At 59.2% G+C, this 112,255-nt stretch carries 110 protein-coding genes and 3 tRNA genes (2 of these 113 cut by a window edge); 54 read left to right on the top strand and 59 right to left on the bottom strand.

The annotated features are described in order from the left end of the window. Positions 1–565: the 3' portion of an SDR family oxidoreductase gene (locus RA27_RS06285; protein WP_039535908.1), read on the top strand. Its footprint begins 197 nt before the window's first position; the window shows 565 of its 762 coding nt (coding positions 198–762); its start codon lies off the left edge, out of view; the stop codon is at positions 563–565. A 1-nt stretch (position 566) separates the two neighbouring features. Here the strand turns inward: RA27_RS06285 and RA27_RS06280 are convergent, their stop codons facing one another. Next, positions 567–749 (bottom strand): hypothetical protein, encoded by a 183-nt coding sequence (locus tag RA27_RS06280; RefSeq protein WP_039535906.1) that lies wholly within the window; start codon positions 747–749, stop codon positions 567–569. A 76-nt stretch (positions 750–825) separates the two neighbouring features. Continuing rightward, a complete protein-coding gene (locus RA27_RS06275) occupies positions 826–1,692 on the bottom strand; it encodes a helix-turn-helix transcriptional regulator (RefSeq protein ID WP_039535904.1) in 867 nt (288 codons plus the stop codon). A 108-nt stretch (positions 1,693–1,800) separates the two neighbouring features. Between RA27_RS06275 and RA27_RS06270 the strand changes: the two genes are divergently transcribed. From RA27_RS06270 to RA27_RS06260, 3 genes are read left to right on the top strand one after another with little or no spacing between them, the layout of a single operon-like run. Continuing rightward, positions 1,801–2,004 (top strand): DUF2061 domain-containing protein, encoded by a 204-nt coding sequence (locus RA27_RS06270; RefSeq protein WP_039535902.1) that lies wholly within the window; start codon positions 1,801–1,803, stop codon positions 2,002–2,004. After that, positions 1,997–2,899, top strand: a complete 903-nt coding sequence (locus tag RA27_RS06265; protein WP_039535899.1) for a fatty acid desaturase — start codon at positions 1,997–1,999, stop codon at positions 2,897–2,899. The genes RA27_RS06270 and RA27_RS06265 overlap by 8 nt, the downstream gene beginning before the upstream one ends. A gap of 21 nt (positions 2,900–2,920) precedes the next feature. Further along, positions 2,921–3,823 carry an EamA family transporter gene (locus RA27_RS06260; RefSeq protein WP_039535897.1) on the top strand — a complete coding sequence of 301 codons (903 nt, stop codon included), beginning with the start codon at positions 2,921–2,923 and terminating at the stop codon, positions 3,821–3,823. On the opposite strand, the gene RA27_RS06255 is transcribed toward RA27_RS06260, so the two are convergent. The 3 genes from RA27_RS06255 to RA27_RS06245 form a co-directional block, all read right to left on the bottom strand. Then, positions 3,820–5,172 carry a DEAD/DEAH box helicase gene (locus RA27_RS06255; protein ID WP_193746474.1) on the bottom strand — a complete coding sequence of 451 codons (1,353 nt, stop codon included), beginning with the start codon at positions 5,170–5,172 and terminating at the stop codon, positions 3,820–3,822. The two genes, RA27_RS06260 and RA27_RS06255, sit on opposite strands and share 4 nt — an antisense overlap. Positions 5,173–5,355: 183 nt before the next feature. Continuing rightward, on the bottom strand, positions 5,356–6,375 hold the full coding sequence (locus RA27_RS06250) for a glycosyltransferase family 2 protein (RefSeq protein ID WP_241484010.1): 1,020 nt from the start codon (positions 6,373–6,375) through the stop codon (positions 5,356–5,358). Next, the gene (locus RA27_RS06245) at positions 6,303–7,907 is read right to left on the bottom strand and encodes a peptide chain release factor 3 (protein ID WP_039535893.1); all 1,605 of its coding nucleotides are present in this window, start codon (positions 7,905–7,907) and stop codon (positions 6,303–6,305) included. Before RA27_RS06245 ends, RA27_RS06250 begins: the two co-directional genes overlap by 73 nt. A gap of 109 nt (positions 7,908–8,016) precedes the next feature. Here RA27_RS06245 and RA27_RS06240 point away from each other — a divergent pair, with 109 nt between their 5' ends. The 8 genes from RA27_RS06240 to RA27_RS06205 all read left to right on the top strand — a co-directional run bounded on the left by RA27_RS06240 (position 8,017) and on the right by RA27_RS06205 (position 15,426). Further along, positions 8,017–8,379 (top strand): SnoaL-like domain-containing protein, encoded by a 363-nt coding sequence (locus RA27_RS06240; RefSeq protein WP_039535891.1) that lies wholly within the window; start codon positions 8,017–8,019, stop codon positions 8,377–8,379. Between the two features lie 71 nt (positions 8,380–8,450). Further along, complete coding sequence (locus RA27_RS06235) at positions 8,451–9,230, top strand: SDR family oxidoreductase (RefSeq protein WP_039535890.1); 780 nt, start codon at positions 8,451–8,453, stop codon at positions 9,228–9,230. A 2-nt stretch (positions 9,231–9,232) separates the two neighbouring features. Next, positions 9,233–10,345, top strand: coding sequence for a hypothetical protein (locus RA27_RS06230; RefSeq protein WP_039535889.1), 1,113 nt, complete (start codon positions 9,233–9,235; stop codon positions 10,343–10,345). Between the two features lie 97 nt (positions 10,346–10,442). Continuing rightward, positions 10,443–11,489: a methyltransferase domain-containing protein gene (locus tag RA27_RS06225; RefSeq protein WP_039535888.1), complete on the top strand. Its 1,047-nt coding sequence runs from the start codon at positions 10,443–10,445 to the stop codon at positions 11,487–11,489. 45 nt (positions 11,490–11,534) lie between these two features. Further along, positions 11,535–12,656: an ABC transporter ATP-binding protein gene (locus RA27_RS06220; RefSeq protein WP_193746473.1), complete on the top strand. Its 1,122-nt coding sequence runs from the start codon at positions 11,535–11,537 to the stop codon at positions 12,654–12,656. Positions 12,657–12,774: 118 nt separating this feature from the next. Then, positions 12,775–13,557, top strand: a complete 783-nt coding sequence (gene surE / locus RA27_RS06215) for a 5'/3'-nucleotidase SurE (protein ID WP_039535887.1) — start codon at positions 12,775–12,777, stop codon at positions 13,555–13,557. Then, a complete protein-coding gene (locus RA27_RS06210; protein ID WP_039535886.1) occupies positions 13,554–14,204 on the top strand; it encodes a protein-L-isoaspartate(D-aspartate) O-methyltransferase in 651 nt (216 codons plus the stop codon). Before surE ends, RA27_RS06210 begins: the two co-directional genes overlap by 4 nt. 58 nt (positions 14,205–14,262) lie before the next feature. After that, positions 14,263–15,426 (top strand): peptidoglycan DD-metalloendopeptidase family protein, encoded by a 1,164-nt coding sequence (locus tag RA27_RS06205; RefSeq protein WP_039535885.1) that lies wholly within the window; start codon positions 14,263–14,265, stop codon positions 15,424–15,426. Positions 15,427–15,488: 62 nt separating this feature from the next. Here the strand turns inward: RA27_RS06205 and RA27_RS06200 are convergent, their stop codons facing one another. Together RA27_RS06200 and RA27_RS06195 are read right to left on the bottom strand one after the other, a co-directional pair. Beyond that, complete coding sequence (locus RA27_RS06200) at positions 15,489–16,160, bottom strand: YafY family protein (RefSeq protein WP_039535884.1); 672 nt, start codon at positions 16,158–16,160, stop codon at positions 15,489–15,491. A gap of 21 nt (positions 16,161–16,181) precedes the next feature. Beyond that, a complete protein-coding gene (locus RA27_RS06195) occupies positions 16,182–16,487 on the bottom strand; it encodes a hypothetical protein (RefSeq protein WP_039537060.1) in 306 nt (101 codons plus the stop codon). Positions 16,488–16,706: 219 nt separating this feature from the next. Here RA27_RS06195 and RA27_RS06190 point away from each other — a divergent pair, with 219 nt between their 5' ends. The 5 genes from RA27_RS06190 to RA27_RS06170 all read left to right on the top strand — a co-directional run bounded on the left by RA27_RS06190 (position 16,707) and on the right by RA27_RS06170 (position 20,114). Then, positions 16,707–16,922 (top strand): twin-arginine translocase TatA/TatE family subunit, encoded by a 216-nt coding sequence (locus RA27_RS06190; protein ID WP_039535883.1) that lies wholly within the window; start codon positions 16,707–16,709, stop codon positions 16,920–16,922. A gap of 6 nt (positions 16,923–16,928) precedes the next feature. Beyond that, positions 16,929–17,387, top strand: a complete 459-nt coding sequence (tatB, locus tag RA27_RS06185; RefSeq protein WP_039535882.1) for a Sec-independent protein translocase protein TatB — start codon at positions 16,929–16,931, stop codon at positions 17,385–17,387. Beyond that, positions 17,384–18,259 carry a twin-arginine translocase subunit TatC gene (gene tatC / locus RA27_RS06180; RefSeq protein ID WP_039535880.1) on the top strand — a complete coding sequence of 292 codons (876 nt, stop codon included), beginning with the start codon at positions 17,384–17,386 and terminating at the stop codon, positions 18,257–18,259. The genes tatB and tatC overlap by 4 nt, the downstream gene beginning before the upstream one ends. Positions 18,260–18,400: 141 nt before the next feature. Then, a complete protein-coding gene (locus RA27_RS06175; RefSeq protein ID WP_039535878.1) occupies positions 18,401–19,210 on the top strand; it encodes a hypothetical protein in 810 nt (269 codons plus the stop codon). Positions 19,211–19,271: 61 nt separating this feature from the next. Beyond that, a complete protein-coding gene (locus RA27_RS06170) occupies positions 19,272–20,114 on the top strand; it encodes an ATP-binding protein (protein WP_039535876.1) in 843 nt (280 codons plus the stop codon). Positions 20,115–20,176: 62 nt separating this feature from the next. On the opposite strand, the gene RA27_RS06165 is transcribed toward RA27_RS06170, so the two are convergent. Next, a complete protein-coding gene (locus tag RA27_RS06165) occupies positions 20,177–20,821 on the bottom strand; it encodes an SDR family NAD(P)-dependent oxidoreductase (RefSeq protein WP_039535873.1) in 645 nt (214 codons plus the stop codon). A gap of 42 nt (positions 20,822–20,863) precedes the next feature. Further along, a complete protein-coding gene (locus RA27_RS24675; RefSeq protein ID WP_241484009.1) occupies positions 20,864–21,004 on the bottom strand; it encodes a hypothetical protein in 141 nt (46 codons plus the stop codon). Between RA27_RS24675 and RA27_RS24670 the strand changes: the two genes are divergently transcribed. After that, on the top strand, positions 21,003–21,152 hold the full coding sequence (locus RA27_RS24670; protein WP_241484008.1) for a hypothetical protein: 150 nt from the start codon (positions 21,003–21,005) through the stop codon (positions 21,150–21,152). The genes RA27_RS24675 and RA27_RS24670 overlap by 2 nt on opposite strands. A 209-nt stretch (positions 21,153–21,361) precedes the next feature. Here the strand turns inward: RA27_RS24670 and purF are convergent, their stop codons facing one another. The 10 genes from purF to alr form a co-directional block, all read right to left on the bottom strand. Continuing rightward, positions 21,362–22,882, bottom strand: coding sequence for an amidophosphoribosyltransferase (gene purF / locus RA27_RS06155; RefSeq protein ID WP_039535868.1), 1,521 nt, complete (start codon positions 22,880–22,882; stop codon positions 21,362–21,364). A 16-nt stretch (positions 22,883–22,898) separates the two neighbouring features. Continuing rightward, positions 22,899–23,054 (bottom strand): hypothetical protein, encoded by a 156-nt coding sequence (locus tag RA27_RS24360; RefSeq protein WP_193746472.1) that lies wholly within the window; start codon positions 23,052–23,054, stop codon positions 22,899–22,901. Between the two features lie 474 nt (positions 23,055–23,528). After that, complete coding sequence (locus tag RA27_RS06145) at positions 23,529–24,110, bottom strand: CvpA family protein (RefSeq protein WP_039535865.1); 582 nt, start codon at positions 24,108–24,110, stop codon at positions 23,529–23,531. A 40-nt stretch (positions 24,111–24,150) separates the two neighbouring features. After that, entirely contained in the window at positions 24,151–25,515 is a 1,365-nt protein-coding gene (radA, locus tag RA27_RS06140) for a DNA repair protein RadA (RefSeq protein ID WP_039535863.1), read from the bottom strand. 121 nt (positions 25,516–25,636) lie between these two features. Continuing rightward, positions 25,637–26,419: a hypothetical protein gene (locus RA27_RS06135; RefSeq protein WP_039535861.1), complete on the bottom strand. Its 783-nt coding sequence runs from the start codon at positions 26,417–26,419 to the stop codon at positions 25,637–25,639. A 148-nt stretch (positions 26,420–26,567) separates the two neighbouring features. Beyond that, positions 26,568–27,020 (bottom strand): paraquat-inducible protein A, encoded by a 453-nt coding sequence (locus RA27_RS06130; RefSeq protein WP_039535859.1) that lies wholly within the window; start codon positions 27,018–27,020, stop codon positions 26,568–26,570. Then, on the bottom strand, positions 27,017–27,700 hold the full coding sequence (locus RA27_RS06125) for a hypothetical protein (protein WP_039535857.1): 684 nt from the start codon (positions 27,698–27,700) through the stop codon (positions 27,017–27,019). Before RA27_RS06125 ends, RA27_RS06130 begins: the two co-directional genes overlap by 4 nt. 13 nt (positions 27,701–27,713) lie before the next feature. Beyond that, entirely contained in the window at positions 27,714–28,460 is a 747-nt protein-coding gene (locus tag RA27_RS06120; protein WP_039535855.1) for an ATP-binding cassette domain-containing protein, read from the bottom strand. Continuing rightward, positions 28,457–29,239 (bottom strand): ABC transporter permease, encoded by a 783-nt coding sequence (locus RA27_RS06115; RefSeq protein ID WP_039535853.1) that lies wholly within the window; start codon positions 29,237–29,239, stop codon positions 28,457–28,459. The genes RA27_RS06120 and RA27_RS06115 overlap by 4 nt, the downstream gene beginning before the upstream one ends. Continuing rightward, positions 29,236–30,270: an alanine racemase gene (gene alr, locus RA27_RS06110; RefSeq protein WP_039535851.1), complete on the bottom strand. Its 1,035-nt coding sequence runs from the start codon at positions 30,268–30,270 to the stop codon at positions 29,236–29,238. The genes RA27_RS06115 and alr overlap by 4 nt, the downstream gene beginning before the upstream one ends. 293 nt (positions 30,271–30,563) lie before the next feature. Here alr and RA27_RS06105 point away from each other — a divergent pair, with 293 nt between their 5' ends. Then, positions 30,564–30,914 (top strand): GNAT family N-acetyltransferase, encoded by a 351-nt coding sequence (locus RA27_RS06105; protein WP_206539983.1) that lies wholly within the window; start codon positions 30,564–30,566, stop codon positions 30,912–30,914. A gap of 195 nt (positions 30,915–31,109) precedes the next feature. Here the strand turns inward: RA27_RS06105 and RA27_RS06100 are convergent, their stop codons facing one another. From RA27_RS06100 to RA27_RS06075, 6 genes are all read right to left on the bottom strand, one after another. Further along, positions 31,110–32,600 (bottom strand): replicative DNA helicase, encoded by a 1,491-nt coding sequence (locus tag RA27_RS06100; RefSeq protein WP_039535848.1) that lies wholly within the window; start codon positions 32,598–32,600, stop codon positions 31,110–31,112. 199 nt (positions 32,601–32,799) lie between these two features. Beyond that, positions 32,800–33,477: an orotate phosphoribosyltransferase gene (locus RA27_RS06095; RefSeq protein WP_039535847.1), complete on the bottom strand. Its 678-nt coding sequence runs from the start codon at positions 33,475–33,477 to the stop codon at positions 32,800–32,802. A gap of 138 nt (positions 33,478–33,615) precedes the next feature. Beyond that, positions 33,616–34,797: an ammonium transporter gene (locus RA27_RS06090; RefSeq protein ID WP_039535845.1), complete on the bottom strand. Its 1,182-nt coding sequence runs from the start codon at positions 34,795–34,797 to the stop codon at positions 33,616–33,618. Between the two features lie 182 nt (positions 34,798–34,979). Continuing rightward, positions 34,980–35,462, bottom strand: a complete 483-nt coding sequence (locus tag RA27_RS06085) for a CinA family protein (RefSeq protein WP_039535843.1) — start codon at positions 35,460–35,462, stop codon at positions 34,980–34,982. Continuing rightward, entirely contained in the window at positions 35,459–35,956 is a 498-nt protein-coding gene (locus tag RA27_RS06080) for a phosphatidylglycerophosphatase A (protein ID WP_039535841.1), read from the bottom strand. The genes RA27_RS06085 and RA27_RS06080 overlap by 4 nt, the downstream gene beginning before the upstream one ends. Continuing rightward, complete coding sequence (locus RA27_RS06075; RefSeq protein ID WP_039535838.1) at positions 35,953–37,083, bottom strand: bifunctional 2-C-methyl-D-erythritol 4-phosphate cytidylyltransferase/2-C-methyl-D-erythritol 2,4-cyclodiphosphate synthase; 1,131 nt, start codon at positions 37,081–37,083, stop codon at positions 35,953–35,955. The genes RA27_RS06080 and RA27_RS06075 overlap by 4 nt, the downstream gene beginning before the upstream one ends. Positions 37,084–37,264: 181 nt before the next feature. On the opposite strand from RA27_RS06075, the gene dusB reads away from it, so the two are divergent. From dusB to RA27_RS06040, 7 genes are all read left to right on the top strand, one after another. Further along, complete coding sequence (gene dusB, locus RA27_RS06070) at positions 37,265–38,248, top strand: tRNA dihydrouridine synthase DusB (RefSeq protein WP_039535837.1); 984 nt, start codon at positions 37,265–37,267, stop codon at positions 38,246–38,248. Further along, the gene (locus tag RA27_RS06065; protein WP_039535835.1) at positions 38,245–39,324 is read left to right on the top strand and encodes an ATP-binding protein; all 1,080 of its coding nucleotides are present in this window, start codon (positions 38,245–38,247) and stop codon (positions 39,322–39,324) included. The genes dusB and RA27_RS06065 overlap by 4 nt, the downstream gene beginning before the upstream one ends. Then, positions 39,324–40,691, top strand: a complete 1,368-nt coding sequence (locus RA27_RS06060) for a sigma-54-dependent Fis family transcriptional regulator (RefSeq protein WP_039535833.1) — start codon at positions 39,324–39,326, stop codon at positions 40,689–40,691. Before RA27_RS06065 ends, RA27_RS06060 begins: the two co-directional genes overlap by 1 nt. A 162-nt stretch (positions 40,692–40,853) precedes the next feature. Next, positions 40,854–43,079 (top strand): PAS domain-containing sensor histidine kinase, encoded by a 2,226-nt coding sequence (locus tag RA27_RS06055; protein WP_241484032.1) that lies wholly within the window; start codon positions 40,854–40,856, stop codon positions 43,077–43,079. After that, positions 43,076–44,485: a sigma-54 dependent transcriptional regulator gene (locus RA27_RS06050; RefSeq protein ID WP_039535829.1), complete on the top strand. Its 1,410-nt coding sequence runs from the start codon at positions 43,076–43,078 to the stop codon at positions 44,483–44,485. Before RA27_RS06055 ends, RA27_RS06050 begins: the two co-directional genes overlap by 4 nt. 23 nt (positions 44,486–44,508) lie before the next feature. Beyond that, positions 44,509–45,096, top strand: coding sequence for a helix-turn-helix transcriptional regulator (locus RA27_RS06045; RefSeq protein ID WP_052265183.1), 588 nt, complete (start codon positions 44,509–44,511; stop codon positions 45,094–45,096). A gap of 43 nt (positions 45,097–45,139) precedes the next feature. Next, complete coding sequence (locus RA27_RS06040; protein ID WP_039535827.1) at positions 45,140–46,315, top strand: MFS transporter; 1,176 nt, start codon at positions 45,140–45,142, stop codon at positions 46,313–46,315. A 10-nt stretch (positions 46,316–46,325) separates the two neighbouring features. Here the strand turns inward: RA27_RS06040 and RA27_RS06035 are convergent, their stop codons facing one another. Next, a complete protein-coding gene (locus tag RA27_RS06035; protein ID WP_039535825.1) occupies positions 46,326–46,805 on the bottom strand; it encodes a hypothetical protein in 480 nt (159 codons plus the stop codon). Between the two features lie 96 nt (positions 46,806–46,901). Here RA27_RS06035 and trkA point away from each other — a divergent pair, with 96 nt between their 5' ends. The 5 genes from trkA to RA27_RS06010 all read left to right on the top strand — a co-directional run bounded on the left by trkA (position 46,902) and on the right by RA27_RS06010 (position 51,788). Beyond that, entirely contained in the window at positions 46,902–48,278 is a 1,377-nt protein-coding gene (gene trkA / locus RA27_RS06030) for a Trk system potassium transporter TrkA (protein ID WP_039535823.1), read from the top strand. After that, a complete protein-coding gene (locus RA27_RS06025) occupies positions 48,278–49,819 on the top strand; it encodes a potassium transporter TrkG (protein ID WP_039535821.1) in 1,542 nt (513 codons plus the stop codon). Before trkA ends, RA27_RS06025 begins: the two co-directional genes overlap by 1 nt. Positions 49,820–49,951: 132 nt before the next feature. Continuing rightward, positions 49,952–50,191: an RNA chaperone Hfq gene (gene hfq / locus RA27_RS06020; RefSeq protein WP_010440340.1), complete on the top strand. Its 240-nt coding sequence runs from the start codon at positions 49,952–49,954 to the stop codon at positions 50,189–50,191. Beyond that, complete coding sequence (gene hflX / locus RA27_RS06015; protein WP_039535818.1) at positions 50,191–51,462, top strand: GTPase HflX; 1,272 nt, start codon at positions 50,191–50,193, stop codon at positions 51,460–51,462. The genes hfq and hflX overlap by 1 nt, the downstream gene beginning before the upstream one ends. Before the next feature lie 32 nt (positions 51,463–51,494). Continuing rightward, positions 51,495–51,788: a putative quinol monooxygenase gene (locus tag RA27_RS06010; RefSeq protein WP_039535816.1), complete on the top strand. Its 294-nt coding sequence runs from the start codon at positions 51,495–51,497 to the stop codon at positions 51,786–51,788. Between the two features lie 30 nt (positions 51,789–51,818). Here the strand turns inward: RA27_RS06010 and RA27_RS06005 are convergent, their stop codons facing one another. The 4 genes from RA27_RS06005 to hemB form a co-directional block, all read right to left on the bottom strand. Beyond that, positions 51,819–52,214, bottom strand: coding sequence for a nuclear transport factor 2 family protein (locus RA27_RS06005; RefSeq protein ID WP_039535814.1), 396 nt, complete (start codon positions 52,212–52,214; stop codon positions 51,819–51,821). A 108-nt stretch (positions 52,215–52,322) separates the two neighbouring features. After that, positions 52,323–54,785, bottom strand: a complete 2,463-nt coding sequence (locus tag RA27_RS06000; RefSeq protein WP_039535812.1) for a penicillin acylase family protein — start codon at positions 54,783–54,785, stop codon at positions 52,323–52,325. A gap of 164 nt (positions 54,786–54,949) precedes the next feature. After that, positions 54,950–55,522 carry a YSC84-related protein gene (locus RA27_RS05995; RefSeq protein ID WP_039535810.1) on the bottom strand — a complete coding sequence of 191 codons (573 nt, stop codon included), beginning with the start codon at positions 55,520–55,522 and terminating at the stop codon, positions 54,950–54,952. A 143-nt stretch (positions 55,523–55,665) separates the two neighbouring features. Further along, a complete protein-coding gene (hemB, locus tag RA27_RS05990) occupies positions 55,666–56,664 on the bottom strand; it encodes a porphobilinogen synthase (protein WP_039535808.1) in 999 nt (332 codons plus the stop codon). Positions 56,665–56,784: 120 nt separating this feature from the next. On the opposite strand from hemB, the gene RA27_RS05985 reads away from it, so the two are divergent. From RA27_RS05985 to RA27_RS05975, 3 genes are all read left to right on the top strand, one after another. Next, a complete protein-coding gene (locus tag RA27_RS05985) occupies positions 56,785–57,309 on the top strand; it encodes a hypothetical protein (RefSeq protein ID WP_039535806.1) in 525 nt (174 codons plus the stop codon). A 24-nt stretch (positions 57,310–57,333) separates the two neighbouring features. Next, complete coding sequence (mfd, locus tag RA27_RS05980) at positions 57,334–60,786, top strand: transcription-repair coupling factor (RefSeq protein WP_039537055.1); 3,453 nt, start codon at positions 57,334–57,336, stop codon at positions 60,784–60,786. 99 nt (positions 60,787–60,885) lie between these two features. Then, complete coding sequence (locus RA27_RS05975; protein ID WP_206539982.1) at positions 60,886–61,458, top strand: class I SAM-dependent methyltransferase; 573 nt, start codon at positions 60,886–60,888, stop codon at positions 61,456–61,458. A gap of 2 nt (positions 61,459–61,460) precedes the next feature. Here RA27_RS05975 and RA27_RS05970 read toward each other — a convergent pair whose 3' ends face one another. The 5 genes from RA27_RS05970 to RA27_RS05950 form a co-directional block, all read right to left on the bottom strand. After that, positions 61,461–62,138 (bottom strand): SH3 domain-containing protein, encoded by a 678-nt coding sequence (locus RA27_RS05970; protein ID WP_039535803.1) that lies wholly within the window; start codon positions 62,136–62,138, stop codon positions 61,461–61,463. Further along, positions 62,135–63,799: a tetratricopeptide repeat protein gene (locus RA27_RS05965; RefSeq protein WP_039535802.1), complete on the bottom strand. Its 1,665-nt coding sequence runs from the start codon at positions 63,797–63,799 to the stop codon at positions 62,135–62,137. The genes RA27_RS05970 and RA27_RS05965 overlap by 4 nt, the downstream gene beginning before the upstream one ends. A 55-nt stretch (positions 63,800–63,854) precedes the next feature. Then, the gene (locus tag RA27_RS05960; protein WP_039535801.1) at positions 63,855–65,063 is read right to left on the bottom strand and encodes an MFS transporter; all 1,209 of its coding nucleotides are present in this window, start codon (positions 65,061–65,063) and stop codon (positions 63,855–63,857) included. A 73-nt stretch (positions 65,064–65,136) separates the two neighbouring features. Next, positions 65,137–65,796, bottom strand: a complete 660-nt coding sequence (locus tag RA27_RS05955) for a DsbA family oxidoreductase (protein ID WP_039535799.1) — start codon at positions 65,794–65,796, stop codon at positions 65,137–65,139. Next, positions 65,793–67,310 (bottom strand): class I adenylate-forming enzyme family protein, encoded by a 1,518-nt coding sequence (locus RA27_RS05950; protein ID WP_039535797.1) that lies wholly within the window; start codon positions 67,308–67,310, stop codon positions 65,793–65,795. The genes RA27_RS05955 and RA27_RS05950 overlap by 4 nt, the downstream gene beginning before the upstream one ends. Before the next feature lie 65 nt (positions 67,311–67,375). On the opposite strand from RA27_RS05950, the gene RA27_RS05945 reads away from it, so the two are divergent. Then, positions 67,376–67,999 carry an XRE family transcriptional regulator gene (locus RA27_RS05945; protein ID WP_039535795.1) on the top strand — a complete coding sequence of 208 codons (624 nt, stop codon included), beginning with the start codon at positions 67,376–67,378 and terminating at the stop codon, positions 67,997–67,999. On the opposite strand, the gene RA27_RS05940 is transcribed toward RA27_RS05945, so the two are convergent. Next, positions 67,988–68,224, bottom strand: a complete 237-nt coding sequence (locus RA27_RS05940; protein WP_052265182.1) for a hypothetical protein — start codon at positions 68,222–68,224, stop codon at positions 67,988–67,990. The genes RA27_RS05945 and RA27_RS05940 overlap by 12 nt on opposite strands. A gap of 671 nt (positions 68,225–68,895) precedes the next feature. Beyond that, positions 68,896–70,725 carry an extracellular solute-binding protein gene (locus tag RA27_RS05935; protein WP_039535794.1) on the bottom strand — a complete coding sequence of 610 codons (1,830 nt, stop codon included), beginning with the start codon at positions 70,723–70,725 and terminating at the stop codon, positions 68,896–68,898. A 293-nt stretch (positions 70,726–71,018) separates the two neighbouring features. Between RA27_RS05935 and RA27_RS05930 the strand changes: the two genes are divergently transcribed. Next, positions 71,019–71,792 (top strand): 3-hydroxybutyrate dehydrogenase, encoded by a 774-nt coding sequence (locus RA27_RS05930; RefSeq protein WP_039535792.1) that lies wholly within the window; start codon positions 71,019–71,021, stop codon positions 71,790–71,792. 58 nt (positions 71,793–71,850) lie between these two features. Then, positions 71,851–72,876, top strand: coding sequence for a patatin-like phospholipase family protein (locus RA27_RS05925; protein WP_039535790.1), 1,026 nt, complete (start codon positions 71,851–71,853; stop codon positions 72,874–72,876). Here RA27_RS05925 and RA27_RS05920 read toward each other — a convergent pair whose 3' ends face one another. The 4 genes from RA27_RS05920 to RA27_RS05905 all read right to left on the bottom strand — a co-directional run bounded on the left by RA27_RS05920 (position 72,877) and on the right by RA27_RS05905 (position 76,099). Next, entirely contained in the window at positions 72,877–73,554 is a 678-nt protein-coding gene (locus RA27_RS05920) for a DUF502 domain-containing protein (RefSeq protein ID WP_039535788.1), read from the bottom strand. Between the two features lie 64 nt (positions 73,555–73,618). Continuing rightward, on the bottom strand, positions 73,619–74,533 hold the full coding sequence (locus tag RA27_RS05915) for a pseudouridine-5'-phosphate glycosidase (protein WP_039535786.1): 915 nt from the start codon (positions 74,531–74,533) through the stop codon (positions 73,619–73,621). Beyond that, positions 74,530–75,423, bottom strand: a complete 894-nt coding sequence (locus RA27_RS05910; protein ID WP_152610647.1) for a PfkB family carbohydrate kinase — start codon at positions 75,421–75,423, stop codon at positions 74,530–74,532. The genes RA27_RS05915 and RA27_RS05910 overlap by 4 nt, the downstream gene beginning before the upstream one ends. A gap of 55 nt (positions 75,424–75,478) precedes the next feature. Beyond that, entirely contained in the window at positions 75,479–76,099 is a 621-nt protein-coding gene (locus RA27_RS05905; protein ID WP_039535781.1) for a thiamine phosphate synthase, read from the bottom strand. A gap of 164 nt (positions 76,100–76,263) precedes the next feature. On the opposite strand from RA27_RS05905, the gene RA27_RS05900 reads away from it, so the two are divergent. The 4 genes from RA27_RS05900 to RA27_RS05885 all read left to right on the top strand — a co-directional run bounded on the left by RA27_RS05900 (position 76,264) and on the right by RA27_RS05885 (position 81,025). Next, positions 76,264–77,007: an RNA methyltransferase gene (locus tag RA27_RS05900; protein ID WP_039535779.1), complete on the top strand. Its 744-nt coding sequence runs from the start codon at positions 76,264–76,266 to the stop codon at positions 77,005–77,007. A 62-nt stretch (positions 77,008–77,069) separates the two neighbouring features. Next, positions 77,070–78,215 (top strand): heme A synthase, encoded by a 1,146-nt coding sequence (gene ctaA / locus RA27_RS05895; RefSeq protein WP_039535778.1) that lies wholly within the window; start codon positions 77,070–77,072, stop codon positions 78,213–78,215. A 5-nt stretch (positions 78,216–78,220) separates the two neighbouring features. Further along, positions 78,221–79,690, top strand: coding sequence for a carboxypeptidase M32 (locus RA27_RS05890; RefSeq protein ID WP_039535776.1), 1,470 nt, complete (start codon positions 78,221–78,223; stop codon positions 79,688–79,690). A gap of 87 nt (positions 79,691–79,777) precedes the next feature. After that, positions 79,778–81,025 carry a DsbA family protein gene (locus tag RA27_RS05885; protein ID WP_039535775.1) on the top strand — a complete coding sequence of 416 codons (1,248 nt, stop codon included), beginning with the start codon at positions 79,778–79,780 and terminating at the stop codon, positions 81,023–81,025. A 48-nt stretch (positions 81,026–81,073) separates the two neighbouring features. Here the strand turns inward: RA27_RS05885 and gyrA are convergent, their stop codons facing one another. Further along, positions 81,074–83,800, bottom strand: a complete 2,727-nt coding sequence (gene gyrA, locus RA27_RS05880) for a DNA gyrase subunit A (protein ID WP_039535773.1) — start codon at positions 83,798–83,800, stop codon at positions 81,074–81,076. 194 nt (positions 83,801–83,994) lie between these two features. Between gyrA and RA27_RS05875 the strand changes: the two genes are divergently transcribed. Further along, positions 83,995–84,264: an usg protein gene (locus RA27_RS05875; protein WP_039535770.1), complete on the top strand. Its 270-nt coding sequence runs from the start codon at positions 83,995–83,997 to the stop codon at positions 84,262–84,264. Between the two features lie 3 nt (positions 84,265–84,267). Here RA27_RS05875 and RA27_RS05870 read toward each other — a convergent pair whose 3' ends face one another. After that, complete coding sequence (locus RA27_RS05870; RefSeq protein WP_039535768.1) at positions 84,268–85,221, bottom strand: radical SAM protein; 954 nt, start codon at positions 85,219–85,221, stop codon at positions 84,268–84,270. 163 nt (positions 85,222–85,384) lie between these two features. Between RA27_RS05870 and zwf the strand changes: the two genes are divergently transcribed. The 4 genes from zwf (at position 85,385) to RA27_RS05850 (ending at position 90,904) form a co-directional block, all read left to right on the top strand. After that, positions 85,385–86,839 (top strand): glucose-6-phosphate dehydrogenase, encoded by a 1,455-nt coding sequence (zwf, locus tag RA27_RS05865; protein ID WP_039535766.1) that lies wholly within the window; start codon positions 85,385–85,387, stop codon positions 86,837–86,839. After that, the gene (gene pgl, locus RA27_RS05860; RefSeq protein WP_039535764.1) at positions 86,836–87,507 is read left to right on the top strand and encodes a 6-phosphogluconolactonase; all 672 of its coding nucleotides are present in this window, start codon (positions 86,836–86,838) and stop codon (positions 87,505–87,507) included. Before zwf ends, pgl begins: the two co-directional genes overlap by 4 nt. Before the next feature lie 5 nt (positions 87,508–87,512). Then, positions 87,513–89,123 (top strand): glucose-6-phosphate isomerase, encoded by a 1,611-nt coding sequence (gene pgi, locus RA27_RS05855; protein WP_039535762.1) that lies wholly within the window; start codon positions 87,513–87,515, stop codon positions 89,121–89,123. A gap of 161 nt (positions 89,124–89,284) precedes the next feature. Continuing rightward, the gene (locus RA27_RS05850; RefSeq protein WP_039535760.1) at positions 89,285–90,904 is read left to right on the top strand and encodes a long-chain-fatty-acid--CoA ligase; all 1,620 of its coding nucleotides are present in this window, start codon (positions 89,285–89,287) and stop codon (positions 90,902–90,904) included. 18 nt (positions 90,905–90,922) lie between these two features. Here the strand turns inward: RA27_RS05850 and RA27_RS05845 are convergent. From RA27_RS05845 to RA27_RS05835, 3 genes are all read right to left on the bottom strand, one after another. Further along, positions 90,923–90,997, bottom strand: a tRNA-Asn gene (locus tag RA27_RS05845). A gap of 118 nt (positions 90,998–91,115) precedes the next feature. After that, positions 91,116–91,190, bottom strand: a tRNA-Asn gene (locus RA27_RS05840). A 73-nt stretch (positions 91,191–91,263) separates the two neighbouring features. Further along, complete coding sequence (locus RA27_RS05835) at positions 91,264–92,178, bottom strand: MBL fold metallo-hydrolase (protein ID WP_039535758.1); 915 nt, start codon at positions 92,176–92,178, stop codon at positions 91,264–91,266. Positions 92,179–92,222: 44 nt separating this feature from the next. Between RA27_RS05835 and RA27_RS05830 the strand changes: the two genes are divergently transcribed. After that, positions 92,223–93,542: an ATP-binding protein gene (locus RA27_RS05830; RefSeq protein ID WP_039535756.1), complete on the top strand. Its 1,320-nt coding sequence runs from the start codon at positions 92,223–92,225 to the stop codon at positions 93,540–93,542. Positions 93,543–93,544: 2 nt separating this feature from the next. Here RA27_RS05830 and RA27_RS05825 read toward each other — a convergent pair. Further along, positions 93,545–93,621, bottom strand: a tRNA-Ile gene (locus tag RA27_RS05825). 107 nt (positions 93,622–93,728) lie between these two features. Between RA27_RS05825 and purM the strand changes: the two genes are divergently transcribed. From purM to rnd, 3 genes are all read left to right on the top strand, one after another. Next, complete coding sequence (gene purM / locus RA27_RS05820) at positions 93,729–94,775, top strand: phosphoribosylformylglycinamidine cyclo-ligase (RefSeq protein ID WP_039535754.1); 1,047 nt, start codon at positions 93,729–93,731, stop codon at positions 94,773–94,775. Beyond that, the gene (gene purN, locus RA27_RS05815) at positions 94,772–95,368 is read left to right on the top strand and encodes a phosphoribosylglycinamide formyltransferase (protein ID WP_039535752.1); all 597 of its coding nucleotides are present in this window, start codon (positions 94,772–94,774) and stop codon (positions 95,366–95,368) included. Before purM ends, purN begins: the two co-directional genes overlap by 4 nt. Positions 95,369–95,478: 110 nt before the next feature. Next, positions 95,479–96,636 (top strand): ribonuclease D, encoded by a 1,158-nt coding sequence (gene rnd / locus RA27_RS05810; protein ID WP_039535750.1) that lies wholly within the window; start codon positions 95,479–95,481, stop codon positions 96,634–96,636. On the opposite strand, the gene RA27_RS05805 is transcribed toward rnd, so the two are convergent. After that, positions 96,633–97,157 carry a hypothetical protein gene (locus tag RA27_RS05805; RefSeq protein WP_039535749.1) on the bottom strand — a complete coding sequence of 175 codons (525 nt, stop codon included), beginning with the start codon at positions 97,155–97,157 and terminating at the stop codon, positions 96,633–96,635. The genes rnd and RA27_RS05805 overlap by 4 nt on opposite strands. 141 nt (positions 97,158–97,298) lie before the next feature. On the opposite strand from RA27_RS05805, the gene RA27_RS05800 reads away from it, so the two are divergent. Further along, entirely contained in the window at positions 97,299–97,709 is a 411-nt protein-coding gene (locus tag RA27_RS05800; RefSeq protein WP_039535748.1) for a SufE family protein, read from the top strand. 3 nt (positions 97,710–97,712) lie between these two features. Here RA27_RS05800 and RA27_RS05795 read toward each other — a convergent pair whose 3' ends face one another. Both RA27_RS05795 and RA27_RS05790 read right to left on the bottom strand, forming a co-directional pair. Then, on the bottom strand, positions 97,713–98,378 hold the full coding sequence (locus RA27_RS05795) for a DUF1638 domain-containing protein (RefSeq protein WP_193746471.1): 666 nt from the start codon (positions 98,376–98,378) through the stop codon (positions 97,713–97,715). Positions 98,379–98,480: 102 nt separating this feature from the next. Next, a complete protein-coding gene (locus RA27_RS05790) occupies positions 98,481–99,179 on the bottom strand; it encodes a B12-binding domain-containing protein (RefSeq protein ID WP_039535747.1) in 699 nt (232 codons plus the stop codon). A 295-nt stretch (positions 99,180–99,474) separates the two neighbouring features. Here RA27_RS05790 and RA27_RS05785 point away from each other — a divergent pair, with 295 nt between their 5' ends. Continuing rightward, complete coding sequence (locus RA27_RS05785; protein ID WP_052265181.1) at positions 99,475–100,563, top strand: PA0069 family radical SAM protein; 1,089 nt, start codon at positions 99,475–99,477, stop codon at positions 100,561–100,563. Between the two features lie 10 nt (positions 100,564–100,573). Here RA27_RS05785 and RA27_RS05780 read toward each other — a convergent pair whose 3' ends face one another. The 3 genes from RA27_RS05780 to gltX all read right to left on the bottom strand — a co-directional run bounded on the left by RA27_RS05780 (position 100,574) and on the right by gltX (position 104,509). Continuing rightward, a complete protein-coding gene (locus RA27_RS05780; RefSeq protein WP_039535746.1) occupies positions 100,574–101,518 on the bottom strand; it encodes an autotransporter domain-containing protein in 945 nt (314 codons plus the stop codon). A 174-nt stretch (positions 101,519–101,692) separates the two neighbouring features. Beyond that, complete coding sequence (gene gltA, locus RA27_RS05775) at positions 101,693–102,988, bottom strand: citrate synthase (RefSeq protein WP_039535744.1); 1,296 nt, start codon at positions 102,986–102,988, stop codon at positions 101,693–101,695. Between the two features lie 114 nt (positions 102,989–103,102). Then, entirely contained in the window at positions 103,103–104,509 is a 1,407-nt protein-coding gene (gltX, locus tag RA27_RS05770) for a glutamate--tRNA ligase (RefSeq protein WP_039535742.1), read from the bottom strand. Between the two features lie 78 nt (positions 104,510–104,587). Between gltX and RA27_RS05765 the strand changes: the two genes are divergently transcribed. Then, positions 104,588–106,615, top strand: coding sequence for a ComEC/Rec2 family competence protein (locus tag RA27_RS05765; protein WP_039535740.1), 2,028 nt, complete (start codon positions 104,588–104,590; stop codon positions 106,613–106,615). Here RA27_RS05765 and lexA read toward each other — a convergent pair. Genes lexA through RA27_RS05735 form a run of 6 tightly spaced genes read right to left on the bottom strand, consistent with a single transcriptional unit; the run spans position 106,609 to position 111,426 of the window. Further along, complete coding sequence (gene lexA, locus RA27_RS05760) at positions 106,609–107,307, bottom strand: transcriptional repressor LexA (RefSeq protein WP_039537045.1); 699 nt, start codon at positions 107,305–107,307, stop codon at positions 106,609–106,611. The genes RA27_RS05765 and lexA overlap by 7 nt on opposite strands. Before the next feature lie 58 nt (positions 107,308–107,365). Further along, positions 107,366–108,550 carry a gephyrin-like molybdotransferase Glp gene (glp, locus tag RA27_RS05755; protein WP_039535738.1) on the bottom strand — a complete coding sequence of 395 codons (1,185 nt, stop codon included), beginning with the start codon at positions 108,548–108,550 and terminating at the stop codon, positions 107,366–107,368. After that, on the bottom strand, positions 108,547–109,020 hold the full coding sequence (moaC, locus tag RA27_RS05750; protein ID WP_039535736.1) for a cyclic pyranopterin monophosphate synthase MoaC: 474 nt from the start codon (positions 109,018–109,020) through the stop codon (positions 108,547–108,549). The genes glp and moaC overlap by 4 nt, the downstream gene beginning before the upstream one ends. Then, positions 109,020–109,832 carry an indole-3-glycerol phosphate synthase TrpC gene (trpC, locus tag RA27_RS05745; RefSeq protein WP_039535735.1) on the bottom strand — a complete coding sequence of 271 codons (813 nt, stop codon included), beginning with the start codon at positions 109,830–109,832 and terminating at the stop codon, positions 109,020–109,022. The genes moaC and trpC overlap by 1 nt, the downstream gene beginning before the upstream one ends. Next, the gene (gene trpD / locus RA27_RS05740; protein WP_039535733.1) at positions 109,829–110,848 is read right to left on the bottom strand and encodes an anthranilate phosphoribosyltransferase; all 1,020 of its coding nucleotides are present in this window, start codon (positions 110,846–110,848) and stop codon (positions 109,829–109,831) included. The genes trpC and trpD overlap by 4 nt, the downstream gene beginning before the upstream one ends. Then, positions 110,845–111,426, bottom strand: a complete 582-nt coding sequence (locus RA27_RS05735; RefSeq protein WP_039535731.1) for an aminodeoxychorismate/anthranilate synthase component II — start codon at positions 111,424–111,426, stop codon at positions 110,845–110,847. The genes trpD and RA27_RS05735 overlap by 4 nt, the downstream gene beginning before the upstream one ends. Before the next feature lie 200 nt (positions 111,427–111,626). Between RA27_RS05735 and RA27_RS05730 the strand changes: the two genes are divergently transcribed. Further along, on the top strand, positions 111,627–112,255 hold the start of the coding sequence (locus RA27_RS05730; RefSeq protein ID WP_039537042.1) for a divergent polysaccharide deacetylase family protein. 844 nt of this gene lie beyond the right edge of the window; 629 of the gene's 1,473 nt are visible here — the first part of the coding sequence; the start codon lies at positions 111,627–111,629; its stop codon lies beyond the right edge, outside the window.

Genomic DNA, 112,255 nt, shown 5'->3' with positions numbered 1-112,255 from the left:
TGAGACCGAATGGGGTGGGCTTGATGTGCTCTGCGCGAATGCGGGGATAGCGGGTCCCACCGCCGCGATCGAGAACGTGTCTCTGACGGATTGGAGGTCGTGCCTTTCCATCAATCTTGAGGGGGCATTTCTGTGCTCTAAATACGCGGCACCTCTGATGAAACGGCAGCGCAGCGGTGCGATCCTGATCACGTCTTCGACTGCTGGCCAATACGGCTATCCCAACCGCGCGCCCTATGCGGCGGCGAAGTGGGGCATGGTGGGCTTGGGCAAAACGCTGGCGATGGAGCTTGGGCCGCATGGTGTCCGCTGCAATGTGATCTGCCCGGGCTCGGTTGAAGGTCCGCGTATGGAGGGCGTGTTGCAGCGCGAGGCCGCCGCCAAGGGTATGACCCGCGACCAGGTCTATCTGGGCTATGCCTCGGGCACGTCCATGGGTCGCTTTGTCGAGGCACAGGACATCGCGAATATGGCTGTATTTCTGGCGTCAGATGCGGCGCGGCTGGTGTCGGGTCAGGTGATCGCGGTGGATGGTCATACGGTCAATCCCGACCCGAAACTGTGAATCAGCCCTGGTTGGGGCCGCGAATCTGGCGGATTGCGCCACGGACGGCCTGCCAGTCCTTTGCCTCTTGCTGGTTTCCGGCGGCCTCGCATTCGCGCATTTTCTGTGCGGCTTCGGCCTCGGCCCGATCGCCATGGGCCGTGTACAGGGCACGTGCGTATTCAGCGGTTTTGAGTGCGTCCATTCCCGTCATCCTCCATCTCAGATCGGAATGTCTGTAGGTTCGCGCCAAGCGACTATACTACAGCTTTCAATTCAGGTCATGCCTGAGTGATTTCAGCCCGCAATTGCCGCAGATGGTCCGGGAAATCACGCGCGGTCAAATCCGCCTCACGCACCAGCCGGTCGAAATGGAGAGTAAAGACCTCAATCCGGTCGCGGTCTCGGAAAGCCATGTAGTGGCTTCCGGCATAGAACACGCATAGAAGCGGACCGAATATCGTGACGGGGGCAGAGTAAAGCCGTTTCGCATCAAAAAGATAGATGCGCAGACGTGGGTAAAGCTGCTCGCACAGCGACAGCAGGTGATCGATCTGGTCCAGACGGACCTGAAGCGGCAGCCCGTCGTAATAGCCAACGGCATGAGCGAAGCTGTGAAGCTCGTATAACGGCATGGCGATCTCATAATCGGACTGGGCGCTGCGCATCCAGGCCAGCCGGTCTGCTGACGCCCCGATAGCCTGATCCGCCGTACGGCCCAAATGAGGAGCGTATTCCCATTCCAGCACGGCGCGGGTCTTGAGCATGTCGGGCAGGGTGGCCGGAACATAGCGTATCTTGTACCCGGCGGCCTCCTGGTGCCATTCAAAGATGCGCTCATCAACCAGCGCGCGGGCGGCCTCGGTCAGAGTAAGCGAACTGGCCAGCAGTTCCGCCGCGCTCTCGGGGCGATTGGATAGTCCAAGCAGCCAGTCAGCGGACACCCCGAGCGCTGAGGCACAACTGCCGACAACATGTGCATTTGGAAGCCGCGCACCGGCACCGGTCAGCAATTGCGAGACGGTCGACCGGTCGACACCGATGTCGCGCGCGAGGGCGCTTTGGCTGACATCTCGATCCTGCATTGCCCGCGCCAGACGTTGACGAAATCGGGATGCGCGGTCCCGTTTGTCTATTTTATCTATCATATGTTGATAAATATCACATCCGTTGAGAATTGTTAATCATATTCAGAATTCCCGACCCGTGGCTCTGTCTGTAACGCTGGTGTTACAAAAACAAGAATGGGGTCCGGAATGGAAACGCGACGCAGGTCGGTCGTGAAAGCGCTGGTGTGGAATGCGATGGGGCTGGCGATGATGACGCTGGTTGGTTTGATCGCCACAGGCTCGGCAGCGCTTGGAGGGATGGTTGCACTGGTTAATACGGCCATCGGTTTGACGATGTACGTGATTTACGAGCGTATCTGGGCCGGAATTTCGTGGGGTCGCAATGGCTGATCCCGCTACACCCAAATCGCCCGAATGGGTGACCTTTGCCCTGATCGCGGCGTGTTATCTTGCGTGGCTGGGCACGATTTTCTGGTTGGCTGGCATGACCTTGTGGCTCGCTGTTTTGGCCATGGGGCTGGTTGCTGCGCTGCATTCCTCGCTGACCCATGAGGCGCTGCATGGACATCCGTTCCGACAGAAATGGCTGAATGAAGCGCTGATGGCGCTGCCGTTGACGCTTTTTATCCCTTACAATCGGTTTCGCGATCTGCATCTGGCGCATCATTGTGATGCTAACCTGACCGATCCCTACGATGATCCTGAAACCAACTATCTCGATCCTCAGGTCTGGGCCGGTCTGGCGGGTTGGCAGAAACGCCTCTATCACCTGAACAATACCCTGCTGGGGCGGATGGTTGTTGGCCCCGCAATCGGGCAGATTGCTTTTTTGCGGGATGAATGGCGAGGTGTCCTGCGCGGAGACCGGGCGATTTTGTTAGCCTGGGCGTTGCATGTGCCGGGGGTTATAGTGGTGCTCGGGATTGTCATGCAGTCCCAGATGCCGGTCTGGGCATTTGTCCTGTCGGCGTATGTCGGGTTGGGGTTGGTCAAGATTCGCACGTTTCTGGAACATCGTGCGCATGAGAAATCCCGCGCCCGAACGGTGATCGTCGAAGATCGCGGACTTCTGGCATTTCTATTTTTGAACAATAACCTACACGTCGTTCATCACATGAATCCATCGGCGCCGTGGTATCGCTTGCCTGCGCTCTATCGCACCGGAAAAGAACGTTATCTGGCCTGTAACGAGGCCTATGTATACCGCTCATACGCGCAGATATTCCGCGAGTACTTCTGGCGCGCCAAGGACCCGGTTGCGCATCCGCTCTGGCCAAAGCCCTGATTTAGCGACAGAAGGGAAGCCATGAGTTTATGGATTCCCGTCACCATTGCTGCCGCGTCGTTTCAGACGGTGCGGTTCATGTTGCAGAAATCGCTGAGCAGCGCGAAACTCTCGGCTGCCGGGGCAACATTCGCGCGATTTGCCTATTCGATGCCCTTGGCCCTGCTCGGGCTTTTCATTGCGCTGCGGGTAACGGGATACGAACTGCCGGCGCTCACGGTCAAGTTCTGGGTATTTGCGGTGATCGGCGGAACGTCGCAGATTCTCGCCACGATCTGCGTGGTGGCTCTGTTCAAGCAACGGAACTTTGCGGTCGGGATTACATTCAAGAAAACCGAGGTTATTCAAACGGCTATCGTAGGGTTCCTCATCCTTGGTGATCAGGTCTCGGTTGGCGCATTTGGCGCTATTCTGCTTGGATTGATGGCCGTCCTGCTGTTGTCGAAAACACCCGGAGGCAGCGGCGTGTGGTGGCAGCACCTGACCAACAAGGCGTCGCGTCTTGGATTGGGCTCTGGCGTATTGTTTGCCTTTTCGTCAGTCAGCTATCGCGGTGCTTCGTTGCAATTGGGCGAGATCGACGCCTGGTTCCGGGCACTCGTGACGTTGGCGGCGGTCGTGACGTTCCAGTTCCTCAGTATGTGGTTGTGGCTGCTGTGGCGGGACCGGGCTGAGTTGCGCGCCGTATGGGAGACCCGTCGGACCGGAGTTTTCGTCGGACTGACCAGCCTTTGCGGTTCATTCTGTTGGTTCTTTGCATTCACGTTACAGAACGCGGCCTACGTCAAGGCTCTGGGACAGATCGAACTGATCCTCAGCTTGTTCGCATCGCTGCTGTTTTTCCGGGAAACCATCACCCGGCGCGAAATCGCCGGGATGACGTTGCTTGGCCTGTCGATACTGGCGCTTGTGCTGACAATCTAGCCGGCGCGACGCTCATCAAAGCTGAGTGCGATAAAGCTGGGCAGGTGATCGCCCATGCCCACAACTGCGGGCCCGCCATCGTCGCGACGACCACGGCCACGGGTTTTAGGCTCGCGCTCTTTGCGGCTCTCGCCTTTCTTGCTGTCCGGCGCTTTGGCTTTTTTCTCGGGCTTTGGCGCATCAGGCTTCGGTTCATCGGCCTTGACCGGATTGTCGATGCGCGGAATGTCTTTCTGGATCAGGCTTTCGATCGCGGCCAGAGCCTTTTCATCGCGGCCCGAACAGATCGTAATCGCTTTGCCTTCGCGCCCGGCGCGTCCGGTGCGGCCGATGCGGTGGACGTAATCCTCGGCATGGCCGGGAACGTCGAAGTTGAACACATGGCTGACCGACGGGATATCCAGACCCCGCGCCGCCACGTCTGACGCGACCAGCAGCCGCAATGAACCATCGCGGAACCCGTCCAGAGTTTTCATCCGCTGCGACTGGTCTAGGTCGCCATGGATGGCGGCGGCGTTATAGCCGTATTTCTTTAGCGACTTAGTGCAGATATCCACATCCGTCTTGCGGTTGCAGAAGATGATCGCGTTGGTGCACTTTTCACCTTCGGCATCGATCAGCGCACGCAACGTTTTGCGTTTCTGGCTGGCTTCGCGATCACGACGCCCGCCTTTGAACATGACCACACCCTGTTCGATGGTTTCCGAGGCGGTGGCCTGACGCGCAACCTCGACCCGGGTGGGGGCAGACAGGAAGGTATCTGTGATTCGCTCAATCTCGGGTGCCATCGTGGCCGAGAAAAACAGCGTCTGGCGCGTGAACGGCGTCAGCGAGAAGATGCGTTCGATATCGGGGATGAACCCCATGTCGAGCATCCGGTCGGCTTCGTCCACTACCATGATCTGCACGCCGGTCAGCAGCAGCTTGCCGCGTTCGAAATGATCCAGCAGGCGGCCCGGAGTTGCGATCAGCACGTCAACGCCCCGGTCGATCAGCGCGTCCTGTTCTTTGAACGAAACGCCACCAATCAACAGCGCTTTGGTCAGCTTGAGATGCTTGGCGTAAGTGTCGAAATTCTCGGCAACCTGTGCTGCCAGTTCCCGAGTCGGACACAGCACCAGCGAACGCGGCATCCGCGCCCGTGCGCGTCCGCGCGCCAGCAGAGTGATCATCGGCAGGGTGAAGCTGGCGGTCTTGCCGGTGCCGGTCTGGGCAATCCCCAGAACATCGCGCCCCTCAAGAGCTGCGGGAATCGCGCCCTCCTGAATCGGGGTTGGAGTTTCGTATCCGGCTTCCTCAATGGCTTTGAGGACCTTCGGGTTCAGGTTCAGTTCGTTAAACTTTGTCATGTATGTCCGGTTCATGCGGACACTAGACCTGGCCCGCGCGTCTGAAAATGCCGGGCCCGGGGGGCCATGCGCCCCATGCGCGTTTCGGCTGTGGCGCGGGCATAACAAAAACGTGGGGCAGGGTCAAATGAAGACGGTTTAACTTGCGGCATATCGGGTACAAACAAGGATTTCTGCAACAATTCAGATGGTTCCGGGGAAGTGTTTCGCGACTTTCCGGTCCAGATCAAGCGGGCGATGGCGGATCATGTCATTGTCTTCAAGCCGTTCCAGCACTTCCGGGTCGGCTGCGCTGATTTCATCATAAAATTCCTTCAGGCCATCGAGCCCGTATTCGGCTTCCAGAAGGCTGAACAATTCGAACTTGTCCAGCGCACCTACCTTTCGCGGGCGATCCGGGCTGGCCTGATACGAGCCCCGCTCGAGGCGGAAGCGGTAGTGCGCCAGCCAATGCTCCCAATCCGGGGCGTGGCGGTGGCAGAGATCGACCTGCGGCAGCTCGGTTTTGACAGGTAGAAATTCGCCGTGCTGATAGAGGTTGTGGATGCGGTCACTGAGCTTTTTCTGGCCACGGCGCACGAACAGCTTGCCCTGAATGTGACTCATGAAACCGGCCAGAACGTAACTACCGAAACTGGGATAAAGCGACTCGACCAGCGCCTGCCTGTGCTTTCCTTCAGGAATGAAGGCTTTGTAGAGGTCCGCGCCCCCCGCCAGCGCCTCAATCGGGCGGACGCGTACGGCCGGGATGTCATCGGGAATGTCGCTTAGCAAGTCTGAGATCGGAGACATCGGCCAAAGGAACTCGTCCACATCGATATGTGCGACCCAATCCAGATCAGTGCGATTGTAGATCAGATTGGCGTTCGAGGATTGCCGGACCTGATGTTTGTCCGGCCTATCGCGCCCACGTCGTTTCCAGAACGCCGCATCGCAGGTGCGCACCCTGATCCGGGGGTGTTCGCGCAGGGCGGTGATATCCCCCTGGACCGGCTCGTCCAGAAAAATGTGAATCCGGTCCGCACCGATATCGAGATGGTGGGCGGCAAAGCGCAGAATGTCCTGACGCGGGGCGCGGATCGTGGATACGATCCCCCACGTAGTCGTTTTCGGATTGGCCGCTGTATCCGTCAGTTCATCATTTCCTTGGTCGCGGTCAGATTCAGCGCCGGATAATCGCGGACCACCCGATCGATATCCCATTGCAGGCGCGTCAGATAAACGATGTCACCATCGTGGTCGTGGGCGATGTGCTGCTTGTTCGCGTTGACGAATTTGTCGATCTCAGCCTTGTCGCCACTGACCCAACGGGCCGAGGTGAACTGAGACGCCTCAAACCGCACGGGCAGGCCGTATTCCATCTCAATCCGGCTGGCGAGCACTTCGAATTGCAGCGCACCGACAACACCGACGATGAAGCCTGACCCGATGGAGGGTTTGAAGACTTTAGCCGCGCCTTCTTCGGCAAATTGCATCAGGGCTTTTTCCAGATGCTTTGCCTTCAATGGGTCACCCGCGCGCACCGTTTGCAGCAATTCCGGTGCGAAGGAGGGGATGCCGGTTACTCGGATCGCTTCACCCTCGGTCAGCGTGTCGCCGATGCGCAGCTGACCGTGGTTCGGGATGCCGATGATATCACCAGCCCAGGCTTCCTCGGCCAGTTCACGGTCGGACGCGAGAAACAGGACCGGATTCGAAATTGCCATCGGCTTTTTCGACCGTACATGGGTCAGCTTCATGCCGCGCTTGAAATGGCCGCTCGCCATGCGTACAAACGCCACCCGGTCGCGGTGCTTGGGGTCCATATTGGCTTGTACCTTGAAGACGAACCCTGCGACTTTCTTCTCATCAGGCGCAATCTGACGCGGTTCAGCCGATTGAACCTGCGGCTGCGGGCCATAAGCCCCAATGCCTTCCATCAGTTCCTTGACGCCAAAAGAGTTGATGGCCGAGCCGAACCAGATCGGGGTCATGTGCCCCTCAAGCACCGCCTGAGGGTCGAGCTTGGGCAGCAATTCGCGTGCCATCTCGACCTCTTCCAGCAGTTTCTCAAGCAGGTGTTCGGGTACATGTTCGGCCAGTTTCGGATCATCCAGACCGTCGATCTGGATGCTTTCGGCCACCTTGTTGCGGTCGGCGCGGTCCATCAGGTCAAGCCGGTCGCGCAGCATGTCATAGCAGCCGATAAAATCGCGACCCACACCAATCGGCCAGGCGGCAGGCGTGACGTCGATGGCCAGCATTTCCTGAATTTCGTCTATGATCTCGAACGTATCCCGGCTTTCGCGGTCCATTTTGTTACAGAAGGTCAGAATCGGCAGATCGCGTAGGCGGCAGACCTCGAACAGTTTCTGCGTCTGGCTTTCTACACCCTTCGCGCCGTCGATCACCATCACGGCGGCATCCACAGCGGTCAGCGTGCGATAGGTATCTTCCGAGAAATCGCTGTGGCCGGGTGTGTCCACCAGATTGAACCGGAAGTTCCCATAATCGAACGACATCGCCGAGGCGGAAACCGAGATGCCGCGATCCTTCTCCATCTGCATAAAGTCCGACCGCGTGCGCCGCGCTTCACCCTTGGCGCGCACCTGTCCAGCCATCTGGATCGCGCCGCCGTACAGCAGAAACTTTTCCGTCAGCGTCGTCTTGCCCGCATCGGGGTGCGAGATGATGGCGAATGTCCGGCGCCGGGCGATCTCGGGCGGCAGGGTGGGTTGGTTCGAGGTATCAAGCATATTCGCGCGTATAGGCGGGGAATCCTGCCGAGGCAAGACAAAGGGGGTGGTTCGAATCGTGACGGTATGGCAATAAGAACATATAGTGAACAAAATATGGAGTGGACCAATGAATTTGAAAGAAATCGCTGACGAGCTGGTCGCCGGTTGCCGAGAAAACCGCGCCAAGGAAAATCTGGACAAGCTTTACGCCGCGGATGCGGTCTCGGTCGAGGCTGCGGATGCTATGGGCATGGGGCGCGAAACGCATGGTCGGGACGCAATCCGTGGCAAACATGAATGGTGGGAAGGCGCGCATGAAGTCTCGGGTGCCTCCGTCAGTGATCCGTTCCCGCATGGCGAGGACCGCTTTGCCGTCATTTTTGAGATACAGGGCAAAGTCAAAGAGAGCGGAGAGACCTTCGATATGCGTGAGATCGGTGTCTATCACGTCGCCGACGGCAAGATCGTGAGGGAAGAGTTCTTCTACTAAGAGATTGATCCCATTCTGGCCTTCCTTGCCGGGCCGGTGCTAGATGTGTCGCAAGGATAGGGAGGGCCAGAATGGATTTGGGAATTCGTGGAAAACGAGCGTTGGTTTGCGCCAGCAGCAAAGGGCTGGGTTTGGGCTGTGCCGAGGCGCTTGCTCAGGCAGGCGTCGACCTTGTGATGAATGCGCGCGGGGCCGAGGCATTAGAGGCCGAGGCCACGCGCCTGCGGTCGAGCTATGGCATCGCTGTGCAGGCCGTCGCCTGCGACGTGACCACGCCTGAGGGTCAGGCCGAGGTGATAGATGCCGCGCAGGGCGTTGATATTCTTGTGACAAACGCGGGTGGACCGCCTCCGGGTATGTGGTCCGACTGGGAGCGGGACGATTTCATCAAGGCGCTGGACGCCAATATGCTGACTCCCATTGCTTTCATGAAGGCTCTGCTGCCGGGAATGATGGATAAGGGCTGGGGGCGCGTGGTGAATATCACCTCGCAGTCGGTGCGCGCGCCGATTGCCGTGCTGGGCTTGTCGAATGCGGCGCGAACCGGATTGACCGGCTATGTTGCCGGCACATCGCGTCAGGTGGCGCCACATGGCGTGACGATCAATAACCTGCTGCCTGGTATCCACGCCACCGACCGTGCGGATGCACTGGATGGCGGGGTGTCGGCGCAGAAGGGTATCTCGTTGGCCGAGGCGCGGGCCGAGCGCGCCGCGACCATCCCCGCACGCCGCTACGGTACGCGGGAAGAGTTTGGGGCGGCGTGTGCATTTCTATGTTCGCAACATGCTGGGTTCATAGTCGGGCAGAACATATTGCTGGACGGTGGCGCAACCAATCTGACGATGTAGATATGGCGCAGAATTTCTCACTGAAAGATCAGTTGTTCAACGCGGAAAAGGTAAGCTTTCTTGCGGGCTTGTTCGCTGATGCTGATACTGATTTCAAGGTAGATGCATTTGTGACAAAGGTGATGTCGCGCTTGCCTGAGCTCGAACTGAAAGAGCGTATGGCGTGGATTGCTGAGTGCCTGCAAGACGCGGTACCGGGTGATTTACCCGCGGTGGCTCCGGTCATTTTGCAAGCGTTGCCGCCTCCGCTGGACCCCAATAAAACGGATGATGATTTCGGCGATTTCATCTTTGCCCCTCTGGGTGACTGGGTTTGTGCGATCGGTCAGGATCATCCCGATTTGGCACTGGATGTATTGGAAGAGGTGACGCAGCGATTTTCGATGGAATGGGCGATCCGTCCGTTTCTGAACCATCATCCCGAAAGGGTGATGAAGCGGATGCAGGACTGGTGCACGCATCCCAGCTATCACGTGCGTCGTCTGGTCAGCGAAGGCACGCGGCCACGTTTGCCATGGGGGCAGGCTGTTGGCTTGGACCTGTCAGACCCGTTGCCGTTGCTGGACCGACTGTATTCGGATCAGACGCGCTATGTGACGCGCTCGGTTGCCAATCATCTGAACGACATAACAAAGAAAGACCCCGATCTGGTGCTGGAACGTCTGCGTGACTGGGGCGAGGCAGGGCGGCAGGACAAGGGTGAGTTGAATTGGATGACATCTCATGCATTACGGGGCCTCGTGAAATCGGGGCACCCGGGTGCGATGAAGGCTTTGGGATACGATCCTGATGCGGACATTACGGTCGAGGTTCAGGTAAACGGTCCAGCCCGTATCGGTGACGCGCTGGAGTTTGATACCCAACTGAATGGCCCGGAAGATCAACCAGTATTGATTGATTATATCGTGCATTTCCAACGGCCTGGCGGAAAAATTTCACCCAAAGTTCACAAACTGAAACAGGCCGAGCTTAGGGGTGGTCTGCTGACACTTAGCAAGCGGCACAAGCTCAAGGGCAATGCAACGACGTTCAAGCTGGTTCCCGGGCCACACCGGTTGGAGATTCAGGTGAACGGGCGGGTGCGCGCAGGCGTGGATTTCGACCTGCTGGCCTGAGCGCTGTCACGGTTTCGTCAGATCGGGCAGCGCCGGATTGCGCGGTGCGGCCCGCTGCACTAGCTGCAATGCAACCAGTGACAAAAGGATTGCCCCGATGAAGCATGAGGCTGTGCAGAATTACTATGGCGAGGTGCTGCAAGGCAGCGCGGATTTGCAGACAAATGCGTGCTGTACCCCGGATGATATGCCGGATCATGTCAAGGGAATTCTGTCGCAAATTCATGATGATGTGCTGACGCGTTACTATGGATGCGGACTGATCGCGCCGCTGGATCTGGAGGGAATGCATATTCTGGATCTGGGCTGTGGTGCGGGCCGGGATGTGTATGCTCTGTCCGCAATGGTTGGTGAGACTGGCCGGGTTGTCGGCGTCGACATGACGCCTGAGCAACTCGATGTGGCGCGTGCGCATCAGGGTTTCCATGCGCAGGCCTTTGGGCATTCGGCCAGCAATGTCGAGTTTCATCATGGCTATATCGAAAAGCTGGATGAGCTGGGCCTCGAGCCCGGTTCGTTCGATATCATCGTCTCGAACTGCGTGATCAACCTGGCGACCGACAAGGCCGCCGTTCTACGCGGTGCCCATCGCCTGCTGAAAGAGGGCGGTGAGATGTATTTCTCGGATGTCTACGCTGATCGTCGGGTGCCCAAGGCTATGGCCGAGGATGAGGTGCTGTATGGCGAATGCCTTTCGGGCGCGTTATACTGGAACGATTTTCTTTCGATGTCACGGGCCGCCGGGTTTGGTGATCCGCGCCGGGTCACGCATCGGCCTTTGACCATCGAGAACCCGGCCCTGGAACAACGGGTTGCGCCGCTGAGCTTTATCTCGGCCACCTACCGTTTGTTCAAACTGTCGCAGTTGGAGCCCGCTTGCGAAGACTACGGCCAGGCAGTGATCTACAAAGGCACGGTGCCACATGCGCCGCACGCGTTCGCGCTGGATGATCATCACATGATCGAGGCCGGCAAGGTGTTTCCGGTTTGCGGCAACACGTGGATGATGCTGCACGACACTCGTTTTGCACGACATTTCGAGTTCATCGGCGATTTCTCGACCCATTACGGTATTTTCGAAGGCTGCGGCGGGGATAGCCCGTTTGTCGCTCAGGGCGAAGCTGCGTCCGCCGGGTGTTGCTGATCCCTTGCGCCTGATGGGCGGGGTTGTTATCCCCGCCTAAGCCCGATGGATTTGATCGGGAAAGGCAATTGGGGTCCATCGGTGACAGTGACGACAACTCCTCCTCGACTGGAAATCCGCAATCTTGTTGCCCGCTTCGGTGGGCGAACAGTTGTGGATGATGTGTCGCTGACGGTGCAGGCGGGGCAGGTGACCTGTCTTCTCGGGCCGTCCGGCTGCGGCAAGTCGACCACCCTGCGCATGATCGCCGGGGTCGAGATGCAAAGTTCGGGCGAAATCTATGTCGACGGCAAGCTGATCTGCGACACGGTGTTTCGTGTGCCGCCCGAGCGGCGCGAGATCGGGCTGATGTTTCAGGACTTTGCGCTGTTTCCGCATCTCAACGTGGCAGATAACGTCGCGTTTGGCCTGAAAGGCAGCAAAGAGAAGAAACGCGCGCGGGTCGAGGAGCTGCTGACAAAGGTCGATCTGATGCGATTCATCGACGGTTTTCCGCATCAGCTTTCCGGGGGCGAACAGCAGCGTGTGGCTCTGGCCCGCGCACTTGCACCGCGACCGCGGATCATGCTGATGGACGAACCGTTCTCGGGCCTCGACAATCGTCTGCGAGATGGCATCCGGGATGAAACGCTGGCAATCCTGAAAGAGGAAGACGCCGCCGTTCTGCTGGTCACGCATGAGCCGGAAGAGGCGATGCGGATGGCGGACGAGATCGCGCTGATGCGGCGCGGCAAGATTGTGCAGCAAGGCGCGCCTTACAATGTTTATACCCGCCCGGCAGATAAGGCGGCGGTTGCCTTCTTTAGTGATATCAACGTCTTGAAGTCGCAAGTTAACGGAGCGCTGGCGCATACGCCATTCGGGCAATTTTTGTCGCCGGGGGTGCCGGATGGAACTGATGTCGAAATCGTTTTCCGTCCTCAGCACGTCAAGCTGGATTTTGACCGCAACGGCAAAGGGCCATCACCGACAGCCACGGACGGGGTTGCCGCGCGGGGTGTGGTTGAACGTGCGCGGTTTTTGGGCAACGAAAGCCTTGTCGAGTTCCGTATGGATCACGACGGCTCGATCCTGAGAGCGACCGTGCCGAATGTCTTTGTCCCCCAAACGGGGCGGGTCATGTGGCTGACCATTCGTCGTGACCGGTGTTTTGTATTCCCTGCCTGATGCTTTGACTTCGCATTTTCACTCAAGTGGTGCGTGAAAGCCGCAGATTGCGCATGTGCATTGCTTGTCGCAGCGCTGAGGCGGGTCTATCAAGGGCAAAACGAGGGGTGGACCGGGCATGCGAATTCTTCTGACCAATGATGACGGCATCAATGCGCCGGGGCTGATTGTGCTCGAAGCGATCGCGGCTGAACTGGCGGGGCCCGATGGCGAGGTTTGGGTCGTCGCGCCTGCCTTTGAGCAGTCAGGCGTGGGCCATTGCATCAGCTACACCCACCCGATGATGGTCGCGAAGCTGGGCGAGCGTCGCTATGCCGCCGAAGGTTCACCGGCGGATTGCGTTTTGGCCGGTCTGCACGATGTGATGAAGGACGCCCCGCCCGATCTGGTGTTGTCCGGGGTAAACCGGGGTAACAACTCGGCTGAAAACACGCTGTATTCGGGTACAATCGGCGGCGCTATGGAGGCGGCGTTACAGGGTGTGCCCGCAATTGCATTGTCGCAATATTTCGGGCCGCGCAATCTGGGGCTGGACGACCCGTTCGAAGCGGCGGCCAGATATGGTGCCGATCTGGTGCGCCGCATCCTTGATGCGACACCCGAGCAGCAGGGCGATTACCGTCTGTTCTACAATGTGAATTTCCCTCCGGTTCCCGCGGATGAGGTGCTGGGCACGCGCGTGGCCCCGCAGGGGTACCGGCGCGATACACATTTCTCGGTCGAGCCGCACAGCTCGCCCTCGGGTCGCCGGTTCCTTTGGATCAAGGGCGGCTATCAGCATAACCCGACTGCTCCGGGCACGGATGCGGCGGTCAATCTGGAAGGATATATCTCGGTCACTCCGATGCGTGCCGATCTGACTGCATATGACACGCTTGAGGCGCTGAAGGTCATCGAATGACAGGGCCGAGCGCGGAAACCATCATGCAATTCCTGTTCGCCCTGCGTTCGCGCGGCGTGACGGATGCGCGCGTGCTTGCTGCGATGGAGCAGATTGACCGGGGTCGGTTCGTCAAAGGCTTGTTTGCCGAGCGCGCCTATGAGGACACGCCGCTGCCGATTGCCTGCGGCCAGACGATCAGCCAACCCTCGGTCGTGGGCTTGATGACGCAGGCGCTGCAGGTGCGCCCGCGGGATACGGTTCTGGAGGTGGGCACCGGGTCGGGTTATCAGGCGGCGATCCTGTCGAAACTGGCGCGCCGTGTCTACACAGTCGAGCGGCACAAGAGGCTGGTGCGCGAAACCGGACAGCTGTTCCGCGAGCTGGGGCTGACAAATGTAACCGCGATGCTGTCGGATGGATCGTTTGGCCTGTCCGAACAGGCGCCGTTTGACCGTATCATTGTGACCGCTGCCGCCGAAGATCCTCCCGGGCCGCTCTTGGCGCAGTTGAAAATCGGCGGTATCATGGTGTTACCCGTGGGCCAGTCGGACGCGGTGCAGACCCTGATCCGGGTCACGCGCACTGAAACCGGTCTGGATTACGACGAATTGTTGCCGGTCCGTTTTGTGCCTCTGCTTGAGGGGCTGGGAAAAGACGGAGCGTAAAGGTATATTAAAGGCGCCGGAACCCCGGAGAACAGGGGCAGGTGTTGAGGACAGTAAAATGAGAGCAGTTTCCAAATCAGCAATGCGCCGCTGTGCGACTGGTGTTGCCGCGCTGGCAGTTCTGGCCGGGTGTGAAGGGCCGTTCGATTATGACCTGCGCGGGAATGTCGGAGGGTTTTCCACGGCGGATGCCGCGCTGGCCGCCACGGCCAATCGCCCGACGCCCGATGCGCGTGGTGTGATCACCTATCCGAACTATCAAGTGGCTGTAGCCCGCAGTGGGGACACGGTCGGCGACGTGGCCGCCCGGATTGGTATGCCCGTAGCCGAGCTGGCCCGGTTCAACGGACTGCAGCCCAACGACTCCTTGCGCGATGGAGAAGTGCTGGCCTTGCCGCGCTCGGTCGGCGCCGCGAGTGGCGTAGATATCGCGACGATCGCCGGAACCGCAATTGATGAAGCACCTGACACCGGTTCGGTACAGACCTCGACACTGGAACCGGCGCAACCGGCGGCAGCCCCAGCGCCCGTTGCTGCGGGACCCGAGCCGATCCGGCACAAGGTCAAAAGAGGTGAGACCGCTTATACGATCTCGCGCCTCTATCAGGTTTCGGTGGAATCGCTGGCAGAATGGAACGGGCTGGGGTCAGACTTCACCGTGCGCGAAGATCAATACCTGCTGATTCCAGTCAAGAATCAGGCCGCGCCACGTACGGCGGCTGCCGCAACAACGGCGACTGCGGTGACGGAACCCGGGCAGGGCTCTCCAACCCCGACGCCGCCAAGCGCGACTCAGCCATTGCCGGATGAAAAGGTACCGGTCGCGGCACCTGCGCCGGATGTCACCGCCGAAGCACCGACCAATTCGGGCACCTCGGCGCTGGCTATGCCGGTGAACGGGACGATCATACGCAGCTACGCCAAGGGCAAGAACGAAGGCATCGACATTGCAGCGGCTCCAGGGGCTTCGGTCACTGCGGCAGAGGCGGGAACGGTCGCGGCGATCACGGCGGATGCGGATCAGGTCCCGATCATTGTGATCAAGCACAATAACGATCTGCTGACGGTTTATGCCAATGTCGACAAAATCACTGTCAAGAAGGGCGAGCGGGTTCGGCGCGGGCAGAAAATCGCCTCGTTGCGTGGCGGTGACAATGCCTATGTGCATTTCGAGGTGCGCAAAGGCTTCGAATCCGTCGATCCCGAGCCGTATCTGAAGTGAGCGGAATGGCCCGTTCCGGGCCATGCCTCCGGCGGGGATATTTTAGCCAGATGAAGGGCGGATTACGTGTGCGGGTCGTAATCGCTGAGCCGTTTGCCGGGTTCGTCGGTGAAAAGTTCGGGCAGAGGGTGGACGTTCTCGATCAGGTCGATGCGGAAGACGCGGAACGCGTCGCGCAGCTCGCACCACGACGTCAGGGTCCAGACGCGGCCCCAGTACTCCATGTGAAGCGGTCGGATGGTACGTTCGGTCAGGGTGCCGTCGATGCGGCGATAGCCGAGCTGCAGTTTCTGGCGCGATTTGATTGCGGCGCGGATCGGGGCCATATGGGCCAGCCCGCGTGCGGCATCTGCGAAAGGATAGACAGCGAACTTCCAGGTGTCGGCCTCGGCCACGACTTGGGTGGGCAACACGGCATCGATCTTTTCGGCCAGAGATTCGGCGGCGGATTTGAGATCGGGATCGGCAGCCTCGGCCACGATGGCCATGCCAAGGTTCAGCGCCTCTAGTTCGGCAGGTGTCAGGTTCAGCGGGGGCAGGGTGATCTGTTCCCGCACCATGTAACCCACGCCGCGTTCGCCTTCGACCGGAACGCCCGATGCCGCCAGAGTGTCCATATCGCGATAGATCGTACGGACCGACACCTCAAGCCGGTCCGCGATGTCCTGCGCGCGGTGCAGTTTGCCGTCGCGCAGGATCTGGATGATGTCGAACAGACGATCAGTGCGGCGCATCAGGCGCTGCCCTGACCGTCCCTAAGCGGTCATGTTCCATAGCACGTTCTCGTGGCGCATCTGGACGCTGTCGGGGTTGATTACGGCCATCATCGCGGCGGCGCAATCTTGCTGCATGAAAGCAGCGGCAGCATTCTGAGCGGATTTCATATCGGTCCAGACAACATAATCCGTCCAGCGGCCATCCTCGCCATGGCTCAGTTGGCGGTGGGCAAAGCCGGGCGCGGCGCGGACGAAGGTCTCGGACGCCTGGCTGAGTTTCACGAATTCTTCCGGCTTCGTGCCATCGGCGAGGGTGAAGGTGACGATTTCTGCGACATGGGTCATGTGGTTCTCCGTTGACCAGGTTTCGATATCGTCGTTGTAGGTTGCCTCAACTGACATAAACCTGTCAGTTGAGAAATGCGAGTCCGCAAAAAATGCGCGATCCGTTCAAATTCGCACGCGGATTTGATCCGGCGCACTTTTGCAATGGCCCATACGGGCGTAGACACAGGGCCAGGTAACATCACCGGCGCGCTGCGCCGATGTAGAAGGAGATAAGACATGCTCAACAATATTGGCCTTCCAGGCATCCTGCTGATTGCGGTCGTGGTTCTTGTGCTGTTTGGACGAGGAAAGATCAGCTCGCTGATGGGTGAAGTCGGTAAAGGCATTACCTCGTTCAAGAAGGGTATCAAGGAAGGTTCGGAAGAAATCGAACAAGACGCATCCGATCTGGCCAAAGACGTCACCCCTGAGACCGACAAAGACAAGGTCTGAGCTTAGATGTTTGATCTGGGCTGGACCGAGCTTCTGGTCATCGGCATCGTCGCGCTGATCGTGGTGGGGCCGAAGGACCTGCCTGTTCTGTTTCGCAATGTCGGGCGGTTCGTCGGCAAGGCGCGCGGTATGGCGCGCGAGTTCAGCACCGCGATGAACGAGGCTGCGGATGAAGCCGGCGTCAATGAGATCAAGAAGGGCCTGAATGCGGCGACCAATCCGGTTAGTACCGCGATGGACGGGATCAACGAAGCCGCGCGCGACGTAGCGAAATCCATCGATCCGACCAAGTTCGACCCTGAGAGCGAGACCGGCAAACTGGCGGCTGAACGCGCCGAGCAGGCGAAGAAGATTCAGGCCACCTCGGCCCGTGCGGCCGCTGAACGTAAGGCCAAGGAAGCCGCAGATGCGCTTGCCAAGGCGGAAGAGGCCGAAGCGGCGTTGAAAACCGAAAGCAAAACATGACCAAGACCGACGAGATCGAGGACAGCTCGGCCCCACTGATCGAGCATCTCGCTGAATTGCGGACGCGGCTGATCCATTCCGTCGTGGCGTTTCTGATCGGCATGATCATCTGCTTCAGCGTGGCCACGCCGATCTTCAACTTCCTGACGCATCCCCTGTGCGAGGCTCTGGCTGAGCGTGGGCAGGATTGCGGCCTGATCTTCATTTCGCCGCAGGAAGGGTTCTTTGTCGCCATCAAGGTCTCGCTGCTGGGCGGCTTCATTCTGGCCTTCCCCTATATCGGGATGCAGATGTGGCGGTTCGTGGCGCCGGGTTTGTACAAGTCCGAAAAGAACGCGTTTCTGCCGTTCATGCTGGCCTCGCCCTTCATGTTCCTTTTGGGCGCGAGCTTTGCGTTCTACGTCGTCACGCCGCTGGCCTATGATTTCTTCCTGGGCTTCCAGCAGTTTGGTGCCGAGGGAGAAGCCGTTGCCGATGGTGTCAGCGCGGCGCCGCTGAGCGTGGTGTTTCAGGGCTCGGCCCAGGAATATCTGAACCTGACGATCAAGTTCATTGTCGCCTTTGGCCTGTGCTTTCAGCTACCCGTCCTGCTGACCCTGATGGGCAAGGCGGGTCTGGTCAGTGCCGAAGGTCTGGGCGCGGTACGCAAATATGCCGTGGTCGGCATTCTGGTGCTGGCCGCCGTTGTGACGCCCCCTGACGTGATTACTCAGATCATCCTGTTTGTGGTGGTCTACGGGCTCTATGAGATTTCGATCTTCCTCGTCGCCCGTGTTGAGAAGAAGCGCGAAGAGCAACTGCGTGCGGACGGCTATTACGACGATGAAGAGGCCGAGGCGGATGCCGAGATCGTCGAAGAGGAAAGTCGGTAAACCCTCCAGAACTGTGAAAGCGCGCCGAGATGGCGCGCTTTTTCCTTGTTCCGCCAGGCGCTGCTCTGGGACGAACGCATACCCCATGCCATCCATCACATCCGACTGATTCCGTAGAAGATATCTGAGGTAATTACCAATATGCTTTCGAAGGCCCTGATTTCGACCGTTGCAATCCTGACATCTTGGACGAGCGCTTCGGCGATGGTCTGGACCGAAACAGCGGACAGTCCGGGCGAACCAGTCGAGTTCTGCTATTACGATGAATGTGAAATGACTCGATACGTCACCGAAGGCGCGTCGGGCAACTGGTCGTTCTTCGAACTGGCCAACGGGTACCACGTCTCGATGCATCACAGTGATCTGACGGGTATCAGCCTGAGCAGAGCGTCGCTGAACGACAATGAACTCAGCCGGCAGGACGTTGCTGCCATTCGCCTGCGTGATCCGCAGGCCGAAGAGGCAGGGGCCACAGTCTCGGCAGATGGTCGTTTTGTCACGCTCAGAGGGGCGATAACGCAGACCCGAGTGGCGGAGTTCAAAACTATCCTCTCCCAGCACCCGGATCTGGTTGGTGTCGCTCTCGACAGCTACTACGGTGATGGCGCAAGCGCGCTGGCCATCGGCAACGCCATCTGGGACCGTCGCCTATCGACCTTTATCCCTCAGGATGCGCTCTGCGCTCGTGCCTGTGCAGTGGTCTTCTTTTCAGGTTACGACCGACAGGCAGAGGGTTGGTTGTCCGTATCGCCCGTGATTGATCCGCAATCGGACAACGATCACCTGTATGACGAACTGTGGGAGCTACTGGTCCACAAGGCCAATAACGATCCGGGCATCGTCGCACTGTACCAAACACTGCACTGGACACAGTCCTTCGCGCCAGATCAGGCGGTCAGAAAAGCTAAACCGATCAGCCGCGATTTGCCCGGGGACGCGCTGAACCGATAAATGGCCGGTTGCGACGCGGCGGCGAACATGGTTGAACGCCCTAAACCCCTCGGAGGAGCCAATGGACGATCAAGCCCTGAACCGCATTGCCGACGCGTTGGAGCGCATGGCACCGGCGCCTCTGGCCGCCCCCGATTTCGATGCGGCTCCGGCCTTTGTCTGGCATGTCGAGCCTGACCGTCTGGAGCCCGTGACACAGGTCAATCGGATCGATCTGGACCTGCTGGTGGGGATCAATCGGTCTCGCGATACGCTGCTGGACAACACGCGGCGGTTTGCAGCCGGGTACAAGGCCAACAACGCGCTGCTCTGGGGCGCGCGGGGTATGGGAAAATCCAGCCTCGTCAAGGCGGTGCATGGGACGCTGCAGGGTGAACACCCCGATCTGAAACTGGTCGAGCTGCAGCGCGAGGATATGGGCTCGGTCGCGCGTCTGTTGAATCATCTGAGATCCGCATCACACCGGTTCATCCTGTTTTGCGACGACCTCTCGTTCAGCCACGATGACCAGCACTATAAATCGCTCAAGGCGGTGCTGGATGGCGGTATTGAAGGCCGCCCCGAAAACGTGGTGTTCTACGCCACCTCGAACCGCCGCCACCTGATGCCGCGTGACATGATCGAAAACGAACGCTCCAGCGCCATCAATCCGTCTGAGGCGGTCGAGGAAAAAGTGTCGCTGTCCGACCGCTTTGGCCTCTGGCTGGGTTTTCACCCTTGCGATCAGGACGAATACCTTGCGATGATTGATCGCTATTGCGCCGCCCATGGCGTCACTGTCGATCCGGAAATCCTGCGCGCCGAGGCCATCGAATGGCAAGCCACCCGTGGCGCCCGTTCAGGCCGCGTGGCATGGCAATTCTTCGTCGATCTCGCTGGGCGCAACGGCGTCCATATCGCATAGTCCGCCCGCGTCATCTGGCCAAAAATATCCCCGCCGGAGGCATGGCCCGGCACGGGCCATTGCTAAAGCAGAGCCACGATCCGCGCTGCTTCGTCAGCCGTGCTGGTCAAGGCATCCCGATCCTCGCCGGGATGAAACCGGGCGCGTACGGCTGTCGGCATCGGCGCGGGCTCAACGATGGACACACGCGGTCCGGTGCGCACCGTCTCTGCCGACCAACTGCGGGCCAGCGCCATCTGAGCCGCTTTTGTGGCGCCGTAGATGCCATAGAATTTCTCACCGGCCTTCGGGTCGTCGAAGAACACGGCGTGGCCCGCCTCACCCAGAAGTGGGGCCACATACGGGATCAGAACCGACGTCGCGGTCGCATTGATATTCGCGGCTTTCGCCCATTCCTTGGGATCGACAAAATTTGCCGGCGTCAAAGCCGACGTGTGGATCGCGGTGTGTAGCCAGAGATCGACTTTACCCCAGCGGTCATAGATGCCACGGCACAGCGTCGCCATGGCATCCGGGTCGGTGATATCCATCGGTGCCAAAGTGGCCGAGCCGCCCTTGGCCTGGATGCGATCGTCCAGCTCTTCCAGCCCGCCTGTGGTGCGCGCGACGGCGACGATGTGGTAATCGGGGGCCAGCGCCTCGGCCAGGGCGGCGCCCAGCCCGCGTGAGGCCCCGGTGATGAGGGCGATTTTTGTCTGATCAGTCATGATTGCGGTTTGAACCTGTGCGCGCGGGGCGTCAAGTCGGGATCAGTTGCCCGGAATGCCGATCCGGCGGTTCTGGCCGCTTTGTCGCAGCACGACGCCTTCTTCATCGATGGCGATGACCTTGCCCGACGCTACACGGCTGCCGGGCTTTACTTTCTTGACCCGCCCCGAAGACAGACGCATGAGCGCCCTCAATTCGGCCTTGGGGCCAAATATTCCCAAAACCGAAACCGAATTCTTCTTCAAAGCCCCCGTCTGCGTGGCGGCGCTTTTAACCGTCGTATTGGCCATGATCTGCGGCCGGACTGTGCGCCCGGACCCTGCTCTGTGAGTGGTTCTGGGCGCCCGGGTAGCACGGGTTTCGGCGAACCAACAGAGCTGCCGGGTCCGATCCCGAATGGCCAGATTGCCATTCCGAGAAGCCACTGCAAAAACTGCGCGTTCAGCAAAAGGTTGTAGGCGGATTTTGTCCTACGAGCGGCGCACCAGCTTTTTTGGACAGCCTCACTCCGACTATGCGATTCGCCGAACGGAGGTTTGTCAGCCCGAGGCCAGCTTGGCCGAGTTCCACGAACTGCCGACAACCCCCATATCCTCGCGCTTCTTGCTGACACGGCTGCTGTTCTCGAGGCTATCCAGATAATCCTCATCAACGCCGGTGACGTAGTTGCCGTCGAAGCACGAGCAATCAAAGGCCCCGATCTCTGGGTTACCTTCCTGCGCAGCCCAGATCAGATCGTCGAGGTTCTGATAGAACAGCGCATCCGCACCCAGTTCTTCGCGTATCTCCTCGATCTCTTTGCCGTTGGCGACCAGTTCGGCCTTGGTGGGCATGTCGATGCCATAGACATTGGGATACTTCACAGGAGGTGACGCGCTGGCGATATACACTTTTTTCGCCCCCGCCTCGCGGCACATCTGGACGATTTTCTTGATTGTATTGCCGCGTACGATCGAATCGTCGATCAGGAGCACGTTGTGCCCATCGAACTCCAGCGGCACCGCATTCAGCTTGCGACGCACCGATTTCTGCCGTTCCGCCTGACCGGGCATAATGAAGGTGCGGCCAACATAGCGGTTCTTCACCAGACCTTCGCGATAGGGGATGCCGGTGATTTTCGCGGCCTCAAGCGCCACGGGACGGGCACTGTCGGGGACGGGGATGATCCGGTCGATCTCAAGACCCGAATCCTGGATCTGCTTCGCCAGCGTCTGCCCCATACGCATCTGGGTCTTGTAGACCGAGACCCCATCCAGCAGCGAATCCGGACGCGCCAGATAGACGTACTCAAAAATGCATGGCGTCAGCTGGCCTTCGACGGCCTGAAACTCGTGCATATTGCCGTCGAGGTCGATCAGGATCGCCTCGCCAGCGCGCAGGTCGCGCAGCTTGTCGAAACCGTTGATGCCAAAGGCCACGTCCTCGGACGCAAAGGCATAGTCATCGCCGTCACCCGGTGCCTCGCGTTTGGCCACCGAAAGCGGGCGGATGCCGTATGGGTCGCGGAAGGCCAGCATCCCGACACCTGCGACCAGACAGATCACCGAATAGGCGCCCTGTACCCGCTCCATCGTCATTTTGACGCCCGCAAACAGGTTGCGGATCGGATCGGCATTGCCGTTAACCTTGATCGCATCTGCCACTTTATCGGCCAGCACGTTCAGCAGAACCTCGGAATCCGAGGTGGTGCGCAGGTGGCGGCTGTATTTCGCGGTGACCTTCTCGCGCTGCTCTTCGGTGTTGGTGATGTTGCCGTTATGGACAAGATAGATGCCGTAGGGCGCGTTTACGAAGAACGGCTGTGCCTCGGCCGCGCTGAGCGAACCAGCGGTGGGATAGCGGACATGGCCCATGCCCACCTTGCCCAGCAGGGTTTCGGCGTCACTGGCGTTGAACACGTCCTTGACGAGCCCATTGGCCTTCTTCTCGCGGAAGAACTCGCCGTTATAGGTGACGATCCCCGAGGCATCCTGACCCCGGTGCTGAAGCATCAGCAAGCCGTCATAGATTTCCGCAAAGACATCATGTGTCCGGCTTGCGATCCCCAAAATCCCACACATACACGGGCTCCAATTTCTATGACTTGATCTGGCTGGCGTTCAGTTTGGACCGGCTGCGGTTAGGTATCTGGATGGTATGGTGCTGCCCGTCCGGACGGCTCACAGGCACAAGCACAAGGGCGGCCAGTGCGAAAGAAAACAGATACAGCAAGATCGGCAGCTCCGATTCCATGTCGGTACGGCCTCCACATAATGCCTAACGGAGCGCGTGTCATCAAAGGATCACAATTCCGGTTTGTCGCACGCAGGATTTATGCCTGACCGGGGTAAATGGTGACAAAACCGCGAACCTGTGCTGTCATTCAACTCAGGTGTCAGGATCAGACACCCTGAACGGTTTGGATGGAAGGCAGCCATGTGGCAGCACAAGCAGAACTCTCCAAAACAAGATCCGGTCAAGCGGCGGTGCCATCGGTGCCGCGGGGCAGGACGTGCGCCATGTGAAATCTGCAAGGGCTCTGGTGAGGTGATCAAAAGCCGCGATCAGTACGGCAAGCCGGTTTCAAGCCGGTGCGACGGGTGCTTCGGCCTGAAGACCATCCGGTGCAACATTTGCGGCGGCGAAGGGTTTGTCTGATCTGTGCAGATTATGAAGCAAAAAAAGCCCGGTCGATACCGGGCTTTTTTGCGAATGTTGCGGGTCAGATCAGCCTTCTGATGCGTCTGCCGCATTGTCAGCGGTGCAGCTTGCGACCAGTTCTTCGTACTGGGCGGTCACCCAACCCAGAGCGGCCTCGGGGTTTTGTTCTTCGATTTTGCCGCTGAACTGTTCAAAGACCTTTGCCGAACGGCTTTCATCGACCATGGTATAGGACTGGCCGGTCATCACGGTGTCATAAACAAAGAACGCAATCGCAACCAGCAGGATGCCGCGTGCGATGCCAAAGAAGAATCCAAGCGCCTGATCCAGACCGCCAAGCGCCGAACGCTGCACCAATGATGAGAACAGCGGCGTGAAGATGCTGACCACGATCAGGGCGATCGCGAAAACCGCAGCGAAGCCGGTGATAACCGAAAGCTCGCAACTGTCGCGCAGGAACTCTCCGACCACCGGGACTTCTTTGACCAATGGCACGGCCTGCGGGGCGAAGATGAACGCCAGCACGGCGGCAGCAACCCAGCCTGCGATGGCCAGAACCTCGCGCATGAAACCGCGCGAATAGGCCAGCAAGCCCGACAGCACGATGATCAGGGCCACAACCCCGTCAATTATTGTAAAACCTTCCATGGCCCTCGCCTGTTCGTTTTCTGCCCCTCAAGGCGCGACTTTACCCTGCTCCGAAGGTTTCGCCAACAAACCCGACCAAATCAGAGGGTCGGGTGAGTGTCAGACCTGCCACAGTGCCGGTTTTGCCACCTGCCGGAGCAATTGCCGATGTGAAACCAAGTTTTTGCGCTTCTTTCAACCTGTTTTCTGTCTGCGGGGCTGGTCTAAGTGCCCCAGATAGCGAGATTTCTCCGAAAACCACGGTATCGGCGGGCAGGGCGGTGTCTTCACGCGCGCTGAGCAGCGCGGCGGCCACAGCGAGGTCTGCGGCAGGCTCGCCGATTTTCAGCCCTCCGGCCACGTTCAGATAGACATCGAGCCCCGCGAAGGGGATGCCACAGCGGGCCTCGAGCACCGCGAGGATCATCGCGAGGCGCCCACTGTCCCATCCGACGACCGTGCGGCGGGGTTGAGAATGGGGTGAGGGCGCGACCAACGCCTGCAACTCGACCAAAACCGGCCTTGTGCCCTCGATGCCCGCAAAAACCGCCGAGCCTGGGCTGGGTGTGCCGCGTTCGGACAGGAAAAGGGCCGAGGGGTTGGTGACCTGCGCCAAACCCTTGCCGGTCATCTCAAAAACGCCGATTTCATCTGCCGGGCCAAAGCGGTTTTTGACGGCGCGGAGGATACGAAACTGGTGGCCGCGTTCGCCTTCGAAATAGAGCACTGTGTCGACCATATGTTCGACCACACGCGGACCTGCGATCTGGCCTTCTTTGGTGACATGGCCGACCATGATGATCGACACGCCATGCCGTTTTGCGAATGTGGTCAACTCATGGGCGGCAGCGCGAACTTGTGACACCGATCCCGGTGCGCTGTCCACATTGTCGGCCCACATGGTCTGGATCGAGTCGATGATCGCGAGGCCGGGTTTTTTGGCCTCCAGCGTGGTGAGGATATCCCGCAGGTTGGTCTCGGCGGCCAGTTGCACCGGCGATTCCTCGAGTCCCAACCGACGTGCTCGCATCCTGACCTGTGCGCTGGCCTCTTCACCGGAGACATAGATGGTTTTGATACCATTGCGCGCGAAACGCGCGGCAGCCTGCAGCAGAAGGGTGGATTTGCCGATGCCGGGGTCTCCACCCACCAACAGGGCCGAGGCGGGGACAAGGCCGCCGCCCAGCACGCGGTCAAGTTCTTCGACGCCGCAGAGGGTGCGGGGCGGGGGCGTTTCTTCGGTCGACAGGTCGCTGAGCGCGATGGGCTGGCCGCGCTTGCCGCCAAGCGATTTCTTGGCCGGCCCGGCGGAGAGGGGTGTTTCCTGAACGATGGTGTTCCATTCGCCGCAGCTGTCACAGCGGCCCGACCATCTTGTGTGCGAGGCACCGCAGGCGGAGCAAGAGAAGGAGGGTGTCTTTGCCATGGCGCCCTTGGTGCCCGAGGATGGGCGGTTCTTCAAGCCCTTGCGGGCTTTCCTCACCGCCGGTGGGTCGCTGCGTCCTCAGACCCTGCGGGTCATCGTTGGCAGCGGGCGCTGATCGCGCCTATTCCGCAGCCCTCGGCGGGGTCATGGCAATAACGCTGGAAGCGCTTGGGTCCTGGTCGTTGGGAGGTGACTGCAGTTGCGCCGAGAGTTCCGGCAGCAGATCGAAAAGTTCATCCCGCAGACGGGCGAGCTGGGACTTGGCGATGGATTCCTCGATCTCGATATCGCGGGTCCACTGGCGCAGCTCGTGTTGGATGATCTGTGCGTCTTCGATGCGCTGCTGGAACTGCTCAATCTCTTCCTGTCGTTGTTGCAGGAAGGTGCGGGCGCGGGCAACTTTGGCGTCACCATACGTGTCGGCAAGCTCCTGACTGATCTGGCTCATCTGTGCGGCCAGTTCCAGCACCTGCGGCTCAAGCGATTGCAGATCGGGGTGATCGCGCAAGAAGGCCATACGCTCTTTCACAGCGTCGAATTCGGAGGCCAGCGCGAAGGCCCCGCTGCGATCTGCGGCATGGGCCAGCTGATAGGCCCCGGCCACGTCCTGCATGTTCAGCGAAAACTTACGATGGGTGTTTTCCAACGCCATCATGCGGGCGTTCGAGGGCAGGTAGAAGACCAGCATCACAATCAGGGCGGTCAGCCCGACCTGGATGTAGATGCCAGCGTCAATGACTGTTCCGTCGCCGAGGCCCGCCTGCATCGACAGCCAGGGCAGGATGCCAATGGCGGATAAAAGGGTCGCGCCGACCGCAAGTAATGCTGCGGCGCAGATCAGAAAAAAGGTCAGTCTTAATAATGCATTCTGAAATTGCAATGTTATTGTGTGGAGGGCGGCCATGATCGTCGTTCTCCTTCTTCAACCGGTACCAAAACCGGGCCGAAGCGGAGGATTAATCAGACACAAGGCGATCCGCTACGGACCCGCAAACTACAAAACTGACTGCTCGAAATACTAAGATGATACTCAGAAATATGTTTTCAATCAATTAGGTCTGAGGTTTTCGTGATCCAGATGTCATCTCTGTAATGTGGCCCAAGGCCAGTGAGGCCAGAATGCACCCCGTGAACAGATAAAGACCCCACGCGGTTTCGATGGTGGCGTAGGATATGCCCTTGGCGAGCGTGATGTAGAGCGCGATGAGAAAGATGTCGGCCATCGCAAGCTTGCCGAGAATGTAGAGCGCGGGCTGGACGCGCGGGTCCAGCAGGTTCCATTGGATCAACGCGGTGCCGATGGTTTTGACGTAGGGGGCGAAAAGGGCGAAGACGGTGACGATCAGCGCGAGGAAGATGTCGGATTTCCACAAGGATTGGAGGCCGGTGATGACGCTGATTTCGCTGAGGCCGAAGATTGGTAGCAGGCCTGCGCGCATCAGCGGGGCGAACCACGCGATGGGGTAGAGGATCAGGAGAGAGAGGGTGGCGAGGCGGAGGGTCATTCCTCTGCGTCTCTCATATCCTCAAGTTGCAATGGATCATCGGTTTTATCTAATGATAGTATTTGTTTTCGTTGACCACGTACCGCATTTGAAAGTTGTTCCACCCTGTCAAATGCTGGCTTAGCCTTTTTACCCGCTGTTCCAAGAGCTTCGCCAAGGTCGACGAGTTTGCCAAGAACTAGATGAAAGTTACTCAACTCTTTGTCGACTTCCCTTTGAACTGAGTTCACCGCAGACAGAACGCGTCTTTTCTGCTCTTTGTTCATCCACGTATTTTCGTGGACTTCATGCCTTAGTTCCCCAATGATTTCATGGATTTTTTTGCGGTGCTCCCCATCGAAAGTTATGGCTTCTGAAAACTCTTCCGATTGATCTTCATACTCCAATGCAACTTGTTCTTCTATTTGCATGGTTAAGATATGGGTCTTCCAGCCACTTACGATTTCCTCAAAGCGAGAACTAATATCCAACATTTGTGTCTGTGCGGAACCACTTGGTGGTTTTTCCGGATATTCGAATCCCAAACGTTTGGCGGCATGTCTGAATCTCGTATCTGCGCGCAAAAAATCCTCGTAGTAGTTCTCATTCCATGTGTCCGAGTCACTGTTACCGCTTTCTTGCTCCCAAGCTTCTTCGAACGCTGCAATGTGCTTTAACAAAATATCAAAAAAATCTGCCATGTTAATTCCTCTCTCACCGCACCGCCTCAATCGGCCCTTCGGCACTCCCACTGATGAACTGCTCCACATAGGGATCACCCGAGGCGTCCATCTGGCCGACCGGGCCGGTCCATTGGATCACGCCTCCATGCAGCATGGCCACGTTATCGGCAATTGCGCGGACGGAGCTCATGTCGTGGGTGATGGTCATTGCGGTAGCACCCATCTCGGTCACGATCTCGCGGATCAGGTCGTTGATGACACCGGACATGATCGGGTCGAGGCCGGTGGTGGGTTCATCGAAAAAGATGATCTCGGGCTCGGCGGCGATAGCGCGGGCGAGGCCGACGCGCTTTTGCATTCCGCCCGACAGCTCGGCGGGCAGCCGGTCGGCGACGTTGGCTTTCAGGCCCACACGGCGCAGTTTCTCGATGGCAATCTCGCGCGCTTCATCGGTGGGTCGTTTCAACGAGCCGCGCAGCAGGCGGAAGGCGACATTTTGCCAGACGGGCAGCGAGTCGAATAGTGCCGCGCCCTGAAACAGCATCCCGAAACGGGCCAGAAACGCGTCTCGGTCGCCTTTGGTGGCGTCCTTGCCGTCGACATAGATCATGCCGCTGTCGGGCTTGATCAGGCCGAGGATGCATTTCAGCGCCACCGATTTGCCGGTGCCGGAGCCACCGATGATGACCATCGAGGTGCCCTTGGGAATCTCAAGGTTCATGCCTTGCAGGACATGGTTGTCGTCAAAGGCTTTCGTTACGTTCTCCATCCGGATCATAGCGAGAAGAACACCCCTGTGAGGACAAAATTGGCGGCGAGGATCAGCACGGCCGCAGCTTCGACCGAGCCTTTGGTGGCCCGGCCCACGCCCTGTGCACCGCGGCCCGAGGACATGCCATAATAGCAGCCCATGATGGCGGCGATGACGCCGAAGGCGGCACCTTTGACCAGCGACGAGACGATGTCGCGCAATTCAAGGAAATCAACGGTGTTTTTCAGATAGGCTGCCGGGTTGAAGCCCAGATTTTGCGTGGCGACGGTGTAGCCGCCTGCAATACCGATGATATCTCCGACCGCAACAAGTAGGGGCACGGTGATGAGCGCCGCCAGAACGCGCGGCGCGGTGAGGTATTTCATCGGGTGTGTGGACAGTGTGACCAGAGCGTCGATCTGCTCGGTCACTTTCATCGTTGCGATCTCGGCGGCGATCGAAGACGTCACGCGGGCGGCGATCATCAGGCCGACAAGTACCGGGCCAAGCTCTCGCACCATGCCGATGGCGACGATCTGGGGCACCACGGCTTCGGCGTTGAAGCGTGCGCCACCTGCGTAGATCTGCAGTGCAAGCGCGCCACCGGTGAAAATGGCGGTCAGGCCGACGACGGGCAGGGACAGCCAGCCGATATTCAGCAGCGCGATGCCAAACTCGCGCGGATAAAACGGCGGCCGGAAAATATGCGAAACCGCATCGAGCGCGAACAGCGCGACGCGGCCGAATGCGGCGAACATGGTCAGTATGGCCCGCCCCAGCTCACCCAGCAGTGAAAGAGGGTTCATTCCACGTAGCCCCGTGAATAGCGGCTGCCGAGCGAGGTCAGGATTTCATAGCCGATGGTGCCGGCGGCCTCGGCCAGATCATCGACGGTTTGGTGCCCGTTCAGGATACGCAGGCGATCAGGTTTGTACGGCAAGTCAGTCACATCCACGGTGATCAGGTCCATCGAGATCCGTCCTACCACCGGGCAGGGCTGATCACCAGCGAATGTATCGATGCCGCCGCCGATGGCGCGATGCAGCCCATCGGCGTAACCTGCCGCAACGGTTGCAATCTTCGACGGACGGCGCGCGGTCCAGCTGTTGCCATAACCGACGGTTTCACCCACCGCCACGTCACGCACCTGAATGACAGGCAGATCGACGGTGACGACCGGCTTGGCCCCGGCGAAGGGCAGTCCGCCATACAGACCTATTCCCGGGCGGCAGAAATCGAAATGGAACTCGGGGCCCAGAAAGGTGCCGCCCGTGGCGGCGAGAGAGCGCGGCGCATCGACCCCATCGGTCATTTGCCTGAAGGTCTGCAACTGCTGCCGGTTCATCGGGTGCTTGGGGTCATCCCCGCAGGCCAGATGAGACATGATCACCTGCGGCTCAAGCGCCAGCGCTTTGTGCCGCAATTCGGCCCAATCCGCAGGTTCCAGCCCGAGACGGTTCATGCCGCTGTCGAGCTGGATGCCGAAGGAATGATCCGGCAGTGCCTCGATATGGCGTTTGAATTGTTCCGGTGAATTTATCAGCGGGGTCAGGCCGTGATCGCGCAGCAGATTCGTGTCGCCTTCCATGTGGCCCGAGAACACGGCGACCAGCGCTTCGGGGCCGACGGCCTCGCGTACGGCGACGCCTTCTTCGGCGGCAGCAACAAAGAATTTACGTACGCCTTCTTCGGCCAATGCCCGCGCAACGGGTTCAGCGCCCAGCCCATAGGCGTCGGCCTTGACCACGGCGCCGGTTTCGACATCGGTTTTCGCGTCCAGCGCATTCCAGTTAAGTGCCAGTGCGTGCAGATTTATGGTTAGATGTGCGGTACTCATAAGCGCCGTTCATGCCACTGCGCTTTGTGACGTCAAGAGGGAATAAGCTTTTGAAGTCTTGATGTGATACGCCAGCCAACGATTTATGGCCATTGCTGCAGAAAACCAAGGGCTTCAGGCAATTTGTTGCCACTCTTCTCTTGTCTTTGGATTGTATTCACCTGGGTGTTAAACCGGTTGCTCACGGCCTATCGTCCATCGGTAGCAACTGCGTACGGGCCGCTCAGGCCTGCGGATGACGTATCGGGATCAAATTGGGTCACGCTGACCGAAGCACCGGAAAGAGGGCGGAAATGGAATTCATCGCTGGTCACACCGGATGGGAAACAGACATTACGGGTCTGTTTCGTGATGTCTTCGCCGCTTCGGAAGGCGCGGAGGAGGGTGCGTTGATCGGAGCTCTGACGCAGAGCATGATGGCCACGACTCCAAAGCGAGACTTTTATGTATTTTCCGCGCGAGACGGTGGTGTGCTTGTGGGCTGTATCTTCTTTTCCCGAGTGGAGTATGCAGAAGACGACCGGCAGGTCTTTATTCTGTCACCCGTGGCGGTGCGAACGGATCGGCAAAAGTCGGGCGTGGGGCAAAGGCTGATCCATTTCGGTTTACAGAAATTGCGTGAAGACGGGCGGATTACGCCCTGACCTATGGCGATCCGGGCTACTACTGCAAAACCGGGTTCCAGCCGATCTCGGAGGTGTTTGCGCGTGCGCCGCAGCTTCTCAACCATCCGCATGGTTGGTTGGGCCAACCCTTGTCGGAACGTGGCGATACACCGCTGCGGGGGGCGTCCCGCTGCGTTGAGGCGTTGAACAGATCTGAACTTTGGTGAGCAGACCTTAGTACCCTTCGATCTCGCCGCCCTGTTGCCAGGGTTTGACCAGATTGCCGAAGCGGGTGAACTGCGCCTCGAACGAAAGATCGACCGTACCGATGGGGCCGTGGCGCTGCTTGCCGACGATGACCTCGGCCTTGCCATGCAGGCGTTCCATGGCCTGTTTCCACTCTTCCATCTTATCCAGCTCATGATCGCCGGGTTTTTCGCGTTCTTTGTAGTATTCTTCGCGGAACACGAACATCACCACGTCCGCGTCCTGTTCGATCGAGCCTGATTCCCGCAGGTCGGACAATTGCGGGCGCTTGTCGTCGCGGCTTTCAACCTGACGGGAGAGCTGGGACAGCGCGATGACCGGGATGTTGAGTTCCTTCGCTATGGCCTTCATGCCCATCGAAATCTCGGCGATTTCGTTGACGCGGTTGTCGGCCATGCCCCGGCAGAGCTGCAGATAGTCGATCACCAGCAGGTCCAGCCCATGCGTCCGCTTCAACCGCCGCGCACGGGCGGCGAGTTGAGAAATCGGCAGAGCGGGCGTGTCGTCAATGAAAAGCGGGCAGGCTTCCAGCTCCTTGGCCGCATCGACGAAACGGCGGAACTCGGACTCCGTCATGTCGCCCTGACGGATTTTGTGGGATGAAATTTCGGACGCCTCGGCCAGAACACGGCCCGCCAACTGTTCGGCGCTCATCTCCAACGAAAAGAACCCGACGACACCGCCGTCGATCGCACCCTCTGATCCATCCGGCTTGGTGCCCCGCTTATAGGCTTTGGCCACGTTGAACGCGACGTTGGTTGCCAACGAGGTTTTCCCCATCGACGGTCGCCCGGCCAAAATGATCAGGTCGGACGGATGCAAACCGCCCAACTGCTTGTCCAAGTCGGCCAGACCTGTGGAGATCCCCGCCATGCCGCCACCACGCTGGTACGCCTCGTTGGTGACGTTGACGGCTTCTGTGACCGCCTTGAGGAAGGATTGGAACCCCTGTTCGGTCTGGCCCTGCTCGGACAACTGATAAAGCTGTTGCTCTGCCTCGACGATTTGTTCCTTGGGTTCGCTGGACACATCGACCCGCGCGGCCTTGTCCGAGATATCGCGACCCAGCCGGATCAGCTCGCGCCGGATGGCGAGGTCATAGATCATCTGCGCGTAGTCATGCACCGCAAAGGCACTGATCGAGGCACCTGCCAGTTTGACCAGATAGGCCGGGCCACCCAGTTCCTTGAGGCCATCGTCTTCGGCCATGAAAGATTTCAGCGTGACAGGCGATGCCAGAGCGTTCTTGGCGATACGGGTCGATGCGACCTCGTATATACGGGCGTGAACCGGGTCATAGAAATGCTCGGCGCCGATGATTGAGGCCACCCGGTCATAGAGGTCGTTATTTGTCAGGATCGCACCCAGCAACTGCTGCTCCGCCTCGATAGAGTGCGGCATGGTTTCCGGGTTCTGAATCTGTGCGGCTGCCTGCTCGATACTGCTGATCTCGTTCATTGCTGTTCTCTGTGTCCCCTGGACAGAGGCCATAACGCGGCCTCGTGAGTCGGCGCAAATTGTATGTTTTTGGGGATAGGCTGTGCATATCTCCCGGCCCCATCATATTGAAGTATGATGGATCATCGCGTCAACATATTGTGTTAATGTATCGCGGTGCGCGGCGACTGTTTCCAATCCGCGCACATTTGCCGTGGCGTCAGCTTTTATGCGCTTCCTGCCAGCCGCGCGGGTCGGTCAGAAAGGCCTCGACCCCATCCAGCGTCTCTTGGTCGAAGGCGTTCTGTGCTTTGGCTTCGGCCAATACATCCCACCAGGTGCAGAGGCTGTGCAGTTTCACACCGTGATCGCCCAGTGTTTTCTCGGTCTCCGGGAAAATGCCGTAATAGAAGATCACCGCGGTATGTCCGCAGGTCGCACCTGTTTCCCGGATCGCATCGACGAAGGAGAGTTTTGAGCCGCCATCGGTGGTCAGGTCCTCGACCAGCAGGACACGTTCACCTTCGCTCATCGCGCCCTCGATGCGGGCGTTGCGGCCATAGCCTTTGGGCTTCTTGCGCACATAGGTCATGGGCAGAGCCATCCGTTCGGCGACCATCGCGGCAAAGGGGATGCCTGCGGTTTCACCACCTGCGATGTTATCGAATGCCTCGAACCCGGCGTCGCGCATCACGGTGACGGTCAGAAAGTCCATCAGGGTCGAGCGGATGCGCGGGTACGAGATCAACTTGCGGCAGTCGATATAGGTCGGGCTGGGCAGGCCCGAGGCCAGCGTGAAGGGTTCGCGCGCGTTGAAGTGTACCGCCTTGATCTCCAGCAGCATCCGCGCGGTCAGCCGGGCGATTTCGGTGCTGTCGGGAAAGGAACTGGGGATCATGGCGCAAACCTCTGGGCTAAAGGGACGTTGCGGGCTGATAGCCTGACCCCCGGGCCAGAGTCGAGGGGTCCAAAAAAGAAAAGCGGACCCCCAAGAGGTCCGCTTGATGCCCATATGGGCGGAACAGCCAAGGTGGGCTCAACTGCTCATGTCATAGGCGCGTTCCCCGTGTACCGAGAGATCGAGCCCGTTTGTCTCGGTCTCTGCGTCTACGCGAAGCGGTGTGATCAGCGCAACCAGTTTGACCAACACAATCGTGACAACTGCCGTAAAGGCACCCACGATAACCAGCCCGCCCAGCTGCGCGGTCCAGGTCCCGAGGCCGAACAGGGCGATCATGATGGTGCCGAAGATGCCGCCGACACCATGCACGGCGAACACGTCCAGCGTATCGTCGATGTTCAGCTTGTTGCGCATGACATAGACGGCCTCCTGACACAGGATACCGGCAACGGCCCCGATGATCAGCGCCTGGACGGGGCCCACAAATCCCGAGGCCGGGGTGATTGAAGCCAGACCCGCAATCGTGCCGGTGACCAGACCAACCATAGAAGCTTTGCCAAAGCGGATTTTTTCCCACAGGGCCCAAGTCAGAGAGGCAGTGGCCGCAGACAGGTGCGTCACTGTCATCGCCATGGCAGCCCCTCCGTCAGCGGCCAGTTGCGAACCGCCGTTAAAGCCGAACCAACCGACCCAGAGCATTGCCGCGCCGACCATGACAAAGCCGGGGCTGTGCGGAGGTGTCGTGCGGTTGCGGCGCGGGCCAAGAATGACGGCGATGATCAGTGCGGCCAGACCAGCCGTTTCATGCACTACGATACCGCCCGCAAAGTCGCGCACGCCAACCTCGCCCAGAATGCCGCCGTCGGACAACATGCCGCCGCCCCAGATCCAGTGCACCACCGGCGCATAGCACAGAAGCATCCACAGGGCCGAGAAGGTCAGAACGAACCCGAACCCGATGCGTTCGACATAGGCCCCGACGATCAGGGCGGGGGTAATGATGGCGAACGTCATCTGGAATGCAAAGAACAGAACCTCGGGCAGGGTGCCTGCAAGGCTGTCGGCGTCCACGCCGTTCAGAAAGGCTTTGCCCAAGCCTCCCCAGATGCCGCTTTCGCCGGGGCCGAACGCGATGGAATATCCGGCAACAAGCCAAAGGATGCTCATCAAACAGGCAATGGAGAAACAGTGCATGAACACGCTGAGCACATTTCGGGCACGCACAAGGCCGCCATAGAACAGGGCAAGCCCCGGCAATGTCATGAACAGGACCAGTGCGGTTGCAACGATGATCCATGCTGTATCGGCTCCGTTCATGGGCCGCTCTCCTTTCCCGGTTTGGGGGCTGGCCGGAGGTGACCGGACGCCTCGTGAGTGGTGTGGGACGTCTTGAAACGGAGAGCTGGTGAGGAAAAAAGAAGCAATAGTGCAGAAGGGCGCTTAAATTGACGCCCTTTCGCCAATTGATAATGAAAAGTGCACGTTTTGCGTGAAAGGCCCTATTTTTGGGCAGAGTCGGAAAGAGTGTTTTCCAGCAGAGCCAAAGCGTGATCGCGTGCTTTCAGGCGCACTTTATCTCGGCCCGAGGCACCGAATTCGATTGTTTCGGTTGTCGTTGGCTGGCCTTCGATTGCCAACCCGAAACACACACGCCCTTCGGGCTTGAATTCAGACCCGCCCGGCCCAGCAATGCCGGTAATCGAAACCGCAAGCTGGGCGTGCGAATGGCGCAGCGCCCCTTCTGCCATTTCGCGTGCAACCTGTTCTGAGACAGCGCCAAACTCTTCAAGAGTTCCCGCCGACACCCCCAGCATTTCTTGCTTGGCGGTGTTGGTGTAGGTGACGAAACCCCGCTCGACCACAGCAGAGCTGCCGGGGATGTCTGTGAGCGCTGCGGCGACCATTCCGCCGGTGCAGCTTTCCGCAGTTGCGATCATCACGCCCTGCGCTTTGGCGAGGTCCAGAAGATCACCGACGTTCATAGTCCCATCACCCCATGTGCCAGACCCGCGAGGGCGATGACGCCGATCGCAGCAAAGAGACCGGCGATCACGTCGTCCAGCATGACGCCCATCGGATCACCGCGCCTGTCGGCCCAACCGACCGGTCCGGGTTTGGTGATGTCGAACAGGCGGAACAGGACAAATGCAGCGATCCATCCGGGCCAGAGAGCCGTAATCTCGATCCCGTGCGACCACGACGGATAAGAAATCGCCCAGATAGCGATGAACTGGCCTGCGACTTCGTCGATCACGATTTCCGACGGGTCATGGTCCTCCTGACCAGAGGTCATGACCCGCGTCGCCCAGAGCCCGGCGACAAAGGCCCCGACGGTGGCGATAAAGAGAAGAGGGAACCCCCCGATCACATGCAACAGCCACGCAAGGGGCAGCGCTGCCAGTGACCCCCAAGTGCCGGGCGCCGGACGCAGATAGCCGACACCACCAACGGTTCCAATCAGACGCGCCGCGTTCATGACGCCACCAGACAGGCGGTCGCGAGCGACGCAATACCTTCGCTACGCCCGGTGAAACCCAATCGCTCGGACGTTGTAGCTTTGACCGAAACCCGATCGGCGCGCAGGCCCATGATCCGGGCCATCTCGTCGCGCATTGCAGAGGCATGAGGGCCGATTTTTGGGAACTCGCAGACCAGAGTGCAATCCACATTTGAAATGCGATAGCCCATCTGCTCCGCCAACTCGACTGCGTGACGCAGAAAAATCTCGCTGGCCGCGCCTTTCCATTGCGGGTCTGAGGGCGGGAAATGCTGGCCGATATCGCCTTGCGCCAACGCACCATAAATTGCGTCGGTGACTGCGTGCATACCGACGTCGGCGTCTGAGTGCCCTTGCAATCCGCGATCATGTGGCACCTTCACACCGCACAGTATCACGTGATCACCGTGACCAAATCGGTGCACGTCGTAGCCGTTGCCCAGCCTTACATCCATGTTCATTCCCATTATGCGTTCCGCCCGGTCAAAATCTTCGGGGCGGGTGATTTTGATATTATCTGCGTCGCCCGGAATGATCGCCACCTCGATCCCGGCGGCACGGGCAACCTCGACATCATCAGCGGCTCCTCCGGGATGCGCATCATGTGCCACGGTAATGGCGTCGTATCGGAATCCTTGAGGCGTCTGCGCGGCGTAAAGCCCCGCGCGATCCTGTGTTCCGGTCACTAGGTCATGGTTCCCGGTCCAAAGTGCATCCGTAACCGCCAGTCCCGGCGCCGCGGCGGCATGGGTATCGAGCATAGTAAGCGTGTCGGAGATGATCCGGGTGCTGACGCAGGGACGGGCGACATCGTGAATTAGCACCTTCTCAATGCCATACCCCTCCAATGCCTTGAGACCGTTGCGCACCGAACCCGCGCGGTCCACGCCACCTTTGGCGAGAATCATCCCGGAAGAGCCGAATTCTTCCCAAGCCGCTGCGTCTTCGGGCGAAAGCACGAGGACAAGGTGCTCAACGAGGTCCCGGAACCGGTCAATTGTCCAGTCAGCGACGCGTCGGCCGGCAAGTGCACGCCATTGCTTGGGCGTACCACCTCCAGCGCGTTGGCCGCGCCCTGCGGCGACGATGATGGCGGCGGTGGTCATTGGCGAGTGTTCTCCTGATTGAGCCAATGTTTAGGGGGCGGTGAATGCAGAGGCAATCACCCGCGTCAATATGCCTAAAAATTAAGCATGTGGTGATTTTGCAGGCTTGATTGGCGCTGTTTTGTTGTTCATATGCGGCAATTTCGATATCAGACCCACAAATGCTCAAGGATTAGGCACATTGACCCAGCGTCTTGCCGAGAAACAACTGACTCCCCCGGTGCTGCTGGCGCCCATGGCTGGAATCACCGACAGGCCCTTCCGCGATCTGGTGATGCGCTTTGGCGCGGGCATGGTGGTGAGCGAGATGGTCGCCAGTCAGGAGATGGTTCAGGCCAAACCCGGCGTACGCGAACGGGCCGAGCTATCGGCCGATGTGGAAAACACCGCTGTACAGCTTGCCGGACGCGAAGCGCACTGGATGGCCGAAGCCGCCCGGCAGGTTGCCGACAGGGGCGCGCGTGTGATCGATATCAACATGGGGTGCCCCGCGAAGAAGGTGACGAACGGTTATTCCGGTTCGGCGCTTTTGAAGACACCGGACCACGCGTTGATGTTGATCGAGGCGGTGGTCGGTGCGGTTGATGTTCCGGTGACACTCAAAACGCGGCTGGGCTGGGATGACAGCTTGCTGAACGCGCCTGACGTTGCGCGGCGTGCACAGGACGCCGGTATCCAGATGGTCACGATCCACGGTCGAACGCGTTGCCAGTTCTACAAGGGGCACGCTGATTGGCGGGCGATCAGGGCAGTGAAAGAAGCGGTTTCGATCCCCGTCATCGCAAACGGCGATATCGTTGACACCGATGCGGCAATGACTGCTTTGGATCAATCCGGCGCCGACGGCGTGATGGTGGGCCGGGGCGCGCAGGGCAAGCCTTGGTTGCTGGCGCAGATTTGCCATGACCTGTATGGAAGCGAGGCGCCTGAAGTGCCGACTGGCAGCGCCCTGATCGATATGGTGCGCGGGCACTATCAGGCGATGCTTGAGTTCTACGGCACCGACTTGGGCTTGCGCGTCGCGCGTAAACATCTGGGCTGGTACATGGATGAGGCAGGTACATCACCGACCTTGCGCCGCGCTGTCCTGACGTCACGCGACACAGATGAGGTGTTGCGGCTGTTGGGCGACGCCCTGAATGTCTCGGCGGAGGCGGCGGCATGACCTCGGACCAGAGCATCTGGACCTCGCTGCCCGTGCCGGCCTTCATCATTGATGCCGAGGATCGGATTTCCGATGTGAACTCGTCGGGCGAGGGGTTTCTGAACGCTTCCCGCAAAGCGGTCATGGGGCACCCGGTCTGGGATCAGATCGCGGTTGATGCGCCGCTGGAAGAGGCGTTCCTGCGCGCACGTCGACAGGGGACGCCCTTGTTCGTGAACGACGTGGATATCGGCTCGGGCAATCGCGCGCCCTTGCAATGTGCATTGCAGATCGCACCGCTGGTCGGCCATCCGGGCTCGATGATCATGATCATCTCACCGCGGGAACTGGCGGGCCGGATGACGCGGGGCAACACGGTGAAATCAGCGGCGCAATCGGCGATCGGGATGGCCGAAATGCTGGCGCATGAGATCAAGAATCCTCTGGCCGGGATTACAGGCGCCGCGCAGCTTCTGAGTATGAATATTTCGCAGCAAGACCTTGAACTGACAGACCTTATCGTCGCCGAAAGCCGTCGCATCGTGAAGCTGCTCGAACAGGTGGAGCAATTCGGAAACCTGTCACAACCCGATTTCAAGCCCGTCAATATCCACGACGTACTGGACCGAGCGCGCCGCTCGGCACTGCTGGGCTTCGGCGCGCATATGACGATTATCGAGGATTACGACCCCTCGCTGCCGCTGGCTTATGGTGACCCGGATCAGTTCCTGCAGGTGGTGCTGAACCTGCTCAAAAACGCATCGGAGGCCGCCGATGGTAGCGGTACGATCCGTTTGCGCACCTATTTCGAGCACTCGTTCCGGCTGCGGCGAAGCGATGGTTCGGGGCATTCGCTGCCCCTGCAGATTGAGATCATCGATGACGGACCGGGCCTGCCCGAGAACATCCGCAGCGATATTTTTGACCCCTTCGTGTCGGGCAGGGAAAACGGCACCGGGCTCGGGCTGGCGCTGGTCAGCAAAATCATATCCGACCACGACGGCTGGATTTCGGCAGAGTCCGTACCCGGACGCACCGTATTCCGCCTGTCCCTGCGGCGTGCGCCGCAAGACGCCTATGAAAAGGAGAGCATCTGATGGATGGCACAGTTCTGGTTGCCGATGATGACCGCACGATCCGCACGGTTCTGACGCAGGCGCTGACGCGGGCAGGGTGCAAGGTACATGCGACCTCGTCACTGACCACGCTGATGCGCTGGGTGGCCGAGGGAAAGGGCGATGTCGTGATCTCGGACGTGGTGATGCCGGACGGGAACGGGCTTGAGATGCTGCCCAAGATTGCGCAGGACCGTCCCGGCTTGCCCGTCATCGTGATCTCGGCCCAGAATACCATCATGACAGCCATTCAGGCGGCTGAGGCGGATGCCTATGACTATCTTCCGAAGCCTTTCGACCTGCCTGATCTGATGAAGCGAACCGCCCGCGCGCTGGACCAGAAACAGCGTGCCCTGGCCGAGCCTGCCGAAGCCATCAGCGAACGGCCCGACGAGTTGCCGCTGGTCGGGCGTACTCCGGTGATGCAGGCGTTGTATCGTCTTGTGGCGCGGGTGATGAACACCGACCTGTCCGTGATGATCTCGGGGGAAAGTGGCACGGGAAAGTCTCTGATCGCCCGGGCAATTCATGATTTTTCGGACCGTCGGACGTTACCGTTCGTGACCGCAACAGCTGTCGACCTGCGCGATTTGGAAGGACCCGCGCGCGTCATGGCGCGGGTTCGAGGCGGGACGCTGTTGATCGATGAAATCGCCGATATCGATGATGAGATTCAGGCCCGTATCGTGCGTATGATGGATACGCCGGGCGATCACGTTCCGCGCTTCATGGCCACCAGCCAATCGGACCTGACCGACGCGATGGAGAGCGGCCGGGTACGTCAGGACCTGTATTACCGCCTCTGTGGCGCAACGATCCATGTTCCTGCTCTGCGCGAACGCGTCGATGATATCACCCTGCTGACCGATCACTTTCTGGCACGGGAAGAAAGAGAGAGCGGAACACAGCGCCGCCTGAGCCCCGAGGCGGTCGAGTTGGTGCGCCGTTATTCCTGGCCCGGGAACGTGCGCCAGCTTGAAAACGCGATCCGCCGTCTCAGCCTGACCAGCCGCTCTGACGAAATCTCGCGCACCGAAGTTGAGATGGTTCTGGGCAGCCAGCCCGAGGCTGAACCGGTTCTGGGCGACGGTGAGCGCGAGAAGTTGTCTGCCTCGGTCGGTCGCCACCTGCGGCGCTATTTCGATCTGCACGGTAATATCCTGCCGCCGCCGGGCCTGTATCAGCGTATTCTGCGCGAGGTCGAGGCGCCACTGATCGAAATCGCGCTGGATGCGACCGGCGGAAATCAGGCAAAATGTGCCGATCTTCTGGGGATTAACCGGAATACGCTGCGGAAAAAGATCACCGACCTCGATATTCAGGTGACACGTCGCCGCAAACTGATGTAATATCGCCACACAAACCGTGGCATTCGGGTTCGCACCCGGGAACGACCACGACATATGGCGGTAAGTCGCGCAAGCGACACATCAGAATGAGGGCAGACGGTGGCAACCCGGGCACAGAACGGGCCGATCCTATCGATCAACCGGTGGCGCAAGTCCCGGAGGATGCGTAATTTCAGTACATTGGGGCTCGTTGTTCTAGGCCCGATACTGGCGCTTGCGACCTATCTCGTCATCGGTCCCTTCGATCTTGGCACGGCGGCGCCGACCTTAAGGCTGATTCTGTTGGCCGACTTGGTTTATGTGCTGGTTGTGGCAGCGCTTGTTTTGGGGCAGCTGGGCAGTCTGATCGCAGCCCGGCGCGCGAAATCGGCGGGGTCGCGTCTTCACCTGCGCCTGATCGGCGCGTTTACGCTGTTGGCTCTGGTGCCGACCGTAACGGTGGCGATCTTCGCCGGGCTGACCGTGAATATCGGCCTTGAAGGCTGGTTTTCGGACCGGGTGAGGCAGGTTGTCGGCTCGTCGCTGACGGCTGCCGAAGCCTATGAACAGGAGCACCGGCAAGGTCTGACGCAGGATGCGGTTGTTCTGGCACGCTTCCTCGATAACGCGCGCTCACTGGATTATTATATCTCGGATGCCGAACTGCGAGAGGTTCTGGCACAGGGGCAGGCGCAGATTCAGCGCGGCCTGCGCGAGGCTTACGTGATCGATGGCAGCGCGGAAATCCGTTCACGCGGTGATCGGTCCTACCTGTTCGACTACGAAGCGCCCACGCCCGAAGAAATGATCGAAGCCAACGATCAGGGCGTGGCCATCATTGCCGATTGGGAGAACAGCGAGTTCCGCGCGCTTGTTCCGTTGAAGGCTTATCTGGATCGGTATCTTTATGTCAGCCGCGAGGTGGACGGGCAGCTTCTGACATTGCTAGATGAGACCAAGGAAACCGCCCAGTTCTATCGCCAGCTGGAAAGTGAGCGGGGCAGGGTGCTGTTCGAATTCGGCCTGCTTTACCTTGGCTTCGCGGTGATCCTAATTCTGGCCGCGATGTCGTTGGGCATGTGGTTTGCCGAGCGTCTCTCACGCCCCGTCGGGCGTCTGACGACGGCGGCGCAACGGGTTGGCGCCGGTGACCTGAGCGTTCAGGTCATCGAAGAGGCCAGCGATGACGAGATCGCAATGCTGGGCAGATACTTCAATCAGATGACCCGGCAGTTGAAAGGGCAGCGCGACACGCTGCTTGAGAACACGCGCCACATCGAACGTCGGCGGCGGCTGTTCGATTCGGTGCTGAGCTCGGTCACATCGGGGGTTGTCGGTGTCGATTCAGAGGGTTGCGTGACCTTTGTAAACCGGTCTGCCGAACGCCTGCTCGGCTGGTCCGGCGGCGAACGGCATGTGGCCATCGGCATTGCGGTGCCCGAGTTCCTGCCGTTGTTCGAGACACTCAAGGATAGCGGGCAAGAGGCGGTTCAGGGCGAGGTGAAAGTCACCCGCAAGGGTCAGTTGGAGAACCTGCTGGTGCGCATGGCGATCCGGCGTGGTGAAGACGGCGGGCTTGAAGGCTATGTGGTCGCCTTTGATGACGTGACCGATCTGGTCAGTGCACAGCGCATGGCGGCGTGGGGCGACGTTGCCCGCCGTATTGCGCATGAGATCAAAAACCCGCTGACTCCGATCCAGCTGAGCGCCGAGCGGATCAAGCGCAAGTTCTCGCGCAAGCTGGACGAGGAGGATTGCGATAGCCTTGAGTCCATGACGGACGTGATCGTGCGGCAGACCAATGATCTGCGGCGGATTGTGGATGAATTCTCAAAGTTCGCGCGGATGCCGGAACCGGAACGGCGCGAAGAGAACATCGTCAAGTTGGTACGCGAAGCCGTTCTGCTGCAGCAGGCGGGTCAGCCCGAGGTTCAGATCGATGCGGACTTGCCGGAACAACCCATTCAGGCTGATGTGGACGCGACCATGTTGAGTCAGGCGTTGACCAACCTGATCAAGAACGCAGGCGAGGCCATTGAAACGCTGAAAGAAAAGGGCGCACCGGACAATCTGAAGCCTCAGATCAAGGTCGCTGTCTCCAGCGACGATGCGGGAACGCAAATTACCATTGCGGACAATGGTATCGGCTTACCCGAAGACCGGGCGCGGCTGTTCGAACCCTATGTAACCACCCGCGACGAGGGCACCGGTCTGGGCCTGCCCATCGTCAAGAAGATTATCGAAGAACATGGCGGAGCGCTGACATTGGAAGACGCGCCCACATTTGACGGACAGGACCATTACGGTGCGATGGCTGTCATACGTCTCCCCGGGGCCTCAGGCGGCCCGACAAATGCGCCGGAAAAACAGGCGATTAAAACAAACAAACTGAAAGCAGGCCAAAGATGAGCGACATTCTGATCGTAGATGACGAACGCGATATTCGCGAATTGGTGTCCGACATTCTGGAGGACGAAGGCTATTCCACCCGGCTGGCGGCAAACTCGGATGAGTGCATGTCGTCGATCAACGCCGAACCTCCGGGGTTGTTGATCCTCGATATCTGGCTGAAAGACAGCCGAATGGACGGGATCGATATCCTGAAAGCGGTAAAGCGGGATAACCCGGATGTGCCGGTGGTGATCATTTCGGGCCACGGCAATATCGAGATTGCGGTGGCAGCGATCAAACAGGGCGCCTACGACTTTATCGAGAAGCCCTTTAATATTGACCAGTTGATGGTTGTGATCCGCCGCGCGATGGAAACCTCGCGCCTGCGTCGCGAGAACGCCTCGTTGAAACGGCAGGAGGTCAGCTGTTCGGATATGATCGGCAAGTCGGCCTCATTCCGGGCGATGCAGGGGCAGTTGGACAAGGTGACCAAATCCAATGGGCGCGTCATGCTCAGCGGTCCGGCGGGGTCCGGCAAGGAGATCGCCGCGCGCTATATCCATGCGCACTCCAACCGGGCCAATGCGCCGTTTGTCACCGTGAACTGTGCCGGGATCGAGCCGGAACGGGTCGAAGAGGTTCTGTTCGGTCGTGAATCCTCCGAGCGCGGGATCGAATCGGGCCTGCTGGAAGAAGCTCACGGAGGCGTGGTCTATTTCGATGAAGTCGCTGACATGCCGCTGGGCACGCAATCCAAGATTCTGCGCGTATTGGTCGATCAGCAGTTCCAGCGCGTCGGCGGTTCGGACAAGGTAAGGGTTGATCTGCGTGTCATCTCTTCGACCAACCGCGATCTTGAACAGGAAATCGCCGCTGATCGCTTCCGCGAAGAGCTGTATCATCGGCTGAACGTGGTGCCGATTGCAGTCCCTTCACTGGAAGAGCGGCGCGAGGATATTCCGGTTCTGGCGCAGCACTTTATCGAAATGTGCAACGAATCTCAGGGTTTGCCGGTGCGCGAGCTTTCCGATGAGGCCGTGGCCCTGCTGCAGACGATGACGTGGCCGGGCAATGTGCGCCAGCTTAAGAACCTGATCGAGCGGGTGCTGATCCTAGGGGACAGCACGGGCCCGATCGAGGCCCGCGAGCTGCCCAATGAAGAAGAAAAAGCGGATGAATCCGGGCGTGTGGTTCTGTCTGGTGCCTTGGCGACGTTGCCACTGCGTGAGGCGCGTGAAGCCTTCGAACGTGAGTATCTGCTGACCCAGATTAACCGGTTTGGCGGCAATATCAGCCGCACTGCCAGCTTTGTCGGCATGGAGCGCAGCGCATTGCATCGCAAGCTCAAGTCCTTGGGGGTTGTGACCTCGAACAAGTCAGGCGCACGCGTGGCGCAGATTGATGAGCCCGAGCCCGCTGAGTGATTGAAACAGCGGGATTTGCCTCAATGACCGCAAGGAATGCGAAGACCAAAGCCGTTTCCATTGGCTTCCCGGCTTTCGGGAAGCGGCTGAGGAGGCTGCGCCGGTCGGTCGGATTGAAGCAATCCGCCCTTGCCGATCTGTTGGAGGTCGATCAGGCCACGGTTTCACGCTGGGAGACTGGCGGTCAAACACCTTCTGCACATGTTCAACAAGCGGTGTTTGCGGCACTCGGTCCGGTCAGGGTGCAGGATTCTGCGCTAAAGCGTTTGGTGGTGAATTCATCCGAATGCCTCCACCTTGTTGAAGAAGCCAGCCATACCTGCCTTGCATATTCGGCCAACCGGGCGCGCGATTGGAAAACCTCTCGGCGGGCGTTGCTGGGCGTGTCGCTCTGGCAGTTTGCGACCGATGAGATCCGGCACGCCGAGGGTGAGCTTCAGCAGGAAGGCTGGTGGGATTTGCACACACCAGCGCCCAAAGCATTTCTGACTTCCGAGGCTGTGCACGACCGGATCAGGATCAGTGCCGGGCAAATCGTGTGGGAGCGTTTGTATCTTTCCGATGGCACCCCGGTCCGTCTGGTGAGCGGACGGCGAGAGGGTGTCGCATAATTTATGCGTTCCGTTGCTGTAGTGGTCGCGATAGACCGGTCGCATGAGCGCCTCTTTCAGCACCTTTCTGCAAGTCATATTGATCTGGTGCGCGGGCCTTGGGGCCGCGACCCAGTTTGCCAAGATCGCCGTTCCCTTTGCCGATATCGGATTAGCGTATCCTGATCATGCCGCCGTGATTGGCTGGCTGCTGTCGATTATCAGCCTGATGGGCGCGGCCTTGGGCGCGATATCGGGGGCAATCACCGCGAAGATCGGACCAAACCGGCTGCTTTTGTCGGGGCTTGTTCTGGGAGGCGCACTGTCACTGTTACAGGCCAGCCTGCCGGGGTTCGAACTGATGCTTGCGAGTCGGGTGGTCGAGGGGGTGTCCCATCTTGCGATTGTGGTTGCCGCACCGACGCTGATTGCTCAGATCACGACTGGCCGCGCGCGGTACAATGCCATGGTGCTATGGAGTACGTTTTTCGGCGTTGCCTTTGCGCTGAATGCCTGGTTGGGGCTGCCAATTGTCGGCCGGTTCGGGCTGTCTGCCTATTTTGCCTTGCACGGTGTCTTGATGGTGCTCGTTGCCGGGCTGATCGCGTTGAGCAAACTGAGAACCGATATCAATCTGTCGGGCGATATGGGATGGGGATTATCCGCGTTCCTCGATGTGCACCTCAGAACCTATCGCTCGCCATTTGTTTCGGCGCCCGCAATAGGATGGTTTTTCTACACGCTGACCTTTGTATCGCTTCTGGCAATCCTGCCGGGCCGGTTGCCCGAAGATCAGGGCGCGTCGATTGCCGCGCTGATGCCTCTGGCCGGGATCGTTCTGTCCTGGCTGCTGGTTCCGTTTCTTTTGACCCGCCTGTCCTGTGTCAGTGTCGTCAATCTGGGGTTCGGGCTGGGGATTCTGGCGATCATTGCGTTGTTTCTCGGCGCGCCGCTTGCCTTTGGGTGTATCGCATTATTTGCCGTTCTCGGGCTTGTTCAGGGCGGCAGTTTTGCGGCGGTGCCCGAGTTGAACGAAACGGCAGAATCTCAGGCATTGAGTTATGGCGCAATGGCGCAGATGGGGAATGCCGGAAATCTTCTGGGAACGCCGGTTTTGCTGGCGATTCTGCTGGGTGCCGATGAGGCCGCAATGTTCCTGGCCGTTGCCGCGTTTTATGGCATCGCGATTGTGGTGCATCTGGTTCTGGCGCGGCGGCGCAAGGTTGCGGGGCGAATCTGAGTGCCGGCGTTCAATCGGGCTGCCCCGGCGTGATGATCTGGAAGGAACCATCATCGAATTTCACGAAGCAGGACGCGCTGCTTAACGGAGGGAGCGTTGTGGTGCGCGTGGGCACCACCCTTGATTTAACGCCCTGTTTACAGGGGGGGAGACTGACCGGGCGATAGCCTTTCTGCGCCATGCATTGCGCCTCGACCCTGTTTCGCAGGCCCTGATTTGTGTCAACGGTATACACCCGACCCGGCTCCCACCATCCGGGGTTGCGATAGCAGCGGCCTCGACTGTCGCAATAGGTGCGCCCGGGCCAGTAGGTCGGAGGGCTTTGCCGGACCTGATTGGCGACGGGCGCGTCCTTAAGCGCCTGCACCTGACAGTTCGTTGTGTCGGTCTGCATACGCGCCACACTCTCGCCCTGGCGATAATACAACGAAAGCGGACCGCAGGCTGTGAGAGTCAGCAGGCAAATCAGAGCGGGCAGAACTGTTTTCATGCACTTACTTTGACGCAGCTTCTAAGTCATGACAATTCAATTGACCGCTTTGGGGGCATCTGTCATTCAAAGATTTCAGGCAGAAAGGCCCATAACATGAAGGTCATCATTTGCGGTGCTGGTCAGGTCGGCTGGCAAATTGCGCGTCACCTGTCGGGCGAGTTGAACGATGTGACGGTGGTGGACAATAACCCCGATCTGGTGCGCCGTGCGACCGAGACGCTGGATGTGCAGGGGATCGCGGGGTTCGCAAGCTATCCGGATGTGCTGGATCGGGCAGGGGCGCGGGATGCGGACATGATCATCGCAGCCACCCATTCGGACGAGGTGAATATGGTCACCTGCCAGATGGCGCATTCGGTCTTCTCGATTCAGCGCAAGATTGCGCGCCTGCGGTCGAAATCCTATCTCGAAGCGATCCATTCAGACCTCTACCGTCGCGACCATTTGCCCATCGACGTGGTGATCAGCCCCGAACGCGAGGTCGCCGCCGCTGCGATGCGCCGTCTGTCGGCTCCGTCGGCGTTTGACACCGAGATTTTCATGGACGGCAAGGCGCAGCTTCTGGGCATTCGCGTAGATGAGGACTGCCCGATCATCAATACTCCGCTGCGACAACTGACGGACCTGTTTTCTACGCTCAGCTCGATCGTGGTTGGCGTCCGCCGCGATGGCACGCTGTTTGCACCGGAATCCGAGGATCAGCTGTTTATAGGCGATGAATGTTACGTGTTTACCAACGTCAAAGACGTTGATCGCACGATGGAGGTGTTCGGCAAGGCCCAGCGCAAGCAGGATCGGGTGGTGATTGTTGGCGGCGGCAATGTCGGATTGGAAGTGGCTCGTACGCTGGAGGAGCGCGAAAGCCGGGTGCGTGCCAAGATTGTCGAACGCGACCGCAGATGTGCCGAAATCGCGGCCGAAGCGCTGGAGCGCACCATCGTTCTGAACGGCGATGGTCTGGATTCATCGCTGCTGAGCGAGGCGGGTATCGAACGTGCAGATGCGATGCTGGCGGTGACGGATGACGACCGCACCAACATGCTGGCTGCTGTGCGTGCCAAGGGAGAGGGCTGTGCGCTGGCCATCGCCCTTATCAACGACCCCAGTATGGTCGCCCTGATGGGCCCGCTGGGTATTGATGCCTATATCAATCCGCGTGCCACAACCGTCAGCTCAATCCTGCGCCACATTCGCCACGGTCGCGTGCGTCAGGTCTATTCCATCGGTGACGCAGAGGCTGAGGTGATCGAAGCCGAGGTACTCTCGACGTCGCCCATGGCCGGTCAGAAGCTGCGTGACATTGATTTTCCCGAAGGTGTTCTGGTCGGGGCGGTACGTAAGGGCGACGAGGTCCTGCGCCCGACCGGCAGCCTGCGCATCGACGAGAAAGACGTCGTAGCGATCTTTGCCATGGCCAAGGACGTGCCCGAGGTCGAACGCCTGATGCAGGTCTCGATCGATTTCTTCTGATGGTGCAGGCGCGCGGACAACAACGGATCGGAGTAATGCGGCGGCTGCCGCTGTTGCTGATGATCTGGGGGATTGTTTCGCTGTCGATGTGGATACCCGCAGTTTATGCGCTGGCATTGGATGATCACGACACTTCGCGATCGTTCTTCTATTCCGGGTTGCTGGGCGTATTTGCGGTCTCGATCATTGCGCTGGCGATGTCGAACCGAAGCCCCAGGCGCGGAACGCTTGGCCAATTGGCGGTACTGCTGGCCGCGTTCACCATATTGCCGGTATTCCTTGCCATACCGTTTCATGATGCGCTGGGGACGACCAGCTTTCTGAACGCGTATTTCGATATGGTCAGCGCATTGACCACGACCGGAGCTGATCTGTTCCCCGATCCGGCACGTCTTTCGGCGCCGCTGCATCTGTGGCGCGCTTTGGTCGGATGGATGGGGGGGCTGCTGATGTGGATATCAGCCGCCGCGATCCTCGCGCCGTTGTCGCTGGGGGGCTTCGAGGTCACGGCCAGAGGGCAACCGGGCCGTCCGGTCTCGGGTGTGGCCCAGAGCGAGAAAGCGGACCCACGCGGTCATCTGATCCGTGTGTCGCGTACTCTGGCACCGGTCTATGCCGGCCTGACGGGCGTGATCTGGATTTTGCTGTTGATCGCGGGCGAGCAAGGGTTGACCGCTGTGTGCCACGCGATGTCGGTGATGGCCACATCCGGTATCTCACCTGTGGGTGGGCTGGAAGGGTCTACCGCAGGTATCACCGGCGAAGCGATCCTTTTCCTGTTCCTCTTCTTTGCCCTGTCGCGGTTGACCTTTTCGACCGATACAGCGACCTCGGGTTATTCGCGGCTGGACAAAGATCCCGAGTTCCGGATCGGCATCGTCATCGTGCTGGCCGTGGCCGTACTGCTGTTCATCCGGTTTCTGGCCGGAACGGCCGAGTTGAACATCACGGTCGAAATCCAGCAAGCGCTTGCGGTGTTCTGGGGTTTCATGTTCACCGCCATGTCCTTCCTGACCACCGCCGGGTTTGAAAGCGCGAACTGGAACGATGCGCAACAATTGTCTGGCCTTGGGACACCCGGCCTGATCCTGATGGGGCTGGCGCTGATCGGCGGGGGCGTAGCCACCACTGCCGGCGGGGTCAAGCTGCTGCGGGTTTTTGCGCTTTATCTTAATGGCAAGCGCGAGATCGACCGCCTGATCTACCCGTCCTCCGTCAGCGGTGAGGGTGGCGGCAATCGTCGCATCCAAAGCGATGGCGCTTTTATCGCGTGGATATTCCTGATGATGTTCGCCCTTACGCTGGCTCTGTTCGATTTGCTGCTGGCCGCCATGGGAGTCGGGTTCGAACAGGCAATGGTACTGAGCGTCGCCGCGCTGAGCACCACCGGGCCGCTGATCGAACTGGCGACCGATGTACCTATACGATTGATCGATCTGTCCGGCGCGGCCAAGCTGACGGTCTGTGCGGCGATGGTTATCGGCCGTCTGGAGACACTGGCGATCGTCGCGTTGATCACGCCTGCATTGTGGCGCGATTGACCAAACGGAAGGCTGCTGCCGTTACTGCCTGATTTTTCATCTGGAATATCTGTTCACGGCACTCCATACTCAGCCGGAGGGAGCGCGTTGGTCCGCAGCGCGTAGCAAGAACAATGGCGAGATTATAATAATATGGCTTCGGACAGACAGAATCTGCAGGACGCGTTCCTGAATAATGTACGGAAAGCAAAGGTCCCGGTCACGATATTCCTGATCAACGGCGTGAAATTACAGGGTGTTATCACCTGGTTCGACAATTTCTGTGTATTGTTGCGCCGCGACGGACAGTCGCAGCTGGTCTACAAACACGCGATTTCGACCATCATGCCATCGCAACCGATCAGCCTGTATGAGGGCGAAGACGCCTCTTGATGGAACATGACAGGACGCACACCCGGGCCTGGGTGCTGCATCCGGAAATCAAGTCAGATGAGCAGCGCCGCGTTCCAGAACCGGCGCTGGAAGAAGCGGTGGCATTGGCTGCCGCTTTGCCCGATCTGGATGTGATCGGGTCAGAAGCCGTGCGCTTGCAACGCGCTCAGGCGGGATATCTGTTCGGAAGCGGCAAGATCGACGAGCTGGCTGAACGGTTGCATGACCATGAGATTGAGCTGGTGTTGATCGACGGGCCGGTCACGCCTGTTCAGCAGCGTAATCTGGAAAAGGCGTGGAAGGTCAAAATCCTAGACCGGACCGGCCTGATCCTTGAGATTTTCAGCGACCGCGCACGGACCCGCGAAGGTGTGTTGCAGGTCGAGATGGCAGCGCTCAGCTATCAACGCACGCGTCTGGTGCGGGCCTGGACTCACCTCGAGAGGCAACGTGGTGGCCTTGGGTTTGTCGGCGGCCCCGGTGAAACTCAGATCGAGGCTGACCGCCGTGCGATTGACGAGCAACTTGTACGCCTGCGCCGACAATTGCAGAAGGTCGTGAAGACGCGCACGCTGCATCGCGCCGCGCGGGCCAAGGTTCCGTACCCGATTGTCGCGCTTGTCGGATATACCAACGCCGGGAAGTCCACATTGTTCAACAGCCTGACCGGGGCCGAGGTGATGGCAAAAGACATGTTGTTTGCCACTCTGGACCCAACCATGCGGCGGGTCGAGCTGCCGGATGGTCCCGAGGTTATCCTGTCGGATACGGTGGGGTTCATTTCGAACCTGCCAACCGAGCTGGTGGCGGCGTTTCGTGCCACGCTCGAAGAAGTTCTGGGTGCTGATCTGGTGGTGCATGTCCGTGATATCAGCCACGAAGAAACTGAGGCTCAGGCGCAGGATGTCGAGACGATTCTGACCTCGTTGGGCGTCGAGGATGATCGCCCCCGGCTTGAAGTCTGGAACAAGATCGACTTGCTGAGCCCGGAGGAGCGCGAGGCGACGCTGGCGCGTGCAGACCGTGATCCAGCGATTTTTGCCATCTCGGCTGTGACGGGCGAGGGGGTCTCCGCCCTGTTGGCCGAGATTGCGCGAGTATTGCAAGGCGCACGGCATGAAGCGACATTGACGCTCGGATTTGCCGAAGGTGACAAACGCGCCTGGTTGTATCGTCAGGACGTGGTGCGCTCGGAACAGCGAAACGAGCACGGGTTTGAGATCACGGTGCTTTGGACGGACAAGCAGGCGTCGAAGTTTGCAGCGTTCTGAACGGTGCTAGGTCGGATCGAAGGGGGCTGGCTATGACGCAGGACGAAAACGCGAAAGTCTGTTTGCAGGGGCACATTATGGTGCCGGCGGCGCAGCTTGACCAAGTGCGGCAAGCTCTGCCTGAACATATTGCGCTGACGCGCGCTGAACCGGGTTGTCTCGGTTTCGAAGTGGTTGAGGACAACAACCATCCGGGTCGCTTCAATGTGTCGGAGGTGTTCGAGAGCAAAGCCGCGTTCGATGCCCATCAGGAGCGAACACGGGCGTCGAACTGGTTCCGGATTACGCAAGGTCTTAAGCGGCATTATTCGATAACAAGCGGCTAGGGGCAGGTCGGCATCGATGAGCGGTTGTTTTCACACCCCGTCGATCTGACGCTGTTGTTCTTCGGCATCAAACCACTCCAGCGAAGTCTGGATTTTGTTGTCGGATGTCAGCTCCCATTGCTCCCAGCCGCGTGTGACCACCGGGTTGCCGGTTTTGGCGTGATGACCTTCCAGTGTTCGGACAAACAACGCGTGTGATCCAGCCCACCGCATCATGTCGCAGCGCACCTCCAAATCGGGGAATTCAGCATATAGGCCGCGCACCATACCGATGATCGCAACATGACCTTGCAGGGGTTCCCCCCGGTTTACGCTGACCTGGCCCTCGGGTGCAAAAAAACCGGCTACGGCTTCGGCATCACCCGAACTCCAGGCGATGGCATAGTCGCGGGCAAGATTGTTCAAAGTATCGCGAAGGCTGCCCATGCATTTCCCCCCTGATGCCGATGTGGCTGCCCAACGACTTTAGGCGAAGACAAAGACCCACGTCCACGCGGGCTGTGGAAAGGGGCGGGGAATTGCCGAAAAGTCGACTTAGCGAGGGTTGAGTGCGGTCACACCCACTGCTGCGGCACGGGCCAGTCCGACGTCCAGCGACATCGGAATATACTCTCCGCGACGCCAAAGTTGCGCCTGATCGTCGTAGTAGCGCGACAGGAAATGGCCGGACTGACCGGTTGCGGTAATGAAGACCGAGCTGTCAGGATCGGCGAAATCATAGACCCCGCGATAGCCCGCCCCGTGCACGTTCTGGAACGGGTCCGGCCCTTCGCCCGACGTGCGCCCGCGGAGCAGGGTATTGTCCCCTCCGCTGGTCGATTGGCGGATGTTCACGAAAAAGCGCAACACCGGCACCTCGCCCAATACCGGGTGGTCATGTGTGGCCTGATGGGCATCGCCCCAGCGCAGGGATTCCAGCGCTGAGCCATAGTGCTCGGAAATCCAGAGGATCGCGTCATCCAGCGCCAGCCGCGCCATATCGGTACAGGTCTCGACCAAAGCGCTCTGGCGCACGTCACACCATACAGAGGCACCGTCTATATCGCGATACACCCGTTCGATGAACAGCGGTTCGACATGTTTGTACTCGGCCGCCAGCGGTCCAAGTTCGTCCGAGATCAGACGGATCTGCAGGGCGCGCAGCCATGCGGCGTAGATCAGCGGCTCAGGCAGATGCTCGTTCATCTCGCCATTCCAATTCGCCAGCAAATCCAGCGCGATCTGGCGCTGACGTTCCGGGGTGCCTTCGGGGGCGGCTTCTCCGGTGAACCAAAGATCGGCACCGATCAGGGGCAACAGGGACCGGGCGGTGAAGCTTACGGTATCCAGTTGCGCCTCGATGAAACTGTCGCGGGTGTGCACCTCGCGCGATTGCATCAGGCGCTCCCAGCGATGGACGCGCTGCGTGTCACCCCATTTGTAAGACACATGCAAGGGGAAAGGCCGGTCGATGATCTTGTTGTTTGTATTGCCAAGTACACCACCGACCGGGGCCACGAATTCAGGATTATCCGAATAGGGCAGGCGGCCTTGCCAACGGTTCCGGTCAAGCCAGCCGGGGGTCGGGATACGCCCACGGCTTTGATTGTTAAGATCCCGTTTCGGCATGGCGCCAATCAGTTTCAGACCGATCGTGTCCTTATCCACCAGCGATAGATTCTGCGAGGGCGCGATGAAATCTTCGGCCAGATCGATCGCCTGCCGCACGGTGTCGGCATTCATCAAGGCCAACGACGCGCTCATCGAGGTGTCGCGCGGGCTCAGTGCGCTCCAGGACAGAGTGGCGACATGGCCCGGTGGCGTAATCGTTTCAAGATTATAGTGAGTGCCCGGCAGTACGGGGCCGTTCTCGGTCCAGCGTAAGGTCAGGGTGATGGGGGCCGCATCCTTGATCTCGATGATCGAGGGCCGGGTCTGGAAGCGTTCGTACCCGTTCGGCGTCAGATATTCCTCGGGGTTTTCGGGGTTCAGCTGTTCGATGTGAACGTCCTGATCATCCAGATACGACGAGGTCAGCCCCCACCCCAAACGGTCGCTGCGCCCCGCCGAAATGGCGGGAACGCCGGGGATGGTGGCGCCGATTACACCGCCTTTGGCCAGTTCCAGACGCGCCAGATACCAGATGCCGGGCGCCGCGAAGCCCAGATGGGGATCATTGGCCAGCAATGTCCCACCGCTGGCCGAACGGGACGGTGCGGCGGTCCAGCCGTTTGAGGCGCCTGCCAGCCCGCGCCGGGGAAATGGCGATAGCGGAGTGTCGGGCATAGGCGTGCCCTTTGCATAGCGGGGCAGGTTCGGAAACAGCGCTGCATATTCAGGCAGGGCGGCAATGCCGGGGCCGGGGACATTGGGCAGAATGTCGGCCAGCCGCGCGGGGTTCTCGAGCATCAGAGAGGTCCGGGCGCGCAGGACCTCGTCTTCGAGATGGCCGGACAATTGCAGGCTCATCAGTTTGATGATGGCAATGCTGTCCCCCGGTTGCCAGGGGGGAACGGGGGCGTTGAACAGGAACATCTCGGGCGCGCCACGTCCAAGCGCCTGTTCGTTGATTTCGGCCAGCCGTGCATTGATCCCGGCAGAATAGGCGCGCAACGCGGCCTTGGTGTATTCGTCCTGTACCTCGACCGAGCGATGGGCGAGGCCATAGAGGTCCAGCCGGCGCAACAGTTTGTCGATATGAACGGTGCGCTGCCCGAACACCTCGGACAAGCGGCCCTGCACCGTGCGGCGCAGAACGGTCATTTGCCACAACCGGTCCTGCGCGTGGGCGTATCCGAGGCCAAAATAGACATCCGGATCGGTCTGGCCGAGAATATGCGGCACGTTCGCAGTGTCGCGGACGATCTCGACCGGGGCGGTTATCCCTTTAACTTCAACCGTCTGGTTATATTCCGGCAGTGACTGGCTGGCCAAAAAATAGACTAATCCAACAGCGGCGATCGCAAGCAGGATCAGGCCCGTTGTCAGTCGTACCAACCAGCGAAAAACCAGCCCCATCTGTCCCTCAAGATATCTGTGTATTCATTCGCGCCGAGGTTACTGGAACCCCCGCCGGACCGAAAGAGTATTGCTGCCTTAAATTGTGTTAATCCACCAAAACTCAGAGCCCCGCCACAAGATGTAGCGGGGCTCGTCAGAGGGGGGAGGGTGGTATCTGGGGATCAGGGAATAATGCGCGTGTATTTGGTGCCTTCGATTGTGGCGCCGAACTTCAGGCCCGCCTGTCCGAAGACGGCTGCCAGTACCGGCTTGCGCAATTGGGTTGTGTCGGTCGAAAGCGACTCACCGGTCGCATCGACGACGTATCCGATATCGGCCCCGGCGGTCCAACCGCTGGAGCGGCGGAAATCGTTCAGTGCTTCTTCGGTCATGAAGAACAGAACATGCGCATATTGCTGTGCGCCGATCTGCAGACCCGCAGAACCGGAGATGGCTGAGTAATAGTCGACCGTTGCACCCTGAATACGCAGCGCGCCCTGACCATAGGCACCGCCGAAGATAAATCCGGCATCCGTGATCAGCGGCATCACCAACATTCCGTTGGCCTTGTTGGCGATTTCTACGGTGTTGGGGTACTTGCTGTACATTTCATTCAGCGTCGCATCGACACGCGCGTCGAGCGTTACCGCATTGGAATTCCCGACGCCGTTGCCGCAGGCGGCGGTCAGCGTCAGCCCGGCCATGCCAATAGCAAAGCCGCGACGGCTGAGTCGGGGGGAGTTTGAACTGCTCATGTTTCTCTGTCTCTGTGTATGTGCCTGATATGTCGGGTATTCCCGATCTTGTCTGCAAGAATACGCCGATTGCACCGGCCTGTCACGGGAAAGCTGTGCTGCGCCCGCAGCAAATCGGCGAAAAATTGCGACAATCTGAGGTGTTAGCCCTGCAGGATGCGCGCAGCTTCGGGGGCAAAGTAGGTCAGAATGCCGTCACACCCGGCGCGTTTGAAAGCCAGCAAGCTCTCAAGCATCACTTTTTCGCCGTCGATCCAGCCGTTTTGCGCCGCCGCCTGGATCATCGCGTATTCGCCGGACACCTGATAGGCGTAGGTTGGCGCGCCAAAGCTATCCTTCACGCGGCGGCAAATATCCAGATACGGCATTCCCGGTTTGATCATGACCATATCCGCGCCTTCAGTCAGGTCACGCTCGATCAAACGCAGGGCCTCGTTCGAATTGGCCGGGTCCATCTGATAGGTCTTCTTGTCGCCGGTCAGCGCACCCGAGGCACCGACGGCATCGCGGAACGGACCATAGAAGGCGCTCGCGTATTTCGCCGCATAGCTGAGGATCATGACATTCTGATGCCCTGCAGTCTCAAGCGCGCGGCGCATCGCTCCGATACGGCCGTCCATCATGTCGGACGGGCCGATGATGTCGGCTCCGGCCTCGGCTTGCGCCAGTGTCATTTTCACCAGCGCCTCGACCGTCTGGTCATTCACGATCTCGCCATCGATCACATAGCCGTCATGGCCGTTGATGTTGTAGGGATCGAGCGCCACGTCGGTCATCACCGCCAAATCGGGAGCGGCGGCCTTGATTGCCCGGATGGCGCGGTTCGACAGGTTCTCGGGGTTCCATGCTTCGGCACAATCTTCGGTTTTTAGGCCGGGGTCGGTATACGGAAAGATACAGATCGCCGGGATGCCAAGGGCCTGAGCCTCAACGGCGGCTTTGGCGATCAGATCAACGGAGCGGCGCACGACACCGGGCATCGAGGGGACGGGCTCTTCAATGCCCTCGCCATCGCGCACAAAAACAGGCCAGATGAAATCATCCACGGTCAGGGTGTTCTCGCGTACCAGACCACGGATCGCTTCGGATTGACGTGTTCTGCGGAACCGGGCCTGGGGATAGGGGGCGATGGTGGGTTTCATGGCGCACTCTCCTTGAACAATTGCGCTTTGGGTGGCATGAATTCCCAGTGGTCTCAAGGGTAACAATGGACGCATCGCTGCGATGACGGTTCCTGCGGACGGTGAATAAAGGGCAGGCGCTTGGACATATACTCTTCGATTTTCGAACTCATCGATATGCGGAGCTTCTCGAATCTGTGGTATTGGATCGGATTGGCCGTTCTATGGTCATCCGCCAGTCACTGGGCGATGGGTGTGCCCTTCGATCTGGTGGTACGCGCGCGTCGTGTGGGGGGGCAGTCGGAACAGGACCTGCTGGATATCGTCCGGATAAATGCGAATCGGTTGCTGTATATCGTTGAAACCTCGGGTTTGTTCATAATGGCGATCTGCTGTTTTGTCTTAACCGGGCTGGCGATACTCGGTTTCTTTTATGAGGTTGAGTTCGCTCAGGCAGTGTTCTTGCTGCTGTTTCCTATGTGTTTCGTGCTGCTGATAAACATCAGGGCAGCCCACCGGCTGATGCAGCAAGAGGCTACGGTGGAAAACGTTTCGAAAACGCTGACACGATGCCGGACATTTACGCAGATCATCGGAATGTTCACCATCTTGATCACTGCGTTCTGGGGAATGTATCAGAACATTTCGATTGGTGTCCTAGGTTAGTAGTCTCTGAAAGGCAACGCAATGATGGCTCCGAACCACGTAACAGTCGGCGGCGCCCCTGAAGGGTTTGACGCGCAGCTTGTGCTGAATGAGATTGCCCGCTCGGGTGGTCCGGTCTGTCATGTCGCGCGCGATGACAAGCGGATGGAGGCGACGCGGGCGGCGCTGGCTTTTTTCGCTCCGGAGATGCCTGTATTCGTGTTTCCCGGTTGGGATTGTCTGCCGTATGACCGCGTTTCGCCTAATGCCGATATCTCGGCCGCACGGGTGGCGACATTGGCGGCAATGGTGCATCAGATGCCGCAGCAGTTTGTGCTGCTGACCACACTGAACGCGGCGACGCAGCGGGTGCCTGCACGCGAGGTCTTGCGCGAGGCGGCTTTCACCGCGCGTGTGGATCAGCGCATAGACGAGGACGCGCTGCGGAACTTTCTGGTGCGCATGGGGTTCACCCAAAGCCCCACGGTAATGGAGCCCGGAGACTACGCTATCCGAGGTGGCATCATCGACATCTTTCCACCCGGCGACAGCGGCCCGGTCCGGCTGGACCTGTTCGGAGACGTTCTGGACGGCGCCCGCCGGTTTGACCCGGTCACCCAGCGCACGACCGAGAAACTTGATCTGGTTGAACTGGCCCCGGTGTCCGAGGTCATTCTGGATGACGCGGCTATAACGCGGTTCCGCCAGAACTATCGCATCGAGTTCGGCGCAGCCGGCACTGACGATCCGCTCTACGAAGCCGTCACTGCGGGCCGCAAACATCAGGGCATCGAACACTGGCTGCCGTTCTTCCACGAAAAACTGGAAACGCTGTTTGACTATCTGCCGGGGGCCACGATCTCGCTGGATGATCAGGTTACGCCGGCGCGGCTGGCCAGATGGGATACGATCGCCGATCAGTATGAGACGCGAAAGCTGGCGCTGGAAAACCGTTCGCGCATGGATTCGGTTTACAAGCCGACCCCGCCCGGATTGCTTTATCTGGACGATGCTGCATGGGACGATGCGGTGGGTGACCGGCGCGTGCTGCAATTCAGTCCTCTGCCGCAAGCCAGTGGGCCGGGTGTGATCGATGCGGGGGGGCGGATCGGACGCAACTTTGCCCCTGAGCGCCAGCAGGAAAACGTCAGCCTGTTCGGAGCGCTAGCGAGTCACATCCAAAACAAAATGGACAAGGGTCCGGTTCTTGTCGCCTCATATTCCGAAGGAGCGCGCGAGCGTCTGACCGGGTTGATCGAAGATGAGGGTCTGGCCGAGGCGGTTCCCGTCGCCGACGGCACCCGGATCGGCAAACGTGGCTTGCATCTGGCGGTCTGGGCGTTGGAACATGGGTTCGAAACCCCTGATCTGACGGTGATCGCCGAACAGGACGTTTTGGGTGACCGCCTCATTCGCCAGCCCAAGAAACGCCGCAAGGCCGAGAATTTCCTGACCGAAACCCAATCCCTCAGCCCCGGTGATTTGGTGGTGCATGTCGATCATGGCATCGGCCGCTACAAGGGGATGGAGGTCGTCACCGCCGCCGGCGCTGCACATGAATGTCTGCTTCTGGAATACGCGGAACAGTCAAAGCTGTATCTGCCCGTCGAAAACATCGAACTGCTGTCGAAATACGGACATGATGAAGGCTTGCTTGACCGGTTGGGCGGCGGAGCGTGGCAGGCCAAGAAAGCCAGGCTGAAGGAACGCATCCGCGAGATGGCGGACAAGCTGATCCGCATCGCGGCCGAGCGTGCCTTGCGCAAAGCTCCGGTCATGGACCCGCCGCCCCACGCGTGGGAGGAGTTCAGCGCGCGTTTCCCGTATCAGGAAACCGATGACCAGTTGCGCGCCATTTCCGAGGTGATGGAGGATATGCACTCTGGTGCGCCGATGGATCGCCTGATCTGTGGCGACGTTGGTTTCGGCAAAACCGAAGTCGCCATGCGCGCGGCCTTTGTCGCGGCCATGTCGGGCGTGCAGGTTGCCGTTGTCGCACCGACCACTTTGCTGGCGCGCCAGCACGCGGCCTCGTTCAGGGAACGGTTCCGGGGCTTCCCGCTGGAAGTCCGGCAATTGTCGCGCTTCGTGTCGGCGAAAGAGGCGCAACAAACGCGCGACGGGCTGGCGCGTGGCACCGTGGATATCGTGATCGGCACCCATGCGCTGCTGGCCAAGGGAATACGGTTCCAGAATCTGGGGCTGCTGATCATCGACGAGGAACAGCATTTCGGGGTCGGCCACAAAGAGCGCCTGAAACAGTTGCGCTCGGATGTGCATGTGCTGACCCTGACGGCGACGCCGATTCCGCGTACGCTGCAACTGTCGCTGACCGGTGTGCGGGATCTGTCGATCATCGGGACCCCGCCCATCGACCGGCTGGCCATCCGCACCTATGTGAGTGAATTCGATGCGGTGACGATCCGCGAGGCGCTGTTGCGCGAACATTATCGCGGCGGACAGAGTTTCTATGTGGTCCCGCGGATCTCGGATCTGCCAGAGATCGAGGAATTCCTGAAAGAACAACTGCCCGAGCTGAGCTATGTCGTTGCGCACGGGCAGATGGCTGCGGGGGAACTCGATGACCGCATGAACGCGTTCTATGACGGCAAGTATGACGTGTTGCTGGCAACGACGATTGTGGAAAGCGGTTTGGATATTCCAACGGCAAATACCATGGTTGTGCACCGGGCAGACATGTTTGGTCTGGCGCAACTCTATCAAATCCGGGGCCGGGTGGGGCGGTCGAAAACCCGTGCCTATGCATATCTCACCACCAAACCGCGCCAGAAACTGACCGCCACGGCCGAAAAACGCCTGCGCGTTCTGGGCTCATTGGACACGCTGGGGGCCGGGTTCACGCTGGCGTCTCAGGACTTGGATATTCGCGGCGCAGGCAATCTGCTGGGCGAGGAACAGTCGGGCCAGATGCGCGATGTGGGGTACGAGCTCTACCAGTCCATGCTGGAAGAAGCGATTGCCAAGATCAAGGCTGGCGAGATGGAGGGTCTCAGCGACGCTGACGACCAGTGGGCACCGCAGATCAATCTGGGCGTGCCGGTCCTTATCCCCGAGGATTACGTGCCCGATCTGGACGTGCGGTTGGGGCTGTATCGCCGCCTGTCGTCGCTGTCGACCAAGGTCGAACTGGAAGGCTTCGCTGCCGAGTTGATCGATCGTTTCGGTACGCTGCCGAAAGAGGTGAATACCCTGATGCTGGTCGTGCGTATCAAGGCGATGTGCAAACGGGCGGGTATTGCAAAGCTGGATGGCGGGCCGAAAGGGGCAACAATTCAGTTCCACAATGACAAGTTTGCCTCGCCCGAGGGGCTGGTCGAGTTCATCCAGAATCAGCGCGGACTGGCCAAGGTCAAGGACAACAAGATCGTCGTGCGCCGCGACTGGAAGAAGGACAGCGACAAGATCAAGGGTGCCTTTGCCATCGCGCGTGACCTCGCCGAAAAGGTTGTGGCCGAGAAGAAGAAGGCGAAAGCCTAGTTGCCGGTGCTGCTGCGGACCAACTCGACCGGCGGCTTGTTATGATGATCGGCTGGGGTACAAAGTCATATGGGGTCTGACGCCGAGCAGATTATAAGCATGTATCGCCGTCATGCAGATGCGTGGGTAGCGCGCAGGAGCAAGCGTCTGTTTGAGCGGAACTGGCTCGACCGGTTCCTCGCCCTGATGCCCGACGCACCTCTGGTTCTGGATTTGGGTTGTGGTGCAGGTCAACCGGTTGCTCGGTATCTTTTGGGCAAAGGGTGTGCGCTAACCGGCGTTGACACTTCGCCACGGATGCTTGAACGCGCACAGGCTGATATGCCTCAGGCGCGTTGGGTGAACGCGGACATGCGTGGCCTTGAGCTAGATGCGAGGTTTCACGGTATTCTGGCGTGGAACAGCTTTTTCCATCTGACGCCCGACGATCAACGCAAGATGTTTCAGGTATTCAAGCGGTATGCTGCTGCGGGCGCGGCTCTGATGTTTACCAGTGGTCCGTCCTATGGCGAGGTGCTTGGTGAGCTTGAAGGCGAGGTTCTGTATCACGCAAGTCTCGACGCTTCCGAATACGAGGATTTGTTGGACAAACATGGCTTTGAGCTTGTGGATCATCGAATCGAGGACCCGGACTGTGGCGGGCATACTGTCTGGCTGGCACGCGGTTTCTGAGTTCAATCGCCCGTCACGAAGGTACAAATCTGCCACTCACCCGCATCGGATTTCACAAGCGCGGCGCGGTAGCCGACCATGGATGTCAGGAAGTCGCTGTACATGTAACCCACCGTGCCGTCGGTCAGTCGGATTTTCTGGTATGTTTCCTCGGTCTGGTAATCGGGAACGATGACCACCTCATGGCTTATCAGATCTATAATCGCTGCGCTGCGCGATGGTGTCTGGCGCAGCGAGACCTGCTCGGCCGCCACAAAATATGCGGTGAAGGGATCAAGGGAAGCGGGCAGGGCGATCCTCCAATGAGCCGGCATCCAGAACTCACCCTGATCGTCGAAATATCCCGGCTGCGACAGTGTGTTCTGCAGGTCAGCCCAATATGAGTCGCGCAGTTCGTCGGCCTCATCCCTGAATTCTTCGCTCAGCAGTTCGGGAGGTACGGTCAGGTTCGTGCGGAACTCGTCAGGTCCGCCATTGCTGCCGTGGCTAAGATAGATATCCGGGCAGGCGGCGGCCACGACGGCTTCGGTATCGCGCGCCTCGATCTTCGCGCGCAGTTCGGCCCTGAAATCCAGCAAAGCGGGATCACGCCCGGCCTCGTCTTCAGGTGGAAAGGACTGCCGCTGTGCCATCGCCGGGCCGCAGGTCAGCATGGCCAGAGCCAAGGGCAATGCTCTCATTCGGCGGCTCTCATCGCAGCTTGAGCACAGAAGCAGGACGCGCCGACAGCACGGTCTGCACGGGCAAGCGCGAGATCGAGGCGCTGTTGGATTTGCCTGATTTCTATGGTTTCCCCACGCGCTTTCAGGCAATCGGACAAGCCCTTCAAACTCCAGACATTATCGGGATGGATCGAGGCGCGGCTGAGTGAGCCGTCAAGGCCCAGATCCTCGCGATAAATCGCCTCGGCTTCGGCGGCGTGACCCTGCTCGAACAGCAGCGCGCCAAGCGCGTGGCGGGTGGGCTGCATCCAGCCCCAGGGTTCATCATAGGGTAGCGTATCGTCCAGTTCGACCGATCTGCGAAGGTGAGCGTAGGCGATGTCGTAATTCCCTTTGCGGTACTCGATCTCGCCACGCAGCATCTCTGTAGCGATCTCCAGCAGGTCGATGACACGATTGTTGTGCAGCCTGCGCGTTTCGGGGACACAGGTTTTTGCGGCGAGGAACAGGTTCTCTTCGGCCTCGGCTTCGTCGATATGGCCCGTCGCGGCAAACGCGATCGCGCGGGCGTAATGCGTTGTTGCGGTCAGTGTGCGATAAAGATCAGGATCGTCGGGAAGCTCCAGTGCCTTCGCCTCTTCCCATCGACCGAACCGGATCAGGATATGCGGGCCCATGGACATATAGCTTTCGAAGTAATCCGCCATGGGCGGGCTTTCGATACGCAGCATGTCCTCGGGCGTGGTATCCCAGAGTCCCTGATTGGCGTGCAGGGCCGGTTCCATCTGTCCCAGAAACAGCGCACCGTAAATGGTGAAGTGATAGTTGTGCTGCCGATAGCCGGTGTAAATGTTGAACGCGCCCTCACGCTCGTAATACTTCAGGTCTGCTTCGGTCGCCTTTTCATTCCAGTAAACAACGTTTTGATAGTGGCCGCACAGCACGTCGATATGGGTTGGCATATGCACCAGATGCCCCGCATCCGGCACCAGTGTGCGCAATACATCCCCGGCCTTCAGCGCCTTTTCCGGTGTTGGCGACATTTCCATCAGGTGGACATACAGATGCAGCAAGCCGGGGTGGGACATCGCCTCAGGATCATCCGCCATGGCCGTTTCCAGGGCGTCCTGCGCCTCCAAAGTGGCGGCGCCTGCAGCTGGTTTCCCGGTCCTGAGGTCCCACATCTGCCAGGGCGTGAGGTTCATCAATGCCTCGACATAGATCGTACGCACGTCAAGATTGCCGCGCTGTTCGGCAAATGCCGCACGCATGGCGTCGGCAAAATCATAGTCCCACGTATGCATGTCCTCGATCGGATTGCGCTGAGGGTAGCGGGCTGGCAGCGCCCGGATCAGAGCCTGTTCAACAGGCGTGCAGCGGTCCAGAAGGGACATGGCCTTTTGTGTGGCGTCATACGCTGTGGCCAGAGATCTGGTTTGGCCCTGCTCATCGCGCAGATCCCAGGGCAGGTTGTAATTCGGGCCCGCCGCGTACGCGACGCCCCAATGTGCCATCGCGCAGTCGGGATCATATTCGGCTGCACGCTGGAAGCAGGCAACGGCCTCGTCATGGTTATATCCATAGGTCCAGACCAGACCGCGATCGAACCAAAGCTGCGCTTCGGGTGATGCGGTGGTGACGGCACAGGAATACGTACCCAGATCGTAATAGTCGCTCATGAACCCCTCCCCACGAATTGGGGAAGGTTAGCGCGTTTCAATGGCTCTGCACAGATCAGGCGGGAAGTCTGTTTTCGATCCGGCCCATATGAAGCATCAGGCCGAAGCCCAGGACGCACAAGGTCAGCACGCCGGTCGTCAGCGGAGTGATCGAGCCATCGAACAACAAACCGACCGGCGCGGCGATCGCTGCGGCCAATACCGTGGCAATCGATCCTATGACCGAGGCGGCCATGCCGGCGATATGACCCATCGGTTCCATCGCGATCGCGTTCAGATTGCCCATCGTGACGCCTGCCATAAAGAACACCGTGGTCTGCCAGGCAACGAACAAAGCAAATGAGGCGTCCGCGGACAAAGGCATCATGTTCAGGACGATGACGCATCCGGTGATAACGATTTGTGCGCCCAGAGCCCAGGTCACGATCCGCCTCATGCCAAGGCGCACGACCAGCGCCGCGTTCAGCAGACTGGCCGATCCGGAGATCAGTGCCACGAACCCGAACCAGAACGGGAAGCTCTCTGCCCGGTCATGTATGACGTCAAAGACCGGCTGCACCATCGTCAGCATGGTGAACAGCATCCCCATGCAAAGCGTCTGCACAAGGATCGACAGCCGCACAGTAGGGTGGGCAAGCATCTCTTGCACCGCAGCCATTATAAGCGGCAGGCGGAAGGCGCGGCGGTTTTCGGGGGCCAGAGATTCGGGCAACCGCATGGCCATCCAGATCACGATGACCGAGGCGAACAGGACAAAGGACACGAAGATGCCACGCCAGCCGACCAGCGCGATAACGCCCGCGCCCAGCAGCGGTGCCCCGGCCGGAACCAATGTAAAGATCATCATCGCGATCGAGATAATGCGGGCCATCTCTCGCCCTGCGTAAAGGTCGCGTATGATTGCCATCGCCACGACCCGAGGGCCGGCAGCGCCCAGACCCTGGACGATACGTGCCGCCAGGACCAACTCGAGCGATGAACTGGCCCAGGCGACGGCTGACGCAAGAATATAAAGCGCAACGCCCCCATAGATCACGGGTTTGCGTCCAACCGCATCCGAAATCGGACCCGTGAAGAATGTGCCAATGCCCATGCCCAGTACAAACGACGTCAGGATAAGCTGCGCCTTGTTCAGATCACCGGGGCTCAGCTCAGCTCCGATCTCGGGCAGCGCCGGCAGCATTGAATCGATCGAAAACGCGATCGTGGCGAACATCATCGCGACCAGCGCAATGAATTCGCCCCGGGACATGCGATTGGTCATGGGGAACTCCTTCCCGATTGCGCTATCACGGCAAAACGGGTTGGACTAGATCAGAAATGCACAGAGGTATGTGCTAATCTGCAGGGGAAGCCTCAAGTTGAGACATTATTTCGGAGATCACTTTTTCCCATAATTCAGGAGGTTGAGCACCCGGAACAGCGTGCTGATTTGCGACGATATACGTGGGCACCGAGCTTACTCCCATCTGGCGGGAATGGGTGTCGCGGGTGCGGATGTCCTCTCGGTCGGCGTCCGACTGCAGCAGTTTGAGCACAACGGCGGCGTCCATTCCGATGCTGTCGGCGATATCGGCAAGAACCTCATGGTCGCCGATATCACGCGCTTCGACGAAATAGGCGTTGAAGAGCGCATCGACCACGGCGTTCTGTTTGTCTTCGATCCCGGCCCAGTGGATCAGGCGGTGGGCATCCAGAGTGTTCGGCGTGCGTTTCATGCCCTCGAAATCGATCTTCAGCCCCGCGTTTTCAGCATGTTCAACCACCGGCGCATAGGCGCGGACAGCGCCGTCCTTGCCGCCAAATTTACGCTCAAGGTACGCGCGCCGGTCCATGCCCGCGCCGGGCATATCGGGGTTCAGCTGAAACGGGTGCCATTCGATCACGAACGGATGGTCCGGCACGGCGGCCAGAGCTTTGTCGAGATGGGTTTTTCCGATGTAGCACCAGGGGCAGATCGGATCGGACATGATATCGAGTTTGACGGTTTGGGTCATTCGGGTCGTGCCTTAAAATAGGCCGGCAGGGCGCGGCGCAGGAGTTTGCCATTGCCCCCGGTCGGCAGGGCAGACATGTGGACGAAGGCGCGCGGTTGTTTGTAGCGCGCCAGTTTCTCGGACACATAGGTGCGCAGCGCGTTTTCGTCCAGTTCTTCGGGGCCGGTATAGAACGCGGCGATGACGGATGTGTCCTGTTTGACCTCAACCGCAGCGGCACCGACCTGCGTGATGCCGGGATGGGTGGATAGCGCGGCCTCTACCTCGACCGGAGAGACCCGGTAGCCGCCCGCATTCATCATGTCATCGTCGCGACCGAGATAGGTGATTTGTCCGTCCACTGCCATTGCCCCCTGATCACCGGTAAGAAACCAATCCCCCTGCATTCGTGACGCGGCCTCTTGCGGAGCGTTTAGATAGGTCAGCATCAAGCCCGGATCGGCGCGGTGAACCGCGATGGTGCCTTCCTGCCCTTGGGGGACAGGCCCCTCTGGTCCGAGAATGGCCACTCGACGCCCTGGCTGAGGCCGGCCCAACGCCTCTGCGCGTGCCGGGTGCGAAGGGCTGGAAGAAATGAAGGTCGAGCATTCAGACATGCCATACGCCTCATAAAGCTCCGTTCCGGTGGAGTGCACCCATTGTTCGTGCAGGTGCCGCGAAAGCTTTTCTCCGGCGCAGAGGCCATGGCGCAGGTCCGGCAGACTCAGTTGAACCTCAGCTTGCATCATCTTCCGGAAGACCCCCGGTGCGGCGGCGAAGATGGTGGCCCGGTGTTGTTTAAGCAGCTTCAGCAGATCGCCAGTGCCGGTTCCCGGCTCGGGGATCAGAGCTGTCGCACCAATGGTCCAGGGGTCCATCAATCCCGTGCCCAGAGTATAGGTCCAGTTAAAGGCACCTGCATGGCAAAGACGATCCGAAGAAAGCAGGCCATACCAGCCATCGACCATCATCTGCCGTGCCCAAATGGCGCGATGCGCATGAGCCACCGCACGGGGTTTGCCCGATGTACCCGACGTGTAGACCACGTAGGCCAGCCGTTCGGGGTCGCCCATATCAAAGGCGGCAGGGGGCAGCGACCGCATCTGAACCAGTTCGGACAGTGTTATCTGATGCGCGTTCGGGGCGCAGGTTACGCTGGGATCGCGCAGAATGGCGGCTGGCTTCAGGTCTTCGATAATCTTGGCGGTTTCCGCGCTGGTCAGTTGTGACGAGGTCGGCACCGGCACCAGCCCCACGGCAATCGCACCCAGATAGGCGATTGGGAAATCGACCGTGTTTCCCAGTCGCATCAAAACGATATCTCCGGCGCCAAGGCCGCTCTGGAGTAATCCCGTGCCGGTTCCCAAGATGGCCGATTGCAGGTCGCCGTAAGTCCACTCGGTTGCCGTATCCGGCCCGAGCACAGATAGGGCGATCTTCCGGTCAGAACTTTGTGCATGGCGCAGCACATGCGCGGCAAGGTTGAATGGGCGCGGGCAGGGCGGTGGAGGCCCCTGATCAAAGATAGACAACATGAGAACTGGCTATCGCCGCGCGAGGCGCGTTGCAAGCGTGGCAGGCTGGTCCTATAGAAAGACGCATGACCACCAAAGATCATAAATCCATCGTCAGAATTGCCCGCGACAATGGCACAAACACCGAGCTCGAGCCGGTCGACCTTGGCGCGCGGGTGCGCGAATTGCGAAAAGCCCGGAACTGGACATTGGAACAGGCCGCCAGTCAGGCAGGGTTGGCGCGTTCGACACTCAGCAAGATCGAAAACGGCCAGATGTCACCGACCTACGATGCGTTGAAAAAGCTGGCGACGGGGCTGGAGATTTCGGTGCCTCAGCTGTTCACGCCGCCGCAGCGCGATCAGGTGATCGGCCGCATGGCGGTGACCAAGATGGGCGAGGGGGCCGCACACGCGACCACCACTTATGAACATGAATTGCTGGCCGAGACCCTGACCAAAAAGCAGATGCTGCCTTACCGCGCCCGCGTGCGTGCGCGTTCAATGGAAGAGTTCGATGGTTGGGTTCGTCACGATGGCGAGGAATTCCTGTATGTCCTGACAGGCGTGGTGCGGCTGTTCACCGAGTTCTACGAACCCGTCGAAATGCGCCGGGGCGACAGCGCCTACTACGACGGCAGCATGGGACACAATGTGATTTCGGTCAGTGATGAGGATGCGACGATCCTGTGGGTCACATCACTTACCTAAGGATTGACGCGCCTCGCGGTTCAGGCCCTCGGTGAACAGGAAATCCTCAAGTTCTTCCCGGGCTTCATTCACGGTCAGATGGTGGCGTTCGGCCAAATAGGCTTCGAACTGATTGCGGTCATCCCTCACGCGCGCCATGTCACGATCACGCAGGTTCGGAAACCTGCGCTTTGCACGCGCGTATGACGCGCCCCAGTCTTGCGTCAGATCAGCCCAGTTCAACATCTGCGAGCGTTCCTTTTTTCAGGTTTCAGGATTGCTCTCCCCACCTCAGCGTACGGAGAGTGGGGCGCTGTGGCGGACATGACAAAATGTCGCAGGTCTTCGCGGAATTCTCTGAGAACAAAAAACCCGCTGCGGCGATACCGCAACGGGCCTACGGACCTGCTTGTAAGTGAGTGGCGGCCGGTCCGTTATTCCTCGGGCTTCGATAGCCATTTGAGTATTATGTGCCCGAATAAATACAGAAATTTTCCGCATTAAGAAGAACATCGCAATATGTGCAAGGTAATCCCCGCGAATGTGTCCGTAAAGCCACTTGAGATAATATTGGCCGGACTAGCAAAACTTGTTGATGATGCGTACCGGTAGGGGGAGGGAATGTCGTCTTATACAAGCACTGGTGCGTCTCGGGTTTGCGCCAAATTTCGCCGAGAACCACAAAAAGCAGGCTCGCGGCTGCGATAATTTCCGCGAACCGTGGGTATGAGGCGGTCCTGTGCTGCGTTTCAGCGGCGTATAGAATCGGCGAGCCGATTATGCACGACGGCTCCGGCATCCACGGTCTGCTGCGGGGTATACTGCGTAAGGGCGCACGGACATGTTCGCGGTGCGGGGCAACCGTTGGTTAAAAACCGCCGCGCGTGCTTACGATGATATAAAGCAGAACAGCGGGACTATTCATCCTGATACCACCAGACCTGAGGCATATATTCGGGTCCGTCGCCGTAGATTGGCAGGGTTTGGGGGTACTTCAACTCTTTGACATGGGCGATACGACCGATATCAAAACTCCAGATCGGGATGACATAACGACCGGCGGTCAGCACACGATCCAGCGCGCGGGTGGCGGCGACAAAATCCTCGTGGCTATCCGAGGCCAACATCTCATCAATCAAGCCGTCCACAGCAGGTGAGGACAACCCCATTACGTTCCGTGTCCCCGGCGCGTCGGCATTTTCGCTCCCCCAATAGAGACGCTGTTCGTTGCCCGGCGACAGCGAGAGTGCGCGGCGAAACGGGGTCATGTCAAAGTCTTGCGCATCAATACGCGCGGTGTACTGCGCATCGTCGACCTTTTCAACCGTCAGTTGAATTCCAAGGCGTTCCAGAGCCCGCGCATAGATTTCCGCTATCACGCCGACATCCTGCACGACGTTAAGACTGCCCTGGCTGATGACCAGATCGATGCGGAATGGCTCACCATCTGCATTGCGCAGCAGGCCATCCTGAACTGTCCAGCCTGCCTCTTCCAGAAGTCCGAGCGCCTTGCGAATACTGCGGCGGTTGCGTTCGGTTCCATCGCCTTGGGGCAGTTCATATCCCTCCAGTGTGCCAGGCGGTAATTCGGCTGCGTATGGCTGAAGAAGGTCCTCGACGCGACCGGAGGCCGGGCCGGGTTTCATTCCCAATTCGGAGCCCGAGAAATACGAGGTAATTCTGGGTTGTGCGCTGCCGGTAATAGTGTCGTTGATGAACTCGAAGTTAAACGCCAGCGTCAGCGCCTCGCGCACGCGCCAGTCGTCAAACGGAGCCTTACGCGTGTTCATCGCGAACCCTGTCATGCCCGAGGGCTTCTGATGCGGGATTTCCGTCTTAACGACATCCCCGCGCTGAACCGCCGGAAAGTTGTACTGCGTGTTCCATTTATCCGCGTTGAACTCGCGCACTGCAGATAGCTCACCGGCTTTGAAGGCTTCGAAAGCGACCGTGCCGTCGCCATAGAATTCGATGCGCATATCTTCAAAATTCATCGTGCCCTTGCGATAGGGGATGTCCGTGCCCCAATAGTCGGGATTGCGTCGCAGATTCACGTAACGCCCGGCTTCGTAGTCGTCGATGACGTAAGGCCCCGAGCCGACGGGGATGTCATGCAACTGGGCATCGGCGAAGTCTTTCCCTTCCCACTGCGCCTTCTGCAGAATCGGGCGCAATCCGGCGATCAGTGCCAGTTCACGATCAGGTTCGTTAAAGGTGATCCGGACACTCCGCGGGCCGGTCTGTTCAATACTGTCGATCTTTCCCCACAAGCCGCGATATCGAAGGTGGCCTTCTGTGCCCAGCGTTTCATATGACCAGATCACATCGTCAACCGTGACCGGAGACCCGTCCGAGAATCGGGCGTTTTCACGCAGGGTAAACTCGACCCAGGACCGGTCCGGAGCTGCCTCAACTGATTCGGCTAACAACCCGTAAAGAGTGAAAGGTTCGTCCCAGGACCGACCCATCAGGCTTTCATGGGTCCAAAATCGCAACTGCCAAGGGGAGGTGCCTTTTTGTACAAACGGGTTCAGGCTGTTATAGCCGCCGGTGTTTGCGAACACGACCTTGCCACCTTTCGGCGCGTCAGGGTTTGCGTAGGGTAGCGACACAAAATCCGGTGGTAGGGCGGGCTGCCCGTACATAGCTATGCCATGGGCCGATTCTGCCGAGGCCAGCGAGGCGGCCAAAATGGAAGCGATTCCCGCAATCGCAGGACGAACGGGGCGAAGATAATCGGGGCTCATTTTGGAAACAATCCTGCTCTGGCCTTATTTTATTTGGGATTCACCGTAGCCATGATTTTTCTTATTATCAAACTTTTAGCTTGGACGAAGGCGCGGAATTGCTTATAAAGGATGCACTGCTCGATAGGTTTCTTGCCTGTATGAAACCTGCCTCAATAACTTAACGCCCGCTTCGTGCGGGCGTTTTTTTTGGCAAGAACCGCAGGGACGCACGCGTCGGATCATTCCCCGTTTCCTTTGCAGGTGCAGCATGGCACTGTGTGCCCGAAATCAAATCAGGACGGAGATCGGTCATGAGCTTGTCGGGAAAAACGGCCATTGTTACGGGGTCAAATTCAGGGATCGGATTGGGCATCGCGCGGGAGATGGCCAAGGCCGGCGCAGATGTCGTTCTGAATTCATTCACCGATCGGGATGAGGATCACGCACTGGCCGCCGAAATCGGGCAAGAGACCGGGACCAATGCGCGATACATCAAGGCGGATATGTCGAAGGGCGATGAATGCCGCGCCCTGATCGAGCAGGCGGGTGCTTGCGACATTCTGGTGAACAATGCGGGTATTCAGCACGTGTCTCCAATCGATCAGTTCCCTGTCGACAAATGGGACGCGATCATTGCGATCAACATGAACTCGGCTTTCCACACGATGGCGGCTGCGTTGCCGATGATGCGGGCGGCCGGATGGGGTCGGATCGTGAATATTGCCTCGGCTCATGGATTGACGGCCTCACCCTTCAAGGCGGCATATGTCGCGGCCAAGCACGGTGTTGTCGGGATGACCAAAACCGTCGCGCTGGAGACTGCGCAGGAACCGATCACCTGCAACGCAATCTGTCCGGGATACGTGCTGACCCCGCTGGTCGAGGCGCAGATTCCCAATACGATGAAAGAATACAACATGAGCCGCGAGGATGTGGTGAAGAATGTTCTGCTGGAACGGCAGCCGTCCAAGGAATTCGCCACTGTCGAGCAGTTGGGTGGAACAACAATCTTCCTGTGCTCGGACGCAGCGGCGCAGATTACCGGAACGACTATATCGGTCGATGGCGGGTGGACGGCCCTCTAGGAAAACTCGGGGGCTCCACACCCCGAACTGATTTGGAACAGCAAAAGAGGCTCGGGTCGTGAAACGTATCAATCTGGCTTTGCAGGGTGGCGGGGCGCATGGTGCGTTCACCTGGGGTGTTCTGGACCGACTGTTGGACGAAGAGGATGTCGAGGTTGCGGCAATCACCGGAACCTCGGCCGGCGCCTTGAATGGCGCTGCTTTCAAATCCGGTATGGTGCACGCGGGGCGGGAAGGTGCGCGGGCCTGTCTTGACGGGTTGTGGAAGCGCATGGGCGCGGTTGGTGACATGCGGATTGCCCATTGGATGCGGGGCATCGAACCCGCCCATATCGCGCGGGCGCTGGAGTATTCGCTGCCGTATTCGATGGCCAAGACATGGTCGCGGTTGGTGTCGCCTTATGCCTACGGGCCGTTTTATCGCAATCCGCTGGAGCCGGTCGTCGACAAGTTCAACTTTGATGAGATATGCGCGGATGAGGGGCCGGGGCTTTTCGTTTGTGCGACCTGTGTGCGCAGTGGAAAGATCAGGGTGTTCACAGGCGACGAGTTATCGACCGATGCTATTCTGGCGTCGGCTTGTTTGCCCAACCTGTTTCAGGCGGTTGAGATTTTCGATCCGGCATCTGGTCGGACCGAGGCGTATTGGGATGGAGGTTACACCGGCAATCCGGCGCTCTATCCTCTGTTCGGCGGCGACCTTCCAGATGACGTGGTGATTGTGAACATTAACCCGTTGGAACGGGATGAAGTACCTAAAACGCCGCAGCAGATTCAGAACCGGATTAACGAGATCAGTTTTAACTCATCCCTGTTTCGTGAACTGCGGGCGATCAACTTCGTTCAGCGGCTGCTGCGGGAAGGCAAGCTGAAGGCGGGCGAGATGAGCCGGGTACTGGTTCACATGATCGCAGATGATGAGTTGATGAATGATCTGTCTGCGGCGACGAAGACGTTCCCGAACCCGGTTGTCTTGAACAGGCTGAAACAGGCCGGTCGCTCTGCTGCGGACAAGTTCCTGCACGCTCATAAGGACGATTTGGGGGAATGCAGTACCGTCGATCTGCCGGCAATGTTTGGTTGACTATTCCGGCGGCTGTGTCGGGTCTTTTTCGTTGGGGTACACAAGTCCCGCTGAAATCACCAGTTTGGCTGCGTCTTCTATGGACATGTCCAGCAAAAGCACATCCTCGGCCGGGAAGAACAGCAGGAATCCCGAAGTGGGGTTCGGAGTTGTCGGAACAAAGACGCTAAGTAATTCGCCACCCGTTTCGGCACGATCGCTGACTTCGCCCCGGGCGGTGGTTGACACAAAGCCGATGGCCCAGATTCCCCTGCGCGGATATTGGATCAGACAGGCTTTTTCGAAAGAGCGTTCGGTCTGCGCAAAGACCGTTTCCGAGATCTGCTTGATGCCGGAATAGACCGAGCGAACGACCGGCATCCGGTCAACCAGGCTTTCGGCGAAGTGAATCAGGGAACGACCCAGAATGCCCTTGGCGACCCAACCGACGATAACCGTGAAGATCAGGAAGATGACGACGCCAACCCCACGCAGGTTGATGCCCACATATTCGGCAGGGCGGAACTGGTGCGGCACCAGCGGTAGGACGGCGCTGTCGATCCAGCCCACAACCGACCAGATCAGCCAGACGGTCAGCCAGATCGGAGCAATAACAACGATGCCCGTCAGAAATGAAGCCCGCAGGCCGGACAGAAGACCGGGGCGGCGATGTGGTTCTTCGTCAAACGGCGTATTCATTGCGGTCCTGAGTGGTTTGCGGGATTAGTTAAGCAGTCGGATGCCGTGGTACAATAGGCTCATATCACTGGGCAGTGCTGACCAGCGCCTTTGCGATTTCCGCTGCGAGGCGCGCGTTGTTGCGAACCAGAGCGATATTGGCGATCAGGGAACGCCCTTCGGTCTGTTCGTAGATACGCTGCAGCAGATAGGGGGTAACGCCCTTGCCGGTGATCCTGTGGGTCTCGGCATCTGCTTGTGCAGATGCGATGATCGGAGCCAGTTCCTCGGCCGGAATCTGATCGGCCTTTGGGATCGGGTTCGCGATCAATTGACCGCCGGGCAGGCCCAGCGCGCGACGGGTAGCATGGGCTCGCGCGATGTCAGCCGCGCTGTCCATCCGCAAGGGCGCGGCGAGCGGAGATTTTGCCGACCAGAAAGCGGGAAACTCGTCCTGACCGTGTGCGATCACGGGCACGCCCAGCGTCTCGAGAACCTCAAGCGTCTTGGCCAAGTCTAGAATGGCTTTGGCACCGGCCGCGACAACGCTAACCGGCGTTTGCGCAAGCTCGTGCAGGTCAGCAGAGATATCGAACGACGTCTCGGCGCCCTGATGCACGCCACCGATGCCGCCGGTAGCGAAGACCTCGATACCCGCATGATGCGCGGCAATCATGGTGGCGGCGACGGTGGTGGCCCCGGTGCCGCCTGTTGCCAGGCAGGCCGCCATATCGGCCCGGGACAGCTTGGCAACGCCCTGTGCCTGACCAAGTGCCTTGAGCTGCCCCGGCTCGAGACCAACATTCAGCACACCGTCGATCACGGCAATTGTTGCGGGAACTGCACCTGCGTCGCGAATGTCTTGCTCGACCTCAGCAGCCACCTCGATGTTCTGAGGGTAGGGCATCCCGTGGGTGATGATGGTGCTTTCCAGCGCTACGATGGGAAGACCCGCATCTTTTGCGGCGCGAACCTCGGCAGAATATTGAATGTCGATCACAGTGGGGTTTCTCCGGAAACATAGGTGGCCGCAGCGTGCAGGGCACGGGCCAGAGCGGCTTCGTCATCTGCGCCGCCTGCCTCGGCCGCGATATGGGCTGCCATGAAGGTATCGCCCGCGCCTGTTACGCGGGTGACCAGAACGGAAGGCGGTTTTTGCGTCAGAACACTTTCCGCGCTGCCAACGGTGGCCGAGTTGCCACCATCGGTTACAAGCACGCGCAAGGCGCCGCGATCAAGAAGACTCTTGGCTGCGCTCTCTGAGTCTGTGAACTCGCGCTGGCAAAGCAAGCCAGCCTCTTCGAGGTTCACGTAAAGCGTCGCGCGGGCGTGTTTCAGAAACGGTAGCAGCCGTTCCGCCTTGCCGGGTGATGCGGGGGCCACGCGCAGGTCGGCGCGGGCAAAGGCAGGGCTTTGCGCGATTTCTTCCAGCAGGTCCAGGGTCAGGTTGCCGTCCAGCGCGATGGGGCCTTCGAAGGGCGTGTTCTCGAACCCGAGCGGACCATGCATCAGAGGGCGCAGTATTTTGGCGCCTGCGGCCTCAAGCGAATGCGCATCGGCGATGGCTGCGATCAGGCCATTGGCGCCTTCGACGGCCATATACCGATCGGTCGGCAGGTCTTGCGAACGGTAGATGTGCTCGGTGACCATTCCCAACCGCGCGCAGGCGTGGACCAACTCATCCCCTTCGGGATCGCGCCCGATTGCGGTCAGCAGCGTGGGGGTCATTCCGAAGCGTACCAGCGTCATTGCGATGTTCATCGCGACGCCGCCGGGCAGGCGGGTGATCCGCCCCGGTACATCCGATCCCTGCCGCATTGCGCTGGCAGACCGTCCGATCACGTCCCACAGGACCGATCCGATACACAGGATTTCGCTGTTCTGAGTCATATCTCGTGTCATGCCGCAGCCCCGGCGCGGGTGCAAGGGCTAACGCCGAAGGTGTTCAGCGCATCGCGGCGATCAGCGTGTTTAGCGCGTCCAGCGGGTTCTCCTGCGACCAGATCTCATCCCCGATACCAAAGAAGTCGGTGCAGGGGCTCAGGTCGCGGATCAGGTCTTCGGTCAGTCCGCCTTCGGCCACCACCGGAACCTCGATCATCTCGGACCACCATTGGAACAGGTCATGCTCGGCCCGGGTTCCGTCGCCCAATGCGGCGTTGCCGACAGGGCCAAAAGCCACATAGTCCGCGCCGCCTTCGCCAGCGCTCATGCCGTCATGGCTGGAGGCGCCGCAGAAGCTGCCGACGATGGCGTCCTGGCCCAGTTCCTTGCGCGCAGCCCGGACCGAGCGTGCTGCGTCATCCAGATGCACCCCGTCCAGCCCCAGCCGTTGCGCCAGCAGCACATGGTTCGAAATGACCAAAGCCACGTCGCGCGCATGGGCAACCTCGCGGCAGGCATCGGCGGCGCGGGCGATTGTGTCTTCGTCGCTACCGGCCAATGCAAGCCGGATGCAGGCGATCTCGGCCCCGTCCAGCACGCGGGCCAACTGGTCTGGGAACGTGCTCAGGGTGATCGTAGGCGGGGTAATCAGGTATATCTGCGGCTGCTCGGGGGTGTCCATTGGCGCGTCCTTCGCTTTCAATCTTTCGCGGGGTTTAGCGGATTGCGGCTGGGAAGCAAACTTTTATGCCTCCGGCGGAGGTATTTGGGAACAGAAGAAGCAGGGGCGGCTTGCCCTGACCGTATGAGGAGATTAGAGCGGGCGGAACGTTTTTGGAGTCCGTGATGCCCAGCGACAAATCCCAGCCGTCCTTCGTGCTCGTGCGCCCTCAGATGGGTGAAAACATCGGCGCCGCCGCACGGGCGATGTGGAATTTCGGGCTGGACCGGATGCGGATCGTCGCACCCCGCGATGGATGGCCGAACCCCAAGGCGGTTGCGATGTCCAGCGGCGCCGGGCGGTTGCTGGATGAGGCGCAGCTGTTCGACGATCTGGCCGGAGCCTTGGGGGATCGCACCTATGTCTTTGCAACGACGGCGCGGCAGCGGGGCCTGACTAAACCGGTATTCAGCCCTGAACGCGCGATGCAAGTCGCCGCCGAAAAGGTCGCCGCCGGCGAGAAGGTCGCGGTACTGTTCGGGCCGGAACGGGCGGGGCTTGAGAACGAGGATATCGCCAAGGCCAATGCGATTATTTCGGTGCCGGTGAACCCGGAATACGCCTCGCTGAATCTCGGCCAATGTGTGTTGCTGACAGCCTATGAATGGATGCGCCAGAGTGGGGACGTGGTGCACGAGACCACCGATCTGGGCAAGGGAGATTGGGCAACCGGGATAGAGGTCGAGAAGCTGGTCGAGCACTATGAGGACCGGCTGGAGGAGGCGGGCTTTTTCTACCCGCCCGAAAAGGCCGAAGGGATGAAGACAAACCTTCGCAATCTATGGTCACGGATGCGGATGACGCGGGCGGATGTGCAGATGCTGCACGGGGTGATGCGTCAGATGGTCCGCTGGAAGGATCGGGGCTGAGGCTGGACCTCGCCCCCAAGTCAACCTAGCTTGCGACGAAATCCAAGGCACAAGAGGACAGCATGAGCGGTAAGCGCAGCATCTTCGAAGACGTCTCAGACACTGAAAAACCGCAGGCGGTTCAACCGGGCATGATCGATCGCGGGCGCGGCGGCGCGCGGCAGGCCATTCGCGTCTGGCTTATGATCCTGTTTGCGCTTGTCGTGATCATGATCGCGGTCGGTGGTCTGACCCGCCTGACAGATAGCGGCCTGTCGATCACCGAATGGCGTCCGATCACCGGAGCTATCCCGCCGACCTCTGAGGCCGACTGGCAAGCTGAATTCGATAAGTATAAACAGATCGATCAATGGCGCATACAGAACCAATGGATGGAGCTGGACGATTTCAAATCCATCTACTGGTGGGAATGGGGCCACCGCCAGTTGGGCCGTGTGATCGGTCTGGTCTGGGCGCTTGGCTTCTTTGGTTTCCTCGCCGCCCGAAAGATACCGACAGGTTGGACCGGGCGCTTGTTGATCCCAGGAGCACTGGGTGGCGTTCAGGGCGCTGTCGGCTGGTGGATGGTCGCCTCGGGCGTGACGCAGGGCGAGGGGATGATTGCCGTGGCCAGCTATCGCCTGGCAATCCATCTCGGGCTGGCTTTCGTTATTCTTGGTTTTCTGGCGTGGTACATCTTTGAACTGGGACGCGAGGAACGGGACCTGATGCAGGCACGCCGTGCCAAAGAGGTCAGGCTGTATTCTCTGTCGACCGGGCTCATGCATTTCGCCTTTTTGCAAATACTCATCGGTGCGCTTGTGGCCGGGATCGACGCTGGCAGATCTTATACCGATTGGCCCTTGATTGGCGGTCAGATATTGCCGCCGGACGCAACAATGCTGGAACCGATGTGGCGCAACTTCTTTGAAAGTCCGGGCCTGGTCCAGTTCATTCACCGCTGCGCCGGATATCTGCTGTTTGCCTTTGGTGTTGTTGTTTGGCGGCGCGGCGGCACAAGTGCACACCCACAGACGCGCTTTGCCTTTAACGCCATGTTCGCGGCCCTGTCTCTTCAGGTCGTCATTGGTGTCTTGACTGTTGTCTATGGCGCGCCTTGGCAAATCGCCATCTTCCATCAGTTCATGGCCGTCGTTGTCTGGACACTGATCCTGCGGGCACGTTTTCTGACGGCCTATCCCATTGCAACCTCACTGCGCGGAGCATGACCTAAATGACAGCTTTCAACGATCTGATGGCCTATCAGCGCCAAACCTCGGCCCTTGGGCAGATTGCCGGACGTCTGGGGTGGGATCAGGAAACGGTGATGCCACGCGGTGCAGCCTCTCAGCGGGCCGAGGAAATGGCCGCGATCGAATCCGTCCTGCACGCACGTCGTTCCAACCCGCGTGTCGCGGAATGGTTGGAGAGCGCATATGCGACCAGCGAGGCCGATCGAGCCCAACTGCGGGAGATACGCCGCGCCTATGAGCGCGCGGTAAAGGTTCCGTCGGATCTGGCAACAGCCATTGCGCGCGTCACGACTGAGGCGCAGGGAAAGTGGGCGCAGGCCAGAGCGGATGAAAATGTTTCGGCGTTCCTACCTGTTCTGGAAGAGGTCGTTTCGCTCAAACGCGAAGAAGGTGCTGCGCTTGCTCAGGGTGGCGACATCTATGATGCCATGGTCGAGGATTACGAGCCCTACACAACCGGAGCCCAAATCGCCGAGATATTCGAGCAGATGCGCCCGCGTCTGGTCGCCCTGCGTGCCGCGGTTCTGGACCGGCCTGAACCTGCGGCGCTAACCGGCAGCTTTGATGAATTGACTCAGATGAGGCTGTCCCAGAAGCTGGCCGTTGCATTCGGTTATGACCTGAACAACGGTCGCGTGGACAAAGCCGTGCATCCGTTCAGCTCGGGAAGCGGGCTGGACGTCCGTATCACCACCCGAACCAGTGAAACCGACCCGTTCAACTGCTTCTATTCGACCATCCACGAAGTGGGCCATGCGGCCTATGAACAGGGTATCGACCCGGATTATCTGCTGACGCCATTGGGGCGGGGCGTGTCCATGGGCGTGCATGAAAGCCAGAGCCGGATCTATGAGAACCAGTTGGGCCGGTCCCGTGCCTTTACCGGTTGGCTGTTCGAGCAGATGAAAGAGGCGTTTGGCGATTTCGGGGTCGCGGATGCCGACGCCTTTTACGCCACGGTCAACCGCGTCCATAACGGCTATATTCGAACCGAAGCGGACGAGGTTCAGTACAACCTGCATATCATGCTGCGTTTTGATCTGGAGCGTGCGCTGATGGCGAGTGATCTGCAGGTCGGCGACCTTGAGGCCGCGTGGAACGACCGCTTCGCGGCCGATTTTGGATACGCGGTCGACAAGCCCTCAAATGGATGTCTGCAGGATGTGCATTGGTCTGTTGGGCTCTTTGGCTACTTCCCGACCTATTCGCTTGGTAATGTCTATGCGGGATGCCTCTATCAGGCGCTGCAGACTGCTGTTCCGGGCCTGGATGCGCAGCTGGCCCAAGGAGACACTTCGGGTGCGACCGGGTGGCTGCGCGAGAACGTTCAGCAATTCGGCGGGCTCTATGCGCCGCGCGAGGTCATCAAACGCGCCAGCGGAGTAGAGCCGGGACCGGAACCTCTGCTGGGATATCTTGAAGGCAAATTTGGCGGGCTCTACGGTTTATAGTCGTCTCCGCTCACATTGCTGTGTGGCTTTATAGCGTTCGGTCCAGCAACGAATAGACTGGAGCGGCTAAACCGTTCGGAGAGCCCGTTGTCGCTTGATTCAACACTAAAGTCCCGATTGGCTGCAGTGGTCACAAGCCGTAGCCTGTTAAATGGACGCAGGCGACTGCACGAGTTGCGCCGCAGGATTCGCAACGCGGATCACGACGTTCACTATTTCCACGACACAGCGGACCCGTATAGCAGTCTGACAGCACAGATTCTGCAGCGATTTCAGGACCGCTTTGACATCAGACTGCGCCCCCATCTGATTTCGGGTCCGCCCCTAGATGCAATCCCTGATCCATTGGCCCACGGGCACAATGCGCAGAAAGATGCGATGCGTGTGGCGCAGCAGTTGGGTTTACAGGTTCCTCAGATTCCTGATCGGCAAGCCGTGACCAGAGCCAACGGCCTGTTGGCGGCCTGTCTGGGCGCTAAAGACTTCAGCGTACGGTTGAGAAAGATCAGCGCGGCACTTTGGTCCGGTGGTCCTTTGCCTTCAGGAGAATCCGTCACTCCGACGCAGGTCATGGCGCGTGGGGATCAGACGCTTGCCAAACTGGGACACTATCTCGGCGCGACATTCTACTACGGTGGTGAATGGTATTGGGGTACAGACCGCTTGCACTATCTGGAGCACAGATTGCAGCAACTTGGGCTAGGTGCCGATGGCGCGTCGATCCTTCCACCACCCGATTTACCGATGAACCTTCAAAAGGCTCCTCAAAAGGAGTTGGAGTTCTTCTTCTCGTTTCGGAGTCCTTACTCCTATCTTGCATTTGATCGGGTTCAACGACTTGCCCGAAGGCATGGCGCGAAACTATCTTTGCGACCCGTGCTTCCGATGCTCATGCGTGGATTGCCGGTTCCCAGGGTCAAGTCCCGCTATATCCTTCGGGATTGCGCACGCGAGGCGCGACGGCTTGGCATTCCATTTGGTCGTATCTGCGATCCGCTGGGCACAGGGGTCGAGCGAGGGTACGCCCTGTTCGACTACGCGGACTCTCAGGGCCGGTTGGCAGCCTATTGCTCGACATTCATGCGATCTGTTTGGTCAGCGGGCGTGGATGCCGCGACGGATAAGGGCTTGTCTCGGATCGTGGCCGAATCCGGTCTGGACTGGAGAGTGGCGCAACCGCTGCTCAGTAATACTGACTGGCGCGACCGAGTGGAAACCAATCAGAACAGGCTGCAAGATATCGGGTTATGGGGTGTCCCCAGCTTCCGCGTCGGTGGTGAGAGCGTTTGGGGGCAGGATCGGTTATGGGCGGTAAGCAACCTGCTTAGAGATTAAGAAAACGCTGCTCCGGAAGGAACAGCGTTTTTTGGGGGATAACAGATGTTATTCTTCGGTTTCTTCGTCGCCCTGATCGGCGATCCAGGCGACGCTGACGACTTCTTCGCCCTTACCGGTATTGAAAACCTTCACGCCACCGGCGCTGCGAGAGCGGAAGGAAATTCCATCAACCGGAACCCGGATCGATTGACCTTTGGATGTGGCCAGCATGATCTGATCGTCAAGCTCAACAGGGAAGGAGGCGACAAGTTCACCGCCACGCATGGCCTTGTCCATGGCCGCGACACCCATGCCGCCACGTCCGCGAACCGGATAGTCGTGGCTGGAACTCAGCTTACCCGCTCCGCCAGCCGTGATCGTCAGGATCAGGTTTTCGGCGGCCGACATTTCGGCATAGCGTTCCTGCGGAAGCACGCTGTCGGCGTTGCCTTCATCCTCATCCGCCTCGGCCTCATCGGTGACACCGGCCATCAGACGGCGCATCTTGAGATAGGCGGCACGCTCGTCCGAGGTCGCCTCGAAATGCCGGATCACGGACATTGAGACGACGCGGTCGCCATTGGTCAGCTTGATGCCACGCACACCGGTGGATTCGCGTGAGTTGAAGACGCGCACATCGGTGGTGCGGAATCGGATCGCGCGACCCGAATTGGTGACCAGCATCACGTCTTCATCTTCTGAACAGATGCGGGCATTCACCAGTTCAATACCTTCGGGCAGCTTCATCGCAATCTTGCCGTTGCGGCGCACGTTGGTGAAATCCGAAAGACGGTTGCGGCGCACGTCGCCCGCGCTGGTGGCGAAGACGATTTGCAGGTTTTCCCACTCTTCATCCGGCACATCCACAGGCATGATCGCAGCGATGGAAACCCCGGTCGGGATAGGCAGGATATTGACGATCGCTTTGCCCTTACCGGTCCGGCTGGACTGCGGCAGGCGCCAGGTCTTAAGCTTGTAGACCATACCTTCGGTGGTGAAGAACAGCAGCTGCGTATGCGTGTTCGCCACGAAGAGGTTAGTCACGACATCCTCTTCCTTGGTCTGCATCCCCGACAGGCCCTTGCCGCCGCGCTTTTGCGCCCGGAAATCAGCCAGAGGCGTCCGCTTGATATAGCCGCCAGACGTGACCGTCACGACCATGTCTTCGCGCTCGATCAGGTCCTCGTCTTCCATGTCGCCGGACCAGTCGACGATCTCGGTGCGGCGTGGAACGGCAAACTGGTCGCGAACGCTGCGCAGCTCATCGCCGATGATCGACATGATGCGCTCGCGTGACGACAGAATATCCAGATATTCCTTGATCTTGGCGGCGAGTTCTTCCAGCTCGTCCGTAACCTCTTTGACGCCCAGCTGGGTCAGACGCTGAAGGCGTAATTCCAGGATGGCACGGGCCTGAATCTCGGTCAGGTTATAGGTGCCGTCGTCGTTCATCTTCGACAGAGGGTCGTCGATCAGGCGCAGATAGCCCTCGATATCAGCTGCAGGCCAGCGCCGGGTCATCAGCTTTTCACGCGCCTCGGCAGCGTCTGCCGATGAGCGGATCGTGGCGACCACCTCGTCGACATTCGAGACCGCCACAGCCAGACCGCACAGGATGTGGCTACGTTCCCGCGCTTTGCGCAGGTCGTATGCGGTGCGACGTGCAACAACATCCTCGCGGAAGTCGATGAACGACGTTAGGAAGCGGCGCAGGGTCAACTGTTCGGGCCGACCACCATTCAAGGCCAGCATGTTGCAGCCGAACGAGGTCTGCATCGGCGAAAAACGATAAAGCTGGTTCAGCACCACTTCGGGCGTTGCGTCGCGTTTCAGTTCAACGACCACACGTACACCGTTGCGGTCGGATTCGTCCTGTACGTGGGACACACCTTCGATCCGCTTCTCGCGCACAGCCTCGGCGATCTTTTCGATCATCGCGGCCTTGTTCACCTGATAAGGGATCTCGTCGACGACGATGGCGTAACGATCCTTGCGGATTTCCTCTGTGCGGGTCTTAGCGCGGATGATGACGCTGCCACGGCCTTCCAGATAGGCCTTGCGCGCGCCGGACCGGCCCAGCATCACACCACCGGTCGGGAAATCGGGGCCGGGGACATATTCGATCAGTTGCTCAGAGGTCAGGTCGGGGTCGTCGATCAGCGCCAGCGTGGCATCAACCACTTCGCCTAAGTTGTGCGGCGGGATGTTGGTCGCCATACCAACGGCGATACCGCCGGCCCCGTTGACCAGCATGTTGGGGAAACGAGCGGGCAGAACAGTCGGCTCGCGATCCTTGCCGTCGTAATTGTCCTGAAAATCGACCGTCTCTTTTTCGATATCGGCCAGCAGGGAGGCGGCGGGTTTATCCATCCGCACTTCGGTGTAACGCATGGCCGCCGGGTTATCGCCATCCATCGAGCCAAAGTTGCCCTGACCATCCAGCAGCGGCAACGACATCGAGAAATCCTGCGCCATCCGTACCAGCGCGTCATAGATCGCACTGTCACCGTGCGGGTGGTATTTACCCATCACGTCGCCGACCGGACGGGCCGACTTGCGATAGGCCTTGTCATGGGTATTCCCGGTTTCGTGCATCGCATAGAGGATACGCCGGTGCACCGGCTTCAGCCCGTCGCGCAGATCGGGGATCGCGCGGCTGACGATAACCGACATCGCATAGTCCAGATAGGACGTGCGCATTTCGGATTCGATGGATACCGTCGGGCCGTCATAAACGGGGCGCTCAGGTGGGGTTTCGTCCATGTTTTCAGGGATTTCTGGCGTATCGCTCACGTAGGCTGCCCGTGTCTTGTTCTTGATCTATATCTTGTGGATACACTTTATCAGACCCGGCATATAAGGTGCAAGCAAGCAACCGCTCCGCGGCCAAATTAGGTCGGTAACACCAGAGTAACATATTGTTATCTAAGTATTAGGAGGGTTCCGTGTTACCCTGAGTAGACCTTGTAACAAGTTTGGAGGTCTGCATGGCGCAAAGTGAAACTGAACTCATGCTTAAGGGGTACGGGCTGACCACGGCGGAATTCTTCTACCACATGCCCGACTATATTCACGTACTGAACACGTTCATCTGGCAGGATTACGACCTAGCTCCGGACCATCCGAAGCTGTTCGAATTCGTGGAATTCTGGCAGAAAGAGATTGAAGGACCGCTGCACTCGGTCCGGTTCACGCACCGTAAGATGATCGCGCCGGGGGAATGGCGCAACATGGTCGGAGAGTTTCGGGTCAACTAGGTCTCAGGCCGAACAGCTTGCCCCGCCAAGCACACAGAACTTGGCACAATGGGGGTGGTTCAGGTGCACGTCCACTTCGGCTTCGGCAAGGCTCGCACCCAATTCGAATTCCGGTGCGTGGGGCAACAAGGTACATGCCAGAACCGCCGGGCGGTCAGCACCTTTGCGTTTGACGACCATGCGGGAGCTGGCGCACATGACCGCATCGGGGGACTTGTTCAGGATTCCCCAGCAAGCGGTTGTAATCTCCGGCACTTCCACGGTATCGTCCATCTCGGGGAACAGCACGGTTTGCGCCGGATTCTGAGCATCAATCTCAAAACCATGCTTCTCGAAAAACGCGCTATAGCCCGCGCGGCTTTCTGCATCCGTGTCGCCCCAGACCGTACGCCCGGCAATGGCCATCTTAAAACCGTTGTCCCTGAGCCACTCCATCCCCGTCAGGGTTTTGGCGAAACTGCCCGTACCGCGTTCCTCATCATGAAGTTCCGGGCGGTAGTAATCAACCGAAACACGAAGGGTCAGCTTGTCACCGTGATCCCGCTGCAATCCCAGCAATCCATTGCGCATTTTCTGACGCATCATCGGCAGCATGGCGTTGGTGAGGATCAAAACCTCGTATCCACGTTCCAGCGCGGCACGGGTCATATCGATCATCTCGGGGTTCATGAACGGCTCACCACCCGTAAAGCCGATCTCGCGGACCGGCCATCCGCGAGCTTTGATCTGATCCAGATACTCGCGCACTTCGTCTGCAGTGATGTAAACCAAGGCATCATTGGTGGGGCTGCTGGCGATATAGCAGTTCACACATTCGATATTGCACAGCGTCCCGGTGTTGAACCATAACGTCTCGGGCTTGGTCAGCGAAACCGAGGCGCGCGTTTGCCCGTCCGCTGTCACCAGACTGTTCTGGAACTTTCCGATATTGGCGGCCCGTGAGGCGTTGTCTTTCATTCCGGTATCCGGTTCTGTGCGTTGGTCGATCTGACTTAACCGTTTGCGCCGGTTTAGTTAAGTAGGCTGCGCCTTTGCTGACAGAGTTTTGATGTGGGAAGAAACTTGCTGACTGATTGCGCTAACATTGGACATGCCTCAAGCGGCAAGGTAAGGAAAAGCCATGGTTTCTCGCGTCATCCCTGTAGACCCGTTTGATCTGGTCATTTTCGGCGGAACCGGCGATCTGGCACAGCGCAAGATCGTTCCGGCGCTGTTTCGTCGCTACTGTGCCGGGCAGTGGCCCGAGGCCACCCGGATCATCGGCGCGGCGCGCGGCGCTCTGACTGTTGATGGCTTTCGCGAGATGGTGGCCGAATCATTGCGCCAGCACGCACCGAAGCGGGCAAAAGATCAGGAGGCTGTGAACGGTTTTCTGCAGCGCGTGGAATATGTCTCGCTTGACGCTTTGACCGAAGAAGGTTGGGCCCAGTTGGCTGAAATGCTGAATGCGGATCGTATCAGGGCCTTCTATTTTTCGGTGGGCCCGCGTTTGTTTGGCCCGCTGGCCGAACAGATCCGGGCACACAATCTGGCCACCCCTCAAACCCGTATCGTCGTCGAAAAGCCTTTTGGGCACGATCTGGAAAGTGCGCGTGCGCTGAATGCGACGCTGGCAGCTCATTTCGACGAAGGGCAAATCTACAGGATCGACCACTATCTGGGTAAAGAAACGGTTCAGAATCTGATGGCGGTTCGGTTCGGTAACATGCTGTTCGAGCCTCTGTGGAACAGCCAGTATGTCGATCACATTCAAATCACCGTGGCGGAAACCGTCGGCATTGACGGGCGTGAGGAATACTATGAGCGCGCCGGCGCCATGCGCGACATGATGCAGAACCACCTGATGCAGCTTCTGTGTCTGATCGCGATGGAGCCGCCCGCAAAGTTTGATCCGGACGCGGTGCGCGATGAAAAACTCAAGGTGATCCGCGCGCTGGACCCGGTTGAGCCGCACCATATCGTGCGCGGCCAGTTCGCAGGCGGCGCGGATGGCCGCGGATACCGTGAGGTTGTCGGAAACCCGAGGTCCACGACGGAAAGCTATGTCGCGTTGCGTGCGCATGTCAGCAACTGGCGATGGGCGGGAACTCCGTTTTATCTGCGCACGGGCAAAGAACTGGTGGCGCGGTCGTCGGTCATCAATGTGATGTTCAAGGACGCGCCGCACTCGATCTTCGGGGAAGAGGCCGGGCGCCATGCCAACGCACTGTCGATCCGGTTGCAGCCGAACGAAGGCATCACCCTGAAGGTGACGATCAAAGAGCCGGGGCAGGGTGGAATGCGACTGGTCGACGTACCGCTGGACATGAGCTTTGCCGAGGCACTGGGGCCAGAGAACCAAGACCCGCCCGACGCTTACGAGCGGCTGGTGATGGATGTCATTCGTGGCAACCAGACGCTGTTCATGCGCGGCGATGAGGTCGAGGCGGCATGGGCCTGGACCGATCCGATTATCGCGGGCTGGCAGGCGCGCGGTGATGTTCCCAAACCCTATGAGAACGGCAGCACCGGCCCGGGCGATGCCGAATTGCTGATGAAAAGAGACCACCGCCGCTGGCAAGGAATAAACCCATGAATATCAAAGAATACGCCGACCGTGACATGCTGGCCATTGATGTTGCGAATGCACTGGCCGGGGATCTGGAGCTCGCGTTGCTGCACCATGATACGGTCTCGCTGGCTGTTCCCGGAGGTACCACCCCGGGGCCGGTGTTCGACGGCTTGTGTGCAGCGGATCTTGAGTGGGATCGCGTCCAGGTTCTGCCTACGGACGAACGCTGCGTACCGGGGGATCACGAACGCTCGAACGAGCGCTTGATCCGCGAACGGTTGCTGACCAGCCGCGCTTCGGCCGCGCAATATATTCCTTTGTTTGTCGCAGGTCGTGAGCCCGAGGCGGTCCTGCCCGAGATCGAAAGCCTGATTACCCCGGTCCTGCCTTTGTCGGTGCTGGTACTGGGGATGGGCGAGGATATGCACACAGCCTCGCTCTTCCCAGGAATGGAGGGCTTGTCGGCGGCGTTGGACAGCCACGCTCCGACACTGGCTGTGGCGCGGACGGACGTACAGCCCGAGGCACGGATCACACTGACCGCGCCGGTGCTGGAGGGCGCGCTGTCGAAACATCTTGTTATTTTTGGCGAAGCCAAACGCGATGCGTTGGAGCGTGCCATGTCCTTGCCTCCGGAGGAGGCGCCGATCGCGGCTGTCCTGAGTGGCATGACCGTTCATTGGGCGGAGTAGTCGTGATGCAACTGGATCGACTGAGAGCTCTCGCGGCATCCGCAAACGGGCGTCGGATTCCCGACCTGTTCGATGCAGATTCGAACCGGGCACAAGGCTTCTCCGCCTCTGTCGGCGATTTGCTGTTTGACTATTCAAAGACTCAAATCGACGAAGATATCCGGTCAGCTTTGATCCGGCTCTGCGATCAGGCCCATTTGGCGGATCGTCGAACAGCGATGTTTGCGGGCGAAAAGATCAACGAGACCGAAGGGCGGGCGGTGCTGCATACCGCGTTGCGCAACCTTGATGGCGGGCCGGTTGAGGTCGACGGTCAGGACGTGATGCCTGGCGTGCTTGAGACCTTGCAAAGAATGCGTGTCTTCGCCGAGGAAGTACGCGGTGGTGCGATCAAAGGGGCAGGTGGCAGCTTCACCGACGTGGTGAACATCGGCATTGGTGGATCAGATCTTGGGCCTGTCATGGCAACTCATGCCTTGGCACCTTATCACGATGGGCCAAAGCTACATTACGTTTCGAACGTGGATGGGGCGCATATCGCGGATACGTTGCGCCCGCTTGACCCCAAGCGGACGTTGGTGATTGTCGCATCCAAGACCTTCACAACCATCGAAACAATGACCAACGCGCGGACGGCGCGGGCTTGGATGATCGATGGTGGTGGCGATCCGGCGCAACAGTTTGCCGCCGTGTCCAGCGCAGTCGATAAGACGCAGGCCTTTGGCATTCCCGAGGCGCGCGTATTCGGCTTCGCCGACTGGGTCGGTGGGCGCTACTCGGTCTGGGGGCCGGTCGGTCTGCCTGTGATGATCGCCGTCGGTTCAAATGCGTTTGACGCCTTTCTAAGGGGCGGGCAGGCGATGGATGTGCATTTCCAGTCCGCCGAGTGGGCTGAGAATGTCCCGGTCATGCTGGCGCTTGTCGGGGTCTGGCACCGTCAGGTGCTTGGCCATGCCAGCCGGGCGGTTCTGCCCTACGACCAACGGCTGCTGCGGCTGCCTGCCTATTTCCAGCAGCTTGAGATGGAGTCGAACGGTAAATCCGTAGCGATGGATGGAAGCACCCTGACCATGCCATCGGGGCCTGTGGTTTGGGGTGAACCCGGAACCAACGGGCAGCACGCCTTTTACCAATTGATCCATCAGGGCACGGATGTGATCCCGTGCGAGTTCATGGTGGCGGCAAATGGGCATGAGCCCGAGCTGGCCCATCACCATCATCTGCTTCTGGCCAATTGTCTTGCTCAGTCCGAGGCTCTGATGCGTGGCAGATCATTGGATGAAGCACGCGCGCGAATGGCCGAAAATGGCCTGACCGGAGATGAGCTTGAACGGCAGGCGCGCCATCGCGTGTTTTCGGGAAATCGCCCGTCAACCACGCTGATTTACCCGCAACTTACCCCCTATGTCCTGGGCCAGATCATCGCGCTTTATGAGCACCGTGTGTTTGTCGAGGGCGTGCTGCTTGGCATCAATTCCTTCGACCAATGGGGGGTTGAGTTGGGCAAAGAGCTGGCAACTTCTCTGGGTCCGATTGTTGAGGGGGAGGTCAGTGCCGAAGGCAAGGACGGGTCGACCGCAGCGCTAGTATCCTATGCGTTGCGGCATCGCGATTGACGCCGTGACGCGTCGCATTCTTTTATTGTCAGACAATTGAAACCTTGGCAGGGTCGTAACCAAGAAACCACAGACGTGCCATCCTGTATGGCCCGGTCGGAATTTGGTTGAAAATGCGGCGCGGCCAGGGTGGCGCGATGCCGACAATGGGAGGGATGTCCATGCTGGGACAGATGATGACGCAGCCGCTGCTGATTTCGTCACTGATTGATCACGCGGAACGCTATCATGGTCAGACCGAGATTATCTCGGTCGAGACCGACGGAACCGTTGCCGAGACCAACTGGGCTGGCGTCGCGCAAAATGCACGAAGGATGGCCTCGGCCCTGTCCAATCTGGGGCTTGAGCCGCAGGATCGTGTTGGCACGCTGGCCTGGAACAATCGCCGACACCTTGAGATCTACTACGCCGTCTCGGGTGCGGGGTTTGTCTGCCATACGATCAATCCACGGCTGTTCCCCGAGCAACTGACCTATATCATTAACCACGCGCAGGACCGGGTGCTGTTCTTCGACGCGACTTTCCTGCCATTGGTGACCGCGCTGCATGAACACCTGACCGAGGTGCGCCATTTCGTGTTGATGGGACCAAGAGACGACGCGGCGCTGTCGCAGGTGCCCGGCCTGATGTTCTATGATGAGCTGATTGAGACCGGTACAGAGAGCTACGCGTGGCCCAGCTTTGATGAAAACACGGCTTCGAGCCTGTGCTACACTTCCGGTACCACGGGCCACCCCAAAGGGGTGCTGTATTCTCACCGCTCTACCGTGCTGCACAGCTTTGCCTCGAACACATGTGACGTGATCGGGTATTCGGCCATGGATGTGGTGATGCCCGTCGTGCCCATGTTCCACGTCAATGCCTGGGGGTCACCTTATGCAAGCGCCATGTCCGGGTCGCGCATGGTCATGCCCGGCCCCGGTCTGCATGGTGAGGCGCTGGTCAATCTGATCGATACCTACGGTGTGACGTTGGCGATGGGTGTTCCGACGATCTGGCAGGGGCTTTTGACACATGCTGCCCAAAGTGGATCGAAGCTCGAAAGCCTGAAGCGCACGGTTATCGGCGGGGCCGCCTGTCCGCCGTCAATGATCGAAACATTCCGGGAAACTTACGGTGTCGATACCGTCCATGCGTGGGGAATGAGCGAGATGAGCCCACTGGGGACGACGAACTATCCACTCGCCAAGCATTTGGAACTGCCGGTCGAGGCGCAGCACAAGTTACGCGAGAACCAAGGGCGTCCGCCCTTCGGCGTCGAGTTGAAGATCGTGGATGATGACGGCAACGCTCTGCCTCATGATGGAGAGACACAGGGCGATCTGATGGTTCGGGGGCCTTGGGTTCTGGACAGCTACTATCTTATGCAGGACCAGCAGTTGCTGCAGGACGGGTGGTTCGCAACCGGAGACGTGGCAACGCTTGACCCGGATGGCTACATGACGATTCGCGACCGTTCGAAAGACATCATCAAATCGGGGGGCGAGTGGATCAGTTCGGTTGAGCTTGAAAACATCGCCGTTGCTCATCCGCAATTGGCCACGGCGGCAGTCGTTGGGGTGCCGCACCCCAAATGGGACGAGCGCCCGCTGCTTGTTGCCGTCAAAGCCGAGGGCGAAGACCCGAGCGAGCAGGATTTGCTGAATTTCTTCGATGGCAAAATCGCCACTTGGCAGGTGCCTGACAAGGTCGTGTTCGTGGAGGCACTGCCACTCAACGCGACGGGCAAGATTCTAAAACGCCAACTGCGCGCGGATTTCAGCGATATCCTGATGGAATAAGCAATTTTTTAGGGGTATTGGCTCCGGCGGTAGGGATCGAACCTACGACCAATTGATTAACAGTCAACTGCTCTACCGCTGAGCTACGCCGGAACGGTTCGCGCCGTATAGCAACCTGGAATTACGGCGTCCAGAGGGTTCGCAGAGTTTTTTTCTTCGAAAAAAAGTAACTCATCACCGTGGTGAAGCAGGTTGAGCTTTATGAGGAAATTGGCTCCGGCGGTAGGGATCGAACCTACGACCAATTGATTAACAGTCAACTGCTCTACCGCTGAGCTACGCCGGAACTGACGCGCGTATAGCAATCCGGTTTTTCGTCGTCCAGAGGGGAAGCGCATGGCTGCGAAAAAAATCCGTGGTTAATTGATCCTGCGAAAACGGGCCGTCGCCGATAGCGTGTCAGCGGGAACCACGCGGGATTTGCCGGTCAGATCGACCAGATGGGCGAAGACATTTCTTTCGGCCGCGGGCAGCAACGCTGCCGGAGTTTCAGTATAGATCCGTTGCGCAAGCTGCCGGGCAGTGGCGGGGCCTTGAGAGAGAGCTTCAAGGATCTGGGTTTCACGCGTCAGGCGGTGTTGTATCAACCAGTCCAGACGTTGATCCGGCGCGGTGACAGGGGCGCCATGGCCGGGATGAAAGACCGACCATTCCTGCGTGCGCAAGCGGTGACATGCGGCCATGAAATCCGTCAGATCCCCGTCGGGTGGCGAGACCAGTGAACTGGCCCATCCCATGACGTGATCGGCCGTAAAGCAGACATCGCCCCATGCCAGCGCGATATGGTTACCCAAGTGACCGGGAGTGTGAATCACCTCTAGCTGCCAGCCATCCGCCGCAACCTGCGCGCCGTCTTCAAGCTCGACGTCGGGGTGGAAATCAGAGTCGATTCCCTCGCCACCGCCAGCAAGGCCATTCTGTGCCAGTTCGCTCATAACATCGCTGCGTCCGGCCTGCGGTCCGCCAAACGCCAGAACCGGTGCGCCTGTTCTGGTCGAAAGCGGCGCAGCCAGAGGTGAATGATCCAGATGGGTGTGGGTCACGAAGATGTGGCTTATCCGTTGGCCGGGTCGCAGCGCATCGAGAATGGCCTGCAAATGCGCATCGCTCAGCGGGCCCGGATCGATGACGGCAATGTCTCTCTCGCCTAAAAGATAAGTGTTCGTACCACGATACGTCATCGGGGAAGGGTTGGGTGCCAGCACGCGTCTGAGGCCGCGAGCAAGCTCAACGGCTCGTCCGGGGGACGGGTTGAAATCGTCGGGGGCTTGCATTCTGACCTCTTTCTCTTCTCCGGGCAGCCCGCTAGGTTTAGCGCATGTCGACGCAATGGCTCAAACCCTATATGCCGCGCAGTCTTTATGCGCGTGCCGCGCTAATTCTGGCGCTGCCAGTCATCGTTGTGCTGTTGGTCGTGGCGATTGCTTTTCTTCAGAAACATCTCGAGGACGTGACCTCGCAGATGGCCCGTACCGCCGCCCGCGAGGTGAGTCTGGTGCTTGACGTCATGCAGGATTCGGAAACCCAGCAACAGGCGTTGGCAGCCGCGCGGCAGGACCTGTCGGTGTTGAACATGTCGGCACGATTCCTGCCCCCGAACGAAGAGCCGCAGACGGGTTCTCGCCGCTGGTACGACTTCATTGCGCCGCAGGTGGCTTCGGAACTGCACGCGCTTCTACCCGAGACAGAGTATGTTGCACTGCCCAATGGGCAGGACGTGCGCCTTTTCCTGTCGACTGATCTGGGCGTGCTTGAGCTGGGATTTGACCGTCGGCGCCTGTCACCGACGGCGCCGCATCAGTTGATCGTGACAATGGTGTTCTTTGCGGCGCTGATGACTTCGATCTCTTTTCTCTACATGCGGAACCAATTGCGCCCGATCACGCGCCTTGCCGATGCGGCGCAGGCATTCGGCCGCGGACGCGTTGTGCCGTATTCACCCGGAGGCGCGATCGAGGTGCGCGCGGCGGGCAATGCGTTTGTCGACATGCGTTCCCGAATCGAGCGGCAGATCGAGCAGCGTACGCTGATGCTGTCCGGGGTCAGCCACGATCTGCGCACACCGCTGACGCGCCTTAAACTGGGCCTGTCTATGTTGCCCGAGGATGAGGCTGCGCCTTTGTTGCAGGACGTAAACGAGATGCAGTCGCTGCTGGATGCGTTTCTCGACTTCTCTCGCGGAGCCGTGGAAAGCGCACCAGAGTCGGTTGAGCCTGAAATCTGGCTCAGCCAGATTGTTGATGATGCACAACGTGCGGGTCAGCAGGTTGAACTGGTTTCGGTCGAGGGGCAGGGAACGGCGATGTTGCGCCCTTCGGCGATGCGCCGAGCGGTGGAGAATCTGATCGGGAACGCCACTCGGTATGGGTCGCGGGCTGAGGTCAGCCTGTCTTTGACGCCAAAATCACTTCGCATTCGGGTTGAAGATGACGGCCCCGGTATACCGATTGAGCAGCGTACAGAAGCGGTGAAGCCTTTCACACGGCTTGATCCGGCCCGAAACCAGAATCAGGGCAGTGGAGTCGGTCTCGGGCTTGCGATCGTCGCCGACATTGCCCGCGTGCATGGTGGCATCTTGCGGCTCGGCAGCAGTGAAAGACTGGGCGGGCTATGCGCGGATATCGTGATTGGGCGGTGAAGTGGTAGGCCCGGAGGGACTCGAACCCCCAACCAAAGCGTTATGAGCGCTCTGCTCTAACCAATTGAGCTACAGGCCCGCCATGACGCCTTGGGTATCACGATCACTGGCCGCGTCAAGCCTGACCGTTGCAACATGGGCCACAATCGAATAACCCGCGCGCAAAGCACTCATGAGGGACTGGCCATGACAGCGGGCAAGAACGGAATCACCTATGCAGACGCAGGTGTAGATATCGACGCAGGCAACGCTCTGGTCGATCGGATCAAACCCGCAGCCAAGCGCACCAATCGGTCGGGTGTGATGAGCGGTTTGGGTGGTTTTGGCGCCCTGTTCGATCTTAAGGCCGCAGGCTATGAAGATCCGATTCTGGTGGGTGCTACTGATGGCGTGGGCACCAAGCTGCGGATTGCGATTGATACCGGGGTCGTTGATGGTGTGGGCATCGATCTGGTGGCGATGTGTGTCAATGACCTGATTTGTCAGGGCGCTGAACCTCTGTTTTTCCTGGACTATTTCGCCACCGGCAAGCTGGATACAGATACCGCCGCGCGGATCATCGAAGGCATTGCCGAAGGTTGTGTTCAGTCAGGGTGTGCCTTGATCGGCGGCGAAACCGCCGAAATGCCGGGAATGTACCCCGATGGCGATTTCGATCTGGCCGGGTTCTCAGTCGGCGCGATGGAGCGTGGCACGGCATTGCCCGAGGGCGTGCAGCAAGGGGATGTTCTGCTGGGGCTGGGCTCGAACGGTGTGCATTCCAACGGCTACTCTCTGGTGCGCAAGCTGGTTGAGATGTCGGGGCTGGACTGGGATGCGGAATCGCCCTTTGGCGGCGGCACATTGGGCGAGGCGCTGCTGACCCCCACGCGGCTGTATGTAAAGCCCGCGCTGCAGGCGATCCGGGCAGGCGGCGTCCATGCGCTTGCCCACATCACCGGCGGTGGTCTGACCGAAAATCTGCCGCGCGTTCTGCCCGAGGGTCTCGGGGCAGGGATCGATCTGAACGCCTGGGACTTGCCATCTGTGTTCAAATGGATGGCCGAGACCGGTGGGATCGCCGAATCCGAGATGTTGAAAACCTTCAATTGCGGTATCGGCATGATCGTTGCCTGCGCGGCTGAGCAGGCTGATGACCTGACCGCTTTGCTTGCCGACTCGGGTGAAACCGTTGCGCGGATCGGTCTTGTCACTGAAACGCCGGGCGTCGCATATTCAGGCAAGTTGCTGTGAGCCAAAAGCGCGTCGCGATCCTGATTTCCGGCGGCGGATCGAACATGCTGTCGCTGGTCGACAGCATGAGCGGAGATCATCCGGCACGACCCTGTCTGGTCTTGTCAAACGATCCACAGGCGGGCGGGCTTAAGAAAGCAGCAGAGCGTGGTATCCCCACGGCCGCGGTTGACCATCGGTCGTTTGGCGGTGATCGCGCGGCGTTTGAGGCTGAACTGCTTGAGCCGCTGCAGGCAGCGCAGCCGGATATCATCTGTCTGGCAGGTTTCATGCGTGTTCTGACCGGAGATTTCGTTTCGCGCTTTCAAGGTCGGATGTTGAACATTCACCCCTCGCTTTTGCCGAAGTACAAGGGCCTGAACACACATGCCCGCGCGATAGCAGCAGGTGATTCCGAGCATGGATGCTCGGTTCATGAGGTTACCGCCGCATTGGATGACGGACCGGTTTTGGGTCAGGCGCGTGTGGAGATAAGGGCAGGCGACACGCCCGAGGAACTCGCTGCCCGAGTCTTGACGTGGGAGCATAAGCTCTATCCCGCAGTCCTGCGTCGTTATTGTATGGGCAACAAAGACCCGGTTCTGTTGCCCTGACGTCGTGGGGTGATTTACACGCGCAGGTTATTCGTCTTATGGTCGCATATCGCTCGGGACGAGGACGACACGGGCAGTCACAATAACCAAAAGCAAGAACAGCACCGCGCATGAAAACCCTGACAACGACGCAAGAGCTGGCCGCATTCTGCTCGGCTGCTTCGCAATACCCTTATGTCACTGTAGATACCGAGTTTCTGCGCGAACGAACCTATTATTCAAAGCTCTGTCTGGTGCAGCTTGCTGTGCCATCAGAGGATTCTGACAGTGCGGTTCTCGTGGACCCTCTGGCCGATGGCATGTCTCTGGAACCGTTGTATGAGTTGTTCCGGGACGAAAGCGTGGTCAAGGTTTTCCACGCGGCGCGGCAGGATCTGGAGATTTTCTGGGTCGATGCCGGCGTCTTCCCGACGCCGCTGTTCGATACGCAAGTCGCCGCAATGGTTTGTGGCTTTGGTGAGCAGGTCGGGTATGAGACGTTGGTTCGAAAGATCTGCAAGGAAGGCGTGGACAAAACCTCTCGGTTCACCGACTGGTCGCGGCGCCCTCTGACAGATGCACAGAAATCGTATGCGCTTGCCGATGTCACCCATCTGCGAAAAATCTATGAACATCTGGCGGATGAGCTGAAAAAGACGCGGCGGGATCATTGGGTTGCGGAAGAGCTTCGCATCCTAACCCGACCTGAGACCTATGACATAAGGCCGGAAGAGGCGTGGCGCCGGGTCAAGACCAGAACCAATTCGGCCAAGTTTCTTGCTGTTGTGCGAGAGCTGGCACAGTTTCGCGAAGCTTATGCGCAGGAAAACAACGTGCCTCGCAGCAGAGTGTTCAAGGACGACGCTTTGATCGAGATGGCTTCGACGAAGCCCAAAACACCCTCTGATTTGGGCGGGTCACGTCTGTTGCTGCGCGAGGCACGCAAAGGGGCGATTGCGGATGGTATTCTGGCTGCGGTGAAGCGGGGCATAAGCTGCCCTCAGGATCGGTTGCCGCAGGTTGACAACAGCCGCGACAAACTCAGGGTAAATCCGGCGCTGGCAGATTTGTTGCGCGTTCTCCTGAAGTCGAAGACCGAAAGCGCAGGCGTCGCCGCGAAACTGATCGCGTCCAGCGCTGAACTGGATCAGATCGCCGCCGGAGAGCGTGAAGTGCCGGCCATGTCAGGCTGGCGGTTCGAGGTTTTTGGCGAAGATGCGCTAAAGCTGTGCGAGGGCAAGATCGCTCTGGCGGCCAAGGGGCAGGCGGTACAGGTCGTATCGCTTTAGCGTCGACGTGATTCCAGCGCATTTTGCTGGCCTCTGACCCGAACCATGCGAATGCCCTCTAGTTCCTGTTTGCTTACATTGACGGCGTCCGACACCATTCTGGACCGCTCGGTACCCTGTGGGGTGGCGTAATCCGGATAATCCACACGGAAGGTGAACTCCATAACGCCGTCCTTTGTGAGTTCTTCAGATTCGACGCGCGATAACCGCGCATTGTATGCGCCCTGTCGCGCAGCGGTGCCGGCAGCATATATTATCGCGCCAGAGGGGATGGGATCGATCCGCAACTCGTCAATTATGGCAATTGGTACGCTGTTGTCTTCAGCATCCGGGCGGGCGAACAATCCCTTTCCATCGCCTTTTTGCGGAACCAGCGCATCGGCATCATCGGGGGAAACCTCGGATGGGCTGGGTGTGCTGCTGCCAAACCAGTTAGATGGATTCGCGCTGGAGTTGCGCCAGCTGTTGCAGGCGGACAGAGCCATCGTGGAAATCAGAAGAACAGACAGAGTTTTGTGCATGGACCCAACACTTTGCGCAACTTTACTTGCATCGGGTTACCGCAAATTCGACCGCTTGAAAAGCCACGCTAGGGGCTGGACAGCCGGTTAAGCTGAGCATAGGTCACAAATGTGATCGCGTAACGCAAGGACAAGTCCGCCATGGCAACGCCCGCCTTTGAAGAGATAGTCGAAGATTTCGAGTTCCTGGAGGACTGGGAAGACCGCTATCGCCATGTCATTGAGCAGGGTAAAGCGATGGAGCCGCTGGATGAGGCGTTCAAGGTCCCCGCAACCAAAGTGAATGGCTGTGCCAGTCAGGTCTGGCTGCATCCAACCATTGAAAATGGTCAATTCCGCTTTGATGGTGACAGTGATGCCCTGATCGTGCGGGGGCTGATCGCAGTTCTGCGCACCCTGTATAACGGCTTGCCCGTGTCCGACGTGCCGAAGGTAGATGCCGGTGGTGAACTGGCGCGATTGGGATTGCAGGATCACCTGTCCGCTCAGCGCTCGAACGGTTTACGAGCGATGATCGAACGGATTCGCGAAGTGGCGCTGGCCAGCGCCTGACCGTCATTCGGGCTTGCGCACGGCCCAGTCTGCCAGGGTTGTTTCCAGATCACCATAACCGGTCTGCCGACGCTCGAAAGCCAGCCCCATCCGTTCGGCGCATTCCTGAGCACGCCGCGTCAACTCTGGATTGTCGGTCTGTGCCTGATAAACGAGCTTGGTGTAATTCCCGAAATACATCTCGCGCAGGTCCGGGTGCCGGTCCAGACCAAGCGGTTTCCAGACAAATGCATCGAACTGCCGAGCGAGGAAGTCGGTCAGGTAGAAGGCAGTTGTCTCATCATCGCCATGTGCCGCAAAGGCCGAGTTGCCCTCAAAAAAAGAATAGCAATGGGGCCCCTCGATCATCTCGACTCCCAACCGCTCGCACGCTGCCTGCAACAGACCTCCGGTTCCACAGTCGGCATAGACAACGTAGATGCAGTCGTATGAGGCCCGATGCTTGGCGACGGCATCCTCGACTGCCTGAGTGATTTTCTCCGGGTGCACGTGCAAAATGGCGGGCAGGCAGGTCAGCGCCATATGATCCCAGCCGTTCCGTTCTTTCAGGTCCAAAATCTCGCGGGCCAGAGCGCCACAGGCGATCAGCAGAATCGACTCGGTGCTGTGCGGCGCGACATAGCCCTTGCGGGTCAGGCTGTCATCATCTGGCATCTTTGGGCCGGTCATCTGATCTCTCTGGCTGGTTTTTTAGCTATATAGGTGTCTGTGGGTCAGACAAAAAAGGCCGCCCTGGAATGGACGGCCTGTCTCACGATATGGTCTCGTGCCTTAGCCGGCCAGTTGGTTATGCTTGCGCGACATGAAGTCCTTGGCCATTTCCACGGCCACGGCTGCGTCGCGGCAATAGCCGTCAGCACCGATCGCCTTACCGAACTCTTCGTTCAGCGGCGCGCCGCCAACCAGAACGGTGTATTCATCACGCAGGCCCTGTTCGACCATCGTGTCGATCACGACTTTCATGTAGGGCATGGTCGTGGTCAAAAGGGCGGACATGCCCAGAATGTCGGGCTTTTCGTTTTCCAGCGCTTCCAGATAGTTCTCGACCGGGTTGTTGATGCCGATGTCAACGACTTCAAACCCGGCGCCTTCCATCATCATCGCAACAAGGTTCTTGCCAATGTCGTGGATGTCGCCTTTGACCGTACCGATAACCATCTTACCAACACGCGGAGCGCCGGTTTCAGCCAGCAATGGCTTCAGGATGGCCATGCCACCTTTCATGGCGTTCGCGGCCAGCAGCACTTCGGGCACGAACAGGATGCCGTCGCGGAAGTCATGGCCGACAATTGTCATGCCACCCACCAGCGCTTTGGTCAGGATGTCATAAGGCATCCATCCGCGTTCCAGCAGGATGTTCACACCTTCTTCGATCTCTTCCTTCAGGCCGTCATAAAGATCATCGAACATTTGTTCGACGAGTTCGTCGTCGTTCAGTTCGGACAGGACGATGTCTTCTTCATCGGACATGGGCATTTCCCTGAGCTGTGCGGGCCTGCGGCCCGTGGTGGCATTTTTTCCGTTTTGGCCATTTCGTCGCAGTTCTACTGTGACGATTGCGACCTAGGTCGTTCCGAGACCGACCTATAGGCCGAAATATTTCACCTAGCGATGTATATTTTTGCAAGATCATCCTGCATTGATTTCAATTCACAGCGCGAAACTCATTTTCCGTCAACCGTTTTCGGGGGTTGGATGAATTGGCGCATTTCTCGGGTCGGGTGCGGAGCTTGTCAGCGGAATGAGTTTAGACTACACCTGAGCCATGGGAACATATAGCGAACATTTGCCCGTTTGTGTGAAGCATCCGGGGCGCGGGGCAGCCTCGAATATAGCGGGTCGATTCGAGCGGTTCACGACCGAACTGACCGAGGATGGCTGGGATGTTTCCGATGATCTGCCGCCTCTGCGAACTGAGGTTCGGGACGAATTCGCCCGCAGTCTGATCACGTACAACAAATCCCCTGATCTGCCGTTTGACCGCTCGATCAACCCGTATCGGGGTTGTGAACATGGGTGTGTTTATTGCTTTGCTCGACCGACCCATGCCTATCTCGGTTTGTCACCGGGTTTGGATTTCGAAACGCGTCTCATCGCGCGCCCGAATGCCGGTGACATATTGCGGCACGAACTGTCCGCCCGGTCGTACAAAGTGGCCGCTATTGCATTGGGTACGAACACCGACCCGTATCAGCCGATTGAGAAAAGCCGTGAAATAACAAGGGACTGTTTGCAGGTTCTAAGCGAGTTTCAGCATCCCGTGGCCATCGTGACGAAGGGCGCGTTGATTGAGCGCGATCTGGACATACTGGCGCCGATGGCTCGGAAGGGCCTGGTACGTGTCGGTATATCTCTTACGACGTTGGACGCCGACTTGTCGCGCCGGATGGAACCGCGCGCACCATCTCCGCAACGCCGGTTGCGCATGATCCGAAAGCTCTCGGAAGAAGGTGTGCCCGTGCGGGTGATGACGTCGCCAATTGTCCCCGGTCTCACCGATCACGAGCTTGAGCATCTGTTGGAGGCGGGAAAACAGGCGGGTGCCGATGCGGCGAGCTGGATCATGTTGCGTTTACCGCGTGAGGTGTCCGAATTGTGGCGGGGCTGGTTGGCTGAGCATGAGGCGGGCAGGGCACAGAAGATCATGGCCCGGCTGCGCGATATGCATGGAGGCAAGGAATACGATCCACGTTGGGGACACCGAATGCGTGGCGAAGGGGTCTATGCCGAAATGATAGCGCAACGGTTCGCTGCTGCCGTTAAGCGCTTTGGGCTGGCGACGCACGCACCTCCGCTCCGCTGTGATCTGTTCGCCCGTCCGCCGCAGGCGGGCGATCAGTTGACCTTGTTTTGACGCTATCCGCTCAAAAGCTGATACCGATCCCTGCGGTAAACCCATTTACAGTATCACTGCCATAGTACCGCACCATCAGCCGGGTCGTGGTGACCCAGGGGACCCAGGTATCGGACAGATCAACCTCGATCCCGCCGCCGACGCGGGCCAGCCAGTCCGTACCCAGTACCAGGGACTGATCCCCGATCAGATAAGACAGAGAGAGATCGCCAACCCAGCGGACCGGACGTCCGAACATGCGTTTGCCGGTTGGAAAACGGTACCGTGACCACAGAACCGCGTTGGCAGCGGTTGACTCGACCAGAAGATCCTCATTGTCGCCAATGGGCCAGTATTCGATATGTGTGTAGCGCAGGCTTGCTTCAAATTCACGATCATTGGACAACGGTTTTTCGTAGGAGACCGTCATGGAGCCACCAGCTCCACCCGCCCAAATACCGCCGCTTTCCAGAAAGTCCCGATCAAGCCCCAACCGGTTGGCGATAGCCTGTGCCCCGACCGATGCATCGGTCTGAGTGCGCCCAATCGAGATATGGGCCATCGGTGTCAGCTTCCATTGTTCGCCAATGTCGAACTGATAGCCGACGCCTCCGGTGACAGCGAGGCTGGTCCATTTCAGCGGTATGCGGGTCGTCGCACCGGTTCCACTGAAAGTCAGAACGGGATCGTATCGCGCATAGCCAATGTACCCCTCAAGATATATTGGAACACCTTCGGCAAGGCGAAAGCCGCCGCCCAATTGGGCTGATTTGAAATCGTAATCCCGATTGTCGGTGTTTGATTGCAATGAAATGGCGCTGGCGGAATCGTCGGGGATACCCGCCAACCCCAATATTGCGAGCGACCCGGCAGCGTTTTCTCGCTGTTGCTTTTCAAAGGCATCTTCAAGCAAACTTTGTGCAGATGCTGTCTGAGCAAGCAGCAACAATGGCAAGAACAATATGGAGAAACGCATGAGGACCAGAAAACCATTCGCGGGTCCGGCAACACTAAGCTGAACGGAGCATCGCGGAAAGAAAGATCAACCCGATAGTTTGCGATTGGTTCAGAACGGTTTCATTTTGGTAACGCTTATAAACAAGAAAGACCCCGATAAACGGGGCCTTTCTGTAGACTTCCGACGGTGGTGTCAGCGGTTCTCGATATCGACGTAGTCGCGGCTTGTCGCACCCAGATACAACTGACGCGGACGGCCGATCTTGTTCTGTGGATCGGCAATCATTTCCTTCCACTGGCTGACCCAGCCAACCGTGCGAGACAATGCGAAGATCGGGGTAAACATCGAGGTCGGGAAGCCCATCGCCTCCATCACGATGCCCGAATAGAAGTCGACGTTCGGGAACAGTTTCTTCTCGATGAAGTAGGGATCTTCCAGCGCCTGCTTTTCAAGTGCCTTGGCGACCTGCAGCTTGGGATTGTCTTCGATACCAAGCAGGTCAAGAACTTCGTCCGCAGACTGCTTCATCACAGTCGCGCGCGGGTCGAAGTTCTTGTAGACCCGGTGGCCAAAGCCCATCAGGCGGAAGGGATCGTCTTTGTCCTTCGCGCGCTCGATGAATTCGGGAATCCGATCCACGCTGCCGATCTCTTCCAGCATTTCAAGGCAGGCCTGATTGGCGCCGCCATGTGCCGGACCCCAGAGACACGCGATACCGGCCGCAATACAGGCAAACGGATTCGCACCAGACGAAGACGCCAGGCGAACCGTCGATGTCGAGGCGTTCTGTTCATGATCGGCCTGCAGCATGAAGATTCGGTCCATGGCGCGGGCCAGAATCGGGTTCACCTCGTAGTCTTCTGCGGGAACCGCAAAGCACATGCGCAGGAAGTTTGACGCATAGTCCAGATCATTGCGCGGATACACAAAGGGCTGACCGATGTGGTATTTATAGGCCCAGGCCGCGATGGTCGGCATCTTTGCGATCAGGCGATGCGAGGCGATCTCGCGCTGGCGTGGGTCTGCAACGTCGGTCGAATCGTGATAGAACGCCGACATCGCACCAACGACGCCCACCATGATGGCCATGGGGTGCGCGTCCCGGCGGAAGCCGCGATAGAAATACTGCATCTGCTCGTGCAGCATCGTGTGGCGGGTGATTGTGGTCTCGAAGTTTTCCAGATCCCGTGCGGATGGCAGTTCACCATAAAGTAGCAAGTAGCTGAGCTCGAGAAAGTGAGATTTCGATGCGATCTGCTCGATCGGATAACCGCGGTGCAACAATTCGCCTTTGTCGCCATCGATGAAGGTGATGGTGCTGTCACAGCTCGCGGTCGAGGTGAAGCCCGGGTCATATGTGAAAACCCCAGCCTGACCATAGAGCTTGCGAATGTCGATCACATCGGGCCCCGCGGTCGGAGAAAACACCGGCAGATCATAGCTTTCACCATGGACAGTCAGGGTGGCTGTTTTTTGGCTCTCGGTCATGTTTATCCCTTCTTCATTCGTGCACATGCCGGATCGCTGTCCGGCAAAGCAGGCAACGACTGCGTTCCGTCGCGCAGTCCGTTCTTAGCGGAGCAGCGTTACCCTAATGTGAAATCAGGTTGGGTTCGCTGCATCAGAAAGCCGCGCCAGGGTTTCATCCCGCCCCAGCACAAGCATCATGTCAAATACCGAAGGTGTCACTGCCCGGCCTGCCAGCGCCGCCCGCAGCGGACCGGCCAGTTTGCCGAACTTAACCCCGTTCGCCTCTGCGAACGAATTCAGGGTCTCCTCCAGTTCGTTCCGGGACCAGCTAGCATTTTGCAGCTGCGGCGTCAATTCTTTCAGTATACCGTCGGATACAGAGGCAAGGGCTTTTGCGGCCTTGTCATCTGGTTGAACGGGGCGTGACGTCAACACAAATGTAGCTTTTTCAAGTAGTTCCGGGAAGGTGCGTGCGCGATCCTTGAGGCAATACATCGCACGGATGAGATCACTCGATTGTGTGTCAGTCAGTGGTGGCAGACCCGCTGCCGACAAATAACCCTGAATCTCATGCTGCAACGCAGCATTTTCCCCTACGGCAATATGCTGACCGCAAAGGTTTTCCAGCTTCTTTACATCAAATCGCGCCGGGCTTTTGCCGATGCCATCCAGGTCGAACCACTCTTTGGCTTGGGCATCAGTAAAGAACTCATCATCCCCATGGCTCCAGCCCAGCCGAGCCAGATAGTTGCGCATCCCCGCCGCCGGATAACCCATGGCCTGATATTCCTGAGCACCCAACGCTCCGTGGCGCTTGCTGAGCTTCTTGCCATCCGGACCATGGATTAGCGGGATATGCGCCCAGACCGGCACGTCCCAACCCATCGCCTCGTATATCATCATCTGGCGGGCCGCATTGTTCAGATGATCGTCGCCCCGGATCACATGCGTCACGCCCATATCGTGGTCATCAACCACAACGGCCAGCATATAGACCGGGGTACCATCCGAACGCAGCAGGATCATATCATCCAGCTGATCGTTGCGAATGGTCACATCTCCCTGCACCTGATCGCGGATGATGGTCGTGCCATCCTGAGGGCTCTTGATCCGGATCACAAATGGCAGGTCAGGGTGGGTTGCCGGATCGGCGTCCCGCCACGGGCTTTGAAACAAGGTCGATTTCCCTTCGGCCCGCGCTTGCTCGCGGAACGCCGCGATCTCATCCTGGGTCGAGAAGCACTTATATGCTTTGCCTTCAGCCAGAAGTTGCTGCGCGACCTCAGCGTGCCGGGCTGCGCCTTCGAACTGGCTGATCACATCGCCATCGTGATCCAGCCCCAGCCACTCCATGCCCTGCAGAATTGCAGCGGTCGCTTCCGGCGTCGAACGTTCCCGGTCCGTATCCTCAATCCGGAGCAGGAATTTGCCTCCGCGACCTCTTGCATAAAGCCAGTTGAACAATGCGGTACGGGCGCCACCGATATGCAGAAATCCGGTGGGAGAGGGGGCAAAGCGGGTGACGACCTGATCGGACATTGTGTGGATTAACCTTTTGGTAACCTTAGCGGGCATAGTTTGGCGACTATCTACCCAGCCCGAAGGACGGGGGCAACCATGCGTGTTCTGACACGGGTCGAGACCGCGTTGCTGACCCAGCGGGGTCATCTGTTTCCGTGGTCTCCGGTCTGTCTTGCGGTCGGGATCGGCTGGTACTTCGGCCTCAGGTTCGAACCCAAAGCTGATTTGTATGGCGGGGTTTTGGCATTTGCGCTGCTTGCAATTGCCTGCACCCGCTGGCTGCGCGTTGCGTGGCGACCGCTGGCGATCGGGATGGCTCTGATTGCCGCGGGTTTCCTGCTTGCGGGGGGCCGGGCTCATATGGTTGCAGAGCCGGTTCTGCAATGGCGCTTTTACGGCCCGGTCGAGGGGAGGGTCGTAGCGTTGGACCGCTCTGCGTCGGATGCGCTGCGGGTGACTTTGGATCAGGTTCGGATTGGGGACGTTCCTGCTGATCAGAGGCCGCGGCGCATCCGGCTGTCGTTGCATGGCGATACCGTGGCTCTGTCTCCGGGGCAGAGAATTATGACAACCGCCCATCTGTCACCACCCCAGGGTCCTGTTGAACCCGGAGGGTTCGATTTTCGCCGTCATGCGTGGTTCCAACAACTCGGCGCAGTCGGTTACACCCGGGTTCCGGTTTTGACTGTCGCGCCCGCTCGGGACGGGCGCGAGGGCGTCCGTATTACGGCCTGGCGCATGGCAATCGCGAACCGGGTGCGCGCGATTTTACCTGGCGAGGTCGGAGGCTTTGCTGCCGCCGTCACCACCGGTGACCGCAGCGGGATGGGGCAGGCGTCGCTGGAGATGTTGCGCGCATCCAATCTGGCGCATCTTCTGGCCATTTCCGGGTTGCATATGGGATTGCTGACAGGGTTTGTCTTTGTCGCGTGCCGGATCGGGCTGTCGATGCTTCCGGCCGTGGCCTTACGTCTGCCGGTGCGCAAACTGGCCGCAATCTGCGCCCTCGTCGCTGCGACAATCTATCTGCTTCTGTCTGGCGGCAACGTCGCGACCGAGCGCGCCTTTGTCATGGTCTGTGTCATGCTGGGTGCAGTGTTACTGGATCGCCGCGCGATTTCGTTGCGGGCCGTCGCGGTTGCGGCGTTAATCGTGCTGGTACTGCGCCCCGAAACCCTGTTGAGCCCGGGGTTCCAAATGTCTTTTGCGGCAACAACGGCGCTTGTGGCGGCGTTTGGTGGCTTGCGCGACCATGGCCCTATGCCGGCCCCGAAATGGATGCGGCCCGTGTTGGCTTTGCTGCTCTCGTCGGCCATTGCCGGGATCGCGACAGCGCCGATCGGGGCGGCACATTTCAACACAATGTCGCATTACGGATTATTGGCTAATCTGCTCTCTGTGCCCGTGATGGGGACGGTGGTGGTTCCGTCGGCGGTCGTTGCCGCACTTCTGGCACCTTTCGGGCTCGAATCGCTGCCTTTGCATGTGATGGGCGCGGGGCTTAGATGGATACTTGCAGTTGCACGTTGGGTTTCAGGGCTGAACGGTGCGCAGGGGTATGTGGTGAGCCCGGCGGATTTTGTATTGCCTGTTCTGGCGATGTCTTTTCTCTGGTTGGTTCTGTGGCAGGGCCGCGCAAGGTGGCTTGGTGTCGTTCCGGCAATCGCGGCGATCGCGATGTGGGGGCAGGGACAGCGCCCTGATGCGCTGATCGCCGAGAGCGGCGGGCTTGTAGGTGTGATGACCGAACAGGGCCGGGCCTTGAGCAAACGCAAGGGCAGCGGCTTTGTCGCGTCAGTCTGGCTGGAGAATGACGGTGACGGCGCGGATCAGCCAAAGGCAGCGCAGCGTTGGCCTGATGCATCCGGTGGAATCCAGCGCTATCTGGTGGGCGACAAGGAGTTTGTTCACCTTACGGGTAAACGGGTTGCGCAGGGATTTGCCGAATGCGGACCGAACCAGATCATCATCGCATCGGTATCGCTGCCTCTGACGGGAGAGTGCAGTGTGTATGACCCCGATATACTGCAGAAAACAGGCAGCCTGGCCTTTTCCAAAGGGCGTTTGCTCAGCAGTTCCGAAGTTTCTGGTCGCCGCCTGTGGTCACCGAGACCCCGTCAGTAGCTTCGGATCAGACCAACGAGGCGACCCTGAACTTTCACCTTGTCCTCAGGCAACACACGGGTTTCATAGGCCGGGTTGGCAGCTTCAAGCGCGATGGCCTGACCACGGCGGAAGAACCGCTTCAATGTGGCTTCCTGATCTTCGACAAGCGCGACCACAATGTCACCGTTATCGGCTGCCGTGGTTTCACGGATCACCACCACATCACCATCATTGATGCCGGCTTCGATCATAGAATCCCCCCGCACCTCAAGCGCATAGTGATCCCCGCTGCCCGATACCATCGATCCAGGCACCGCGACGTGGTGCGAGACATGGCTGATCGCTTCGATCGGCACACCGGCGGCAATCCGGCCCATTACGGGAAGTTCCAGCGCGTCAATGGTCACGGGTTCGAAATTGGCAGGTCGTGGTCCTTCGGGCCGGTCGCCTTCGATCACCCGAGGTTTGAATCCCGCGGTGGGTTCGCCACCCAGGCTTTCCGGCAGCTTCACAATTTCAATCGCACGAGCTCGATGGGCGAGGCGACGGATAAATCCACGTTCCTCCAAAGCGGTGATCAGGCGATGAATGCCCGACTTGGACCGTAAATCCAGTGCCGCCTTCATTTCGTCGAAACTTGGCGGAACACCGTCCGCCTGCACGCGTTTGTGGATGAATTCCAGCAAATCCAATTGCTTCTTGGTCAGCATCGCTCGCACCTCGCTGCTCATGCGTTTTCTTTTGTTCTACGCATGTTCACGTTTTGTGTCAACGGATTTGCTGGATTGGCAGGTAGGTGACCTCATCTCCAACTGTGCGTGCGGGATCGTGCGGTTGCCGTACCAGCAACGCATTTGCCTGTGCTAAAACGCTGAGAAGCGAGCTGTCCTGATCTTCACAGGCGCGAATGCCGGTATGATCCAGAACCGCGCGCATATAGTGCTCGCGCGGGCCATTCTTGGCGAGAGGTGCGGAGAGTATCGCTTGTTGGAGCGGCGCGACGGCGTGATCCATTCCCAGCATATGGCGCACCATGGGAACCAGAAACAGATAGCCGCAAACCATGGCGCTGACCGGGTTGCCCGGCAGGCCAACCATTGCGGCATCGCCGAGGCGCCCAGCCATCAAGGGTTTTCCGGGACGCATACGGATCTTGTAGAATGATCGTTCTAACCCAAGGCCGTCCGAGACATCGGCGACCAGATCGTATTCGCCGACCGATGCCCCTCCGATCGTCACAACAAGGTCTGCCCCCTGCGCCAAACCGAAGCCGGTTTCCAGCGAGGCGACAGTGTCCTGTGCGATTGGAAGAATGCGCACATGTGCGCCGCATTCTTCGAGCAATGCCTTAAGGCCAAAGGTATTCGACGCGATAATCTGATCCGGGCCCGGTGTCTCGCCGGGCATCACCAGTTCGTTACCGGTCGAAATCAGGGCGATCACCGGTTTGCGGGTTACAGGAACCGAGGCGATGTTCATCGCTGCCATCAGCGCGATATCCTCGGGCCGGATCTGGCGAGGTGCCGTAATCCGTGTCCCGGTTCTGAAATCGATACCGGCGGGGCGGATATTATTCTTGGAACCGGGGGCATCGGTGATGGTGATCAGATCGCCGCGCCTGTCGACATCTTCCTGTATGACGACGAAATCCGCACCATCTGGTACAGGTGCGCCAGTAAATATCCGCACGGCTTGGCCAGGACCGACCGTCCCGCCGAAGCGATGACCCGCCGCTGCTTCGCCCACCACCTTGAACATGGCGTGTAATTCGACCTCGGTCGCCTTGACGGCATAGCCATCCATCGAGGAGGCCGCAAAAGGTGGTTGATCGCGGGTTGCGGCAACGTTGTCAGCCAGTATCCGGCCCGCTGCCCCGGAAAGGCGAACCGTCTCTGCGGGCAGAGGTGAAACCAGATCAAACAGGAGGGACCGCGCCTCTTCAACGGTGATCATGACGACTCGTAACGACCTGATTTCCCACCGTCTTTCAGGAGAACGCGAATGCCGCCGATCTCCATCGCCTTGTCCACGGCTTTGGTCATGTCATAAACCGTCAATGCCGCCGTCGAGACCGCAGTCAGGGCCTCCATCTCCACGCCGGTCTGGCCAGAAGTCTTGACGGTTGCCTCGATCCGCACGCCGGGAAGATCAGGGTCCAGAGTCAGCTCGACCGCAACTTTGGTCACGGGCAGAGGATGGCAAAGCGGTATCAGATCCGGTGTTTTCTTGGCGCCCATGATACCGGCGAGGCGCGCCACGCCCAGAACGTCGCCTTTCTTGGCGCGACCTTCGGAAATGATATCAAAGGTTTCTCGTGCCATCCTGATGTGACCCGCTGCCACCGCGACCCTGTCGGTGACGGCTTTGCCGGACACATCCACCATATGGGCCTGACCCTTGGCATCGAAATGAGTCAGCGACATCACATCACCCCGGGAATCAGCGGGTTGGCCAACAGAGTACGCGTGGCAGTGGCAACATCTTCCTGTCGCATCAGGCTTTCACCGATCAGAAAACACCGCGCACCATAACGGGCGATGTCCGCCAGATCAGCAGGTGTGCTCAGGCCGCTTTCGCAGACGATCGTCCGGTCCGCCGGGACCAGCTTCGACAGGTGGCGTGTCGTATCGAGAGTGGTTTCGAAAGTCTTGAGATTTCGGTTGTTTATTCCGATCAGCGGGCTTTTCAACTGTGTCGCACGCTCGAGTTCATCAGCGTCGTGAACCTCGATCAGGACATCCATGCCCCAGTCAAAGGCGGTCTGCTCCAGCTCGGCGGCCTGTGCATCGCTGACTGACGCCATGATGATCAGGATACAGTCGGCGCCCAATGCGCGGGCCTCGACAACCTGATACGGGTCGTACATGAAATCCTTGCGCAACGCGGGCAGCGAGCAGGCGGCGCGTGCTTCGGTCAGATAGGATTTGTCTCCCTGAAAACTGGGCGTATCGGTCAGGACCGACAGGCAGGCCGCGCCGCCGGCCTCATAAGCCTGGGCAAGGGCGGGCGGATCGAAATCGGCCCGGATCAGACCTTTGGAGGGGCTCGCCTTTTTGACCTCGGCAATCAGGCCATACCCCAAGCGCATCGCTTCATGCAGAGCGTCGGAAAAGCCGCGTATTTCGGGCGCGTTCCGTGCCTCGGATTCCAATGTTTCCAGAGATTTATGCTCTTTGTCCGAAGCAACTTCTTCAAGCTTGTAGGCTTTGATCCTGTCCAGAACGGTCTCGGTCATGCGGCTTCCTGTGTAATGCGCGCCAAGGCGGTGATTTTGTCTCTGGCTTTGCCGCTGTCGATGCTTTCGGCGGCCATTGCGACCCCCTCATGCAGATCGTCCGCCGCGTCCGCCACGACCAGGGCGGCGGCCGAGTTCAGCAAGACCGCATCACGGTAGGCGGACGGGACCCCATCCAGCAAAGCGCGGAATGCGACGGCGTTCTCTTCGGGCGTACCGCCGATGATATCCTCGAACGGATGAACAGGCAGACCTGCATCTTCGGGATGAAGCTCGACTTCTTTCAGAACCCCATCTTCGACCGACGCGACCCAACTGACCCCGGTGATCGTGAGCTCATCCGTGCCGTCCGAGCCATGCACCAGCCAGGCGTGCTCGGCCCCAAGCAGATCCAGGGTTTCCGCCATCGGGCGGATCAGATCGCGGCTGAACGCGCCGGTAAGCTGCCGTTTCACCCCGGCAGGGTTGGTCAGCGGGCCCAGAATGTTGAAAATCGTTCGTGTCCCAAGTTCTTGCCGCGAGGGCATGACATGTGCAATCGCCGGATGGTGCATCGGGGCCATCATGAACCCGATGCCGACCTCTTGCAGCGCTTTTTCAACCACGTCCGACCCAACCATCACGTTGATGCCAAGCTGTCCCAGCGCATCAGCCGCACCGGATTTCGAACTTAGATTGCGGTTGCCGTGCTTGGCAACCGTGACACCGGCACCCGCCGTAACGAACGCTGTGGCGGTCGAGATGTTCAGAGTACCCTTGCCGTCGCCCCCTGTGCCAACGATATCAATCGCGCCTGCAGGAGCCTTTACCGCATTGCACTTCGCGCGCATCACGGCTGCGGCCGCCGCATATTCATCTACCGTCTCGCCCCGGGTGCGCATTGCCATCAACAGCCCGCCGATCTGGCTGGGCGTCGCTGCACCGTCGAAGAGGATTCCAAAGGCCTGTCCAGCCTCGGCACGGGTCAGGGGCCGGTCAGCTGCAGCGCCGATCAGCGGTTTCAATGCGTCGCTCATGCGGGGACTTTCATTTCATTCAGGAAGTTCTTGAGCAGGGCATGGCCGTGCTCGGACGCGATGGATTCGGGATGGAACTGGACACCGTGGATCGGCAGTTCTTTGTGTTGCAGGCCCATGATGGTGCCATCCTCCAACTCGGCCGTTATTTCCAGACAGCCGGGCAGGGTGTCGCGATCCACGACCAGAGAGTGGTATCGCGTCGCCTCGAAGGGCGAGGGCAGGCCAGCGAACACTCCTTTTCCGGTGTGATTCATGGTGCCCATTTTCCCGTGCACGATTTCATGGCAACGCACGACCTTGCCGCCAAACGCCTGACCAATGGTCTGGTGGCCTAGGCAGACGCCCATCAGCGGTGTTTGCGTCTCGGCGGCGGCTTCGGTCAAAGCCAGGCAGATACCGGCCTGATCCGGATCGCAGGGGCCGGGGCTCAGCAATATTCCTGCCGGATTCATCGCCATCGCTTCCTGCACATCCAGCGCATCGTTCCGGCGCACGACCATCTCGGCGCCCAGTTCGCCCAGATAGTGGACGAGATTGTAGGTAAACGAGTCATAGTTGTCGATCAGCAGCAGCATTTGGGCACTTATCTTCCTATGGGCATTTCAGGCTGGCGATGCCGCCCCTGAGCGCGGTATAATGTCGGGACATACATGCTCAGGCTTGTGCGGCAGCGTCAAGAGGACATACCCAACTTGGCATTCGCGCACAGGTGAGCGCCGCAGAAGATGGCGTACTGACGGTTGAGGCGGGAAGCAAAGCGAAAGGTAAGACTTCGATGAGCGGATTTTTCGGTGGACTGATCGCCGGGGCGGTCGCTGTACTGGCATTGGGCGTGGTACTGTCCCTGACCACTCCTTTGTCCAGAAAGCCTGAAGTCGCTGCAGCGGCGCCGGAAGTGGCTGAAGCGCCCGCGCCTGTAGAGGCAGCGCAGGTGGATGAAACCGGCATCGATGCCGATCTGGTGGAATTGCCGCCATCTGGTCCTGAAAGTCCCGAGGTTTCATCGGATTCGCTGGATAGCCTGGCCGATATTGAACTTGATCCCGGCACGCGCCCCGAGGCGGGTGAAACACCTTCCGAAACCAATGCGCCGGCAAGTATATCAGCGCCTGCCGTGACTGTTCAAACAGATGCGCCCGCGGCACCGCCCGCTCCGTCTGCCGCGCCGGAAGCGCCGCAGCAGGATGTCGAACCGGCGGTCGTTGCAGATGCGCCATTGCCGCCGGAACCCGAAGAAACCCCAGAACCACAAGTGGCAGAAGAGGCGCCCGAGGAGCAAGCCCCTCAGGTCGCCGCCCTGCAGCCCGAGGCTGATCAGGCTCCAGATGTTGAATCGGCGGCGCCGCAGGATGAAAACGTACCTGATAAGAGCCCGATCGCGGTTGAAGGCGAAGAGGATACGCG

Source organism: Ruegeria sp. ANG-R, from assembly GCF_000813985.1.
GTDB lineage: Bacteria > Pseudomonadota > Alphaproteobacteria > Rhodobacterales > Rhodobacteraceae > Ruegeria.
The sequence above is the reverse complement of the archived record's forward strand: the minus strand, read 5'-3'. Positions and strand labels throughout refer to the sequence as shown.

What these genes read in the sequence shown, in the direction of transcription:
- RA27_RS05735 (WP_039535731.1), bottom strand. Translation starts at nt 111,426, where the DNA reads ATGCTGCTGCTGATCGACAACTATGACTCGTTTACCTACAATCTCGTC.
- RA27_RS05850 (WP_039535760.1), top strand. Translation starts at nt 89,285, where the DNA reads ATGCTGGGACAGATGATGACGCAGCCGCTGCTGATTTCGTCACTGATT.
- RA27_RS06210 (WP_039535886.1), top strand. Translation starts at nt 13,554, where the DNA reads ATGACAGGGCCGAGCGCGGAAACCATCATGCAATTCCTGTTCGCCCTG.
- RA27_RS05900 (WP_039535779.1), top strand. Translation starts at nt 76,264, where the DNA reads ATGCCCAGCGACAAATCCCAGCCGTCCTTCGTGCTCGTGCGCCCTCAG.
- RA27_RS06065 (WP_039535835.1), top strand. Translation starts at nt 38,245, where the DNA reads ATGACCTCGGACCAGAGCATCTGGACCTCGCTGCCCGTGCCGGCCTTC.
- RA27_RS06130 (WP_039535859.1), bottom strand. Translation starts at nt 27,020, where the DNA reads ATGACCCTCCGCCTCGCCACCCTCTCTCTCCTGATCCTCTACCCCATC.
- RA27_RS06245 (WP_039535893.1), bottom strand. Translation starts at nt 7,907, where the DNA reads ATGCTTGATACCTCGAACCAACCCACCCTGCCGCCCGAGATCGCCCGG.
- RA27_RS06170 (WP_039535876.1), top strand. Translation starts at nt 19,272, where the DNA reads ATGGACGATCAAGCCCTGAACCGCATTGCCGACGCGTTGGAGCGCATG.
- RA27_RS05955 (WP_039535799.1), bottom strand. Translation starts at nt 65,796, where the DNA reads ATGACCCAAACCGTCAAACTCGATATCATGTCCGATCCGATCTGCCCC.
- RA27_RS06135 (WP_039535861.1), bottom strand. Translation starts at nt 26,419, where the DNA reads ATGGCCGCCCTCCACACAATAACATTGCAATTTCAGAATGCATTATTA.
- RA27_RS24675 (WP_241484009.1), bottom strand. Translation starts at nt 21,004, where the DNA reads ATGCGTCTGTCTTCGGGGCGGGTCAAGAAAGTAAAGCCCGGCAGCCGT.
- purM (WP_039535754.1), top strand. Translation starts at nt 93,729, where the DNA reads ATGACAGCGGGCAAGAACGGAATCACCTATGCAGACGCAGGTGTAGAT.
- lexA (WP_039537045.1), bottom strand. Translation starts at nt 107,307, where the DNA reads ATGCTGACCAAGAAGCAATTGGATTTGCTGGAATTCATCCACAAACGC.
- RA27_RS06000 (WP_039535812.1), bottom strand. Translation starts at nt 54,785, where the DNA reads ATGGGGCTGGTTTTTCGCTGGTTGGTACGACTGACAACGGGCCTGATC.
- RA27_RS06190 (WP_039535883.1), top strand. Translation starts at nt 16,707, where the DNA reads ATGCTCAACAATATTGGCCTTCCAGGCATCCTGCTGATTGCGGTCGTG.
- RA27_RS05940 (WP_052265182.1), bottom strand. Translation starts at nt 68,224, where the DNA reads ATGTTGAACTGGGCTGATCTGACGCAAGACTGGGGCGCGTCATACGCG.
- glp (WP_039535738.1), bottom strand. Translation starts at nt 108,550, where the DNA reads ATGATCACCGTTGAAGAGGCGCGGTCCCTCCTGTTTGATCTGGTTTCA.
- RA27_RS06115 (WP_039535853.1), bottom strand. Translation starts at nt 29,239, where the DNA reads ATGAACCCTCTTTCACTGCTGGGTGAGCTGGGGCGGGCCATACTGACC.
- RA27_RS06045 (WP_052265183.1), top strand. Translation starts at nt 44,509, where the DNA reads ATGACCGCAAGGAATGCGAAGACCAAAGCCGTTTCCATTGGCTTCCCG.
- trpD (WP_039535733.1), bottom strand. Translation starts at nt 110,848, where the DNA reads ATGAGCGACGCATTGAAACCGCTGATCGGCGCTGCAGCTGACCGGCCC.
- RA27_RS05970 (WP_039535803.1), bottom strand. Translation starts at nt 62,138, where the DNA reads ATGAGAGCATTGCCCTTGGCTCTGGCCATGCTGACCTGCGGCCCGGCG.
- RA27_RS06010 (WP_039535816.1), top strand. Translation starts at nt 51,495, where the DNA reads ATGACGCAGGACGAAAACGCGAAAGTCTGTTTGCAGGGGCACATTATG.
- trkA (WP_039535823.1), top strand. Translation starts at nt 46,902, where the DNA reads ATGAAGGTCATCATTTGCGGTGCTGGTCAGGTCGGCTGGCAAATTGCG.
- tatB (WP_039535882.1), top strand. Translation starts at nt 16,929, where the DNA reads ATGTTTGATCTGGGCTGGACCGAGCTTCTGGTCATCGGCATCGTCGCG.
- RA27_RS05920 (WP_039535788.1), bottom strand. Translation starts at nt 73,554, where the DNA reads ATGAATACGCCGTTTGACGAAGAACCACATCGCCGCCCCGGTCTTCTG.
- RA27_RS06085 (WP_039535843.1), bottom strand. Translation starts at nt 35,462, where the DNA reads ATGAACGTCGGTGATCTTCTGGACCTCGCCAAAGCGCAGGGCGTGATG.
- RA27_RS24670 (WP_241484008.1), top strand. Translation starts at nt 21,003, where the DNA reads ATGAGCGCCCTCAATTCGGCCTTGGGGCCAAATATTCCCAAAACCGAA.
- RA27_RS05830 (WP_039535756.1), top strand. Translation starts at nt 92,223, where the DNA reads ATGTCGACGCAATGGCTCAAACCCTATATGCCGCGCAGTCTTTATGCG.
- RA27_RS05835 (WP_039535758.1), bottom strand. Translation starts at nt 92,178, where the DNA reads ATGCAAGCCCCCGACGATTTCAACCCGTCCCCCGGACGAGCCGTTGAG.
- RA27_RS05790 (WP_039535747.1), bottom strand. Translation starts at nt 99,179, where the DNA reads ATGTCCGATGAAGAAGACATCGTCCTGTCCGAACTGAACGACGACGAA.
- gltA (WP_039535744.1), bottom strand. Translation starts at nt 102,988, where the DNA reads ATGACCGAGAGCCAAAAAACAGCCACCCTGACTGTCCATGGTGAAAGC.
- RA27_RS06275 (WP_039535904.1), bottom strand. Translation starts at nt 1,692, where the DNA reads ATGATAGATAAAATAGACAAACGGGACCGCGCATCCCGATTTCGTCAA.
- hflX (WP_039535818.1), top strand. Translation starts at nt 50,191, where the DNA reads ATGGAACATGACAGGACGCACACCCGGGCCTGGGTGCTGCATCCGGAA.
- RA27_RS06240 (WP_039535891.1), top strand. Translation starts at nt 8,017, where the DNA reads ATGAATTTGAAAGAAATCGCTGACGAGCTGGTCGCCGGTTGCCGAGAA.
- gltX (WP_039535742.1), bottom strand. Translation starts at nt 104,509, where the DNA reads ATGTCCGATCAGGTCGTCACCCGCTTTGCCCCCTCTCCCACCGGATTT.
- RA27_RS05910 (WP_152610647.1), bottom strand. Translation starts at nt 75,423, where the DNA reads ATGACTCAGAACAGCGAAATCCTGTGTATCGGATCGGTCCTGTGGGAC.
- RA27_RS05780 (WP_039535746.1), bottom strand. Translation starts at nt 101,518, where the DNA reads ATGCGTTTCTCCATATTGTTCTTGCCATTGTTGCTGCTTGCTCAGACA.
- RA27_RS05875 (WP_039535770.1), top strand. Translation starts at nt 83,995, where the DNA reads ATGGCGCAAAGTGAAACTGAACTCATGCTTAAGGGGTACGGGCTGACC.
- pgl (WP_039535764.1), top strand. Translation starts at nt 86,836, where the DNA reads ATGAATATCAAAGAATACGCCGACCGTGACATGCTGGCCATTGATGTT.
- rnd (WP_039535750.1), top strand. Translation starts at nt 95,479, where the DNA reads ATGAAAACCCTGACAACGACGCAAGAGCTGGCCGCATTCTGCTCGGCT.
- RA27_RS06090 (WP_039535845.1), bottom strand. Translation starts at nt 34,797, where the DNA reads ATGAACGGAGCCGATACAGCATGGATCATCGTTGCAACCGCACTGGTC.
- mfd (WP_039537055.1), top strand. Translation starts at nt 57,334, where the DNA reads ATGGCTCCGAACCACGTAACAGTCGGCGGCGCCCCTGAAGGGTTTGAC.
- RA27_RS06255 (WP_193746474.1), bottom strand. Translation starts at nt 5,172, where the DNA reads ATGACAAAGTTTAACGAACTGAACCTGAACCCGAAGGTCCTCAAAGCC.
- RA27_RS05805 (WP_039535749.1), bottom strand. Translation starts at nt 97,157, where the DNA reads ATGCACAAAACTCTGTCTGTTCTTCTGATTTCCACGATGGCTCTGTCC.
- RA27_RS05950 (WP_039535797.1), bottom strand. Translation starts at nt 67,310, where the DNA reads ATGTTGTCTATCTTTGATCAGGGGCCTCCACCGCCCTGCCCGCGCCCA.
- RA27_RS06040 (WP_039535827.1), top strand. Translation starts at nt 45,140, where the DNA reads ATGAGCGCCTCTTTCAGCACCTTTCTGCAAGTCATATTGATCTGGTGC.
- RA27_RS05870 (WP_039535768.1), bottom strand. Translation starts at nt 85,221, where the DNA reads ATGAAAGACAACGCCTCACGGGCCGCCAATATCGGAAAGTTCCAGAAC.
- RA27_RS06230 (WP_039535889.1), top strand. Translation starts at nt 9,233, where the DNA reads ATGGCGCAGAATTTCTCACTGAAAGATCAGTTGTTCAACGCGGAAAAG.
- RA27_RS06205 (WP_039535885.1), top strand. Translation starts at nt 14,263, where the DNA reads ATGAGAGCAGTTTCCAAATCAGCAATGCGCCGCTGTGCGACTGGTGTT.
- RA27_RS06100 (WP_039535848.1), bottom strand. Translation starts at nt 32,600, where the DNA reads ATGAACGAGATCAGCAGTATCGAGCAGGCAGCCGCACAGATTCAGAAC.
- RA27_RS06025 (WP_039535821.1), top strand. Translation starts at nt 48,278, where the DNA reads ATGGTGCAGGCGCGCGGACAACAACGGATCGGAGTAATGCGGCGGCTG.
- RA27_RS06035 (WP_039535825.1), bottom strand. Translation starts at nt 46,805, where the DNA reads ATGAAAACAGTTCTGCCCGCTCTGATTTGCCTGCTGACTCTCACAGCC.
- pgi (WP_039535762.1), top strand. Translation starts at nt 87,513, where the DNA reads ATGCAACTGGATCGACTGAGAGCTCTCGCGGCATCCGCAAACGGGCGT.
- RA27_RS06125 (WP_039535857.1), bottom strand. Translation starts at nt 27,700, where the DNA reads ATGGCAGATTTTTTTGATATTTTGTTAAAGCACATTGCAGCGTTCGAA.
- RA27_RS06260 (WP_039535897.1), top strand. Translation starts at nt 2,921, where the DNA reads ATGAGTTTATGGATTCCCGTCACCATTGCTGCCGCGTCGTTTCAGACG.
- RA27_RS06225 (WP_039535888.1), top strand. Translation starts at nt 10,443, where the DNA reads ATGAAGCATGAGGCTGTGCAGAATTACTATGGCGAGGTGCTGCAAGGC.
- RA27_RS06105 (WP_206539983.1), top strand. Translation starts at nt 30,564, where the DNA reads ATGGAATTCATCGCTGGTCACACCGGATGGGAAACAGACATTACGGGT.
- surE (WP_039535887.1), top strand. Translation starts at nt 12,775, where the DNA reads ATGCGAATTCTTCTGACCAATGATGACGGCATCAATGCGCCGGGGCTG.
- alr (WP_039535851.1), bottom strand. Translation starts at nt 30,270, where the DNA reads ATGAGTACCGCACATCTAACCATAAATCTGCACGCACTGGCACTTAAC.
- RA27_RS06265 (WP_039535899.1), top strand. Translation starts at nt 1,997, where the DNA reads ATGGCTGATCCCGCTACACCCAAATCGCCCGAATGGGTGACCTTTGCC.
- hfq (WP_010440340.1), top strand. Translation starts at nt 49,952, where the DNA reads ATGGCTTCGGACAGACAGAATCTGCAGGACGCGTTCCTGAATAATGTA.
- RA27_RS06055 (WP_241484032.1), top strand. Translation starts at nt 40,854, where the DNA reads ATGCGTAATTTCAGTACATTGGGGCTCGTTGTTCTAGGCCCGATACTG.
- RA27_RS05930 (WP_039535792.1), top strand. Translation starts at nt 71,019, where the DNA reads ATGAGCTTGTCGGGAAAAACGGCCATTGTTACGGGGTCAAATTCAGGG.
- RA27_RS06200 (WP_039535884.1), bottom strand. Translation starts at nt 16,160, where the DNA reads ATGCGCCGCACTGATCGTCTGTTCGACATCATCCAGATCCTGCGCGAC.
- RA27_RS06095 (WP_039535847.1), bottom strand. Translation starts at nt 33,477, where the DNA reads ATGATCCCCAGTTCCTTTCCCGACAGCACCGAAATCGCCCGGCTGACC.
- RA27_RS05935 (WP_039535794.1), bottom strand. Translation starts at nt 70,725, where the DNA reads ATGAGCCCCGATTATCTTCGCCCCGTTCGTCCTGCGATTGCGGGAATC.
- moaC (WP_039535736.1), bottom strand. Translation starts at nt 109,020, where the DNA reads ATGTCGCTGACTCATTTCGATGCCAAGGGTCAGGCCCATATGGTGGAT.
- RA27_RS06220 (WP_193746473.1), top strand. Translation starts at nt 11,535, where the DNA reads ATGGATTTGATCGGGAAAGGCAATTGGGGTCCATCGGTGACAGTGACG.
- RA27_RS05965 (WP_039535802.1), bottom strand. Translation starts at nt 63,799, where the DNA reads ATGAGCGACTATTACGATCTGGGTACGTATTCCTGTGCCGTCACCACC.
- RA27_RS06165 (WP_039535873.1), bottom strand. Translation starts at nt 20,821, where the DNA reads ATGACTGATCAGACAAAAATCGCCCTCATCACCGGGGCCTCACGCGGG.
- RA27_RS05785 (WP_052265181.1), top strand. Translation starts at nt 99,475, where the DNA reads ATGGGAACATATAGCGAACATTTGCCCGTTTGTGTGAAGCATCCGGGG.
- RA27_RS05800 (WP_039535748.1), top strand. Translation starts at nt 97,299, where the DNA reads ATGGCAACGCCCGCCTTTGAAGAGATAGTCGAAGATTTCGAGTTCCTG.
- RA27_RS06195 (WP_039537060.1), bottom strand. Translation starts at nt 16,487, where the DNA reads ATGACCCATGTCGCAGAAATCGTCACCTTCACCCTCGCCGATGGCACG.
- RA27_RS06270 (WP_039535902.1), top strand. Translation starts at nt 1,801, where the DNA reads ATGGAAACGCGACGCAGGTCGGTCGTGAAAGCGCTGGTGTGGAATGCG.
- RA27_RS05765 (WP_039535740.1), top strand. Translation starts at nt 104,588, where the DNA reads ATGCGTGTTCTGACACGGGTCGAGACCGCGTTGCTGACCCAGCGGGGT.
- RA27_RS05905 (WP_039535781.1), bottom strand. Translation starts at nt 76,099, where the DNA reads ATGGACACCCCCGAGCAGCCGCAGATATACCTGATTACCCCGCCTACG.
- RA27_RS06250 (WP_241484010.1), bottom strand. Translation starts at nt 6,375, where the DNA reads ATGGGATATCGATCGGGTGGTCCGCGATTATCCGGCGCTGAATCTGAC.
- RA27_RS06120 (WP_039535855.1), bottom strand. Translation starts at nt 28,460, where the DNA reads ATGATCCGGATGGAGAACGTAACGAAAGCCTTTGACGACAACCATGTC.
- ctaA (WP_039535778.1), top strand. Translation starts at nt 77,070, where the DNA reads ATGAGCGGTAAGCGCAGCATCTTCGAAGACGTCTCAGACACTGAAAAA.
- RA27_RS05890 (WP_039535776.1), top strand. Translation starts at nt 78,221, where the DNA reads ATGACAGCTTTCAACGATCTGATGGCCTATCAGCGCCAAACCTCGGCC.
- trpC (WP_039535735.1), bottom strand. Translation starts at nt 109,832, where the DNA reads ATGACCGAGACCGTTCTGGACAGGATCAAAGCCTACAAGCTTGAAGAA.
- purF (WP_039535868.1), bottom strand. Translation starts at nt 22,882, where the DNA reads ATGTGTGGGATTTTGGGGATCGCAAGCCGGACACATGATGTCTTTGCG.
- RA27_RS06075 (WP_039535838.1), bottom strand. Translation starts at nt 37,083, where the DNA reads ATGACCACCGCCGCCATCATCGTCGCCGCAGGGCGCGGCCAACGCGCT.
- RA27_RS05945 (WP_039535795.1), top strand. Translation starts at nt 67,376, where the DNA reads ATGACCACCAAAGATCATAAATCCATCGTCAGAATTGCCCGCGACAAT.
- RA27_RS06280 (WP_039535906.1), bottom strand. Translation starts at nt 749, where the DNA reads ATGGACGCACTCAAAACCGCTGAATACGCACGTGCCCTGTACACGGCC.
- RA27_RS06005 (WP_039535814.1), bottom strand. Translation starts at nt 52,214, where the DNA reads ATGGGCAGCCTTCGCGATACTTTGAACAATCTTGCCCGCGACTATGCC.
- RA27_RS06145 (WP_039535865.1), bottom strand. Translation starts at nt 24,110, where the DNA reads ATGGAAGGTTTTACAATAATTGACGGGGTTGTGGCCCTGATCATCGTG.
- hemB (WP_039535808.1), bottom strand. Translation starts at nt 56,664, where the DNA reads ATGAAACCCACCATCGCCCCCTATCCCCAGGCCCGGTTCCGCAGAACA.
- RA27_RS05960 (WP_039535801.1), bottom strand. Translation starts at nt 65,063, where the DNA reads ATGACCAATCGCATGTCCCGGGGCGAATTCATTGCGCTGGTCGCGATG.
- RA27_RS06080 (WP_039535841.1), bottom strand. Translation starts at nt 35,956, where the DNA reads ATGAACGCGGCGCGTCTGATTGGAACCGTTGGTGGTGTCGGCTATCTG.
- RA27_RS05975 (WP_206539982.1), top strand. Translation starts at nt 60,886, where the DNA reads ATGTATCGCCGTCATGCAGATGCGTGGGTAGCGCGCAGGAGCAAGCGT.
- RA27_RS06175 (WP_039535878.1), top strand. Translation starts at nt 18,401, where the DNA reads ATGCTTTCGAAGGCCCTGATTTCGACCGTTGCAATCCTGACATCTTGG.
- RA27_RS05795 (WP_193746471.1), bottom strand. Translation starts at nt 98,378, where the DNA reads ATGACCGGCCCAAAGATGCCAGATGATGACAGCCTGACCCGCAAGGGC.
- RA27_RS24360 (WP_193746472.1), bottom strand. Translation starts at nt 23,054, where the DNA reads ATGGAATCGGAGCTGCCGATCTTGCTGTATCTGTTTTCTTTCGCACTG.
- radA (WP_039535863.1), bottom strand. Translation starts at nt 25,515, where the DNA reads ATGGCAAAGACACCCTCCTTCTCTTGCTCCGCCTGCGGTGCCTCGCAC.
- RA27_RS05995 (WP_039535810.1), bottom strand. Translation starts at nt 55,522, where the DNA reads ATGAGCAGTTCAAACTCCCCCCGACTCAGCCGTCGCGGCTTTGCTATT.
- zwf (WP_039535766.1), top strand. Translation starts at nt 85,385, where the DNA reads ATGGTTTCTCGCGTCATCCCTGTAGACCCGTTTGATCTGGTCATTTTC.
- RA27_RS06060 (WP_039535833.1), top strand. Translation starts at nt 39,324, where the DNA reads ATGGATGGCACAGTTCTGGTTGCCGATGATGACCGCACGATCCGCACG.
- tatC (WP_039535880.1), top strand. Translation starts at nt 17,384, where the DNA reads ATGACCAAGACCGACGAGATCGAGGACAGCTCGGCCCCACTGATCGAG.
- RA27_RS06050 (WP_039535829.1), top strand. Translation starts at nt 43,076, where the DNA reads ATGAGCGACATTCTGATCGTAGATGACGAACGCGATATTCGCGAATTG.
- RA27_RS06235 (WP_039535890.1), top strand. Translation starts at nt 8,451, where the DNA reads ATGGATTTGGGAATTCGTGGAAAACGAGCGTTGGTTTGCGCCAGCAGC.